Here is an 88369-nt window from a genome sequence, read left to right on the forward strand (position 1 = left end):
TTCGAACCCGCGACCCTCACCTTGGCAAGGTGATGCTCTACCACTGAGCCACTTCCGCGTGTTTCCCGGGCGAGCCGGTCTCACGCAGAGAACTCTAGCGAATAGGCGGCGACTCCCCAAACCGGGATTCCGCCCCCGCGTCGTCCGGAGGGTGAATGTAAGGGCCTAGCATGGGGGCCACCGGTTACATCGAATGCGAGAGAGTGACACCATGCGCGACAACGTGGTCGTGGACATCGGGCCCGAGCCGCTGACCTTCGCCGAGGTGGTGGCCGTCGCCAGACGCGGCGCCGCCGTACGGCTCACCGACGACGCCGTGGCCGCGATGGCCGCGGCCCGCACTCGCGTCGACGAGCTCGCCGAGAGCCCCACCCCGGCCTACGGGGTGTCGACCGGCTTCGGGGCGCTGGCCACCCGGCACATCGACCCCTCACTGCGCGCGCAGCTCCAGCGCTCGCTGGTCCGCTCGCACGCCGCCGGGTCCGGCCCGGAGGTGGAGACCGAGGTGACCCGCGCGCTGATGCTGCTGCGCCTGCACACCCTGACCACCGGGCACACCGGGGTGCGGCCGCAGACCGCCAGGGTGCTGGCCGGCCTGCTCAACGCGCACATCACCCCGGTCGTGCACGAGTACGGCAGCCTGGGCTGCTCCGGAGACCTCGCCCCGCTCTCCCACGTGGCCCTGACGATCATGGGGGAGGGCGTCGTCCGCGACGCGGCCGGGAACCTCACCGGCGCGGCCGAGGCGCTCAAGCAGGCGGGCGTCGAGCCGGTCGAGCTGGCCGCCAAGGAGGGCCTCGCGCTCATCAACGGCACCGACGGCATGCTGGGCATGCTGATCCTGGCCATGGACGACCTGGCGAGGCTGTTCAAGACCGCCGACGTCGGCGCGGCCATGAGCGTGGAGGCGCTGCTCGGCACCGACCGGGTCTTCGCCGCCGACCTGCAGGCCCTGCGCCCGCACCCCGGCCAGGCCGCCAGCGCCGCCAACCTCCGGGCGCTGCTCGCGGACTCGGGCATCATGGCCAGCCACCGGGACGGCACCTGCACCCGCGTCCAGGACGCCTACTCGCTGCGCTGCGCCCCGCAGGTCGCCGGAGCCGCCCGCGACACCCTCGCGCACGCCGCCTCGGTCGCGATGCGCGAGCTCGCCTCCGCGATCGACAACCCGGTGGTCCTGGCCGACGGCCGGGTGGAGTCCAACGGCAACTTCCACGGCGCCCCCGTCGGCTACGTGCTGGACTTCCTGGCCATCGCGGTCGCCGACCTGGCGAGCATCTCCGAGCGGCGCACCGACCGCATGCTCGACGTCGCCCGCAGCCACGGCCTGCCGGCCTTCCTGGCCGACGACCCCGGCGTGGACTCCGGCCACATGATCGCCCAGTACACCCAGGCCGCGATCGTCTCCGAGCTCAAGCGCCTGGCGGTCCCCGCCAGCGTGGACTCCATCCCGAGCTCCGCCATGCAGGAGGACCACGTCTCCATGGGCTGGTCGGCCGCCCGCAAGCTGCGCCGCGCGGTGGACGGGCTGACCAGGGTGCTCGCGGTGGAGATCCTCACCGCGGCCCGCGCGATCGACCTTCGGGCGCCGCACCGGCCCGCGCCCGCGACCGGGGCCGTGGTGGCCGCCCTGCGCGAGACGGTCGCCGGCCCCGGCCCGGACCGCTTCCTCGCGCCGGAGATCGAGGCGGTGGTCCGGCTGGTCGCGGACGGCGCGGTCGTCACCGCCGCGGAGACGGTCACCGGGCCCCTGGCCTGAGGGCCCGCCCTCCCGCGGAGCGCCGCCCCGGCCCGGTGACGGGGCGGTGCTCCGCGGAAGCGCCGCCCCGCCCGCGGCCCGGACACCGGCGGGCTTCCTGCGGCGGCGGGCGGGACAGGCGGGACAATAGGAGGGTGCACGACTCGTTCGCCCACGTCGGCGGTCACCTGGCCACCCGGCTCCTCGACGTCACCACCGACCTGTCCGCGCTCGACGGCCGGGGGTGGTGGGCCGTCGTGGTCGACTACGAGGGCAAGGTCACGTGCGCCCGGTTCGCCGACGTCCGGGCCGCGCCGCTGCCCGCGCCGCGCCGGCCCTGGCGCGGCCCGCACCCGTCGCGGTGGCGCAGTTCGCTCGACCGCGCCGCGTACGAGGAGGGCGTGCGCCGCATCCGCGACCGGATCGAGCGCGGCGACGTCTATCAGGCCAACCTGTGCCGGGTGCTCACCGCGCCGCTGACCGGGGACCCGGACCCGGCGGCCCTGGCCGTACGGCTCGCGGAGGGCAACCCCGCGCCCTACGCCGCCACGGTCAGCGTGCCGGGGCTGAGCGTGGTCTCCGCCTCGCCGGAGCTCTACCTGTCCAGGGAGGGCGACGTGATCGAGTCCCGGCCGATCAAGGGGACCGGGGCCACCGCGGCGGACCTGCTGGACAAGGACCACGCGGAGAACGTGATGATCGTCGACCTGGTCCGCAACGACCTGGGCCGGGTCGCCGCGGTGGGCTCGGTGAGCGTCCCGGCGCTGTGCGAGGTCGAGGAGCATCCCGGGCTGGTGCACCTGGTCTCCACGGTCCGGGCCCGCCTCGCGCCGGAGTCCGGCTGGCCGGAGCTGTTCGCCGCGACGTTCCCTCCGGGTTCGGTGACCGGCGCACCGAAGTATTCCGCCCTGCGCATCATCGAGGAGCTCGAACCCGAGCCGCGGGGGCCATACTGTGGTGCGGTGGGCTGGGTCGACGCCGATCGGCACCGGGCGTCGCTGGCCGTGGGAATCCGCACGTTCTGGCTCTCCTCCGGTGAGATCCGCTTCGGCACGGGGGCGGGCATCACCTGGGGGAGCGATCCGCGGCGTGAATGGCAGGAAACCGAGCTGAAGGCGTCCCGGCTCATCGCGCTCGCCTCCACCCCTGAAGGAGATTTCCGATGAACGTTCCCGTGTGGGTCAACGGGAGACTGACCGATCCGGCGCAGGCCGCCGTCTCGGTCTTCGACCACGGCCTCATGGTCGGCGACGGCGTGTTCGAGACCGTCAAGTGCGTCGGCGGAGCCCCGTTCGCGCTCACCCGCCACCTGGAGCGGCTCCGGCTCTCCGCCCGGCGGATGGAGATGCCCGAGCCCGACACCGACGCGATCGCCGAGGGCGTGCGGGCCTGCCTGGCCCAGGCGCCCTCCTGGGCCCTGGGCCGGATCCGCATCACCCACACCAGCGGTCCGGGCCCTCTCGGCTCCGACCGGGGCGACCAGGGCCCCACGACCGTGATCGTCGTCGCGGAGCAGAGGCCCTTCCCCGCCACCGCGGACGTCGCCGTGGTGCCGTGGCCGCGCAACGAGCACGGCGCGCTGGCCGGGGTGAAGAGCACCTCCTACGGCGAGAACGCCAAGGCGCTCTTCTACGCCAAGGCCAGGGGCGGCGGAGAGGCGATCTTCGGGAACACCGCGGGGAACCTCTGCGAGGGCACCGGCAGCAACGTCTTCATCGTGCGCGAGGGCCGGCTGATCACCCCCACCCTCGCGGCCGGCTGCCTGGCGGGCGTCACCCGCGCGCTCACCCTGGAGTGGTGCGGCGGGGTCGAGGAGGACGTCCCGCTCGCGGCGCTGCGCGAGGCCGACGAGGCGTTCCTGACCTCGACCACCCGGGACGTCCAGCCGATCCGGACGGTCGACGGGGCCGTGCTCCCGGCGGCTCCGGGCCCGATCACCGTCAAGGCGATGCGGATCTTCGCCGAGCGCGCCGCGGACGACCTCGACCCGTGACGGCCGGACGCGGCGGTTCCGCTGCGGACGGCCGTCACGGAGGAGGGCCCGGAGGCCGGGGTCCGCGCTGCGGGAACGGGCCCCGGGCCGTCGGTCCCCGAGGCGACGCATGACCGGATGAGACGGGCGCCCCCGTACCGGTCGTACGGCGGGCGACGAGGGCCGTTCCCCTGCACGGGCGAGGAACGGCCCACCGGTCATGGTCTACCGATGTCTAGTAGGACGTCTGGGTCTGCGGGTTCAGCTCCTCCAGTGACGCCTTCCCGGCCGGGTCGGTCAGCGGGTCGTCGATCCGGAGCACGTCCAGGCCCTTGGTGATGTCGCTGGAGTAGATGTGGCCGTTGTAGTAGTAGGCCGACCAGGAGCCGCCGAGGGTGCTGACCGGGCCGCGCTCGAAGAAGCCGATCTCCCGGGGGTTCGCCGAGTCGGTGAAGTCCCAGACCGACACCCCGCCCTGGTACCACGCCTGGACCATGACGTCCTTGCCGGGGATCGGGAGCAGGTTGCCGTTGTGGGCGACGCAGTTCTCCCCGGGCTGCTGCTCCCTGGGGATCTTGAAGTAGGCGCGCCGGGTGAGCGTGCGGTCCGCGCTCAGGTCGTAGACGGCGCTCGCGCCCTTGGTCCGGGGGGTGCCGCGGTCGCAGGTGGCGCCCGAACCGCCGCCCAGCTCGTCACCGAAGACGAGCTTCGTGGCGTCGTTGTTGAAGGTGGCCGAGTGCCAGATGGAGAAGTTCTCCTCGTCGCTCACGTGCTGGAGCACCTTGGGCTTCACCCGGTCGGAGATGTCCAGCAGGATGCCGTCGCCGAAGCAGGCCGCGGCGGCGAGATCCTTCTCCGGGTAGGCCGTGATGTCGTGGCAGCCGCCGATCTCCGCCTCGGCGCCGGGCTCGGAGATCACCGGCTTGGCGACCACCTTCGCCGCCGCGGGGTTCCCGACGGGCACCTCGACGATCGAGAAGACGTTGTGCGGGGCCGGGCAGGTGGCCGAACCCGGCTCCGGGCCGGGGGAGGAGACGTAGAGGTAGACCGTCTCGGCGTTCTCACCCGGCACGAGGGTGTGGGTGTGCGAGCCGCAGGCGGTGCTGACGGCCGAGACGAACTTCGGATGGGCCTTGTCGGAGACGTCGAAGATGCGGATGCCCTCCCAGTCGCCTCCCTCCTGGCCGCCGCCCTGGGCGGCGTCGCATGCCGGGCCGCCGCGCGGGGTGTCCACGGAGAGGAAGAGCAGGTTCCCCGTCACCGAGACGTCGTTCTGCTCGCCCGGGCAGAGCACCCGGCTGACCACGGAGGGCTTCGCCGGGTCGGAGATGTCGAAGACGGTGAAGCCGTCGTAGTTGCCGACGAACGCGTGGTCGCCCTGGAAGGCCAGGTCGGTGCCCCATGACTGGGGGCCGTCGAGGGGCGGCTGCGGCGGCATGTTGGCGACGTGGGTGACGTTGGCGCTGTGCATCACGTCGCCGGCGTCGGGCTGCGCGGACGCCGACGCGGCCGGAGCGCTGGAGCCGGCGGCGGACGGCGCGGCCGTACCGGAGTCCGGCGGTTCGGAGTTCGCGCCGCAGCCCGCCATCACGAGCATCGCCGCCAGCGCGAACGCCACGGTTGATCGCACAGTGCCCCCATTGATTCGAATGTTTACCGCATTATTGATGTTATGGGGATTATGTGCCGTTCGAGTCTCGTCCTGGTCGCGATCGTGGGGACGGCCGTCGTGACGGGGTGCGCGGCATCCCCGCAGGGAACGGGATCGCCGCTGGTGGCGGGCACCGGCGCACCGGTCATCGTGCCGGGCGGTCCCGGGGACGCCGGCCGTACGGCGACGCCGGGCGAGCGGCTGGGGGAGTCCGAGGCCCGGGTGGGCGCGGCGGACGTGCGGTTCGCCGAGGGCATGATCCCGCACCACCGCCAGGCCCTGGAGATGGCGGAGCTGGTCCCGGCGCGGTCGTCGTCGAAGGAGGTGCGCACGCTCGCGGAGCGGATCGGCGCGGCGCAGCGGCCCGAGATCGCGGCCATGACCTCATGGCTGGAATCGGTCGGCCGCCCGCAGGACGGCCATGGCGGGCACGACGACCACACCGTCACCCCGGAGGAGATGAACCGGCTCAGGACGGCCAGGGGCGCGGCCTTCGACGAGCTCTTCCTGACCCTGATGATCCGTCACCACGAGGCCGCGGTGACGATGGCGTCGCAGCAGCTCAGGACGGGCACGGACCGGGCCATGATCGCCATGGCGGGCGACGTCGTCTCCGGTCAGGGCATCGAGATCGCCCGCATGCGCGGGATGCTCGGCAGGTAGGCGCCGGACCGGATCGCGGCGACCCGGGGCGGGCCGCCGCGCCGGGGGCGGCGGAGCCGGGTGGTCAGGAGCTCCAGAGCATGTTGCTGAGCTCGGAGTCGAGGTTCATGAAGTCGGTCTCCCGGCCCGCGGGGACCAGCTCGTAGGTCCGGTGCAGGAACTCGGTGAGCGGGGCCAGCGGGACCTCGAACAGAGCCTGGCCGAACGGCGAGGTGAGGCTGATGTGCAGGGTCCGCTCCCCGTCGGCGCGGGCGGGCCACACCTGGACGTCGCCGTCGCCGACCCGGCGCACGATGCCGACGGTCAGCAGCTCGCGGGCGAAGATCCACTCCACGGGCTCGTCGTTGCCCACGTGGAAGGCCATCCTGATGGCGTACGGATCGTCGGCCGTATAGCTCAGTCCGGCGAGCAGGGGGACGGTGCTACGGTCGGGGACCACAAGCCGAAGGCCCAGCTCGGCAGAGACGGTGGTGCTGTTCATCGTCAGCCAAACCTTTTCGTCGTCGGTCCCCTCTGCGGGGCTATCACTGCTGTGACGGGCTTCGTCCATGGCTATGACGCGCAACGACGGGGCCCGTAGGAAAGATTCCGCCTCCGGGCCCTTCTGTAACGCACATCACAGTGCGACATTTGGGCATCAGCCTGGCCAAACGTCATCAACCGCGTCATATTTCCAAGGGTTTTGCGCATCGTTTCCATCACGGTCGACTCCCCTGGAGGGGCGTCCTGGGCGAAGGGGTCCAGCTCGGGTCGTACGGTACTTCTGCGGATCAGGATGATGGTATGACACCGTAGCCCCCCACCGGGGCCATCCGCGGACCTTTGCCTCCTGACATGCCGCCCCCGTGCCGCCACGTCCAAGATCATGCCGTCACGCACGTCGTTTCGCCACCGGTCCCGGATTGATGTATGGTTTTCCACGTCGGCGCCGCAAGGGGCCGGTAGGGCGGGCGATTAGCTCAGCGGGAGAGCGCTTCGTTCACACCGAAGAGGTCACTGGTTCGATCCCAGTATCGCCCACACAGGTAAGACGCAGGTCAAGGCCCGCCGGTTGACACCAACCGGCGGGCCTTTCCGCTGTCGCGGACCTCTCACCCTGCTGCGATTCCCGATCTCCGAGGGCGCCCTCCCCGGCGCCGGGCAGGGCGGTGACGGGACCGCCGCTCCCGGAGCGCTCCGGCGCTCAGGCGGGGGCGCCGTGCAGGATCTCGACCCGGCCCGTGTCCAGCGAGTAGTACGCGCTGACCACCGCCAGGGTGCCCCTGCTCACCAGCGGCGCGAGGTCGCGATTGCCGCGCAGGCCGTCCGCCGTCAGCCTCACCTGGGCTCTGGTCATCGCCTCGACGGGATCGGCGTGGCTCTCCCGTGCGATCTGTTCGTACGCCGGACGCAGGGCCTGCTCGATCGCCTGCAGGTTGCCCGGCAGCGGCCTGCCTCCCCGCAGGGCCTCGTAGGCGGCGGAGACCGCGCCGCACCGCTGGTGGCCGAGTACGACGATCAGCGGGGTCCCGCTGGTCATCGGTCCGTACTCGACGGATCCGGTGACCACCGGCCCCACCGCCAGCCCGCCGGTGCGCATCACGAACAGCTCGCCCAGCCCGGTGTCGAAGACGAGCTCGGGTGCGACCCGGGAGTCGATGCACGCCAGCACCACCCCGTAGGGCTGCTGCTGCTGAGCCAGCAGCTCCCGGCGGGTGGGATCGCGATCCGGATGCCGGAGTTCGCCGGTCACCCAGCGCTCGTTGCCCTCCACCAGCCGTTCGTAGGCGGCCTTCGGCGAGCTCGGAAGAGGTTCCGCGGCGGGCGTGGGCGCCGCCGGGCTCACCGCCCCGGCCGCCGGGCGAGCGGCGAGGTACGTGGCCGCGAGGGACATGACACCGGTCAGCAGCGTTCGCCGCCCCGGGCCGTCGACAGGAAGAGTCATGGCCTGGCTCCTTCCCGTTCCGGGCAAGGCCCCGGCAATGGGGGCGTCCGGGCAGGATCGAGAACCGCCCGCCCGTGCCCGCCGGCCCGGTCGCCGACGGCGGGCAGGCGGGGATCGGGGCCGGAAAGCCTCTGGAACGTGCCATTTCATCGCGGTCCGGGCGGGCCCGGAGTTCCTCGGGGTTCCGAAACTTTTCGCGGTCGTCCGAATGATGAGATACGTCGGGAAATTTTCATCGGATATGCGGTGGCGAATCAGGCGAATTGCCGTGCGCATCCTGGTGAAATGGCAGCTGGGGGGACGTAAGGCCAGGTGGACGGGGGTTGCCGGTCGCGCTCTCCCCTGGGCGGAGGCTGTACTGGTGGTTGACAATAAGTGCCCGGGATCGCACCCTTTGGTGAGTCAGTTGAACTTTCAACGACGGTCGGTGCGTGCTGGGAAGAACCAGTGAATGGCCGTACTAATGCTTTCGGTGTATTGGACGCCATGTCTGATGGTGATTTCCCGGTGCGTTCGGACGGCTCGGATCCGCCCGCGCGGCGACGGGCACCGACCGCCACGAGACAAGGGGTGACCTCATGAAGCTCGACCGGTTCTCCGGGCCAGCGCTCTCGCTCTTCCGCGCCGTGACGGGCCTGCTGTTCCTGTTCCACGGGCTGGCGTCGATCTTCGGCGTCTTCGGCGGCAACCGCGGCACCGGCCAGGCCGTGGAGTTCGGCGCCTGGCCCGGGTGGTGGGCGGCGCTGATCCAGCTGGTCTTCGGGGCCCTGGTGCTCACCGGGCTCCTCACCCGCATCAGCGCGCTGATCTGCTCCGGCTCGATGGCGTACGCCTACTTCGTGGTGCACCAGCCGGAGCACCTCCTGCCGCTGCTCAACGGCGGAGAGCTCGCGGCGCTGTTCTGCTGGTCGTTCTTCCTCGTCGCGGTGCTCGGCCCGGGGCCGTGGGCGCTCGACGCGCTCCTGCGCCGGGACCGCAGCGCGGCGACGGCGCATCCGCCGGTGGTGGCGGCCCGGATGGGCGCCGAGCGCGCCTGAGGGACGCCACCACCGCCGGCGGGGACTCAGGCGCCGGACAGGCGGATCATGTTCCAGGAGACGGCGGGCAGCACCGCCCGCAGCGTGCCGCCGTCCGCGGTGACGCCGGTGAGCGGCCGGGGGGCGACGCGGTCGGGGTCGTCGGCGGTGTTGCGGGCGTAGACGTCGGGGCCGGACAGGGTGATGGCCGCCGTCGGCACCACCGCGCCGAGGCCGCGGGAGTCCACGGTCAGTTCGAGGGGCTCGCTCGTCGAGCGGTTCACCGCGAACAGGACCGCCTCCCCGGTCTCGGCGTCCCGGGTGGCCACCGCGTCGAGCAGCGGGACTTCGCCGTACCTGGCGGTCTCGTGGACGGGGGAGACCGGCTCGACGCGCAGGACGTCGCCGCGGGCGTGCGCGGCGGTCAGCGCGAACGGGTGGAAGGTGGTCTGCCGCCAGGCCCGGCCTCCCGGCTCGGTCATGATCGGGGCGATCACGTTGACCAGCTGGGCCAGGGAGGCCGCCGTCACCCGGTCGCTGTGGCGGAGCAGCGAGATCAGCAGGCCGCCCAGGGTCACGGCGTCGGCCAGGTGGTAGTGGTCCTCGAGCAGCGGCGGCGCGACCGGCCAGTCCGCGGGAGGCTCGGCGTTCTGGAAGCGGGACATGTACCAGACGTTCCACTCGTCGAACGACACGTTGATCCGCTTCTTGGCGCCCAGCCGCGCGCGGACGCTGTCGGCGGTGGCCACGACCGACTCCACGAAGTGGTCCATGTCGACGGCCGAGGCCAGGAAACTGGCCAGGTCGCCGTCGTGCTCCTCGTAGTAGGCGTGGCAGGAGACGTAGTCGACCACGTCGTAGGTCTCCTCCAGCACGGTGGCCTCCCAGGCGCCGAAGGTCGGCATGGACGAGCCGGAGCTGCCGCAGGCGACCAGTTCCAGGTCGCGGTCGAGCATGCGCATCGCGCGACCGGTCTCCGCGGCGAGCCTGCCGTACTCGCGGGCCGTCTTGTGGCCGATCTGCCAGGGGCCGTCCATCTCGTTGCCCAGGCACCACATGCGGATCGCGTGGGGCTCCTTGGCGCCGTTGGCGCGGCGCAGGTCCGACCAGTGGGTGCCGGACTCCAGGTTGCAGTACTCCAGCAGGTCGAGCGCCTCCTGGATGCCCCGGGTGCCGAGGTTGACGGCCATCATCGGCTCCACTCCGGCCCTGCGCGCCCAGCGCATGAACTCGTCCAGGCCGACGTGGTTGGGCTCGGTGCTGTGCCAGGCCAGGTCGAGCCGGCGGGGGCGGTTCTCCACCGGCCCGATGCCGTCCTCCCAGCGGTAGCCGGAGACGAAGTTGCCGCCCGGGTAGCGGACGGTCGTCACCCCCAGCTCCCGGGTGAGCTCCAGCACGTCGCGGCGGAAGCCGTCCTCGTCGGCGGTGGCGTGGCCGGGCTCGTGGATGCCGGTGTAGACGCACCGGCCGAGGTGCTCGACGAACGTGCCGAAGGTACGGCGGTGCACCGGTGCGATGCGGAAGGCCGGATCGAGTGTGACGTGTGCCTGCTGCACGGAGACTGCTCCCTGTCGGTGCGGTGGTGGGCGGATCCGGGCCGGCCTCCGGTCCGGAGGCCGGCTCGGCGGCGGTGGGCCGATGCCGCCCGATTGTTAGCGTTATCACAAGCGGCAGTCAAGGGATCGGTCCTCACCGGAGCGGCCGGGCGGCCGGGGGACGGGAGAACCGCCGCGCAGGACGACAGGGCCGGTGGCCTGCGCGCGGGGCGGGCGGGAAGCCGCCCGCCGAGACGCCGGCCCCGCGCCGGGGCGGTCTCGGGTCGGGTCAGCGTCCGCCGAGGACGGCCCAGCCGTGAGCGGGGACCAGGGCCGGGTCTCCCGGGGCGGCGGGCGGGCCGGACGACTCGAGGACGGCGAGCCGTGCGGTCCCGCCGGGGGAGGTCCCGGTGAAGGTCTCCGGGGGGAAGCGGTAGGGCTCGTCGCCGAGGTTGAGCAGGGTGAGGAGCCGGCGGTCCGGGCCGGCGGGGGCGGCGGAGAGCAGTGCGGCGGCCCGGTTGCTCAGGTGCGGCAGGGTGGTGCGGGCCCCGGTCAGCCACGGGTGGCGGCGGCGGAGCCCGATCAGGCGCCGGTGCAGCCGGTGGACGGGCCATCCGGCGCCGGGCAGCTCGTCCGGGCGGCCGGGGAAGGCCGGGCGGACCGCGTCGTCCCCGCCGGCCCGGTCCTCCTTGATCCCCCGCATTCCCTGCTCGTCGCCGTAGTAGACGCTGGGCACGCCGCCGACGGTGAACAGCACCGCCAGCGCGTGGCCGAGGTGGCGGTCGTCGTCCAGGCGGCTGGCCAGCCGGGTCACGTCGTGGTTGCCGGCGAAGGTCAGGGGCGTGAAGGCCGAGAGCAGTTCGCCGTGGCGTTCCAGGGTCCAGGCCAGCTCGTAGAGGTTCCCGTCGTTGATCGAGCTCCAGATCGCCTTCCAGAGCTCGTACTGGGTGACGGAGTCCAGCCCGCTGTCCCGGACGTATCCGGCGTAGTCGCCGTGGATGACCTCGCCGACGAACCAGGCGCCGGGGTGCAGCGGCCGGAGCCGGTCCAGCGCCTCGCGCCAGAAGCGCGGCGGCACCGCGTAGGCGGCGTCCAGCCGCCAGCCCGACGCCCCCCGGCCGAGCCAGTGGTCCATGACGCGCACGACGTGGTCGAGCACCGCGGGCTCGCCGTGGTCGAGGGCGACCAGGTGGTGATGGCCCTCGAAGGTGTCGTAGTCCGCTGTGCCGCTCGGCGTCGGCGCCCGGCGGAACCACGCGGCCGCGGCCGGGTCGGCGCCGGCCCGCCGGAACACCTCGAAGCCCCGGCCGACGTGGTTGAAGACGCCGTCCAGGACGACGTGCAGGCCCCGGCGGCGGGCGGCGGAGACCAGCCGGTCGAAGTCGGCGTCGTCGCCGAGCCTCGGATCGATCCGGAAGTGGTCGACGGTGTCGTACCCGTGGGTCTCCGAGGCGAAGACCGGCCCCAGCTGGAGGCCGGAGCAGCCCAGCTCGACGGCGTAGTCCAGCCAGGCCTCGAGGTGCCGCAGCCGGTGCCGGACGGGGGCTCCGTCCGGGAGCGCGGCCGGTTCGGCGCCGGTGAACCCGAGGGGGTACACCTGCCACCAGATCGCGTGCTCGGCCCACGGTGCCACGGTCGTCCTCCCTGCCTGCGGTCACCTGATTCTCGCAGTTAACCCCCGCCCCGGACGTCACCCGTGCCCCGTCCGCGCGCCCGCATGCGGGCCGCCCGCGACCGGAGGGAGTAGGGCGGAACGGTCCAAGCGGAACAATCTTCGGTTATCTGCGGAAGGCGTCCTACACTGGCCCGAACCACCAGAATGGAGTTCGGTAGAGATGCGAATCGGCCTGTTCATCAACGAGCCCAAGTCCCCCGATGTGCTCGGCAAACTGCGGGAGAAGATCGCCCGCGGGGCCGATGAGGGCTTCACCTCGGCGTGGGTCTCCCACATCTTCGGACTCGACGCGCTCACCGCCCTGGCCGTGGCCGGCGCCGCGGTGCCGGGGATCGAGCTCGGCACCGCGGTCGTGCCGACCTACCCCCGCCACCCCGCCGCGCTGGCCCAGCAGGCGCTCACGGCCAACGCCGCCCTGGACGGCCGCCTGACCCTGGGCATCGGGCTCTCCCACCAGATGGTGATCGAGGGCATGTTCGGCTACAGCTACGACAGGCCCGCCCGGCACATGCGCGAGTACCTGTCGGTGCTGATGCCGCTGGCGCGGGGGGAGAACGTCGCCTTCGAGGGTGAGACGATAACCGCCCGGATCGGCCTGAGCACGCCCGGCGCGGGGGACATGCCGGTCCTCATCGCCGCCCTGGCCCCGCGGATGCTCAAACTGGCCGGCGAGGCCGCCGACGGCACCGTGCTCTGGATGACCGGCCCCAGGACCGTCGCCGAGCACATCGCCCCCGCCGTCACCGAGGCGGCGCGGGCCGCGGGCCGCCCCGCGCCGCGGATCGTCTGCGCGCTCCCCGTCTGCGTCACCGACGACGTCGAGGCCGCCCGGGCCAGGGCGGCGAAGGTGTTCGCCGTCTACGGGCAGCTGCCGTCCTACCGGGCGGTGCTCGACCGGGAGGGCGCGGCCGGTCCGGCCGACGTGGCGATCGTCGGGGACGAGGAGACCGTCGCCGCCCAGATCGCGACGCTCGCCGAGGCCGGGGTCACCGACTTCGCCGCCGCCGAGTTCGCCTCCGACGACCGGACCCGGCGGTTCCTCAAGTCCCTCCTCTGACGTAAGACCCTCCTCTGGCGTCGCACCGGGCTTCCGCCGCCTCCGGGCCGGGCGGGCTCCCCCCGGCCCGGCACCGGGCCGTACGGCGCGGGCCTGCCAGGACGCGCCGTACGGTGTCCGGGGGACTGCGGACGCCGGGGCGCGCCGTACGTGTCCGGGGGAGTCGCGGGCACCGGGGTGCGCCGTACGGTCCGGGGAGCCGCGGGCGCGGCGGTCAGACGCCGAACGCGGCCAGGGTCGCCCAGGCCGAACCGCCGCCGGTGACCACCCCGGCGGCGACCTGGGCGGGGGTGTGGTGCCGCAGCCGCACCCGCGCCCAGCAGATCACCGCGACGACCGGCGCGCCCGCCGCCAGGGCGGGTACGGCCGGCAGCGTGTGGGCGAGCACCACCACGGTGCCGGCCGACACGGCCGCGTGGAAGGAGATCTTCCAGCGGAGGGTGATCGGGACCGTCAGGGCGAGGGCGGCCAGCATCGCGGCCACCGTGGCGATCAGCAGCGGCGGCCCGCCCAGGGAGGCCAGCAGCACCAGGGCGACGACCACCGCGACCATCGCCACCAGCAGCGGCCTGGTCCGGCTCGCCCGGTCGACCAGGTGGTGGGAGTCCAGCCGCCCGGAGCGCACCCCGGCCAGGATCACCCCGGCCGGGACCCCGCCGCACAGCACCGAGGCCATCAGCCCCCACGCCGCGCCCGGCCAGCCGCCCGTGGCCAGGCCGACCACCGGCGGAAGGCCGATGACCAGCGCCTGGGGCGAGAAGACGTCGGTCACCCACCGTGCGACGGTCGCGCCGATCCTGGAGTCCGGCGCCGCTCCCTGGCCCGCCATCGGTCAGTCGTTGGCGTGCAGGATGCTGTTGAGCTCCACCCCGGTGCCCTGGCGGGGGACGACCTCGACGGCGCCGGTGGTGGAGTTGCGGCGGAACAGCAGCCCGGAGGCGCCCGAGAACTCGGCGGCCTTGGCGACCGTGCCGTCGGGGAGCGTGACCTTGGTCCCGGCCGTGACGTAGAGACCGGCCTCCACCACCACGTCGTCGCCCAGGGAGATGCCGATGCCGCTGTTGGCGCCGAGCAGGCAGCGCTGCCCGACGGAGATGACCTGCCTGCCGCCGCCCGACAGGGTGCCCATGATCGAGGCGCCGCCGCCGACGTCGGAGCCGTCGCCCACGACGACCCCGGCCGAGATGCGGCCCTCCACCATGGAGGTGCCCAGGGTGCCGGCGTTGAAGTTGACGAAGCCCTCGTGCATCACCGTCGTGCCGGCGGCCAGGTGCGCGCCGAGCCGGACGCGGTCGGCCTCGGCGATGCGCACGCCGGTCGGCACCACGTAGTCGACCATCCGGGGGAACTTGTCGACGCCGTAGACGGTCACCTGCCCGCGGGCGCGCAGCCGGAGCCGGACCTCCTCGAAGCCCTCGACCGCGCAGGGGCCGTGGTTGGTCCACACGACGTTGCTCAGCAGGCCGAAGACGCCGTCGAGGTTCTGCCCGTGCGGCTTGACCAGCCGCGCGGAGAGCAGGTGCAGGCGCAGGTAGGCGTCGTGCGCGTCGGCGGGCGGCTCCGACAGCTTGGCGATCCCGGTCTCCACGGCGACCACCTCCACACCGCGGTCGGCGTCGGGGCCGAGCAGCGCGGCGGCGGCCGGGCCGAGGGCCTCGGCGGCCTCCTGCGCGGTCAGCCGCCGGGTGCCCGGTGCGGAGGGCTCGCCCAGCCTGGGCGAGGGGAACCAGGTGTCGAGCACGGTCCCGTCAGGGGTGATGGTCGCGATGCCGACGCCGTGGGCGCCGGAAGTCTGAGCTGCTGCGTTCACAGCGACCAAGACTAAATGATGTCCCGGGAGCGGGCCGCGGACGGGTCCGCGCCGGGGGAGCGGGCCCGCCCGGCCCGGGGCGCCGCAGGCGGAACGCCCGGGAATTCGCGTTGCGGTCACCGGTAGCATCGGTTTTCTGACCACTCATCGAAGGAGCAACCGTGTCTGCCGTGCCAGAACTTCGCATCACCCTCGCCGGAGCCGAGCGTGTGGTGGCCGGGGGCACGACGTACGGCGACGTCCTCGGAGCCGACGGCCGTTCCGTGGTCGCCGCCCGGGCGAACGGCGAGCTGAAGGACCTCGCGGCGGCCGTGGCCGACGGCGACGCGATCGAGCCCGTCGAGGCCGGCAGCGCCGACGGCCGGGCGATCATCCGCCACTCCACCGCGCACGTCATGGCCCAGGCCGTCCAGGAGATCTTCCCCGAGGCGAAGCTCGGCATCGGCCCGCCGGTCGAGAACGGCTTCTACTACGACTTCGACGTCGCCGCCGCGTTCACCCCCGAGGACCTCAAGCGCATCGAGAAGCGCATGCGCGAGATCGTCAAGCAGGGGCAGCTGTTCTCCCGCCGTCCCGTCTCCGACGAGGACGCGCGCACCGAGCTCGCCGCCGAGCCGTACAAGCTGGAGCTGATCGGCCTCAAGGGCGGCGCGGCCGACGAGGAGAGCGTCGAGGTCGGCGCGGGCCAGCTGACCATCTACGACAACCTCGACGCCAAGACCGGCGAGTTGTGCTGGAAGGACCTGTGCCGCGGCCCGCACGTGCCGAGCACCCGGTCCATCCCGGCGTTCAAGCTGATGCGCTCCGGCGGCGCCTACTGGCGGGGCAGCGAGAAGAACCCGCAGCTGCAGCGGATCTACGGCACCGCCTGGGAGTCGCGCGAGAAGCAGGACGAATACCTCCACCTGCTGGAGGAGGCAGAGAAGCGCGACCACCGCAAGCTCGGCGCCGAGCTCGACCTGTTCTCCTTCCCCGACGAGCTGGGCTCGGGCCTGCCGGTCTTCCACCCCAAGGGCGGCATGATCCGCAAGCTCATGGAGGACTACTCGCGGCGCAGGCACACCGAGGCGGGCTACTCCTTCGTCAACACCCCGCACATCACGAAGGAGAACCTCTACCAGACCTCCGGCCACCTGGACTGGTACGCCGACGGCATGTTCCCGCCCATGGAGCTCGAGGGCGCGAGATACTACCTCAAGCCGATGAACTGCCCCATGCACAACCTGATCTTCCGGGGGCGCGGGCGGTCCTACCGCGAGCTGCCGCTGCGCATGTTCGAGTTCGGCACCGTCTACCGCTACGAGAAGTCGGGCGTCGTGCACGGCCTGACCCGCGTGCGCGGCCTGACCCAGGACGACGCGCACATCTACTGCACCCGCGAGCAGATGCGCGACGAGCTGGCCTCGCTGCTCCGCTTCGTGCTCGACCTGCTGCGCGACTACGGCCTGAGCGACTTCTACCTGGAGCTGTCCACCAAGAACCCGGACAAGTCCATCGGCGACGACGCGACCTGGGAGGAGGCCACCCGGACGCTGCGCGAGGTGGCCGAGTCGGAGCAGCTGGAGCTCGTCCTCGACCCGGGCGGCGCGGCGTTCTACGGGCCGAAGATCTCCGTCCAGGCGCGCGACGCGATCGGCCGCTCGTGGCAGATGTCGACCATCCAGCTCGACTTCATGCTGCCCGAGCGCTTCGAGCTCGAATACCAGAGTGCGGACGGCTCGCGGCAGCGGCCGGTCATGATCCACCGGGCGCTGTTCGGCTCGATCGAGCGCTTCTTCGGCGTCCTGGTCGAGCACTACGCGGGCGCGTTCCCCCCCTGGCTCGCCCCGGTCCAGGTCGTCGGCATCCCGATCGCCGAGGCCCACGTGCCCTACCTGCGGGACGTGGCCGAGAAGGCCCGCGAGCGCGGCATCCGGATCGAGGTGGACGCCTCCGACGACCGGATGCAGAAGAAGATCCGCAACGCGCAGAAGGCCAAGGTGCCGTTCATGCTGCTGGCGGGCGACGAGGACATCGCGGGCGGCGCGGTCTCCTTCCGCTTCCGCAGCGGCGAGCAGAAGAACGGCGTCCCGGTCGACCAGGCGATCGACGAGATCGTCGCCGCGATCGAGAACCGCGTCCAGGTCTGATCCACGCGGGCGGGCCGGACCCTGTACGGGGCCCGGCCCGCCCGTGCGGGTCCGGTCGGGCACGTCCGCGATCCGCCGGTCCGGCGCGGCCCGGTTCCGGACGTCCGGGCCGCGGCTTCCGGGACTCAGGCGTCCGTGTCCGGGACGCCGTCCCCGGCGCCCTCGGAACCGAGCTCGCCGGGCAGCCGCACGTCGTCGACGGTGACGTTGACCTCGACGACCCGCATGCCCAGCATCCGGCTGACCGTGCGGGCCACGTTGGTCTTCACCTCGTTGGCCACGTCCATGACCACGTGGCCGTACTCGGCCACGATCGCCACGTCCACGGCGACGGTCCGGTCCTGGACGTGGGCGCCCACACCCCGGCCGGCCCGCCGGGCGCCGGAGCGCTCCCGGTGCGCCTGCGCCAGGTGGCCGGCGTCCTCGCCCAGGTCGGCGACCCCGGTCACCTCCAGCGTGGCGAGTGCGGCGACCTTCTCGACCACCTCGTCGGCGACCTTGATCCGGCCCTTCACCACGGCCGCGGACACCGGCTCGGGGGCCGAGGCCACGGACAGGCCGAGCGAGAACGGGCGGACGGCGGGCGCCACCGGGTCCGCCACGGGGTCCGCCACCGCGATCGCGGGCGTCACCGCGGTCGTCTCCGCGGGGGACGCGATGTCCTCGATGCCCTCCGCGGTTCCTGCGGCTGCGACGGTGTCCTCGACGGATTCCGCGGCGGAGACGTCGGTCGTCATTGGTGCTCCTCGGCTGTGATCTGTCACGCTCGCTGGGACTCTGCCGGAATTATCCCCTGCCCCGCCGCCACAGCGGTCCCCGGCGTCCCACCGGTCGCCCCCGGGGAGCAGCGGGCAGGCGGCGGGGAGGCACCTGACCGGACGGATCCGCCGGGCAATATGCTGGCCGCCATGAGCAACGAGCCAGAGCTCCAGCGGGGAGCGGGAACGCCGGACGCGTTCGAAAGGCTCTGGACCCCTCACCGGATGGCGTACATCAAGGGCGAGAACAAGCCGACCGGCTCGGGTCCGGGGGACGGCTGCCCGTTCTGTGAGATCCCGAAGCTGGACGACGAGGACGGGCTGATCGTGGCCCGGGGCGAGGCCGTCTACGCGGTCCTCAACCTCTACCCCTACAACTCCGGTCACCTGCTGATCTGCCCCTACCGGCACGTTCCGGACTACACCGACCTGAACCCCGCCGAGACCGCGGAGTTCGCCGGCTTCACCCGGCGCGGGCTGACCGCCCTGCGCAAGGCCAGCGGCGCGCAGGGCTTCAACGTCGGCATGAACCTCGGCGACGCGGCCGGCGCGGGCATCGCGGCCCACCTGCACCAGCACGTGGTGCCCCGCTGGGGCGGCGACACCAACTTCATGCCGGTGGTCGGCCAGACCAAGGTGCTGCCTCAGTTGCTCCGCGACACCAGGTCGCTGCTGGCCGGGTGCTGGCCCGACGCGTAGGGCGAGCCGCCGTCGCGCAGCGCCGCGACGCCCACCGAGAGCACCAGAGGCACGGCCAGTGCCAGCGCCATGGACAGCACCGCCGCGCCCGAATCGTTGACGAGCATGCCCACCACACCGCTGACCAGCGTGCCGATCAGGCCCGCCCGCAGCGCCGGGGAGTACGCGAACGCGGCCGGCAGCACCCCGGCGGTGGCCTTCTCCGGCCGCAGCAGCGCGTAGACGAGGAACGCGAGCGCGGCCACCACGATCGGCATCAGGTTGGGGCTGAGGAGCGTGCCCACCATCGCGCCGAACTTGCGGCCGATGACGTCCAGCGCCTCGCCGCTGTAGATCTGGCCGACGAACCGGCCGAGGTGGGTCTGGGAGGCCGGCGGGCGCAGGTGGTCGAGGTAGGCGATCGCCATCACGGTGACGCCGCCCGCCGCGCAGAGCGCCCCGAGCCTGACGATCGAGACCCGCCGCTCCCCGACGAGCAGCGCGGCCACCGCGATGCCCGGCACGAACGCGATCACGCCGCCGAAGTCGCTGCCCACGCCCGGCCAGCCGCCCAGGATCATCGCCGAGCCGCCGAGCACCGCGAAGACCGCCATCGCGGCGACCCGGCGGCCCCGGCCCACCAGCCGGTGCGCGATCGTCGCCGACAGCAGCAGCACCGAGGTGGCGAACAGCGCGAACGGGATGTTGCCCAGGCCGTAGTAGCGGGCGCCGACCACCGCCGAGTACCCCATCACGCTGTTGAGCTGCAGGGTCGTCCCGGTCAGCAGGTCGCCGGCGAGCACCGCCGCGGTCACCCCCGCCACGACCGCCAGCGGCCCGAGCGGGCTGCCCCGGCGCAGGGCGGCGCGCCGGGAGCGGGACCGGGGGCCGCCGCGCCGGCCCCGGCGGGCCACCAGCGCACGCGAGCGCGACCAGAGGAAGGGCACCGCCAGCGCCGCCGCCGCCAGCAGCAGCGCGCAGACCGCGATCCCCGCGGCCAGGGAGAGCACCGGCGTCCCGGCGCGGTGCCAGTCGGTGAGGTTGACCAGGTACGTCGAGACCGGGAGCGAGGCGAGGACGAGGGCGGCCAGCCGTACCCGGCCCAGCCCGCGCCCCCGGCGCAGCAGCAGGAAGGCGGTGGCGTAGAAGACGACCTGGAGCACGGCGACGGTGGTGAAGAAGGCGCCGCCGATCTCCCGGATCGCCTGACCGGCCACGTCGGCGTCGTGCAGCTCGGCCCGCGCCGCCGCGATCCCGCCGGTACGGCCCGCACCCGCCGCCCAGGGCGTGCCGACCACCGACGGCGGCACCGGGACACCGGTCACGGAGAGCATGGTGGCCGTGATGTCCGGCAGGATCGTGACGTCCTCGCGGTGGGTGGAGGCCGCGCCGAGGAACCGGTCCCGGACCTCCGTCCCGGCGCGCATCAGAGCCACCCGCAGGTGCGGCTGCGCGCCGTGGTCGGACAGCCCCGCCAGCAGCACGGTGGTGTCCTCGGGGAGCGCGCTGAGCACCGCGCCGGTCTTGACGTCGGCCCGCCGCAGCGCGTCCGCGCGCTGCTGCGGGGTGAGGGCGTCCTCGACGGCGGGCAGCCGCCCGTCGCCCAGGTAGGGCCGGATCAGGTCGTCCACGTCGACCGCGGCCACCCGGCACGCGGCGAGGGCGTCCGCCCGGATCTGGGCGGGTGAGGGCGCGTAGCGGTCCACCTTCCCCGTCCGGTCGGCGAGGGCCAGCGCCGCCCCCGGGCCGACCGCCAGCGTGCAGTCCCCCGCGGCGTGCACGGCCTCGCCGAGGGTCCCGGAGTTCCGCTGCCCGGCCACCTCGAGCAGGTAGTCGTAGCCGGGGATGACCGCGCCGCCGCCGTCGGTGGGCTCGGGCACCGGGGGGAGGCCGCAGGCGTAGCCCACGGCGGACCTGATCCCGGCCGAGACCGTCAGCCACGCGTCGTAGGGGCAGGTCACCCGGCCCACCGCGCGGACCGACAGCGAGCCGGCCGCGCTCTGCGCGGCCAGCTGCCACAGGTTGGGCGTGTCCTCCGGATCGAGGTCGCTCCAGCGCAGGCCGGGCACCCCGATCAGCACCACCCGTTCGTCGGCGGAGGCGGCCGTGGCGGTGGCCTGCGCCGCTCCCGGCCACAGCACGCCCAGGAGCAGCGCGAATGCGAGCAGCGTACGCCTCACCGGTGACCTCCTCAGGCCCTGCGGCCCCGTTCCCACATCGACTGCTCGCACCGTAGGGGAAGATCGCGCGCCGGTCCATCGGATCCAGCGAAGGGACCGCCGGGTTCACCCAGTAGGGGAATCGCCTGCCTGTCACAGTTTTCTGCTTGAAACGGGCAGGGCTTGTCCGTCGCCCACCTGTCAGGTTCTGGAGTCGGCTGCACGGAGTACCGAAGTCGCCTGCACCTCGGTGTACGAGGGCGCACTGAGGTCCGTCGACCGGCCGTCGCGGATGTCGGTCGCCGTGGTCACGGCCGCCGCCAGCGCTCTGCGGTAAAGCAGCGAACCGAGACTGATCCTGCGCACGCCCAGCGCGGCCAGCTCGGTAAGGTCGGGGCCGGTCGGTGCGTACAGGATGTTCAGCGGCACGACGAGGGCCCCTATCAGGGCGGTGATCCCGTCCGGATCCGACAGGCCCGGCACGAACACCCCGTCCGCCCCAGCCTGTTCGTAGACCGCGAGGCGCTCTGCGGTCTCCTCCTCCTGGCATCCGAGCCAGTGTGTGTCGGTACGGGCGTTCACGAACAGCGCGGGTACGGCGGCTTTGACGGCAGCGATCTTCGCGGCATGCAGCTCGACGGAAGCGAGGGTGCCGTCCGAGCGGCCGTCTTCAAGGTTGATCCCCGCCGCGCCGGCGTCGTACAGCCGTCGCGCCAGTTCGGCCACCTCCTCCGGGTCGTCACTGAAACCGCCTTCGGCATCGACGGTGAACAGGAAAGTGCCCCGCCCGAGTCGGCGGGCCAGCGCCACGGTCGCCGCTGCGGTGGCGGCCGCTCCGTCCGGCAGGCCGAGGGCCGCGGCCACGCCCAGGCTGGTGGTGCCGATCGCGTTGAAGCCCTGGGCCGCAAGGGCGGCGGCGGAGGCGTAGTCCCAGGCGTTGGGCAGCAGCAGCGGGGCGGCTTGATGGTGCAGATGGGCGAATGCGGTCAGCGGTCGCTGGAGGAGGCCGTTGGCCAGGGCGAGAGCGTGGGCTCGGCCGGGGCAGACCCTGGGCGGGGCGCCGAAAGTGACCGGTACGGGATGCGCACTCTGTGCGGCTGCCAGATCCAAGAGCACCACATCGCCATCGGCGATGTCCTGTCCGGCGACGCGGGTGGCACGGACGGCGATGCGACGCATGGTTCGCACCGGTGGAGTCTCCCGGAGCACCCGCGCCAGCGGTACGTTGCCGCCGGCCGCGGCATCGACCAGTGCCGCCGTCGCCGCGCACGCCTGCACCAGCAGTCCGATGCGGTTGGCTGCGGCCTCCAAAGCGGACTCGTCCGCGTCCTCCGGCGCCAGCAGCGCCACCAGCCGGGCCACAGCCTCGTCCGCGGCCGGATCCGCACCCCCGAAGTATGCCCCGGCCACGATGGTCACTGCCTCCGCGACCTCTCTGGGCTGCGGCATCTCCAGGGCCTCGGCGAGGGCATGAACCAGCCGCACCCGGACCTCCCCGTCAGTGCCGGCCGCCACTGCGCTCCACAGCGCGGCGGGCTCCAGCCGGGCGAGTTCGGTCTCCACGAAGGCTCTGCGCCGCCGATGAGGCTCACCGGAACTGAATCGGGCCACGGTGGCCCGCAGCCACGCGACACTCGCCCCTACGGGACCGCCGTCCGCTGCGGGCAGCTCGGGGACCAGCGCCGGGTCGGCAAGCGCCGCGCGCACGTCCGTATGACGGGCGAATTCATGCATCGTGTGCGTCATGGACCTGACGCTAGGTGCGGAACAGTTCGGCGCCGCCCGAACCATCCCTGCGGCATCATGGCGGCATGCCTTCGCTCGCCGAGACCGCCGGCCTGTTCGCCGACCGCACCAGGTCGGTCTTCTGCCAAGCACTGCTTGACGGACGTGCCTGGACGGCGGGCGAGCTCGCCCGGTATGCAGGAGTGCGACCCTCCACCGCCAGCGAGCAGCTTTCCCTCCTCATCAAGGGGGGAGTGCTGACCGAGGAACGCCAGGGCCGACACCGCTACGTCCGGCTGGCAGGCCCCGAGGCTGCCGCCCTCGTCGAGGCCCTCGCCTCGTACGCTCCGGACACTGCGCGTCCGCAGAATCTACGCGAATCGGTTCGGCTCAGCGCCGAAGCCCGCGCCCGCACCTGCTACGACCATCTGGCGGGGCAGCTGGGCGTGGTCCTGGCAGACGCAATGATCGCCCGAGGGCTGGTCGCCACCGACTCCGGGACCGCCGTCACCGCGGCAGGTCGGGCATGGCTGGCCGACGCCCTGGGATACGAGCAGCCCCCGGGCGCCCGGCGCCCCTTGGTACGGAACTGCCTGGACTGGACGGAGCGTCGACCGCATCTCGCCGGAGCGCTGGGCGCGGCCTTGTGCGCCACGGCATTGCAGCGGCAGTGGTTGCGGCGGGTCGGCTCCGGGCGCGCGGTGGAGGTGACGCCGCAGGGCACCGGGGCGTTCCGCGACCTGCTGGCGGTGACGGTCTAGGCACCCAGGGAGCGGAGGAGTCACCGCAAGCCGGTTTCGCCAGGGGAAGGCCGTCCGGCACCCGCCACCCGGGCGGCCTGCCCGTCAGGGCAGGATCGCCCGGGTGGCCGCGCTCTCGTTGTGCAGCCGGTCCAGGGCGGAGACGAGGTAGGTCCCGCCGCCGGTGACGGGCAGGCTCTGGCGCGCGCCGGAGGCCGCGGGCACCACCGCCACCAGGTTGCGGGCGTCGGCCACCGAGCAGGCGTCCACGCCGCCGGAGGCGACCCGGTAGACCGCGTAGGCGCGGGCCCCGGGGGAGGACTTCCAGGACAGCTTGGCCGCCCGGAGCCTGACGTCGGCGGGCTGGGCCGGCGCCGCGCCGCCCAGGCCCTTGATGAGGGGCATCAGGGCGGGCCGGGAGTAGTGGGCCTTGGCGATCCGGTCCATCGCGCCGAGCGGGTTGGTGCGGACCTGGGTGGCGCTGAAGTAGACGTCGCCGCGGACCTCGGGGTGCTTGCGGTTGCGGGTCAGGTGGGCGGGGAGCTCGCCGGGCTTGGTCCAGGCCGGGGTGTCGGTGGTCCCGACGCGGTAGAGGGCCTGGCCGATGTACAGGTGCACGCCGGTGCCCTCGACCTGCCTGGCCCACCACGGCATCAGCACGTCGTAGTCGGCGACCCGGAAGCCGCGCGGCCAGTACAGCTGCGGCATGACGTAGTCGACCGTGCCCTTGCGGATCCAGTGGCGGGCGTCGGCGTAGATGGAGTCGTAGGCGGACATGCCGCTGGTCGCCGACCCGGCCGGGTCGTTGGACTTGTTGCGCCAGATGCCGAACGGGCTGATGCCGAACTTCACGTGCTTCTTGGTCTCGTGCACGGCCGCGTCCACCTGGGCGACCAGCTTGTTGACGTTGGCGCGCCGCCAGTCGGCGAGCTTCGCGCCGTTGCCGTACCTGGCGAAGGCGGCGCCGTCCTTGAACCTCGTGCCCCGGCCGGGGTAGGGGTAGAAGTAGTCGTCGAAGTGCACGCCGTCGATGTCGTAGCGCCTGACCACGTCCTTGATGACGGTGGTGACGTGGTCGCGGACCGCGGGCAGGCCGGGGTTGTAGTAGAGGCGGCCCTCGTGCTTGACGACCCAGTCGGGGTGCACGCGGGCGGGGTGGGAGGCGGGCAGCGCGCTCACGTCGGCGTCGTAGGCCGCGCGGTAGGGGTTGAACCAGGCGTGGAACTCCATGCCGCGCTTGTGGGCCTCGTCGATGAGGAAGGGCATCGGGTCCCAGCCCGGGTCCTTGCCCGCCGTACCGGTCAGGAACTTCGACCACGGCTCCAGGCCCGACCTGTAGAGCGCGTCGGAGGCCGGGCGGACCTGGAGGAAGACCGCGTTGATCCGGCGCTCGGCCGCGCTGTCGAGGAGCTTGACGTAGTCGGCCTTCTGCCGGGCGACCGATTGGCCGGTGCGCACCGGCCAGTCGATGTTGTTCACCGTGGCGATCCAGATCCCGCGCAGCTGCCGCTTGGGGTATCGCGCGTCGGTACGGCACTGCGCGGCCGCGGTGGTGGCGGTGGCGAGCTCGGAGGCCGCGCCGGGGGCGGCGGCGGCCTTCCGCTGTTCGGCGGCCCCGTCCTGGGGCCCGAAGGTGTAGGCGGCACCGAGCGTGACGGCGGAGAGGGCGGCGGCTGCAAGCAGTGGTCGTCCGGATCGCATGGACCACAGTGTGTCATCGGGAGCGCGATGCTCCGGCCGGAAAAAAGAAATCGATTCGTGATGTTCGTGTTACAGGAGTGCCTTTCCGGGAGGCGTGAGGCGGATGGTCACACCTCCCGGGAGGCCGGTCAGGCGGTCACCTTGTCGACGAGGTGCGAGGGGAGCGGCTCGTAGCGGAGGAAGGAGCGCCGGAAGGTCCCGGTGCCGTGTGACATCGATCTCAGATCGATGGCGTAGCGGGTCACCTCCAGCTGCGGGACCTCGGCCCGGACCAGGGTGCGCCCGGTCCCGACCGGCTCGGTGCCCAGGACCCGGCCACGGCGCGAGGACAGGTCGGACATCACCGCGCCGACGTACTCGTCGGCGACCAGCACGGCGACCTCGTCGACGGGCTCCAGCAGCAGGGTGGGCACCTTGGCGGCGGCCTCCTTCAGCGCGAGCGCGCCGGCGATCTGGAAGGCCATGTCGGAGGAGTCGACCGAGTGGGCCTTGCCGTCGCAGAGCGTGACACGGATGTCCACCATCGGGTATCCGGCGACCACGCCGCGCTCCATCTGGGTGCGCACGCCCTTCTCCACCGACGGGATGAACTGGCGCGGCACCACCCCGCCGACGATCTTGTCCACGAACTCGAAGCCGGAGCCCGAGGGGAGGGGCTCCACCTCGAGGTGGCAGACGGCGTACTGGCCGTGACCGCCGGTCTGCTTGACGTTGCGGCCCACCACCCGGCAGCTCCCCCCGAGGGTCTCGCGCAGCGGCACCCGCAGGCCGACCTTCTCCACCTCGACCCCGTGGCGCCTGCTCAGCCGGTCCAGCAGGACGTCGGCGTGGGCCTCGCCCATGCACCACAGGACGAGCTGCTTGGTCTCGGGGTTGTTCTCCAGCCGGAGCGTGGGGTCCTCGGCGACGAGGCGGCCGAGGGCCTGGCCGAGCTTGTCGTCGTCGGCCTTGGAGCGGGCCTGGATCGCGACCGGGAGCAGGGGGTCGGGCATCGTCCACGCGGTCATCAGCAGCGGGCGGTCCTTGTCGGACAGGGTGTCGCCGGTCTCGGCGCGGGCCAGCTTGGCCACCGCGACGACGTCGCCCGCGATGCCCTTCGCGGCGGGGCGCTGGTGCTTGCCCAGCGGGCAGGAGAGCGCGCCGAGGCGCTCGTCCACGTCGTGGTCCTCGTGCCCGTGGTCGGCCAGGCCGTGCCCGGAGACGTGCACGGTGGCGTCCGGGCGCAGCGTCCCGGAGAACACGCGCACCAGGCTGATCCGGCCCACGTAGGGGTCGCTGGTGGTCTTGACGACCTCGGCCACCAGGGGGCCGTCGGGGTCGCACGCGATGCCGGCCACCGGCTTGCCGTCGATCGTGGTGATCTCCGGCAGCGGGTGCTCCAGGGGGGAGGGGAAGCCCTGCGTGACGAGCTGGAGGACCTCCGCCGCGCCCACCCCGGTCCCGGTGGCCAGGACGGGGTAGAAGCCGCCGCGCGCGACGGCCTTCTCCAGGTCGCCGACGAGGACCTTGACGTCGATCTCCTCACCGGAGAGGTAGCGGTCCATCAGGGACTCGTCCTCGCTCTCCTGGATGATCCCCTCGATCAGGGCGCCGCGGTACCGGTCGATCTGGTCCTGGTAGTCGGGGCCGGGGGCGTTCTCGGTCCGGGTGCCGGTGGCGTAGTTGTAGAACCGCTGCGTCAGCAGCCCGATCAGGCCGTTGACCCTGCCGTTGGTCACCACCGGCAGGTACAGCGGGGCCACGCCGTCGCCGAACGCGTCCTGGCAGGCGGCGAGGGCCTCGGCGAAGTCGGCCCGCTGGTGGTCGATCTTGGTGATGACGACGGCGCGGGGCATGCCGACCGCCGCGCACTCCTCCCACAGCATCCGGGTCAGGCCGTCCACGCCGTCGGTGGCCGGGACGACGAACAGGGCCGCGTCGGCCGCGCGCAGGCCCGCGCGCAGGTCTCCGACGAAGTCGGCGTAGCCGGGGGTGTCCAGCAGGTTGATCTTCACGCCGTCGTGGAGCATCGGGGCGACGGTGAGGTTCACCGAGCGCTGCTGCCGTATCTCGACCTCGTCGAAGTCGCTGACCGTGGTGCCGTCCTCGACCCGGCCGGGCCGCTGGATGGTCCCCGTCGCGACCAGGAGCGACTCGACCAGCGTCGTCTTGCCCGCTCCCGAATGGCCGACCAGCACGACGTTGCGCACCATGTCCGGCCGGTCGGCCGCGGGCGCCCTGCCCGCGGCTCCCGATGCGCCGGTCGATTTCTCCGCCATGTCGCCTCCCGTGTCGCTGCCGAAAGGGGGCGGTCGCGCGCGGCCGCACCCTGGGGGTCCGCCTCCGCGTCCGGATACCGCCGGGTCTCCGGGGAGCTCAGGAGCCCCGGCGACCCTCAATGACGCGGTGTGTTCACCAAATACCCATGTGGCGGATATCACAAGGGGGCTCGCCCAATCGGCCCGCCGGGCTTCGGATACGCGCCGCGGAGCCCGGTGGCCTACGATCGGAACGCGATGTTGAAACTTCTGCGCCCCGCCGTCACCCGAGTCCTGACTCCGCTGGGCAGGGCACTCGTCCGCCGGGGGGTCGGTCCCGACGCGGTCACCGCGGCCGGCACGCTCGGCACGGTCGCCGCGGCGCTGTTCTTCTACCCGCGGGGCCAGCTCTTCGCGGGCACGATGGTGATCACGTTCTTCGTCTTCGCCGACCTCCTCGACGGGGTCATGGCCAGGATGACCGGGCCGGGCAGCACCTGGGGGGCCTTCCTCGACTCGACCCTCGACCGGGTGGGCGACGCCGCGATCTTCTCCGGGCTGGCGGTCTGGCTCGCGCTGAGCGGCCAGCGGCCGCTGGCCGGGGTCGCCCTGTTCTGCCTGGTGGCCGGGACGCTGGTCTCCTATGTCAAGGCCAGGGCGGAGGGCCTGGGCCTGAACTGCGAGGTCGGCCTGGCCGAGCGGCCCGAACGACTGGTGGTGGGCCTGGTCTCGGCCGGACTGTCCGGCCTCGGCGTGCCGTACGTCCTGGCCGCGGGGCTCTGGCTGCTCGCCGCGGCCAGCGCGGTGACGGTCGGCCAGCGACTGGTCCACGTCCGCCGCCAGGCCGTCTCCCTCCCGCCCCAGACCCTCCGCTGATCGGAAAGAGCGATGACCGACAAGCCGTCCCCGCCCGCGGCGCCCGCCGCGGCCCCCCAGCCGTCCCGATCGTCCCAGCCGTCCCTGCAGGACCGCCTGGTCGCGACCGGGTTCGGTGCGGGCTGGGCGCTCGTGCCGCACCTGCCCGAGCGGCTGACCGGCCGGGCCTTCGACGCCGCGGCCGACCGGCTGTGGCGGCGGCGGGGCTCCTCGGTGCGCCGGCTGGAGGCGAACCTCGCCCGGGTCCGGGGCACCTCCCCCGACGACCCGGCCGTCCGGGCGCTGAGCCGCGAGGGCATGCGCTCCTACTTCCGCTACTTCCACGAGGTCTTCCGGCTGCCGTCCGTGCCGAAGGCGGAGATCGTCGCCCGCACCCACGTCAGCGGCGCAGAGCGGATCTTCGAGAACCTCGACAAGGGGCGCGGCGTGGTGCTCGCGCTGCCGCACATGGGCAACTGGGACCAGGCGGGGGCCTGGCTCGTCGGTTCGGGGCACACGTTCACGACCGTCGCCGAGCGGCTCCGGCCCGAGTCGCTGTTCCGCCGCTACACCGCCTTCCGCGAGGGCCTCGGCATGGAGGTGCTCCCGCTGACCGGCGGCGACGGCCAGAACTTCGGCACGCTGGCGCAGCGGCTGCGGGCCGGCCGGGCGGTCGCGCTGCCCGCCGAGCGCGACCTGACCGCCAGGGGGATCGAGGTCTCCTTCTTCGGCTCCGCCACCCGGATGCCCGCCGGGCCCGGGCTGCTGGCCGTGCACACCGGCGCCGCGCTGCTGCCCGCCATCCCCTACTTCCACGGGCGCGACTGGGGCCTGGACATCCACGAGGAGATCGCGATCCCCGAGGAGGGCACCCGCCAGGAGCGGACCGCCGCGGCCATGCAGAGCCTGGCGGCCGTCTTCGAGCGGGGCATCTCCGCGCACCCCCAGGACTGGCACATGCTCCAGCGCCTCTGGCTCGAGGACCTGGAGCCCCGCGCATGAGGATCGGCATCGTCTGCCCCTACGCCTGGGACGTGCCGGGCGGGGTCCAGGTGCACATCCGCGACCTCGCCGAGGCGCTCATGGAGGAGGGCCACCAGGTCTCGGTGATCGCCCCGGCCGCCGACGACGACGGGCTGCCCGGCTACGTCACCTCGGTGGGCCGCCCGGTCCCGGTCTCCTTCAACGGGTCGGTGGCGCGGATGTCGTTCGGCTTCCTGTCGGCGAACCGGGTGCGCCGCTGGGTGCGCGACGGGCGCTTCGACGTCCTGCACGTGCACGAGCCGTTCATCCCCTCGGTCGGCCTGCTGGCCTGCTGGGTGGCGAAGGGGCCCATCGTGGCGACCTTCCACGCCTCCTACGGGCGCTCGCGGGCCTTCTCCGTCGCCACCCCGGTGATCATGAGCGCGCTGGAGAAGATCAGCGCCAGGATCGCCGTGTCGGACGCGGCCCGGAAGACCCTGGTGGAGTTCATCGGCGGCGACGCCGTACTGATCCCCAACGGGGTGACGGTCCGCCGCTACACCGAGGCCGAGCCGCTGCCGCGCGCGGCGGGCGGCGAGGTGATCGGCTTCCTCGGCCGGATGGACGAACCCCGCAAGGGCCTGCCCGTGCTGCTGGAGGCGTTCGCGCTGTTGGCGCCCCGGCGGCCGGAGCTGCGCCTGCTCATCGCCGGCCCCGGCGACGCCGACGAGGTGCTGGAGCGGGTCCCCGCCGAGTTCCACGACCGGGTCGAGCTGCTGGGCATGGTCAGCGAGGAGGACAAGGTCCGCGCCTACCACTCGGTCGACGTCTTCTGCGCGCCCAACCTGGGCGGGGAGAGCTTCGGCATCGTGCTCACCGAGGCGATGTCGGCCGGGGCGGCGATCCTGGCCAGCGACATCCCGGCCTTCCGCAAGGTCCTCGACGAGGGCCAGGCGGGAGCGCTGTTCGAGACGGGGAACGCCGCCTCGCTCGCGCGCGAGGCCGCCGCGCTGCTGGACGACCCGGCCCGCCGCGCCAAGCTGTCGGACGAGGCGCGCACCGCCGTGTGGAAGTACGACTGGTCCACGGTCGCCCGCGACGTCGCCCGCGTCTACGAGACGGTGGCGGTCCCGGCCGGGGTCGAGGAGGACGACGCGCCGTGACGACCACGACGATCCTGGTGGTGGGCGTGATCGTGGTGCTCACCGCCGTCTACGTCTCCTGGCGGGCGGGCCGGCTGGACCGGCTGCACATCCGGCTGGAACTGGCCCGCGAGTCCATGGACGCCGCCCTGGTACGGCGGGCCGCCGTCTGCCTGGAGCTGGCCGCCTCCCGGATCCTGGACCCGGCGACGAGCCTGGTGCTGGCCGCCGCCGCGCACGAGGCCCGCACGGCGGGACCGGAGGAGCGCGAGCACGCCGAGAGCGAGCTGTCGCGGGCGCTGCGGGCGGTGCTCGACCAGGAGCGCTTCCGGGAGAAGCTGGCCGAGACCCCGGCGGGCCCGGAGCTGCTGCAGGAGCTCGACGCCGCGGTGACCAAGGTCGTCTACGCCCGGCGCTTCTACAACAACGCGGTCGGCGTGACGCGGGCGGCCCAGCGCCGCTGGCTGGCCCGCACGCTCCGGCTGGCCGGGCACACCGCCTACCCGGACTTCTTCGAGATCGACGACGCCCCGCCGCCGGTCCTGGCGGCGGAGTGAGCGGCTCCCGGGGCGGCCTCCAGGGCCGGTTCCCGCCGCCGGGGACTCCCAGACTGCCTACATGAAATCGCTATATGAAGCGGAACACCCGACAAGTCGGGCGCCGGTAAGCTCTTGGGGATTTCTGGCCCATTTGAGGAGATGACCGTGCGGCTACCCCGGATGATCGCCGTCGCCCTGGCCGGAGCGGCCGTCGTGGCGCCGGCCGCGGCCTGCTCGTCCGACGAGCCCGCTCCGGGCAGGAACCCCCAGGCGGCCGTCGCCTCTCCCACCCCGACCCCGACTCCGGAGCCGACCCACCCCTTCACCGGGCTGCCCGGCGCGGCTCGCAGGCCGGTCCTCACCGCGAAGATCGAGAACACCTCGGCGGGCAAGCCCCAGCTCGGCCTCAAGAGCGCCGACATCGTCTACGTCACCCAGGTCGAGGCGGGGCTGACCCGGCTGATCGCGGTCTTCTCCTCGAAGATCCCCGCCAAGATCGGCCCCGTGCGCAGCGCCCGGATCTCCGACCTGCACCTCGCCCCGCAGTTCGGCAGGCCCGCCTTCGCCTACTCCGGCGCGCAGACCAAGATGCTCCCGTTCATCGCCGAGGCCTCGCTGTTCGACGTCTCCGACAGCCGCGCCCCGGGGGCCTACTTCCGCCAGCCCGGCCGCTACGCCCCCTACAACCTGTTCGCCGACACCAGGAAGCTGCTGGCCGCGGCGCCCAAGGCGAGCAGGGCCTCCGACATCGGCCTCACCTTCGGCGACGCCCCGGCCGAGGGCGGGACGCCCCGCAAGACCTACAGCGTGAGATACCCCGCCGCCCGGTTCACCTTCGGCTGGTCGGAGAAGGCCGGCAAGTGGCTGATCTGGCAGGACGGCGAGAAGGACATGGCGGCCGAGGGCGGCCAGCTCGGCGCCCCCACGATCGTCGTGCAGTACACCAGGACCGAGCGCTCGCAGTTCCACGACAAGAACCAGAGCTACACCCCCCTGGTCCACACCACCGGCAGGGGCAGGGCGGTCGTCCTGCGCGACGGCAAGGCGTTCAAGGCGCGGTGGAGCCGGGCGAAGGAGAAGGACGGCACGGTCTTCACCACCGAGAGCGGCGAGCCGATGAACTTCGCCCCCGGCCAGGTCTGGATCGTCCTCGCCGCGCCCCGGCCGGTCACCCCCTGACGCGCCCGGCGGCGCCCGTCCGTGCCCGTCGGCGGGGCGAGCCGTACAGGGTGTCCAAGCCGGGCGCCGGAGTGCGACAGGGTGGTGTGGGAGAACACGCGGGCCAGCGCCTACGATGAAGCGTGTGGTGGCCGCCCGCGGGCGGCCCGTGTCCGCAGCAACCCCAGTCGTCGTGAGGTAGAGACCGTGTCCAGCAGCACGCCCGAAGTCACCGAGACCGCCATCACCGGAACCGCCCGGGTGAAGCGCGGCATGGCCGAGATGCTCAAGGGCGGCGTCATCATGGACGTCGTCAACGCCGAGCAGGCCAAGATCGCCGAGGACGCGGGCGCCGTCGCCGTCATGGCGCTGGAGCGCGTCCCCGCCGACATCCGCGCGCAGGGCGGCGTCTCCCGGATGAGCGACCCCGACATGATCGACGGCATCATCGAGGCCGTCTCGATCCCCGTCATGGCCAAGGCCCGCATCGGCCACTTCGTCGAGGCCCAGGTCCTGCAGTCGCTGGGCGTCGACTACATCGACGAGTCCGAGGTGCTCACCCCCGCCGACTACGCCAACCACATCGACAAGTGGCAGTTCACCGTGCCCTTCGTCTGCGGCGCGACCAACCTCGGCGAGGCGCTGCGCCGCATCACCGAGGGCGCGGCCATGATCCGCTCCAAGGGCGAGGCCGGCACCGGCGACGTCTCCAACGCCGTCACCCACATGCGCACGATCCGCGGCGAGCTCAGGCGGCTCTCCTCCCTGCCCGAGGACGAGCTCTACGTCGCGGCCAAGGAGCTGCAGGCTCCTTACGAACTGGTGGCCGAGGTCGCCAGAACCGGCAAGCTGCCCGTCGTGCTGTTCACCGCGGGCGGCATCGCCACCCCCGCCGACGCCGCGATGATGATGCAGCTCGGCGCCGAGGGCGTGTTCGTCGGCTCGGGCATCTTCAAGTCCGGCAACCCCGCCCAGCGCGCCGCCGCCATCGTCAAGGCCACCACGTTCCACGACGACCCGGACGTCGTCGCCAAGGTCTCCCGCGGCCTGGGCGAGGCCATGGTCGGCATCAACGTCGACGACATCCCGGTCCCGCACCGCCTGGCCGAGCGCGGCTGGTAGTCCGTTCCGGCAAAAGGCTCCGTCAAGGGCGGCATCCGTGAAGGGTGCCGCCTTTTTCGTGATCTGAGGAGTTCCCCCTTTTGCCGTGGTCCTCCGCGAGGCGGCCCGGGCCCGCGCCCGCCCGTCCCGGCAGGATCCCCCCATGTCCCAGTTGAGCCGACGATCCTTCCTCGTCACGGGCCTCGCCGCCGGCGCCTCGGCCGGGCTGCGAGCCGCCGCGCACGCCGGTCCGGGGCCGGACCCCGCCGGGGGGTCCGCGGACTCGAGGGAGCTGCGCTCCGACCCCTTCACCCTCGGGGTGGCCTCGGGGGACCCCGACTCCGGGGGCTTCGTGATCTGGACGCGGCTGGCGCCGCGGCCGCTGGCCGAGGACGGCGCGGGCGGCATGCCCGCCCGGCCCTTCACCGTGCACTGGCAGGTCTACGGCGACGAGGCGGGCCGCCGGCTCCTGCGGCACGGGGTGGCCACGGCGCGCCCCGAATGGGGCCACAGCGTGCACGTCGAGCTCGACCGGCTGGCCCCCGGCCGCGACTACTGGTACCGCTTCAGGACCGGCTCCCACGTCTCGCCGACGGGCCGGGCCAGGACCGCCCCGCACCCGCTGTCGTACGGCCCGGGCCTGGCGATGGCCTTCGCCTCCTGCGCGCAGTACGAGCACGGCCACTTCACCGCCTACCGGCGCCTGGCCGAGGACCGCCCCGACCTCGTCCTGCACCTGGGCGACTACCTGTACGAGTACCGGCGCGACACCTACACCGCCCCGGGCGGCAACGTCCGCCACCACGAGGGGCCGGAGACCGAGACCCTGGCGGGCTACCGGCAGCGGCACGCCCAGTACAAGACCGACCCCGACCTGCAGGCGGCGCACGCCGCGGCGCCCTGGCTGGTCGTCTGGGACGACCACGAGCTGGACAACAACTGGGCCGGAGAGGCGCCGGAGAAACCGGAGGTCCCGCAACCGGGCTTCCCCGCCCGCAAGGAGGCCGCCTTCCGGGCCTACTACGAGAACATGCCGCTGCGCCGCCGGTCGGTCCCGCGCGGCGTCGACATGCAGCTCTACCGGCGGATCCGCTGGGGGCGGCTGGCCGTCTTCCACCTGCTCGACACCCGGCAGTACCGCAGCGACCAGGGGTGCGGCGACGGCTACCGCGACTGCCCGGAGGCCGCCGACCCGGCCCGCTCGATCACCGGGGACGAGCAGGAGCGCTGGCTGCTGGAGGGCTTCCGCCGGTCGCGGGCGCGGTGGGACGTCATCGGCCAGCAGGTCTTCTTCGCCCAGCGCGACAGCGACGCCGGACCCGCGAAGATCACCAATCAGGACGCCTGGGACGGCTACGTGGCCTCCCGGCGGCGGATCACCCGAGGGTGGGTGGACGCCGGGGTGCGCAACCCGGTCGTGCTCACCGGGGACGTGCACGCCCACTGGGCGAGCGACCTCAAGCTCGACTACGACGACCCGGCGGCCCGCACGGTCGGCTCCGAGCTGGCCGTCTCCTCGATCAGCTCGGGTGGCGACGGCCGGGACGCCGACCCGGCCGCCCACCCGTTCCTGTCGATCAACCCCCATCTGAGGTTCCACAACGACCAGCGCGGCTACGTGCTCACCCGGATCGAGCGGGAGTCGCTCACCGCGGACTTCAAGGTCGTGCCCCGCGTCACCCGGGCGGGCGCGGCGGCGTACACCAGGGCGACGTTCGTGATCGAGGACGGCATCCCGGGGCTCCGGCGGACCTACCTGCGCCCGCCCGACCCCTCGGCGGCGAGGACGCCGGAGACCGACCTGATCCGGGAGACCGTGGACCGGGAGACCCTGCGCCCCTGACGCCCGCCCGGCCCCCGCTCCCGGGAGGCGCGCCGCCGGGCCCGGCCGGACGGGTGCGCCCGGCGCACCGGACGGGCTCACCGGGCGGCGCATCACGCGGCACATCGGACGGCACATCGGACGGCAGCGGTTACGCTCGTAGAGCGAACCAGACGAGCCGGACGAAAGGATGCCTGTGCCCACGATCGGTGTGCTCGCCCTCCAAGGAGACGTGCGCGAGCACGTGCGCGCGCTGGAGGAGGCGGGTGCGAAGGCGGTGACCGTACGGCGCCCCGGTGAGCTGGAGACCGTCGACGCGCTGGTCGTCCCCGGCGGGGAGTCCACGACCATGTGGAAGCTCGCGGTCACGTTCGACATGCTCGAACCCGTCCGGGCGCGCATCGCGGGCGGCATGCCCGTCTACGGGTCCTGCGCCGGGATGATCATGCTGGCCGACCGGATCGAGGACGGCGCCGCAGGCCAGCAGACCTTCGGCGGCATCGACATGACCGTCCGCCGCAACGCCTTCGGCCGCCAGGTCGACTCCTTCGAGGCCGACCTCGACTTCGCCGGCCGCGGTCCGCTGCGCGCGGTGTTCATCCGCGCGCCCTGGGTGGAATCCGTCGGTTCCCCGGTGGAGGTGCTGGCCCGGGCCGAACCTGGGGATAGGATCGTCGCGGTCCGCCAGGGGCCGCTGCTCGCCACGTCCTTCCATCCGGAGCTGACCGGGGACGCCGGCGTGCATTCGTACTTTGTTGAAATGGTGAGGGAGTTCTAGGCGATGTCCGGCCACTCCAAATGGGCGACGACGAAGCACAAGAAGGCCGCGCTTGACTCCAAGCGGGGCAAGCTGTTCGCCAAGCTCATCAAGAACATCGAGGTCGCCGCCCGGACCGGTGGTCCCGACCCGGACGGCAACCCGACGCTGTACGACGCCATCACCAAGGCGCGCAAGAGCTCCGTCCCGATCGACAACATCGAGCGCGCGCGCAAGCGCGGCGGCGGCCTGGAGGCGGGCGGCGCCGACTGGCAGACCATCATGTACGAGGGCTACGCCCCCGGCGGCGTCGCGGTGCTGATCGAGTGCCTCACCGACAACCGCAACCGCGCCGCCTCCGAGGTCCGGGTCGCGCTGACCCGCAACGGCGGCTCCCTGGCCGACCCCGGCTCGGTGTCCTACATGTTCAACCGCAAGGGCGTCGTGATCGTCCCCAAGGGCGGGCTGTCGGAGGACGACGTGCTGACGGCGGTCCTCGACGCGGGCGCCGAGGAGGTCAACGACCTGGGCGACAGCTACGAGGTCGTCTCCGAGGCCGGTGACCTCGTCCCGGTGCGCAAGGCGCTGCAGGACGCCGGGATCGACTACGACTCGGCGGAGTCGAGCTTCATGCCGACGATGAACGTCGCGCTGGACGAGGAGGGCGCGCGCAAGGTCTTCCGGCTGATCGACGCGCTCGAGGACAGCGACGACGTGCAGAACGTGTGGGCCAACTTCGACGTCTCCGACGAGGTCATGGAGAAACTCGAGGCCTGACCGCCCGGCGCCCCTCCGCTTTCCGGAGGGGCGCTCTCCGTTTCCGGCGCTCTTCCTGTGTTCTGCGAGGTTTGCCCCCGGTCGTACGGGTACTCCGGCTGGACCATGGTGAACTCGGATCTGGTCTTCGCGCTGGCGGGCGTCGGTGCCCTGCTGGCGGCCGTGCTGCCGCGCGTGCTCCGGCGGCGCCCCTTCTCGCTGCCGCTGGCGTGCCTGGTCGGCGGGGTGCTCCTCTACCTCCTCCCGCTCGACCTGCCCGCACCCGATCCGGTGGCGCACCGGGCCTTCGTCGAGCACGCCACCGAGATCTGCGTGATCATCTCGCTGATGGGCGCGGGGCTGGCGATCAACCGGCCCTTCGGGTGGCGCAGGTGGGGGTCCACCTGGCGGCTGCTGGCGTGGACGATGCCGCTGAGCGTGGCGGCGGTCGCGCTGGTCCTGCACGGGCTGCTGGACTGGCCGTGGGCCGCGGCCCTCCTGCTCGGCGCGGTGCTCTCGCCGACCGACCCGGTGCTCGCCTCCGACGTGCAGGTCGGCGAGCCGGTCGACTCGGAGAAGGCCGACGACGAGGTGCGCTTCACCCTCACCTCCGAGGCCGGCCTCAACGACGGGCTGGCCTTCCCGTTCGTCTACGCCGCGATCGCCCTGGCCCTCGCCGGGGGAGGCGCCGGGTGGGCCGGCGAGTGGGTCCTGGTCGACGTGCTCTACAAGGGCGCCGTGGGCGCGGCGGGCGGTCTGGCGGCCGGCACGCTGCTCGGCCGCCTGTTCTTCCGCGCCAAGGTGTCGGACCTGCGGCTGGCCGAGCACCGGGACGGCTTCGTCGCGCTGGCCGCGACGTTCCTGGCGTACGGCGTCACCGAGTTGGCGGGCGGGTACGGCTTCATCGCGGTGTTCGTGACCGCCTGCACGATCAGGGCGGCCGAGCGCACCCACGGTTACAACGGCGTCCTGCACGGGTTCATCGAGCAGATCGAGCGGCTGCTCACCGCCTGGCTGATCCTGCTGCTCGGCGGGTTCGTCGCGACCGGGGGCCTGTCCGCGCTCACCTGGCAGGGGGCGGTGGCCGGGCTGGCGCTGCTGCTGGTGGTCCGGCCGCTGACCGGCTGGCTGGCCGGGCTGCGCGGCCGGCCGGGGCCGCGCGAGGGCGGCGTGATCGCATTCTTCGGCATCCGGGGCATCGGCTCGCTGTACTACCTCGCCTACGCGCTCGGGCACGCCGACTTCGGCGTGCCCGCAGAGGAGCTGTGGGCGGTGGTGGCCTTCACCGTGCTGGTCTCGCTGGTGCTGCACGGCGTCACGGCGACGCCGGTGATGGCCCGGCTGGACCGGCTGCGGGAGAGGGCGGCCGAGGGCGACGGGAAGGAGGCCGCGGCCCAGCACCTGTGAGCGGTCCCGCGCCGGGTCCCGCCGGCCGGGAACGGGGCGGTGACCAGGCCGGGAACGGGGGCCGGGAACGAGGGCCGCGAACGGGGCGGTGACCGGCCCCGGGCGGCGGGTCCCCGATGGGCGGGCCCCTTCCGGCGGGCTCCGTGCGCGGGGCGTGGCCAGGCGGTAGAGTCGGGCACCGAACAGGTGTTCGGCGGGTGGGAGGAGTGTCGGTGCGTCTGCCCGAGCTGCGGGTGATGGGGGTCGATCCGGGGTTGACCCGGTGCGGGCTCGGGGCCGTGGAGGGGCGTCCCGGCGCGCCGCTGAACCTGGTGAAGGTCGGGGTCGTGCGCACGGCGGCCGACGAGGAGATCGGCGCCCGCCTGGTGGCCGTCGAGGCCGGCATCGAGCAGTGGCTCGACGAGCTGGAGCCGGACGCCGTGGCCGTGGAGCGGGTCTTCGCCCAGCACAACCTCCGGACCGTGATGGGCACGGCGCAGGCCTCGGCCGTCGCGATCCTGTGCGCCTCGCGGCGGGGCATCCCCGTGGCGCTGCACACCCCGTCGGAGGTCAAGGCCGCCATCACCGGCAGCGGCACGGCCGGCAAGCAGCAGGTCGGCACAATGGTGACCAGGCTGCTGCGGCTCGACGCGATGCCCAAGCCCGCCGACGCCGCCGACGCCCTCGCCCTCGCCATCTGCCACGTCTGGCGGGGCGGCGCGCAGAGCCGCCTGGCCGAGGCGCTGGCCAGGACGCAGACCGGCCCCGGCACGACCGCGGCGGCCTATTTCCGCGGCCGGGGCCGCGCCGGACACTCGAGAGGAACCGCGAAGTGATCGCCTCGGTGCGGGGCCGGGTGGCCTCGCTCGCGCATGACAGGGCCGTGGTCGAGGTCGGCGGCGTGGGCGTGCTGGTGCACTGCACCCCGGGCACGCTCGCGACGCTGCGGGTGGGGGAGGAGGCCGCCCTGGCCACCTCGCTGGTGGTCCGCGAGGACTCCCTCACCCTGTTCGGCTTCGCCGACGACGACGAGCGCGGCGTCTTCGAGATGCTGCAGGCCGCGAGCGGCGTCGGCCCCAAGGTGGCGCTGGCCATGCTGGCGGTGCACACGCCCAACGCGCTCAGAGTGGCCGTGGCCGCGGCCGACGTCAAGGCGCTGACCCGGGTGCCGGGCGTGGGCCCCAAGGGCGCCCAGCGGATCATCGTCGACCTCAAGGACAAGCTGGGCACCCCGGAGGAGGCCGTCAGCGCCGCCCTCAACGGCCACGCCGCCGCGCCGGCCTGGCGCGACCAGGTCCACTCGGGGCTGATCGGGCTGGGATACTCCGCCAAGGACGCCGACGAGGCGGTCGCCGTGGTGAGCCCGCAGGCCGACGCCGACGTGGCCGCGGGCCGCGTCCCCCAGGTCGCGGCGTTGCTGAAGGCGGCGCTGCGCGCCCTGAGTGTGCGATGAGCGAGGGTGGTCCGACGTGAGTTCCGACCGGGATCTGGTGTCGCCGGAGGCCGAGGGCGACGAGCGGCTGATCGAGGCCGCGCTGCGGCCCAAGCGGCTGGACGAGTTCATCGGCCAGGCGCGGGTGCGCGAGCAGCTCTCGCTGGTGCTGCACAGCGCGCTGCGCCGCGGGCGGGCGCCCGACCACGTGCTGATGAGCGGCTCGCCGGGGCTCGGCAAGACGACCCTCTCGATGATCATCGCGACCGAGCTGGGAGTGCCGCTCCGCATCACCTCCGGACCGGCGCTGGAGCGGGCGGGCGACCTGGCGGCGATCCTCTCGACACTGTCGGAGGGCGAGGTCCTGTTCATCGACGAGATCCACCGGATGGCCCGCCCGGCGGAGGAGATGCTCTACCTCGCGATGGAGGACTTCCGGGTCGACATCGTGGTGGGCAAGGGGCCGGGCGCCACCGCGATCCCGCTGGAGATCGCGCCCTTCACCCTGGTCGGGGCCACCACCCGGGCCGGGCTGCTGCCCGCGCCGCTGCGCGACCGGTTCGGCTTCGTCGCGCACATGGACTTCTACGAGGCCGCCGAGCTGGAGCAGGTGCTGCACCGCTCGTCACGGCTGCTCGGACTGGAGCTGCCGGAGGACGCGGCGCGCGAGATCGCGGGGCGTTCGCGGGGCACGCCCCGCATCGCCAACCGGCTGCTGCGCCGGGTGCGCGACTTCGCCGAGGTCCGCGCCGAAGGAGTGATCACCCAGGAGGTCGCCGCGGCCGCGCTGAACCTCTACGAGGTCGACGCCGAAGGACTCGACCGGCTGGACCGGGCGGTGCTGGACGTGCTGCTGCGCAGGTTCGGCGGGGGCCCGGTCGGGCTGTCCACCCTGGCGGTCGCGGTGGGGGAGGAGCCGGAGACGGTCGAGGTGGTCGCCGAGCCGTTCCTGGTACGGCAGGGCCTGCTGGCCCGCACCCCCCGCGGCCGGGTGGCGACGGCCGCGGCCTGGCACCACCTGGGGCTGACCCCGCCGCCGGACGCGTTCGGAGCCTGAGCCGCCTGCCGCGCGGGCGGGCCGTACCCGTCCGCGAGGGGCACGGCGGCCGCTCCCGGCCGCGGCGGATGCGGCGCCCGCGGAAGAGCGGGCGGCGCGGCGGCGTTGTTCTCCAGTGGCGAGGTCGTCCGCTCTCGGTGATGGAGCCGTACGGAGTTGATCACGGATCGATGACGAGGGTCTCGAAACGGGAACTTCCCCGTGTACCGGATCGTGACCTCGTTGCCGCGCTTCTAACAGCTCGCCTAAACTCCGTGGCTTGGCTGGCTGTGTAGGCTGACGTGCTGAGCGGCGTGGCCGTATACGGACGTCCGGCGCCAGGCCGGTCATTCTCAAGTGGAGGAGCGGCCCCATGGGCGACTACTCAAGCCTCATCATGATCGCTCTGATGGTCGTGGTGTTCTACTTCCTGCTCATCCGTCCGCAGCGCAAGCGGCAGCAGGAGCAGGTCCAGATGCAGAACTCCCTGACCCCGGGGACGCGGGTCATGACCACGACCGGCCTGTTCGCGACCGTCGTGGGCATCGACGCGGACGACGTGATCCTGGAGATCGCGCCCGGCGTCGAGACCCGCTGGGTCAAGGCCGCCATCGGGCGTGTGCTGACCCCGGTGGACGACGCCGAGGGCGTCGAGGACGACGTCGCGGTCGCCGACGGCGACGTGGTGGAGACCGCCGAGCAGCAGGGTGACAACCAGGACTCGACCCCCAAGAAGTCCTGAGCACAGTTCACCGCCAACATCCCCTATAGCCGAAAGAACTGACGACCAGTGGCCCGACCGACCAGCGGCCAGAGCAGACCGGGACGCATGCTCCTGCTGCTTCTGGCGATCATTCTCGCCATGGGCGGGGTGATGTTCCTCAACAGGGCGTACACCCCCGAATACGGCCTCGACCTCGCCGGCGGCACGACAGTGACGCTGTCGCCCATCACGCCGAACGGCGACCCTCCCTCCGAGGAGAGCCTGAACCTGGCCGTGAACATCATCCGCGACCGGGTGAACGGCAGCGGCATCTCCGACGCAGAGGTGGCCAGCGCCGGCGACAACATCGTCATCTCCGTTCCGGGCGCAGGCCAGGAGGAGGTCGTCAAGCTGGTCGGTACGACCGCCGAGCTGAGGTTCCGCCAGGTGCTGGCGATCGCGGCCGGGTCGCCCCAGCCCCCGGGTGAGATGTCCACCCAGGCGCCGACGCCGACCCCGGCCCCGTCGGGCTCGCCCGCGGCCACGGGCAAGAGCACGCCGAAGCCGTCGGTGACCGCCGAGCCGAGCCCGAGCGGCTCCCCCGCGGGGCGCGGCCTGTCGGAGGCGCTGACCAACCCGAGCCCGGCCGCCACCCCCGCCGCCTCGGCCGCGCCGGAGAAGGCCGAGCCGACCGGCAAGGCGACCGGCTCCGCGAAGGGCGAGGCGACCCCGTCGTCGGCCCCGTCGGCCGCGCCGACCGGGAGCGCCGCTCCCGAGGACCCGCTGGCGGGCGTCGACACCACCGGCATCGACCCGGAGGTGCTCAAGCAGTTCCAGGAGCTCGACTGCTCCAAGAAGGACAAGGGCCAGGGCGCCCAGGACGACTCGAACAAGCAGTTCGTCGCCTGCGACCAGGACGGCAGCGCCAAGTACGTGCTGGAGAAGGCCGCCGTGACCGGCACCGCCATCGACAGCGCCACCTCGGGCGTGGAGCCGAGCACCGGCGAGTGGCTCGTCCAGCTCTCCTTCAAGGGCTCGGGGCCGGACCAGTGGTCCAAGGTCACCACCACCGCCTTCAACTCCGAGGCCCCGCGCAACCAGGTCGCCATGGTCCTGGACGGCGTGGTCATCTCCGCGCCGGTCATCCAGGAGCCCATCACCGGCGGCCGCGCGCAGATCTCCGGCAGTTTCACCCAGGTGACCGCCACCGAGCTGGCCAACCAGCTCAAGTACGGCGCGCTGCCGCTGAAGTTCGAGAAGAGCTCGATCGAGGAGGTCTCCTCCACCCTCGGCGCCGACCAGCTGCGCGGCGGCCTCATCGCCGGCGCGATCGGCCTGGGCCTCGTGGTGGTCTACTCGATGATCTACTACCGCGGACTGGGCGCCGTCTCGGTGCTGAGCCTGGTGGTCGCCTCGGTGCTGACCTACCAGTCGGTGGTGCTGCTCGGCCACTTCGCGGGCTTCCGCCTCTCGCTCCCGCATATCATCGGCCTGATCGTCTCGATCGGCATCACCGCGGACTCGTTCATCGTCTACTTCGAACGGATCCGCGACGAGATGAAGGAGGGCCGGCGCACGCTGCGTTCGGCCGTCGAGGTCGCCTGGGTCCGCGCCCGGCGCACGATCCTGATCGCCGACGCGGTCATGTTCATCGCCGCCTTGGTGCTGTACTTCCTGGCGGTCGGCGGTGTGGCCGGGTTCGCGTTCGCGATGGGCCTGACCACCCTCATCGACATCGTCGTGGTGTTCATGTTCACCAAGCCGTTCGTCGCCATGCTGGCGCGCCTCAAGTTCTTCGCCAAGGGCCACCCGCTCTCCGGCCTGGACGCCGAGCGCATGAGCATCGGACCGTCCGCCGGCTCCACCACCGTTCCGCAGGAGGCATGATGGCCGGCCTCGTAAGCCGCCTGTACCGGGGCGAGATCAACGTCGACTTCGTCGGCAAGCAGAAGCTCTGGTACGGCCTGTCCGCCGTCCTGCTGATCATCTCCATCGCCGGCCTGGTGATCAACGGCCTGAAACTGGGCGTGGAGTTCAAGGGCGGGTCGGTGTTCTCCTTCAAGGCGCCGACGGCGAGCATCGAACAGGTCCGCGAGACCTTCGGCGACGCCGGGGTCCACCCCATCGTCCAGCAGACCAACAGCGGCTGGCGGGTCACCACCGAGAGCCTCCCCGCCGAGCAGGTGACCGAGCTCCAGAAGACCGTCGCCGGTGACTTCGGCCTCAGCCAGAACGACGTCACCCTCCAGGTGATCGGCGCCACGTGGGGCGGCCAGGTCGCCGACAAGGCCGTCATCGGCCTGATCGTCTTCATGCTGGCGATCATCCTGTACCTGACGATGGCCTTCGAGTGGAAGATGGCGCTGGCCGCCATCGTGGCGCTGCTCCACGACCTGGTGATCACCGCGGGCGTCTACGCGTGGTCCCAGTTCGAGGTCACCCCGGCGACCCTGCTGGGCTTCCTGACGATCCTCGGCTACTCGCTCTACGACGCGGTCGTCGTGTTCGACATGATCAAGGAGGTCACCGCCAAGCTCGGCACGACCTCGAAGGTCACCTACACGCAGGCCGCCAACGACGCACTGAACCACACGCTGATCCGCTCGCTGAACACCACCCTGGTGGCGATCCTGCCGGTGGCGGCCATCCTGTTCATCGGCACCACGCTGTTCGGCGCGGGCACGCTCAAGGACCTGTCGCTGGCGCTGTTCGTCGGCATGATCGTCGGCACGTACTCCTCGCTGTGCGTGGCGACGCCGCTGCTGGTGACGCTCAAGGAGCGCGAGCCGCGCTACCAGGCGATCGCCCGCAGGCTCGCCGCCACGGGCGCAGGGGCCGGCGCCAAGGCCGCGCGCCAGCCGGTGCCGGCCGGAGCCGCCACTGCTTCCGGCGGCGAGAAGCGCAAGAAGAAGTAGACCGGTACGAGACCGCGCCTCCGCCCCCCGTCCGCGGGGGGCGGAGGCGTTTTCTCCTCGTTCTCGCCGACGGCCCTTTTCGCCGGCGGCGTCTTTCCCGCAGGGGTGGATCATGAGTGACCTGAGCCGGCTGATCCTGGACCGGATCCGCGACGTGCCCGACTACCCGCAGCCCGGGGTGATGTTCAAGGACATCACCCCGCTGCTCGCCGACCCCGGCGCGTTCGCCGCGGTGACGGACGAGCTGGCGGGGCTGCACGAGGTGGACAAGATCGTCGGTATCGAGGCCCGGGGGTTCATCCTGGGGGCTCCGGCGGCCTACAAGGCCCGAGCCGGGTTCGTTCCGGTGCGCAAAAAGGGCAAACTGCCCGCCGAGACCTTCGAGGCGTCCTACGATCTGGAGTACGGCTCCGCGGTCGTCGAGGTCCACCGGGACGCGTTCGCCCCGGACGACCGGGTCCTCATCGTCGACGACGTGCTCGCCACCGGGGGCACGGCGCGCGCGACGGTGGAACTGGTCCGCAGGACGGGAGCCGAGGTCGTGGCCGTCGCCGTACTGATGGAACTGGCCTTCCTCAAGGGGCGGGAGCGGCTCGACGGGGTGAAAGTGCACCCCCTCGTGGTCGTCTGATCCACCCCGCCGGGGGAAGTACCCGTGCAGGTCTGGATACACTGAGGGATCTGGACTCGAACGTGAGGAGTCTGAGTGCCCCGTGATGTGGTCGTGCCCGACGTGACCGCCGACGAAGGCGGTTCCGAGATGGCCGTCCCGGCAGTCGATGCCGGCTCCGCCATGTCCGGAGCCACCGAGGAGAAACCGGCGGTGCGGCGGAGGCTCGCCCGCTTTGGGGGGCAATGGGGTGGCGCCATGAACCCGGTTCTTGAACCGCTGTTCCGGACGGTCCGCGCGACCCATCCGAAGGCGGACCTGCGGCTGATCGAGCGGGCCTACGACGTGGCCGCCTACCACCACCGTGATCAGAAGCGCAAGAGCGGCGATCCGTACATCACCCACCCGCTGGCCGTGGCGACGATCCTGGCCGAGCTGGGCACCGACGACGAGACGCTCTGCGCGGCGCTGCTGCACGACACCGTCGAGGACACCGCCTACAGCCTGGACGAGCTCCGCACCGACTTCGGCGACAACATCGCGCTGCTGGTCGACGGTGTGACCAAGCTCGACAAGGTCAAGTTCGGCGACGCCGCCCAGGCCGAGACCGTGCGCAAGATGGTCGTCGCGATGTCCCGCGACATCCGAGTGCTGATCATCAAGCTCGCCGACCGGCTGCACAACATGCGCACCATGCGCTACCTGCCGGAGCACAAGCGGCAGCAGAAGTCCCGCGAGACACTGGAGATCTTCGCGCCGCTCGCCCACCGGCTGGGGATGAACACCATCAAGTGGGAGCTGGAGGACCTCGCGTTCGCCATGCTCTACCCCAAGCGCTACGACGAGATCGCCCGGATGGTGTCGGAGCGGGCCCCGCGCAGGGACCTGTTCCTGCAGGAGGTCATCGAGAAGGTCTTCGCCGACCTGCGGGAGGCGAAGATCCGCGCGGTGGTCAAGGGCCGGCCCAAGCACTACTACTCGGTCTACCAGAAGATGATCGCCCGCGACGTCGCCTTCGACGACATCTACGACCTGGTCGGCATCCGGGTGCTGGTGGACACGGTCCGCGACTGCTACGCCGCCCTCGGAACGATCCACGCGCGGTGGAACCCGGTGCCCGGCCGGTTCAAGGACTACATCGCGATGCCCAAGTTCAACATGTACCAGTCGCTGCACACCACGGTGATCGGTCCCGAGGGCAAGCCGGTGGAGCTGCAGATCCGCACGCACGCCATGCACCACCGCTCCGAGTACGGCGTCGCCGCGCACTGGAAGTACAAGGAGGAGATGAACTCCTCCGGGCCCGCGGGGGCGAAGCTGAAGAGCGCCGGCGACATGGCCTGGCTCCGCCAGCTCCTGGACTGGCAGAAGGAGACCGCCGACCCGGGCGAGTTCCTGGAGTCGCTCCGCTTCGACCTGTCGGTCTCCGAGGTCTACGTCTTCACCCCCCGGGGCCAGGTCATGGCCCTGCCGGAGGGTGCGACGCCGGTCGACTTCGCCTACGCCGTGCACACCGAGGTCGGCCACCGCTGCATCGGCGCCCGGGTCAACGGCCGCCTGGTGCCGCTGGAGTCCCGGCTGAGCAACGGCGACACCGTCGAGATCTTCACCTCCAAGTCGCCCGACGCGGGCCCGTCCCGCGACTGGCTGAAGTTCGTCAAGTCCGGCCGGGCCCGCAACAAGATCCGTCAGTGGTTCTCCAAGGAGCGCCGCGAGACCGCGATCGAGGCGGGCAAGGAGGCCATCGGCCGCGCCATGCGCAAGCAGGGGCTGCCGCTGCAGCGCCTGATGTCCGGAGAGTCCCTGCTGACGCTCGCCAGGGAGCTGCGCTACCCGGACGTCTCCTCGCTCTACGCGGCCGTCGGAGAGGGCCACACGGCCGCCCAGACGGTCGTGCAGAAGCTGGTGCAGTCCATCGGGGGAGTGGAGGGCGCCGAGGAGGACATCGCCGAGGCGGCGGTCCCGACGAAGCTGCGCGGCCGCCCCCGGGCCGGCGGCGGCGGCGCGGGCGTGGTGGTGGCCGGCGACTCCGACGTGTGGGTACGGCTCTCGCGCTGCTGCACTCCGGTCCCCGGGGACGAGATCGTCGGCTTCGTCACCCGCGGGCACGGCGTGTCGGTGCACCGCAGCAACTGCCCCAACGTGGAGCAGCTCCGGTCCGAGCCGGACCGGCTGGTGCAGGTCGCCTGGTCGCCCGGGGACGACTCGGTCTTCCTCGTCGCCATCCAGGTGGAGGCGCTGGACCGGCCCCGCCTGCTGTCGGACGTCACCCGGACCCTGTCCGACCAGCACGTGAACATCCTGTCGGCGTCGGTGACGACCTCCCGCGACCGGGTCGCGATCAGCAAGTTCACCTTCGAGATGGGCGACCCCAAGCACCTGGGCCACGTCCTGAAGGCCGTCCGCAACATCCAGGGCGTCTACGACGTCTACCGGGTGAGCGGCGCCGGTTCCTGACGGGCGGCTCCTGCCGAGGGCCGGGCCGCGACGGACGGCTCCGCAGGGGAGCCGGGCCCCGACGAGCGGTTCGCCGGGAGCGGAGAGGGCCGGGCCCTTCCCGTCCTGGTCCTTCCCACCCGGGCCGGAAGCCGGACCGGGGGCGCGTCCTGCCGCAGGACGCGCCCCCGGTCCGGCTTCAGCCGGTCAGGAGAACTCGGCGAGCGTGCGCTCGGCCTCCTCCAGCCAGGAGCGGCGGGCGGTCAGCGCCTCCTCCGCGTCCTTGACGTCCTTGTCCTTGCCCGCGGCCGAGGCCTTGGCCAGGCGGGCCTCCAGCTGCTCGATGGACTTGCGGAGCTGGTCCACCGTGTTCTGGGCGCGGGCGCGGGCCTCGGGGTTGGAGCGCTTCCACTCCGCCTCCTCGGCCTTGCGGACCGCGTCGTCGACCTTGCGCAACCCGCCCTCCAGCCGGTCGCGCTGCTCGCGCGGGACGGGACCGGCCTCCTCCCAGCGCTCCAGGATGCCGCGCAGGGCGGCCCGGGCGGCGCGGGCGTCGGTGACCGGGAGGATCCGCTCGGCCTCGGTCAGGAGCCGCTCCTTGACCTCGGCGTTGGCCGCGAACGAGGCGTCCCGCTCGGCGAAGACCGCGGAGCGGGCCTGGAAGAACTGGTCCTGGGCGGCCTTGAACCGGTTCCAGAGCTCGTCCTCGACCTCGCGGGAGGCCCGGCCCGCCGTCTTCCACTGCCGCATCAGCTCGCGGTAGGCCGACGCGGTGGCGCCCCAGTCGGTGGAGGAGGCCAGGGCCTCCGCCTCGGCGACGATCCGCTCCTTGGCGGAGCGGATGCCCTCGCGCTGCTCGTCCAGCCCCGCGAAGTAGACCTTGCGGCGCTTGGCGAAGGCCGTACGGGCGGCCGACAGGCGCTTCCACAGCGCCGCCTCGGTGACCCGGTCGATCCGCTCGGCGGCCTTCCACTCCTCCACCAGCTGACGCAGGCGCTCGCCGCCCGTCTTCCAGTGGGTGGTGGACTCCGCCACGCTCTCCGCCTCGGCGACGATCCGCTCCTTGACGGCCTTGGCCTCGGCGCGGGCCACCTCGCGGGCGGCCTTGACCTCCTCCCGGCGCTGCCCCACCAGTTCGGTGAGGGCGTCCAGCCGCTTCAGCAGCGAGTCCAGGTCGCCGACGGCGTGGGCGTCGGTGATGGACTCGCGGAGCTTCGCGACCGTCGCCTCGGCCTGGGCGGGGGCCAGGTCCGTGCCGCGGACCCGCTGCTCCAGCAGCGTGACCTGCCCGGCCAGCTCGTCGAACTTGCGGCGGAAGTAGGCGAGCGCCTCCTCCGGTTCGCCGGCCTGCCAGGACCCGACGGCCCGCTCTCCCTCAGCCGTACGCACGTAGACGGTGCCGTCGTCGTCTACCCGGCCCCACGGGTCGGTGCTCACCGTGTCCTCCCGCACTTTCATCAGCCCTCCCAGGACCGTCGGCCCCGGATTCTGTTTGGTTGTATTACGTCAGCTCTTGGATGACATTGTCACGTCTTTGATCTCAACGGTTTCCTTCGGGGCTCCGGTGCCGTCGGCTCCCGGAGTGATGACGCCGCCCTTGTTGACCTTGTCGACGATCTCCAGGCCCTTGGTAACCGTACCGAACGGCGTGTAGTTCGGGCCCAGCTCGGCGTCGCCGTACACGATGAAGAACTGGCTGCCGTTGGTGTTGGGGCCGCTGTTGGCCATGGCGACCACGCCGCGGGTGTACTTGGCGCCGGTGAGGTTCTCGTCCACGAAACGGTATCCGGGGCCGCCCTGGCCGTCGGTGGCGCCCTTGCCGTCGGCCTTGGCCAGCGGGTCGCCGCACTGCAGGACCGGGAACCGGTCGGAGCCCAGGCGGTGGCACCTGGTCCCGTCGAAGTAGCCCTTCTCCGCGAGGAAGGCGAAGGATCCGACCGTGCAGGGGGTCTTCGCGGCGTCCAGCTCGATGACGATGTCGCCCCGGTTGGTGGCGAGGGTCATCGTCTTGGGGGAGGTGTCCACCTTGGCCGGGGGAGTGCCGACGTCCTTGACCGTGCCGCCCGGGGAGGCGACGTAGCCGCAGGTGCCGGTGGCCGGGTCGAAGGCCTTGGGCTCGGCGGCGGCCGCGCTCGCCGACGCGGAGGGCTCCGCGCTCGCCGAGGTGGTGGCGGGGTCCTCGCCCCCGAGCAGGACGGTCGCGGCGACGACGGCGCCCACGACCACCACGGTGGCCACGCTGCTCCCGATGATCGTCATTCGCTTGGCCCTGGCCTCGCGCTCCACGCGTCGCTGCATCTGCCGCTCGTAGTGCTCGCGAGCCAGTTGCTTCTGGCGGTCCTTGCCGCTCACCGCTTCGCCCTCCCGGGTGCCGGAGTGTTCAGATATCGAGGTGGGCGAATCGTATCGGCCGGAGGGTCATGATTCGCAGCCCGCAGACCCTCACCGGTACCCTTCGGTTACATTCCCATCCGCATTCTTGACGAGACAGCTGAGGCAGATGCTCATCGCCGGCTTTCCCGCAGGGTCCTTCCAGACCAACTGCTACGTCGTCGCTCCCGCCGCCGGCGAGGAGTGCGTCATCGTCGATCCGGGGCAGAACGCGGTCGGCGACCTGGACGACGTGCTGCGTGAGCACCGCCTCAAGCCGGTCGCCGTGCTGGTCACCCACGGTCACCTCGACCACATGTGGTCGGTCGCCCCGGTCTGCGGCGCGCGCGACGTCCCGGCGTGGATCCACCCCGAGGACCGCGAGCTGCTCTCGGACCCCGGCAAGGGGCTGTCGCTGGCAACGCGCCAGCAGCTGTTCGGCGGGCTGACCTTCACCGAGCCGGACGACGTGCGCGAGCTCGCCGACGGCGAGGTGCTCCACCTGGCCGGCCTGGAGCTCACCGTCGACCACACGCCCGGCCATACCAGGGGGTCGGTGACGTTCAGGCTGCCCCGCACGGACGAGATCCCGGACGTGATGTTCTCGGGCGACCTGCTGTTCGCCGGCTCCATCGGCCGCACCGACCTTCCGGGCGGTGACTACCCGACCATCCTGCGCAGCCTGGCGGCCAAGTGCCTGCCGCTGCCGGACGACACGGCGGTCCTGCCCGGCCACGGACCACAGACCACGATCGGCACCGAGCGCGCCACCAACCCGTATCTCGCGGAGGCCGCCCCGTTCGCCGGTCCCACCAGGGGAATCTAGAGACCATGACCTTCCAGGCGCCCAAGGGCACCTTCGACTGGCTGCCGCCGCGTTCCGAGCGGGTCCTCGCCGTGCGCGAGGCGCTCGTCGCCCCGGTCCGCCGCGCGGGCTACGGCTACATCGAGACGCCGACCTTCGAGGACACCGCGCTGTTCGTCCGCGGTGTCGGGGAGTCGACCGACGTCGTCTCCAAGGAGATGTACACCTTCACCGACAAGGGCGGGCGCTCCATCACGCTGCGCCCGGAGGGCACCGCGCCGGTCGTGCGGGCCGTCCTCCAGCACGGCCTGCACAACGGGCAGCTCCCGGTCAAGCTCTGGTACTCCGGGAGCCAGTTCCGCTACGAGCGGGCGCAGAAGGGCCGCTACCGCCACTTCTCACAGGTCGGCGCCGAGGCCCTCGGGGCCGAGGACCCGGCGCTGGACGCCGAGCTGGTCCTGCTGGCCGCGGACGGCTTCGCCGCCCTGGGCCTGACCGGGGTGCGGCTACTGCTCAACACTCTGGGCTGCAAGGAGTGCCGCCCCGCCTACCGCGCCGCGCTCCAGGAGTTCCTGCGCGCCCTCGACCTGGACGAGCCCACCCGGGCCCGGATCGAGATCAACCCGTTGCGCGTGCTCGACGACAAGCGGCCCGAGGTGCAGGCGCAGCTCGCCGGCGCGCCCCTGGTCGTCGACCACCTGTGCGAGGCGTGCAAGGCCTACCACGAGGAGGTCCGCGCCCTGCTGGCCGCCGCGGGCCTGGCCTACACCGACGACCCGCGGCTGGTCCGCGGCCTCGACTACTACACGCGCACCACCTTCGAGTTCGTCCACGACGGCCTGGGCTCGCAGTCGGCGGTCGGCGGCGGCGGCCGCTACGACGGGCTGAGCGAGATGATCGGCGGCCCGGCGCTGCCGAGCGTCGGCTGGGCCCTCGGCGTGGACCGGACGATCCTGGCCATGGAGGCCGAGGGACTGCTGGAGGAGGACGGCGCGCACCAGCGGGTACAGGTGTACGGTGTGCCGCTGGGGGAGGAGGCGCGCCGCCGGATGTTCCAGCTCGTCGCCGAGCTGCGCCGGGCCGGTCTGGCCGCCGACATGGCGTTCGGCGGCAAGGGCGTCAAGGGGGCCATGAAGGGCGCCGACCGCTCCGGGGCCCGCTACGCGCTGATCCTGGGCGGCCGCGACCTCGAGGCGCAGGCCGTACAGCTGAAGGACCTGACCACCGCAGAGCAGACCGAGGTGCCGTTGGCCGAGGTCGTCGACATCCTGAAGGGGAAGTTTTCGTGATTCGCACGCACACCGCGGGATCGCTGCGCGAGCAGCACGCGGGGGAGCAGGTGACGCTGGCCGGATGGGTGGCGCGCCGCCGTGACCACGGCGGTGTGGTCTTCATCGACCTGCGGGACGCCTCGGGCTCGGCACAGGTGGTCTTCCGCGAGGAGGACGACGCGCACGGCCTGCGTGCCGAATACTGCGTGAAGGTCGTCGGGGAGGTGCGGATCCGGCCCGAGGGCAACGAGAACCCCGACCTGCCGACCGGTGCGATCGAGGTCGTCGCCTCCGAGGTGGAGGTGCTGAGCGAGTCCGCGCCGCTGCCGTTCCCCATCGAGGGCAACGCGGGCGTCTCCGAGGAGGCGCGGCTGAAGTACCGCTACCTCGACATCCGCCGCCAGCAGGTCGCCCAGGCCATGCGGATCCGCTCCAAGGCCACCTACCTGGCCAACGAGGTGATGAACGAGCACGGGTTCGTCTACGTCGAGACCCCGACGCTCACCCGCTCCACGCCCGAGGGCGCCCGCGACTTCCTGGTCCCGGTCCGCCTGCAGCCGGGCAGCTGGTACGCGCTGCCGCAGTCGCCGCAGCTGTTCAAGCAGCTGCTGCAGGTCGCCGGCCTGGAGCGCTACTACCAGCTCGCCAAGTGCTACCGCGACGAGGACCTGCGCGCCGACCGGCAGCCGGAGTTCACCCAGATCGACATCGAGATGTCCTTCGTGGACCAGGACGACGTCATCGCCCTGGGCGAGGCGCTGATCGGCCGCATCTGGAAGGAGACGATCGGCTACGAGCTGCCGACGCCGCTGCCCCGGATGACCTACGCCGAGGCCATGGCCCGCTACGGCTCGGACAAGCCGGACCTGCGGTTCGGCTGCGAGCTGGTCGAGATGACGGAGTTCTTCGCCGGGACGTCCTTCCGGGTCTTCCAGGCGCCGTACGTCGGCGCCGTGGTCATGCCCGGCGGCGCCTCCCAGACCCGCAAGGAGCTGGACGCCTGGCAGGAGTGGGCCAAGTCGCGCGGCGCCCGGGGCCTGGCCTACGTGCTGGTCGGCGAGGACGGCACGCTCGGCGGCCCGGTCGCCAAGAACCTGTCGGAGACCGAGACCGCGGGCCTGGCCGCGAAGGTGGGCGCCAAGCCCGGCGACGCGGTCTTCTTCGCGGCTGGCAGGCCCGCCGACTCCCGCGACCTGCTCGGCGCGGCCCGCCTGGAGATCGGCCGCCGCTGCGGCCTGATCGACGAGTCGGCGTGGAACTTCCTCTGGGTCGTCGACGCGCCCATGTTCGAGCCCGTCTACGACGACGTCGGCCGCCAGTCCGGCTGGACCGCGGTGCACCACCCGTTCACCGGTCCCAAGCCCGAGTGGGCCGACACCTTCCAGGACAACCCGGGCGAGGCCCTGGCCTACGCCTACGACATGGTCTGCAACGGCATGGAGATCGGCGGCGGCTCGATCCGGATCCACCGCGCCGAGATGCAGCAGCGCGTCTTCGACGTGCTCGGCATCTCCAAGGAGGAGGCCGAGAGCAAGTTCGGCTTCCTGCTGGAGGCGTTCAAGTACGGCCCGCCGCCGCACGGCGGCATCGCCTACGGCTGGGACCGGATCTGCATGCTGCTGGCGGGCGGCGACTCGATCCGCGACGTCATCGCCTTCCCGAAGACGGCCTCCGGCTTCGACCCGCTGACCGGCGCGCCCACCCCGATCACGGGTGAGCAGCGCAAGGAGGCGGGCGTCGACGCCAAGCCCAAGGCGGCGGCCGAGGCCTGACCTGCGGGCATGCCGCCGGGGCTCCGGCACGTTCGGGGCCCCGGGCCGGGGAGTCGTCCCGGCGCGTCCGGAGCCGGGCCGGCGTCCCTGCGGGACCGACGCCGGGCGGGCCGCGCCGGCGCCTTCAGAACCGGACGGGCAGCGACTGCAGGCCGCGGATGAGCGAGCCGTTCAGGCGCCAGGCCACATCCTCGGCCGGGCAGGCGAGCCTGATGCCGGGCAGGCGGCGCAGCAGCGTCTCGAAGGCGATCCTGGCCTCCAGCCGGGCCAGCGGGGCGCCCAGGCAGAAGTGGATGCCGTGGCCGAAGGCCAGATGGTGGTTGCCGGCGCGGGTGACGTCCAGCGTGTCGGGGTCGTCGAACGCCGCCGGGTCGCGGTCCGCCGCGCCGAGCGAGACGTGCACCACGCTGCCCTTGGGCACGGGGACGCCCGCGATCTCCATGTCCTCGGTGGCGAAGCGGAACGTGGCCCGCTCCACCGGTCCCTCGTAGCGGAGGAACTCCTCGATCGCCCCCGGCAGCAGCTCGGGCCGCTCCCGCAGGAGCCCGAGCTGGGCGGGACGGGTCAGCAGGGCCAGCATGCCGTTGCCGATGAGGTTGACCGTGGTCTCGTGCCCGGCGATGAGCAGCAGCGTGAGCGTGGCGAGCAGCTCCTGCTCGCTCAGCAGCCCGTCCTCGTCGCGGGCGGTGACCAGCGCGCTGATCATGTCGTCCCGGGGGGCCCGCCGCCGCTCGTCGATCAGCCGGGCGAAGTAGGCGCGGACGGCGGCGTTCACCGCGTCACGCTGCCTGGCCGCCTCCTCGGTGAACGCGGGGGTGATCAGGCTGGCCGACCATTCGCGGAAGTCGGCCCGGTCGGCGGAGGGCACGCCCAGCAGCTCGCAGATCACGGTGATCGGCAGCGGGAAGGCGAAGTCGTCGAGGAGGTCGGCCTCACCCGCGGCCTCCATCGTGTCGACCAGCCGATCGGTGATCTCCTGGATCCGGGGGGCCAGACTCGCGGTCCGCCGCGCGGTGAAGGCCCCGGCGACCAGGCGGCGCAGGCGGGTGTGGTCGGGCGGGTCGCTGTTGAGCATGTTCCTGGCGAGCGCCGGGTTGCCCCGCACGACGGCGTCCCGGAAGAAGCCCGGCGCGTGGCCGAGCCCCTTGGCCAGCCGCGGATCGGTCAGCGCCTGGCGGCCGTGCTCGTGGTCGATCACCACGAACGCCTGCACCCCGCGCGGGAAGTCGATCGCGTGGACCGGCCCCCGCTCGCGCAGCCTGCCGTACTCGGTGTACGGATCGCGCCCGAACTCCGGGCTGAGCATGAACTCGAACGGCAGTCTCTCCGTCGTCGGCTCCGGCATGGGCGCTCCTCGGTCACGGCTCGACGTCCCCTGCCTCCAGCTTGGACCAGGGGCGGGGAGAAGCGGGTCGATGTGACGGGGATCACAGCCGTCCGGGACCGGGGCGTCCGTGTTCCACCCGCGGCGGGTGGAACACGGACGCCCCGGCGGTGGGTCCTCCACCGCCGGGGCGTCCGCGCACGCGGGCTCAGGAGAGCTCGACGTCCTTGATGAGCACCGGGATCTTGGGGGCGTGGGAGCCGCCGTCGCCGGTGATGTCGGCCTCGTTGGTGATCCATCCGCCGGCGACGATCTTGTCGATGATCTCCATGCCCTTGGAGACGGTGCCGAACGGCGTGTAGGCCGGGCCGGAGTCCAGCTGGGCGGTCTCGTCGCTGTAGGAGATCCAGAACTGGCTGCCGTTCTGGTTGGCGGCGTCGGAAGCCTGGGCCAGGGCGACGGTGCCCCTGCGGTACGACAGGCCGCCCAGGTTCTCGTCGTTGAAGACGTAGCCCGAGCTGCCCTGGCCGTCGGTGGGGTTCTTGCCGTCGGCCTTGGCCTGCGGGTCACCGCACTGCAGCAGGCCCAGGCCGGAGTTCTCCGGGGTGGCCAGCCGGTGGCACTTGGTGCCGTCGTAGAAGTTCTTCTTCGCCAGGAACGCCAGCGAGTTGACGGTGCAGGGGGTCGCCGGGGTCATCAGGTCGATCACGATGTCACCGTGGTTGGTGGTGATCGTCATCGTCTTCAGCTTCAGGTTCGGCTTCTTGGGCGGGTAGCCCACGAACTTGGTGGGGCTGCCGGTGGTGTCCTTGCGGTACTCGCAGGTGGCGGCGCCCGGCTTGGCCGAGGGGGTGAGGTCGGGCGCCGCCGGGGTGGAGGCGCTCTCCGACGGGACCGGCGTCTGGGCGGCCACCGGCTCCTTCTCGCCGCCCATCAGGGTCGAGGCGGCGATCACGCCTCCGACCACGACCACCACCGCGGTACCGGCTCCGATGAAGGTGTTCCGCTTGGCCTTGCTCGCCTGCTCGGCACGTCGGGCCTGCCGCTCCTTGTGCTCCCGAGCCAGCTGGCTCTGGCGGTCTTCGCCGCTCACCGCTATGTCCTCCAGGATCACCATCTGTACGACTGTTGACTCCGCGAAAGCGTACCGGCCCCGGAGTGTGGTGGATGTAAGCGGCGTAAAGCGCAGGATGGGGCAGGAGGGAAGATCCTGGAGGTCTTTACACGTTCCAGATCCCCGCCGTGATGGGATTCCGGTCTGGCGACGACCACGCCAGCCGTCCGCACGACCGGAGTCACCTCATGCTCGACGAGATCCTGGGCCTCCCGGCCCACCCCCTGATCATCCACGCGACCGTGGTGCTGACGCCGCTGCTCGCGGTGGCGGCGGCCGTATACGCACTGGCCCCGCGCACGCGCGCCGCCCTGGGCTGGGCGGTCCTCGGGCTCGCGGTGGCCGCTCCTCCCGCGGCCTTCGCGGCCAGGCAGAGCGGCGCCGAGCTGAAGGACGGCCGGTTCTCCTCCGCCGGAGGGCGGCTGGGCGAGCGCATCGCCGAGCACGAGAGCTTCGGCACGCCGCTGGTGCTGGCCGTCCTCGCCCTCGGACTGGTCTCGCTGGGCATGCTGCACGTCCTGCGCGCCGCCCGGTACGGCCGGCCGGTGGAGATCGCCGTCTCCGGACTCGCCGTGCTCCTGGCGGCGGTGGCGGTCTACTACGTGGTCCGCGCCGGCCACAGCGGGGCCGTGGCCGTCTGGGGAAGCTGATCCCCCGCGGCGGCGGTACTGTCGGGGCGTGGACAGCCTGTTCGATTCGGCGGCGGAGGAGGCGCACCGCGGCCAGGAGCCCCTCGCGGTGCGCATGCGCCCGCGCGGCCTGGACGAGGTGGTCGGCCAGCGCCACCTGCTGGGTCCGGGCACCCCGCTGCGCCGGCTGGTCGAGGCCGAGGCGCCGATGTCCCTGTTCCTGTGGGGGCCGCCCGGCACCGGCAAGACCACCCTCGCCTACGTCGTGGCGGGGGTGACCAAGCGCCGGTTCGTGGAGGTGTCGGCGGTGTCGGCCGGCGTCAAGGAGGTCCGCGCCGCCATCGAGCAGGCCCGCCGCGAGCTGGGCATGTCCGGGCGGCAGACCGTGCTGTTCGTCGACGAGGTGCACCGGTTCAACAAGGCCCAGCAGGACGCCCTGCTGCCCGCGGTGGAGAACCGCTGGGTCACCTTCATCGGCGCGACCACGGAGAACCCGTTCTTCTCCGTGATCTCCCCGCTGCTCTCCCGCTCCCTGCTGCTCACCCTGGAGCCCCTGTCCGGCGACGACGTCCGCACGGTGCTGGAGCGGGCGGTCGCCGACCCCCGGGGCCTGGGCGGGCGGGTCCGGCTCGCCCCCGAGGCCGCCGACCACCTGGTACGGCTGGCGGGCGGGGACGCCCGCCGCTCGCTCACCTACCTGGAGGCCGCCGCGCTGATCGCCGACGGAGAGATCACCGTGGGGACGGTGGAGCGCGCGGTGGACAAGGCGGCCGTCCGCTACGACCGCCAGGGCGACCAGCACTACGACGTGGTGAGCGGTTTCATCAAGAGCATGCGCGGCTCCGACGCCGACGCGGCCCTGCACTACCTGGCCCGCATGGTGGAGGCGGGGGAGGACCCCCGGTTCATCGCCCGCCGTATCGTGATCTTCGCTTCCGAGGACGTCGGCATGGCCGATCCCACCTGCCTGCAGACGGCGGTGGCCGCGGCCCAGGCGGTGGAGTTCATCGGGCTGCCGGAGGGGCGGCTCAACCTCGCCCAGGCGGTGATCCACTGTGCGCTGGCGCCCAAGTCCAACGCGGTGATCACCGCTGTCGACGCGGCCGCGGCGGACGTGCGCCGCGGAGACATCGGCCAGGTCCCCGGCCACCTGCGCGACGCCCACTACCCGGGAGCCGCGAAGCTCGGCCACGGGCAGGGCTACCGCTACCCGCACGACTTCGAGCACGGCCTGGTCCGCCAGGACTACCTGCCCGAGCCGCTGCGCGGCCGCCGCTACTACCAGCCCACCCGGCACGGCGCCGAGGCGGGCTTCGCGGACCGCTGGGCCAGGATCCGCGCCTTCCTCCGAGGCGGCCGGGCGGATTAGGGAGCCCCCTCGGTGACGCGGCATGCCGGGGGAACGGGGCGGGACGCGATAGGGTCTTGCCGTTCCAGCCGGGTGAGACAGGGAGATTCGGCGCATGCTTACCGCAGGAGAGGTCGCCGGCCTGATCGTGGCCGTGGCCTGGGTGGTCCTGGTCTGCTTCCTGGCCGTGGTCCTGCTCAAGCTGTCCCGGCTGCTCACCGAGACCACCAAGATGGTCTCCGAGCTGAGCGACCGGGCGGTGCCGCTGCTGGAGGACGCGGCCGTCACCGTCAACGAGACGAACCGCCAGCTCGTCGCCGTCGAGGCCATCGTCCGCGACGTCAAGCAGGTCAGCGGGCACGCGGCCCGGGTCAGCGGCGTCGCCCAGGTCCTGGTGACCGGCCCTATGATCAAGGCGGTGGCGCTCGGCCACGGCCTCCGGCGGGCCATCGGCGCCCGCGGGCGGTCCGCGTCCGGCGCCCGGGCGCTGGAGAGGCGGCGGCGATGATTCGGAGACTGTTCTACATGTCCCTGGGCGCGTTCGGCGCGCTGTGGGTCAGGCGTAGGCTGGCCGAACTGCACCCGAACCACCTGGCGCGGCGCGCGGCCCGGGGCGCCTCCGGCCTCCTGGACCAGGCCCGCGACGTGGCCGCGGACGCGCTGGACGGCGCGGTCCGGAAGGAAACCGAGTTGCGGTCCAGATTCGGGCTCGACAGTGTGGAAAACACCTATCACTACGACGTAAAGGATGGCCGCTGACATGGAGTCGGCAGAGATCGCCCGCCGCTTCCTGCGCTTCTTCGAGGAGCGTGGGCACACCGTCGTGCCCTCGGCCAGCCTGATCGCCGAGGACCCGACGCTGCTTCTGGTCCCCGCGGGCATGGTCCCCTTCAAGCCCTACTTCCTGGGCCAGCGCACGCCCCCCTACAAGCGGGCGGCGAGCGTGCAGAAGTGCGTGCGCACCCCGGACATCGACGAGGTCGGCAAGACCACCCGGCACGCCACCTTCTTCCAGATGCTCGGCAACTTCTCCTTCGGCGACTACTTCAAGGACGACGCGATCCCGTTCGCCTGGGAGCTGCTGACCCGCTCCGAGGCCGACGGCGGGTTCGGCTTCCCCGAGGACCGGCTCTGGGTCACCGTCTACCACGACGACGACGAGGCCGCCGAGCTCTGGAACAAGAAGGTGGGCGTGCCCGCCGAGCGCATCCAGCGCCGGGGCATGGCCGACAACTTCTGGTCGATGGGCGTGCCAGGCCCCTGCGGCCCCTGCACCGAGATCTACTACGACCGCGGCCCCGAGTACGGCCGCGAGGGCGGCCCGATCGCCGACGAGAACCGCTACCTCGAGGTGTGGAACAACGTCTTCATGCAGTTCGAGCGCGGCGCGGGCGGCGGCAAGGAGGACTTCCCGATCCTCGGCGACCTGCCCGCCAAGAGCGTCGACACCGGCATGGGCCTGGAGCGCATGGCCGCGATCCTGCAGGGCGTCGACAACATCTACGAGATCGACACCACCTACAAGATCCTCGACCGCGCCGCCGAGCTCACCAAGACCCGCTACGGCCGCGACGAGCGCGCCGACATCAGCCTGCGCGTGGTCGCCGACCACGTCCGCACCGGCACCATGCTGGTCGCCGACGGCGTGCTGCCCGGCAACGAGGGCCGGGGCTACGTGCTCCGCCGCATCCTGCGCCGCTCGATCCGCAACCTGCGCCTGCTCGGCTCCGGCGAGGAGCGCTACATGCACGAGCTCACCGCGGTCGCGGTCGACGTGATGGGCGAGCTGTACCCTGAGCTCAAGGCCGACGCCCCGCAGATCCACGGTGTCATCGACGCCGAGGAGGCCTCCTTCCTCGGCACCCTGCGCACCGGCACCGCGATCTTCGACGCGGCCGTGGAGGAGACCAAGCGCAAGTCGGCGACGGTGCTCTCCGGCGACCAGGCCTTCCAGCTCCACGACACCTACGGCTTCCCGATCGACCTGACCCTGGAGATGGCCTCCGAGCAGGGCCTCAAGGTCGACGAGGAGGGCTTCCGCCGGTTGATGAAGGAGCAGCGCGACCGCGCCAAGGCCGACGCCGCGGCCAAGAAGACCGGCAACGCCGACATCTCGGTGTTCGGGCAGATCCTGGAGAAGGCCGGCAAGGTCGAGTTCCTCGGCTACGACCAGGTGAGCGCCGAGTCCGAGGTCGTCGGCCTGCTGGTCGACGGGGCCTCCGTCCCCGCGGCCGGCGCGGGCACCACGGTCGAGGTCGTGCTGGGCCGCACGCCGTTCTACGCCGAGGGCGGCGGCCAGCTCGCCGACCAGGGCGTCATCCGCGCCGACGGCGCCGAGGTCGAGGTCGTGGACGTGCAGTCGCCGGTCGCGGGCCTCGTCGTGCACCGCGGCAAGGTCCGCGGCGGCGAGATCCGGGTGGGCGACCAGGTCCAGGCCGAGATCGACGTCGAGCGCCGCCGGGCCATCTCCCGCAGCCACACCGCCACCCACATGGTGCACCGCGGCTTCCGCAACGCGCTGGGCGAGACGGCGGCGCAGGCCGGTTCGGAGAACTCCCCCGGCCGCTTCCGCTTCGACTTCACCGCCGCCGGGGCCGTGCCGCCCAGCGTGCTGCGCGACGTCGAGGACGAGGTCAACGCCATCCTCATCAACGACCTGCAGGTCAATGCCTTCCACACCTCCCAGTCCGAGGCCCGGGCGATGGGCGCGCTGGCGCTGTTCGGCGAGAAGTACGGCGAGACCGTCCGCATCGTCGAGGTCGGCGACTACTCCCGCGAGCTCTGCGGCGGCACCCACGTCGCCAGCTCCGGCCAGCTCGGCTTGGTCAAGGTGCTGGGCGAGTCCTCGATCGGCGCCGGGGTGCGCCGGGTGGAGGCGCTGGTAGGCCTGGACGCCTTCCGCTTCCTGGCCCGCGAGAGCGTGCTGGTGGCCCAGCTGTCGGAGCAGCTCAAGGCGCGCCGCGAGGAGCTGCCCGAGCGCATCGAGGGCATCGTCACGCGGCTGCGCACCGCCGAGAAGGACCTGGAGCGGCTCCGCTCGGCCCAGGTGCTGGCCGTGGCCGGGGAGCTGGCCGCGGGAGCCCGCGACGTGCACGGGGTGTCCGTCGTGACGCACCGCGCGCCCGACGGCACCTCCGCCGACGACCTGCGCAAGCTCGCCCTGGACGTGCGGGGCCGCTTCCCGGCCGACCGCGCCGCGGTCGTCGTGGTCGCGGGCGTGCCCGGCGACCGGCCGGTCGCCGTCGCGGTGGTCAACGAGGCCGGGCGCGGGCGCGGGCTGAAGGCGGGGGCGCTCGTCGGCGTCGCCGCCAAGGCGCTCGGCGGCGGCGGCGGCGGAAAGGACGACGTCGCCCAGGGCGGCGGAGCCCGCCCCGAGTCGATCGGCGACGCGCTCGGCGCCGTCGAGCAGGCGATCGCGCAGACGCTCGCCTGACGTCCGGCCCCCGACGCGCCCGATGACGGACGGCGCCCGCGAACCGGACCCCGGTTCACGGGCGCAGGAAAGAACGGCATGAGAAACGGCACACGGCTGGGCGTCGACGTCGGCTCGGTACGCATCGGGGTGGCCCGCAGTGATCCCTCGGGCCTGCTGGCCACCCCGGTGGAGACCGTACGGCGCGGCAGAGGCGACCTGGAGCGGCTCACGGAGCTCGCGGCCGAGTACGAAGTCGTCGAGGTCGTGGTGGGCCTGCCCACCTCGCTCTCCGGCCGCGAAGGGCAGGCGGCGGGGCTCGCCCGCGAGTTCGCGACCCGGATCGCCTCCCGGCTGGCCCCCGTCCCGGTGCGGCTGTTCGACGAGCGGCTCACCACCGTCACCGCCCAGCAGGGCCTGCGGGCCAGCGGCGTGAAGGCGAAGCACCAGCGCGGGGTGGTGGACCAGGCGGCGGCCGTCGTGCTGCTCCAGGCGGCCCTCGATGCCGAACGCGCCACCGGCAGGGCGCCGGGCGCTCCCGTGGTGGTGCCGGACGACCGGTCTGGCGAGCAGAGCGGCGGCCCGCTCGGCCGGTGACCGGCCCGCTCGGCTGGTGACCGGCCTGCTCGGCTGGTGACCGGCCCGGCGGGGAGAGCGGCCGGCCGGTGGCAGGGGCCGCCGCGCGCAGGAGAACCGTGCCCTTTGGGAGGTTCACATCCAGATCAAGATGGTTGGCCGCAGTTTGTGGTTGTAGGTCCGGAGCATAGAATCACGAAATTCCTTGACGAAGAGAGTGAGTTGGCGGGATACCGGGAAGAGCTGAGCAGATACCTCGGGGCGTGCTGATGCCCGGAGGAGGATTCGCCGTTCCCCGCAGCCGGGCGGCGCGCATCGGGACATCAGGGGCAGAAGCCCGGAGGACCTGGATGTTCAGCTCGGTGAAGCTCCACGGTTCGGAAGATTCACTTGACGCCGGACCGTCCGTGCCGGGAGATTGGCCAGCGAATCATGAACGACCTTGACATGGACTTCCTGGTCGGCGCCGAGGACGACGATGGTCGGTCGCGGCGCCGGTCGCGCGCGTCCTCGGGACGCGACGGCGGGAGGCGGGGCCGCCGCCGCAAGCGGCGCCGTAACAAGGGCGGCTTCCTGGCCCCCATGCTCGCGCTCCTCATCCTGGTGGGTGGCATCGGCGCCGGCGGTTACTACGGCTACACGTGGCTGAGCGACGTGATGACCCCGGACGACTACACCGGTCAGGGCACCGGCGAGGTCTCCGTGGAGATCACGGCGGGGCAGAGCGCCACCGACGTCGCCCGGACGCTGGAGGAGCAGGGTGTGGTCAAGAGCGCCAAGGCCTTCACCAACGCCATCGCGGCGGCCGGCAAGAGCTCCTCCCTGCAGCCGGGGACCTACACCCTGCGCAAGCAGATGTCCGCCGCCGCGGCGGTCGAGCTCCTCGACCCGAGCAAGCAGCTGATGGACCGGGTCACCCTCAAGGAGGGGCTGCGCCTGTCCGACACCCTCATCACCCTGGCCAAGGCGACGGGCCGGCCGCTGAGGGACTTCCAGCAGGCGGCCAAGGACGCCGAGGCGCTGGGCCTGCCCGGCTACGCCAGGGGCAGGCTGGAGGGCTACGCGTTCCCGGCCACCTACGACATCACGCCCAAGATGTCGGCGGCCGACATCCTGGCCGTGATGGTCGAGCGCTTCAACGACACCGCCGACAAGGACAAACTGGTCGCCGGGGCCAAGGAGCTCGGCCACACGCCGCACGAGATCATGACGATCGCCAGCATCATCCAGGCGGAGGCCGGCCGGGTCAGCGACATGGGGAAGATGGCCCGGGTCATCTACAACCGCCTGGAGAAGGGGCGGAAGCTGGAGATGGACAGCACGGTGATGTACGGACTGAACAAGTACGGCATCGCCGCGACCAACGCCGATCTGCGCAGCACGTCCCCCTACAACACCTACGCCAGGACCGGGCTGCCGCCGGGTCCGATCAGCAACCCCGGCGACCATGCCATCCAGGCCGCGCTCAACCCGCCCGAGGGCGACTGGTTCTTCTTCGTGACCACCGACCCTGAGCGGCGGCTGACCGAGTTCGCCACCACCGAGGCGGAGTTCCTCCGGCTCAAGGCCAAGTTCAACAGGAAGCAGGCGGGCGGGTGACGCGGTCCGTGCCGGGGACCGTGACGAGGGCCGCGGTCCTGGGCTCGCCGATCGCCCACTCGCTCTCGCCCTACCTGCACCGGGCCGCCTACGAGGCGCTCGGCCTGGACGGCTGGAGCTACGAGGCGATCGAGTGCGACGAGGCGGCGCTGCCCGCCCTGCTCGGCGGCCTCGGCCCCGGGTGGGCCGGGCTCTCGCTGACCATGCCGCTCAAGCGGGCCGTGCTCCCGCTGCTCGACACGGTCTCCGACCTCGCCGTCGAGGTGGGCGGGGCCAACACCGTGGTCCTGTCGGGGAGCGGCCGGCACGGCGACAACACCGACGTGTACGGCATCGTGCAGGCACTGTCCGAGGCCGGGGTGGCCCCTCCCCGGTCCGCGGTGATCCTGGGCGGAGGGGCGACGGCCGCCTCCACCCTGGCCGCCCTGCGCGAGCTGGGCCTGGGCGAGGCCACGCTGGTGGTCCGCGACCAGGCCAGGGCGGGGGAGACCGCCGAGGTGGCCGAACGGCTGGGCACGGCCCTGACGGTGCAGACCTTCGACAAGCTCGACGCGGTCCTGGACGTGGACCTGGTGGTCTCCACCCTGCCGTCCGGCGCGGCGGACGGCTTCGCCGACCTGGTGGCCGCCCGCGCCCCCGCGGTCTTCGACGTGGTCTACGCCCCCTGGCCCACCCTTCTCGCGCAGGCCGTACGGCGGGCGGGCGGGACCGTGGTCGGCGGCTTCCCGATGCTGCTGCACCAGGCGGTCCGGCAGGTCGAGCTGATGACCGGCCGGACGGACGTGCCGGTGGAGGCGATGCGCGCGGCCGGTGAGGCGGAGATCCTCAGACGAGCCGGTCGGGCGAGCTGACCGTCCCGGAGCCGTACGGCCGGAAGCCGCGCCGGGCGACGGTGAACAGCAGCGCGACGATCAGTGCCTCGACCGCGAGGGGGAACCAGCCCCGCAGCTGCAGGTGCTGAGGGAGCTGCTGGCCGTACGTCAGGGCGATCAGGGGCGACAGCAGCAGCAGGGCGCGACGGCCGACCGGGGTGCGGCTGCCGGCGCCGCAGGCCATGGCGAGCAGCGCCGGGACGAGCAGCTGCTCGATGAAGAAGTCGAGCATGAACCCGTACCAGAGGACGCCGGCGGCCGCCAGCGCCAGCAGGGAGGCGGAGGCCCAGCGGAGCAGCGTCCGGCGGCCGATGAGCTCCGCACCCGCGGCGGGGTCCGGCGCGAAGGTCAGCAGGAGGGCGACGGCGACGGGGACCGCCGACCGGAGCGCGATGTCCGCGGGAGTGGACCACACCGCGCCGAGCGTGCCCGCTCCTGCCGCGGAGCCGGTCGCGACGGTGTGGAGGGCGGGACCGGAGAGCGCCCACAGCCACGCCCAGGCGATCGCCGTCCGGCGCGGTCCCCGCAGCGCCAGCCCGAGGGTCAGCGTGTAGGGCAGGAGCGTCAGAGTCGAGACGGCGATCCGGTGGAGGGGTTCCAGCCCGTCCGTCATCAGCGCGAGGACGGCCGGGACGGCGTGGATGACGACGAGGTGGAGGGGGGCGACGATCGCGGCCGCGTTCATCGCGTCGCGCCACCGCGGCGCGGACCCCGGTCCCAGGAGGCGGTGCGCCCGGATCCTGATGGCCCCGTGGACGAGGTCGAAGGTCTCGCGCGGGCCGGGGCGCCGCTGCCCCGGTTCCGCTCCGGCGAGCATCACGCCGATCATCTCCTCGCCGTGGCGGGCCCGGTGGTCGGCGGGGTACCAGGCGAGGAGCCTGCGGTAGCGGTCCTCCAGGCCGGTCACGCGGCACCCCCGGCGAGTCCGCGGCCGGAGGGCGCGCCTCCGGCTGGACCTCGGAGGAGCGCGCCCCCGGTGAGACCGTGACGGAAGAGGGCGCCCCCGGCGAGGCGGGTGCGCAGCCGGGTGGAGGCGGCCTCGGCGTGCCGCCGGAGCCGTTCGGCCTCGGCCGCCAGGCGGTCGCTGCCGGAGTCGGTCAGCCGGTAGTAGCGGCGGGCGCGGCCGTCCACGATCTCATCGCGGTCGCCCTCGATGAGGCCCTCGGCCTGGAGCCGGTCGAGGGCGGCGTAGAGGGTCCCGGCGCGCAGGACGACCCGGCCGGCGGAGATCTCCCGCACGTCGGTGATCATCCCGTAACCGTGCTGGGGTCCGGCGGCGAGGGCCGTGAGGATCAGAAACGTGGGTTCCTGCATCGGACGTTCGCTCATGCGATCTTTATATATCGACCATCTGTATATGGACAAGGGGATGATTCTGGCGTCGCGCACGGTTGTGGTAGTGTGACTACTCGATCGGTCCGGCATGCCTGCCGGACGCGCAAGCGGAGGTCTTCCTCCCACCTGGTCGGCCGCGAGGCCGGCAGGTCAAGGATCACTCCGGTTAACCCCGGAGGGCTTACGGCTTAGGGTTCGTGAGTCCATGTGGCCCCGCATGCGCGACGTGCGGGGCACTTTGCGTTCCGCGTCCTGTTGACCAGGGCGCGCATGCGTGACCTCCCGGCACGATCGAGCACGTGGCAGTCGCCCGCCAGAGGGCGGCGGATCGCAACCTAGGAGGCCCCATCAGCGCCGAGCCCCGCATCAACGACCGTATTCGTGTGCCCGAGGTGCGCCTCGTCGGCCCGAACGGCGAACAGGTGGGCATCGTCTCCATCGGCGATGCTCTGAAGCTGGCTCAGGAGTCGGACCTCGACCTCGTCGAGGTCGCGGCGACGGCTCGCCCGCCTGTGTGCAAGCTCATGGACTACGGCAAGTTCAAGTACGAGTCGGCCATGAAGGCACGTGAGGCGCGCCGCAATCAGGCGTACACGATCATCAAGGAGATCAAGCTCCGGCCGAAGATCGACCCGCACGACTACGAGACCAAGAAGGGTCACGTGGTGCGGTTCCTCAAGGCCGGGGACAAGGTCAAGGTCACGATCATGTTCCGCGGCCGGGAGCAGTCCCGGCCCGAGCTGGGCTTCCGGCTCCTGCAGCGGCTGGCGGAGGACGTCACGGAGCTCGGCTTCGTGGAGTCCCAGCCCAAGCAGGACGGCCGAAACATGATCATGGTGATCGGCCCGCACAAGAAGAAGGCCGAGGCCAAGGCCGAGAAGGCGGCGGCCAAGGCCCAGCGCGGCGAAGAGGCTGCGGAGGGCGAGACGTCCGTCACGGACGAGTCGCCCGTCACCGACGAGGTGGCCGCTCCGCAGGAGTGACTCGCATAGCCTGAACGCTCAGGCAGCCGCGAGAAGAATCCGGGACCGGGTCCGGTCTCGCAGTCAGGCATGCCCTTGACTCGGGTCACCGGCCCGGGACATCGGCACGATCGAGGGAGATACGGCTGAGATGCCGAAGATGAAGACGCACAGCGGTGCGAAGAAGCGGTTCCGGCTCACCGGCTCGGGCAAGATCAAGCGCCGCCGCGCCAACCGCGCGCACTACAACGAGTGGAAGTCGTCCACCCTGACGCGCCGTCTCAAGCCCGAGGTCGTGCTCTCCGACGCCGACGCCAAGAAGATCAAGAAGCTGCTCGCTAAGTAACGATCCCGGGGAGATAGATACACATGGCACGCGTGAAGCGGGCGATCAACGCCAAGAAGAAGCGCAGGGTCGTTCTCGAGCGGGCGAGCGGTTACCGGGGCCAGCGGTCGCGTCTGTACCGCAAGGCCAAGGAGCAGATGCTCCACTCGATGACCTACGCCTACCGGGACCGCAAGGACCGCAAGGGCACCTTCCGCCGTCTCTGGATCCAGCGCATCAACGCCGCTGCCCGCCAGAACGGCATCACCTACAACCGGCTCATCCAGGGTCTGCGCCTGGCCTCCATCGAGGTCGACCGCAAGATCCTCGCCGACCTCGCGGTGAACGACGCCGCCACGTTCGCGACGCTGGTCGAGGCCGCCAAGAAGGCGCTCCCGGCCGACGTGAACGCGCCGGTCGCCTGAGGCCGGACACGGGTGGCCGGCCGGGTCCGGCCCCGTTGGAGAACGCGGTCCGCAGCGATCACGCTGCGGGCCGCGTTCGCATTCACGCGGGTTCTCTCGAGGGACGGGTATGGCGGGTTCTGAGCTGACGAACATCAAGTCGCCGCGGGTGAAGGCCGCGCGGCGGCTGACCAAGCGGGCCTTCCGGGACCGGGACCGGTCCTTCCTCGCCGAGGGGCCGCAGGCGGTCCGCGAGGCGCTGGCCCTGGACGACGTGGTGGTGGAGCTGTTCACCACGGCCGAGGCCGAACTGCGGCACGCCGAGATCGTCTTCGCGGCGAGGGCCGCCGGGATACCGGTCCTGCGGACCAGCGGGGAGGTCATGGCGGAGCTCGCCCAGACCGTCACCCCGCAGGGGCTGCTGGCGGTGTGCCGCTTCGTGCACGTGCCGCTGGAGCGCGCCGTCACCGCCGACGCCCGCCTGGTGGCCGTCCTCGCGCACGTCCGCGACCCCGGCAACGCCGGGACGGTGCTGCGCTCGGCCGACGCCGCCGGCGCCGACTCGGTGATCTTCACCGACGCCTCGGTCGACCCCTACAACGGCAAGTGCGTCCGGGCGAGCGCGGGCAGCCTGTTCCACCTCCCGGTCGCCACGGGGGCGCCGGTGGCGCAGGCCGTGGCGAAGCTCAAGGAGTCCGGCCTGCGGGTGCTCGCCGCGGACGGCGCGGGCAAGCAGACCCTGGACGACGTGGACCTGTCCGGGCCGACCGCGTGGATCTTCGGCAACGAGGCCTGGGGGCTGCCCGAGGAGCTCCTGCGGCTGGCGGACGACGTCGTCCGGGTGCCGATCTACGGAAGGGCCGAGAGCCTCAACCTCGCCACCGCGGCCGCGGTGTGTCTGTATGCATCTGCCCGGTTCCAGCGCGCCGGTTCGCCCTCCGCCCCCGGGCCGAGGCTGCCGTAGGACGCGGGAAACCCGCTATTGTCGGCCTTGGAGTCCGAGGAGGCGGGGTCGTGCACGGCGAACACACCGACGAGCGGGGCGCTGACTCCCCATGCGCGATCGGCGTCGACGACCTACCCGACGGCCTCGTGGTGACCGACCGCGACGGCCACGTGCTGACCGTCAACCGCGCCGCCGCCCGCCTGACCGGGATCATCCGGGAGCGGGCCGTCGGCCGCCACGTGCGGGACGTGTTCTCCCTGCAGGACCAGGACGGCCGCGACTGGTGGAAGTGGCTCGACCCGTACGGCGGGCTGCCCACCCGCACCCGCCAGCCCGAGCTCCCGCTGCGCACCCCGGGCGGCCAGGAGCTGCTCGTCGCCGCCCGGCTGGTGCGCAGGCCCGAGCGGGGCGGCGAGGTCGTCCGCGTGGTCGTCACGATGCGCGACGCCGGAGCCCGCGCCCGCCTGGAGCGCAGCCGCGCCGACCTGGTCTCCACCGTCGCCCACGAGCTCCGCTCCCCGCTGACCAGCGTCAAGGGGTTCACCGCCACGCTCCTGGCCAAGTGGTCGCGCTTCACCGACGACCAGAAGCTGGTCATGCTGGAGACGGTCAACGCCGACGCCGACCGGGTGACGCGCTTGATCACCGAACTGCTCGACGTGTCCCGCATCGAGTCGGGACGGCTGGAGATCCACCGGCAGGTGGTCGACCTGCCGGCCAGGGCGCGCCGGCTGATCGCCGGGCGGGTCGCGGCGGGGGAGCCGGAGGACCGCTTCCGGCTCCAGGTGGACGGCGAACTGCCCGAGACCTGGCTCGACCAGGACAAGATCGACCAGGTCCTGGCCAACCTGCTGGAAAACGCGGTGCGCCACGGCCGGGGTACGGTGACAATAGCCATGGAACCGAGCGAATGGGGAGTCACCGTGTCCGTCCGTGACCAGGGGGAGGGCATCCCGCCCGAGCTGGCCACGCGCGTGTTCCGGCAGTTCTGGCGGGGCAACGCCCGCCGCCGGGGCGGCACCGGGCTCGGCCTGTTCATCGTCAAGGGCCTGATCGAGGCCCACGGCGGCACCGTGTCCGTGCGGCGGGGCCCCGAAGGCGGGGCCGAGTTCCGATTTACCGTGCCCACCGGCACCCCCGACTTCGCCTGAACGGCGGAGGTGTGGCCCGGTGGGCACTCTGACGCCGGTCGTGCGCGCCGGTCCCGCGGCGCGGGATGATTTCCCCGGCCGCCCAGGGCTTCCCGGGCGGGGCACGACCGCTTCAGCGACTAGACTCGTGGCCGCTCAAGCCCTGGATTCGGAGCTCTCTCTTGTCTAACTACGACCCGGTCGAGGTGACGCCGCTGCACGCCGATGAGATGGCGCGCATGCAGGCCGAAGCGCTCGAAGCCGTCAAGGCTGCGCGCGACCTCGACGAACTCAAGCAGGTGCGGCTCGCCCACGCCGGTGACCGCTCACCGATCGCCCTGGCCAACCGCGAGATCGGCGCGCTGCCCCCGGCGGCCCGCGCCGAGGCGGGCAAGCGCGTGGGCGGCGCCCGCAAGGCCATCGCCGACGCCCTCGCCGAACGCCAGGCCCAGCTGGAGGCCGAGCGGGACGAACGGGTCCTCGTCGAGGAGACCGTCGACGTCACGCTCCCGTGGGACCGCCTCCCGCGGGGCGCCCGCCACCCGCTGACCACGCTGCAGGAGCGCATCGCCGACGCGTTCGTCGCGATGGGCTACGAGGTGGCGGAGGGGCCCGAGCTGGAAGGCGAGTGGTTCAACTTCGACGCGCTGAACATCTCACCCGACCACCCGGCGCGCTCGGAGCACGACACCTTCTTCGTGGAGTCGGTCGACTCGGGCAAGGTGCTGCGCACGCAGACCTCGCCGGTGCAGATCCGGGCGCTGCTCAGCCGGGAGCTGCCGGTCTACGTGATCTCGCCGGGCAAAGTGTTCCGCACCGACGAGCTCGACGCCACCCACACCCCGGTCTTCCACCAGATCGAGGGGCTGGCGGTCGACGAGGGCCTGACGATGGCCCATCTCAAGGGCACCCTGGACCGCTTCGCCGAGGTCATGTTCGGCAAGGGCATCACCACCCGGTTCCGGCCCAACTACTTCCCGTTCACCGAGCCGTCGGCCGAGATGGACCTGAAGTGCTTCGTCTGCCGCGGAGCCTCCGCGGTCCCGGGCAACCCGCCCTGCCGCACCTGCAAGTCCGAGGGCTGGATCGAGTGGGGCGGCTGCGGCATGGTCAACCCCCGGGTGCTCATCGCCTGCGGTGTGGACCCCGACCGCTACAGCGGCTTCGCGTTCGGCATGGGCGTCGAGCGCACCCTGATGTTCCGCCACAACGCCGAGGACATGCGCGACATGGTCGAGGGCGACGCCCGCTTCACGCTCCCGTTCGGGATGGAGGTCTGATGAAGGTCCCGCTTTCATGGCTGCGGGAGTATGTCGATCTCCCCGCCGTCACCGCCCACGAGGTCGCCGACAAGCTCACCGCGGCCGGGCTCAAGCTGGAGGCGATCACCTCCCACGGGCACGACGTCAAGAACGTCGTCGTCGGCGAGGTGCTCTCCATCGAAGAGCTCGAGGGCTTCAAGAAGCCCATCCGCCACTGCCAGGTCGAGGTGGGGGAGGCCGCGCCGCGCCAGATCGTGTGCGGCGCGACCAACTTCACCGCCGGCGACCGGGTGCCGGTCGTGCTGCCCGGCGGCGTGCTGCCCGGCGGGTTCGAGGTCGGTGCCCGCAAGACCTACGGGCGCATGTCCGAGGGCATGATCTGCTCCGAGCGCGAGCTGGGCCTGGGCGACGACCACGGCGGCATCATGCTGCTGCCCGCCGACACCCCCATCGGCGCGGACGTGGTCGAGCTGCTCGGCCTGCGCGAGGACGTCATCGAGCTGGAGATCACCCCGGACATCGGCTACGCGCTGTCCGTCCGGGGGGTGGCCCGCGAGGTCGCCACCGCCTTCGGCGTCGCCTTCCGCGACCCGGCCGACCTCTCCCCGCCCGCGGAGACCGGCCCGTCCCACCCGGCCTCGATCGCCGACCCGACCGCGTGCGACCGCTTCGTGCTGCGCGCGGTCCGCGGCTTCGACCCGCACGCCCCGAGCCCGTTCTGGATGCGGGCCCGGCTGACGCGCGCGGGCATGCGGCCGGTCTCGCTCGCCGTGGACGTCACCAACTACGTGATGCTCGAGCTCGGCCAGCCACTGCACGCCTTCGACGCGACGAAGCTCAGCGGTGAGATCGTGGTGCGCCGGGCGGAGCCGGGGGAGACCCTGGAGACGCTCGACCACGTCGTGCGCGCGCTCCACCCCGAGGACGTCCTGATCACCGACTCCTCGGGCGCCATCTCGATGGCCGGCACGATGGGCGGGCTGCACACCGAGATCTCCGACGACTCCACCGACATCGTCATCGAGGCCGCGCACTTCGCCCCCAGCGGGGTCGCGCGCATGTCCCGCCGCCACAACCTGGTCAGCGAGGCGTCCAAGCGCTTCGAGCGGGGCGTGGACCGGGAGCTGCCGCTGTACGCCTCCTGGCGGGCGGTGCGGCTCCTGGCGGAGCTGGGCGGCGGCACGATCCAGCCGGGCGTGACCTGCGCCGAGGTCGAGACCGAGCCGGTCCGGATCTCCATCCCGAGCGGCCACCCCGGCAGGGTCGCCGGGATGCGCTACGACCGCGGGACCGTGATCCGCCGCCTGGAGCAGGTCGGCTGCACGGTCACCGAGGGAGCCGACGCCGCCGAGGGAGCCGAGGCCGCCGACGGCCTGGCGGCCAGGCTCGCGGTGACCGGGGACGACATGCTGACGGTCGTCCCGCCCTCCTGGCGGCCCGACCTGACCGACCCCAACGACCTGGCGGAGGAGGTCATCCGGCTCGAGGGCTACGAGAACCTCCCCTCGGTCCTGCCCGCCGCCCCGGCGGGGGCCGGTCTCACCGAGGGTCAGCGGCTGCGCCGCCGGGTCGGCCGGGCGCTGGCGTCGGCCGGCTACGTCGAGGTCCTCGCCTACCCGTTCATGGGGGAGCGCGACCTCGACAACCTGCAGTTGCCCGTGGGCGACGCGCGCCGCCGCGCCGTACGGCTGGCCAACCCGCTGAGCGAGGACGAGCCGCTGATGCGGACCACGCTGCTGCCGGGCCTGCTGAAGACCCTGGTCCGCAACGTGGGCCGGGGTGCGGGCGACGTCGCGCTGTTCGAGACGGGCCTGGTCTACCGGCCCGCCGCGGACGCGCCGGCGACCGCGCCCGTGCTGGGCGTGGAGCGCCGGCCGACCGACGACGAGCTGGCCTCGATCGAGGCGGCGCTACCCGCGCAGCCCAGGCGGGTCGCGGTCGTGCTGGCCGGGGAGTTCGAGCGTTCCGGCTGGTGGGGCAAGGGCACCCCGGCCACCTGGGCGGACGCCGTGGAGGCCGCCCGCACGGTGGCCCGCGAGGCCGGGGCCTCGCTGGAAGTCCGCGCCGACCGGCACGAGCCCTGGCACCCGGGCCGCTGCGCCGCGCTGTACGCCGGGGAGACGCTCGTCGGGCACGCCGGCGAGCTGCACCCCCGCGTCGTCGAGGCGTACGGCCTGCCGCCGCGCACCTGCGCGATGGAGCTGGAGCTGACCGGGCTGGAGGCGTCGCTCTCCGGGCCGGTGGAGACCCCCGCGATCTCCGCCTACCCGGTCGCCACCCAGGACGTGGCGCTGATCGTCGACGCGGCCGTCCCGGTCGCCGAGGTCGAGGCGGCGCTGCGCGAGGGGGCCGGCGCGCTCCTGGAGGCGATCCGGTTGTTCGACGTCTACGCCGGTGCGCAGGTCGGCGAGGGCAACAAGTCCCTGGCCTACTCGCTGCGCTTCCGCGCGCCCGACCGGACGCTGACCGTCGAGGAGACCACCGCGGCCCGGGACGCGGCCGTGGCCCTCGCAGGTGAGCGCACCGGGGCGCGGCTCCGCGGCGCCTGACCGGAGAGCGGTCGGCGAAGGCCCCGGCGGGCGGTGTCCGCCGGGGCCTTCGCATGGGCGGGCACGGCGGTCATGATTTGCAGGGCGGCACGTCGCGCGGCCGCCCCGGCATCCGCCCCGCCGGACGGCGGGGCCGAGAGAGGGAAACGAGATGAGGCACCTGCTGGTGTTCGCCGACCGCGACGACGCCGAGGAGGTCGCGGAGACCGTGGCGGAGGAGTTCCCCGCCCTGGACCTGCCCGCCGTCGTGCGGGAGACCCTGGCGGGGGAGGACGACGCCGAGGACGCGCAGTGGCTGGCGGTGGTCGAGGACCCCGACGAGACGCTGTCCCCGGCCGACCTGGCCCGCCTGACCGAGCTGGCCGAGGAGTACGGCGGCTGGCGCGAGGCGGAGTGACCCCGGAACCGGGGTGCGGACGGGGTGAGGAGATCTCGGACCTGCCGGTGGAGCCGCCAGGTCCGGCATCGGAGTCCCCGGACGCCGGAGCAGGCGGCCGGCTCCGCCGCGGAGGCCTCAGAGACGGTCGATCTCCGTCAGGTCGACGTCGACGTCGAAGGGCGCGGAGAGCTTGAGCCGGTCGTGGTGGATGCCGGTGATCGCGTAGGCGCCGGTGACCTCGTCGAGCTCGTAGACGTGCACGACGGGGCGCCCGGAGTCGTTCTCCACGATCCAGAAGTGCGGGATCCCGGCCTCGGCGTAGAGCGACGGCTTGCGCTTGCGGTCGCGGTCTTTGGACTCGGGCGAGATCACCTCGACCACGAGCACGACGTCCTCGGCCCGGTAGAAGGTCTGCTCCGGCCCCTGCTCCGCCGCGGCCCGGATGACGCTCAGGTCGGGCTCGGGTCGCTGGGTCCTCCCCGTGACGACGCTCATCTCCCGGCGTACCCGGAGGTCACGCGGGAGAGTCCGGCGGAGACCGAAGACGAGAAGATCTACTGCTCGCATGTGGAAGGAAGCCTGAGGACTCACGAAGACCAAGCTTCCATCAATCAACTCTGTGTGCGCGGGCAGATCCGGAATGTGATCGAGGTCCTCCGCCGAGAAGCCCCCCGGCGGGGGGAACACCCACTCGGGCAGCGAAGGATGGCTCATCTCCACGCTCCAGGCCTCGGCTGTCATGGCGCCCAGCGTAGCAACCGCCACGCAGCGCGTCAGGGGCATCACTCAGTGGTCACGGCTTCGGAGTCCCGGCGAGCTCCTCGCGGCGGGTGCGCTCGCGGACGGCGTGCTCGTCGGTGCGGGCGTCGTAGTCGCGGAACTTCGGCAGCAGCCCGGCCAGGGCCGCGACGGCGCCCACGCAGAGCAGCCCGCCGGCGCCGAGGGAGAAGCGGGTGCCGCCGAGGTGGTCCATCAGGCCGGCGCGGGCGTTGCCCAGCATCGGTCCGCTGGTGTAGGAGAGCAGCTCGATCCCGGCCAGGCGGCCCCGGTAGGAGTCGGGGATGGTCTGGTTCCAGATGGTGGCCCGGAAGACACCGCTGATCATGTCGGCGGCCCCGGCCACGGCGAGGAAGGCCAGGATGCCCCACATGTTCGGCATGACGGCGGCCAGTGCCACCGCGGCGCCCCACACGAGGGCGGCGACGATCACGCCCAGGCCGTGCCGGTGGACGTGGTTGGTCCAGCCGGAGGTGACCGAGGCGATCAGCGAGCCGACGGCGGCGGCGGAGTAGAACAGGCCGAGCGCCTCGGGGCTGCCGACCTGGTCGGCGAGGAACGGGTAGAGCGCGGTGGAGAAGGCGAAGACCATCGCGGCGACGTCCACCAGGTAGGTGCCCATCAGGTCGGGGCGGCCCACGGCGTAGCGCACGCCCTCGACCATCGACCTGATCGAGGCGGCGGGCGCGTCCTCGGCCCGCGACGGCGCGTTCACCAGCCAGAGCAGCGCCAGCGAGACCAGGAAGGTGCCCAGGTTGATCGCGTAGGCGGCGGCGACGCCGTACGAGGCGGCGATCAGGCCGCTGAGGCCGGGGGCGATGATGGCGCCCAGGTTCCAGCGGAAGCTGCTCAGCGCGGCGGCGGCGGTCAGCTGGTCGTGCCGGACCACGCGCGGCATCAGCGACTCAAGGCTGGGGCGCTGCAGGCTGCCGAAGCCCGCCGACATCGCGCCGACCACGTACAGCACCCAGACCTGGGGCTCCGGCAGCAGGGCGTTGACCAGCAGGACCAGGATCGTCAGGCAGAGCCCGGCCTCGGTGTAGAGGATGATCTTCCGGCGGTCCAGGGCGTCCGCGATAGCCCCGCCCCACAGGCCGCAGACGACCATGGGCAGGAACTCGGCCGCGCTGACCAGGCCGACCGCCAGGGGCGAGCCGGTGAGCTCCTTCATCTGCAGCGGGACCGCGACGAGGGTGAGGAAGGTGCCGAACATCGTGACCACCCCCGACCCGAAGAGCAGCCGGAAGTCGCGGGAGTCGCGCAGGGGGCTCAGGTCCATCCGCAGATGGCGGAGGAAGGCGAGAAGCGAGCGATCAGGATTTTCGGGCACGAACAGCTAGTTTCGGTGCCGGGCCGCCCGAAGGCAAACCGATTTCGGCCGGTCCGGCGGCCGGTGGCGTCGGGTGAGCGGTCCGGCGCCGGGCGGACGCGGTGGGACCGCCCGGCGCCCGCGGCGCGGCGGCACCGTTCGGCGCCCGCCCGGAACGGCCGGCTCAGGAGCCCAGGACCTCCTTGCGGAGGTGGGTCTTGAGGATCTTGCCGCCGGGGTTGCGGGGCAGCTCGGCCTCGCGGATCCAGAAGCGCACCGGGACCTTGAACGCCGCGATCCGCTCGCGCAGGAACGCCTGGAGCTCCTCGGGGGCGACGGGGGACTTCAGCCGCACCACCGCGCCGACCTCCTCGCCGAGCTCGTCGTGAGGGATGCCGATCACCGCGGCGTCGTCCACCGCCGGGTGCTCGAACAGCGCGGCCTCCACCTCGGCGCAGTAGACGTTCTCCCCGCCGCGGATCACCATGTCCTTGGCCCGGTCCACGATGTAGACGAACCCGTCGGAGTCCACCCGGGCCAGGTCGCCGGTGTGCAGCCAGCCGCCCACGAAGGTCTCCGCGGTGGCCTCGGGCCGGTTCCAGTAGCCCAGGATGACGTTCGGGCCGCGCAGGCAGAGCTCGCCGACCTCGCCGGCGGGCAGCTCGTCGCCGAGCGGATCGGCGATCTTGACCTCGACCACGGGCATCGGCAGGCCGATGCTGTCGGGCCTGGCCGCGTAGTCCTGGCCGCTGTTGTTGATCGCCAGGGCGGTGGTCTCGGTCATGCCGTAGCCGTTGGACGGGGCCCGGCTGGGCAGCTGCTCGGTGATGCGCTCCAGCAGCTTGGGCGGGGCGGGCGCGCCGCCGTACCCGAGGGAGTTGAGGCTGGAGACGTCGTACTTGCCGAGGTCGGGGTGGGAGAGCAGCTGCCAGACGTTGGTGGGCACGCCGCTGAAGACGGTGACCTTCTCGCGCTCGATCAGCTCCAGCGCCCGCCCGGCGTCCCACTTGTACATCAGCACCAGGCCGCCGCCGCTGAACATCGTGGTGGTCATCACCGCGAAGCAGCCGGTGACGTGGAAGAGCGGCACGGTCAGCAGGGTGACGCGGCGCTGTCCGGCGGACTCGGCCGGGTCCTTGCCGGCCCTGACCACGGCGCGCAGCAGGCTGTAGGCCACCGTCAGCGGGGACTGGCCGACGTTGCGGTGGCTGCCGAGCGCTCCCTTGGGGACGCCGGTGGTGCCGGAGGTGTAGAAGATCGTGGCCGGGTCCTCCGGGGACAGCTCGACCGCGGGCAGGGTCGCGTCCGCCCCGGCCCCGCCCAGCACGTCCGCGAACGACCGGGCGCCCTCGGGGACCTCGCCGCGCGTCACGATCAGGGGCACGGCCGTCCCGGCCAGCTTCCCGGCGCGCTCGCCGTCGGCGATCAGCACCTTGGCACCGGAGTCCGACAGCCCGAACTCCAGCTCCTGCGTGGTCCACCAGGCGTTGAGCGGTACGGCGATCGCCCCGGCGGCCAGTACGGCGGAGAAGGAGACGACCCATTCGGGGTAGTTGCGCATGGCGATGGCGACCCGGTCGCCCTTGGCGACGCCGTACTCCTCCACCAGGCGCCGCGCCAGCGTGGCGGCCCGCCGGAAGTGCTCCTCGTAGGTGATGCGCTCGTCCTCGTAGACGAGGAAGACCTTGTCACCGTGGAACCTGCTCATCTCGAGGAGCGCCCGGAAGTGGCCGGGGGCGTGCTTCCAGGTCCTGACCGTGCCGCCGCGGCCGGGGACCTCTTCCATCTCGAAGAGCTGTCCGGGGCCGGTGAGCTGGGCCTGGACCTGGTCATGGGTGACAGTCATGCGTAACTACTCCCGGAATGTGGAAGGGCCGGAGACGTCACGATACCGACCGGTAGGTACGGGCAACAGTGCTGAAATCGCACTGGTCGCCGCGTACGCATGTTCATGCACAGGTGCCGGCTGCGTCACCCGCCCCCCGTACCATCCTGACCGGTGGGTCGAGCCCGAGAGGGCCGCTCGGTCCACTTGCATGGAAATCCTGGAAGATGCATACTCTTCCTAGCAAGCTTATGAGTGACATTGCATGACCATGCAGAGAGCGGGGAGCGGGATGAGAGCGGCGATCGCCGGTGCCAGTGGCTATGCCGGAGGCGAGCTCCTGCGCCTGCTGCTCGCCCACCCCGAGATCGAGATCGGCGCGCTGACCGCCGGGTCCAACGCCGGCACCGCGCTCGGCGCGCACCAGCCCCACCTGGCCCCGCTGGCCGACCGGGTCCTGCTGGACACCACCGCCGAGACCCTCGCCGGCCACGACCTCGTCTTCCTCGCCCTCCCGCACGGCCAGTCCGCCGCCATCGCCGGGCGGCTCGGCGACGACACCCTGGTCGTCGACTGCGGCGCCGACTTCCGCCTCGCCGACCCCGCCGCCTGGGAGCACTTCTACGGCGGCGCCCACGCCGGCACCTGGCCGTACGGCCTGCCCGAGCTGCCCGGCCAGCGCGAGCGGCTCCGGGGGGCGCGCAGGATCGCCGTCCCCGGCTGCTACCCCACGGCCGTCACCCTGGCGATGTTCCCCGCCCTGGCCGCCGGCCTGGCCGCACCCGACGTGGTCGTGGTCGCCGCCACCGGCACCAGCGGAGCGGGCAAGTCGCTCAAGCCGAACCTGCTGGGCAGCGAGGTCATGGGCTCGGTCAGCGCCTACGGCGTCGGCGGCGTCCACCGGCACACCCCCGAGATGGAGCAGAACCTCGGCGCCGTCGCGGGCCGGCCGGTGACGGTCTCCTTCACCCCGATGCTGGCCCCGATGAGCCGCGGCATCCTCGCCACCTGCACGGCCCCCGCCGCACCCGGCCTGTCCGCGCCGGCCCTGCGCGAGGCCTACGAGGCCGCCGCCAAGGACGAGCCCTTCCTGCGGCTGCTGCCCGAGGGGCAGTGGCCCGCCACCTCGATGACCCTCGGCGCCAACACCGCCGCCCTCCAGGTCGCCCTGGACGAGCGCGCCGGACGCGTCGTCGCCGTCATCGCCATCGACAACCTGACCAAGGGCACGGCGGGAGGCGCCATCCAGAGCGCCAACCTCGCGCTCGGCCTGTCCGAAGAGCTCGGCCTTCCCCTCAACGGAGTCGCCCCATGAGTGTGACCGCCCCCCTCGGTTTCCGGGCCGCGGGCATCGCCGCCGGCATCAAGTCCGGCGGAGCCCGCGACCTGGCCCTGATCGTCAACGACGGCCCCTCCCGCGCGGCGGCCGGCGTCTTCACCGCCAACCGGGTGAAGGCCGCCCCCGTGCTCTGGTCGGCGCAGGTCCTGTCCGGGGGCCGCGTGCACGCGGTCGTCCTCAACTCCGGCGGCGCCAACGCCTGCACCGGCCCGCTCGGCTTCCAGGACACCCACGCCACCGCGGAGAAGGTCGCCGCGGCGCTGGACGACTCCGCCGGAGAGGTCGCCGTCTGCTCCACCGGCCTGATCGGCGAGCGGCTCCCGATGGACGCGCTGCTCGGCGGCGTGGACACCGCCGTCACCCAGCTCAGCCGGGACGGCGGCCTGGCCGCCGCAGACGCCATCCGCACCACCGACACCGTCTCCAAGATCTCCTTCCGGCGGTCCGACGGCGGCTACACGGTCGGCGGCATGGCCAAGGGCGCCGGCATGCTCGCCCCGGGCCTGGCCACCATGCTCTGCGTGATCACCACCGACGCCGAGGTCGCCGCCGAGCAACTCGACGCGGTGCTCCGCGAGGCGACCCGGGTCACCTTCGACCGGCTCGACACCGACGGCTGCATGTCCACCAACGACACCGTGCTGCTGCTGGCCAGCGGCGCCTCCGGCATCGCCCCCGACCCCGCCGAGTTCGCCGAGCTGGTCCGCGCCGTCTGCGCCGACCTCGCCCGCCAGCTCCTGGTGGACGCCGAGGGCGCCACCAAGGCCATCGCCATCGAGGTCGTCGGCGCCGCCTCCGAGGACGACGCGGTCAAGGTCGGCCGGGCCGTCGCCCGTTCGAATCTCTTCAAGTGCGCCATCCACGGCGAGGACCCCAACTGGGGCCGGGTGCTCTCGGCGGTCGGCACCACCGACGCGGTCTTCGAGACCGAGCGGCTCAACGTCGCCATCAACGGCATCTGGATCTGCCGGGGCGGCGCCGCCGGAGACGACCGCTCCAAGGTGGACCTGCGCCCCCGCGACGTGACGATCACCGTCGACCTGTCGGCCGGGCCGCACTCGGCGACCGTGCACACCACGGACCTGACCGCCGCCTACGTCCACGAGAACTCGGCGTACTCCTCATGAGGACCTCCGAAGCCCTCTCCAAGGCCACCACGCTGATCGAGGCGCTGCCCTGGCTGGCCCGCTTCCACGGCGCGACCGTCGTCATCAAGTACGGCGGCAACGCGATGACCGAGGAGCACCTGCGGGAGAAGTTCGCCGACGACGTCGTCTTCCTGCGCTACGCCGGGCTCAAGCCCGTCATCGTGCACGGCGGCGGCCCCCAGATCAACGCCCACCTCGACCGGCTGGGCATCGAGTCCACCTTCACCGCCGGGCTCCGGGTCACCACCCCCGAGGCCATGCAGGTCGTCCGCATGGTCCTGGTCGGCCAGGTCAACCGCGACGTGGTCGGCCTGATCAACCGGCACGGCCCGTTCGCCATCGGCATGTCCGGCGAGGACGCCCACCTGTTCACCGCCGTGCGCAAGCACGCCGTCGTCGACGGTGAGCCGGTGGACATCGGCCAGGTCGGCGACATCGTCAAGGTCGAGGCCGGAGCCGTGCAGGCGCTGCTGGACGACGGCCGCATCCCCGTCGTCTCCTCGGTCGCCCGCGGCGAGGACGGCACCGTCTACAACGTCAACGCCGACACCGCCGCCGCGGCGCTCGCCGTGGCGCTGCAGGCCTCCAAACTGGTCGTCCTCACCGACGTCGAGGGCCTCTACCGCAACTGGCCGGAGAGCGACGAGGTGATCGACCGGCTCACCGCCAAGGAACTCGACGAGCTCCTGCCGAGCCTGTCCAGCGGCATGGTGCCCAAGATGGAGGCCTGCCTGGCCGCCGTCCAGGGCGGCGTGCCCCAGGCCCACGTGCTCGACGGGCGGGTGCCCCACTCGGTCCTGCTGGAGATCTTCACCGACCAGGGCGTCGGGACGATGGTGGTGCCCGACACCGCCGGGGCGGTGGCCGTGCCGAACCTGGTCAAGCGCAGGCTGACCGCCACCATCAGACTGAACGGGAGCGACACATGAGCCTGCGCGAGCGGTTCGAAGCGGCGTTCATGCCCAACTACGGCGTGCCCCCCGTGGCGCTGGCGCGCGGCGAGGGCTGCACGGTGTGGGACGCCGACGGCAACGCCTACCTGGACCTGATCGGCGGCATCGCGGTCAGCTCCCTCGGCCACGCCCACCCCGCGCTGGTCGAGGCCGTCTCCAGGCAGGTCGCCACGATCGCGCACACCAGCAACCTGTTCCTGCACGAGCCCGAGGTGCTGCTCGCCGAGCGCCTGCTCGGCCTGCTCGGCGGCCAGGGCCGGGTGTTCTTCGCCAACTCCGGCACCGAGGCCAACGAGTGCGCCTTCAAGCTGGCCCTCAAGCACGGCAAGGCGAACGGCCGGACCTACTTCGTGGCCGCCGAGAACGGCTTCCACGGCCGGACCATCGGCGCCCTCTCGCTGACCGGCAAGGCCGCCATCCGCGACCAGTTCGGCCCGTTCCCGGTCGACGTGCGCTTCGTCCAGTACGGCGACGCCGACGCGCTGAAGAACGCCGTCACCGACGAGTGCGCGGCCGTCTTCCTGGAGCCCACCCAGGGCGAGGCCGGGGTCGTGCCCCCGCCGGACGGCTACTTCGCCGCCGCCAGGGAGATCTGCACCGCGGCCGGGGCCCTGCTGGTCGCCGACGAGATCCAGTCCGCGATCGGCCGGACCGGGCACTGGTTCGCCCACCAGCACGAGGGCGTCCTGCCCGACGTCCTCACCCTGGCCAAGGGCCTCGGCGGCGGCCTGCCGATCGGCGCCTGCGTCGGCTTCGGCCCGGCCGCCACGATCTTCGCCAAGGGCGACCACGGCTCCACCTTCGGCGGCAACCCCGTCTCCGCCGCCGCCGCGCTCGCCGTACTCGACACGATCGAGGCCGACGGCCTGCTGGAGCACGTCCGCACGGTCGGCGCCGAGTTCGCCGCCGGCCTCGCCGCGGTCGGCCACCCGCTGCTCGGCGGCGTGCGCGGCCGGGGCCTGTGGCTGGCGCTCGTGCTCACCGCCGACCGCTCCGCCCAGGTCCAGCAGGCCGCGCAGCGCGCCGGCTTCCTGGTCAACGCCCTCCAGCCCGACGCGGTACGGCTCGCGCCCCCGCTGATCATCACGTCCGAGCAGGCCGCGGCCTTCACCGCCGCGCTTCCCGCGATCCTTGACGAGGCCTCCGCATGACCAGGCACTTCCTCCGCGACGACGACCTCCTCCCCGCCGAGCAGGCCGAGGTCCTCGACCTGGCCGAGGCGATGAAGAAGGACCCGTACGGCTACCGTCCCTTCGCGGGCCCGCAGACCGTCGCCGTCCTGTTCGACAAGCACTCCACCCGGACCCGCGTCTCCTTCGCCGTCGGCATCGGCGAGCTGGGCGGCCTGCCCCTGGTGATCGACGCCGGCTCCTCCCAGATGGGCCGCGGCGAGTCGATCGAGGACACCGCCAAGGTGCTGGAGCGCCAGGTCGGCGCGATCGTGTGGCGGACCTTCGGGCAGGAGAGGATCGAGGCCATGGCCTCCGCCTCCTCCGTTCCGGTGGTGAACGCGCTCACCGACGAGTTCCACCCCTGCCAGATCCTCGCCGACCTGCAGACCGTCCGGGAGGAGTTCGGCCGCACCGCCGGCCTCACCCTGGCCTACTACGGCGACGGCGCCAACAACATGGCCCACTCCTACCTGCTCGGCGGGGCCACGGCAGGGATGGACGTGCGGATCTGCGCGCCCGAGGGCCACCGGCCCGACCCGGCGGTGCTCGCGCGGGCCGCCGGGATCGGCGAGGCGACCGGCGCCCGGGTCTCCGTGACGGCCGACCCGCTGGAGGCCGCCGCCGGAGCCCACGTGGTCGCCACCGACACCTGGGTCTCCATGGGCCAGGAGGAGGGCAAGGACGAGCGGATCGCCGCGCTCATGCCGTACCAGGTCGGCGCCGAGGTGATGGCCGCCGCCGCGGACGACGCGATCGTGCTGCACTGCCTGCCCGCCTACCGGGGCCTGGAGATCGCGGCGGAGGTCCTCGACGGGCCCCGCAGCCGCGTGTGGGACCAGGCGGAGAACCGCCGGCACGCGCAGAAGGCCGTCCTGCACTGGCTGGCCGAGCAGAGCAGGCGACCCGCATGACCATCCCCATGACCAAGGTGGCCCGCCAGGCGCGCATCACCGAGCTGCTCCAGCGGCGGGCGGTGCGGTCCCAGCCGGAGCTCGCCAGGCTCCTGGCCGAGAGCGGGGTCGAGGTCACCCAGGCCACCCTCTCCCGCGACCTGGACGAGCTCGGCGCGCTGAAGCTGCGCGCCGAGGACGGCTCCCTGGTCTACGCCCTGCCGGGCGAGGGCGGCGGCCGGATTCCGCCGCACCGGCTGGGCAACGGCGGCGAGTCCCCGGCGGCCAGGCTCGGCCGCCTCGCCGAGGAGCTCCTCGTAGCCGCCGACGCGTCCGCCAACCTGGTGATCGCCCGCACCCCGCCGGGCGCCGCGCAGTTCCTCGCCTCCGCCATCGACCACGCCGGCTGGGAGTCCATCCTCGGCACCGTGGCCGGGGACGACACGATCCTCGTGATCAGCCGCGACCCGATGGGCGGGGCGGCGGTCGCCGAGGCCCTGCTGCGCCTCGCCGACCGGCGCGGTTAGCCCGCCCCCGGCGGGCCGCTCCGGTCACCCGAACCACCCCGCAGACTTTCCCGAAAGAGAGCAACCATGACTGACCGGGTCGTACTCGCCTTCTCCGGCGGCCTCGACACCTCCGTCGCCATCCCGTTCCTCGCCGAGAAGACCGGCGCCGAGGTCATCGCCGTGGCCGTCGACGTCGGCCAGGGCGGCGAGGACATGGAGGTCGTCCGCAAGCGGGCCATCGACTGCGGGGCCGTCGAGTCCGTCGTCGTCGACGCCCGCGAGGAGTTCGCCGCCGACTTCTGCGTGCCCGCCCTGCAGGCCAACGCCCTCTACATGGACCGCTACCCGCTGGTCTCCGCGCTCTCCCGGCCCCTGATCGTCAAGCACCTGGCCGCCGCGGCCAAGGAGTTCGGCGGCACGCACGTCTCGCACGGCTGCACCGGCAAGGGCAACGACCAGGTCCGCTTCGAGGCCGGCCTGGCCGCGCTCTTCCCCGAGCTGAAGGTCATCGCCCCCGCCCGCGACTACGCGTGGACCCGCGACAAGGCGATCGCCTACGCCGAGCAGAAGAACCTCCCGATCGAGACCACGAAGAAGAACCCGTACTCGATCGACCAGAACATCTGGGGCCGCGCCGTCGAGACCGGCTTCTTGGAGGACATCTGGAACGGCCCGACCGAGGACGTCTACTCCTACACCGCCGACCCCGCCGAGCCGCGCGAGGCCGACGAAGTGATCATCAGCTTCGTCGAGGGCGTCCCGGTGGCGCTCGACGGGCGGCACCTGACCCCGTTCCAGATCATCGCCGAGCTCAACCGGCGGGCGGGCGCCCAGGGCGTCGGCCGGCTCGACATGGTCGAGGACCGGCTCGTCGGCATCAAGTCCCGCGAGGTCTACGAGGCGCCCGGCGCGATCACCCTGATCACCGCGCACATGGAGCTGGAGAACGTCACCGTCGAGCGGGACCTGGCCCGGTTCAAGCGCTCGGTGGACCAGCGCTGGGGCGAGCTCGTCTACGACGGCCTGTGGTTCTCCCCGCTCAAGAAGGCCCTCGACACCTTCATAGCCGAGGCCCAGCGGCACGTCACCGGCGAGATCCGGATGACCCTGCACGGCGGCCGGGCCACCGTCACCGGGCGGCGCTCCGAGACCTCGCTGTACGACTTCAACCTCGCCACCTACGACACCGGCGACACCTTCGACCAGTCCCTCGCCAAGGGATTCGTCGAGTTGTGGAGCCTTCCTTCGAAGATCGCGGCCGCTAGGGACGCCCGCCAGGTCTGATTGGGCTATGGTCGCGGATTGAACTGGGAGGGAGAAGAACGGTGACTGATGGTGGCAAGCCGATGCGGCTCTGGGGCGGCCGGTTTGAGGGGGGTCCGGCCGACGCGCTGACCAGGCTCTCGGTGAGCGTGCACTTCGACTGGCGGCTGGTGCCGTACGACCTGCTCGCCTCGCGGGCGCACGCGCGGGTGCTGCACCGCGCGGGGCTGCTCACCGAGGAGGAGCTGGAGCGCATGATCGGCGCTCTGGACGACCTGGAGCGGGCCTGCAAGGCGGGCGAGTTCCGGCCGACCGTGGCCGACGAGGACGTGCACACCGCGCTGGAGCGCGGACTGCTGGAGCGCCTCGGCACGCTCGGCGGCAAGCTGCGCGCCGGACGCAGCCGCAACGACCAGGTCGCCACAGACCTCCGGCTCTACCTCCGCGACCACGTCCGGCACATCGTCTCGCGCCTGGTCGAGCTGGAGACCGCGCTGATGAGCCAGGCCGAGGAGCACGCCGAGACGGCGGCGCCGGGCATGACCCACCTCCAGCACGCGCAGCCGGTCTCCTTCGGCCACCAGCTGCTCGCGCACGTCCACGCCTTCGCCCGCGACATCGACCGGCTGCGCGACTGGGACCGCCGCGCGGCCGTCTCCCCGCTCGGCTCCGGCGCGCTGGCGGGCTCGTCGCTCCCGCTCGACCCGCAGGCGGTCGCCGCCGAGCTGGGCTTCGACTCGGCCGCGCCGAACTCGATGGACGCGGTCGCCGACCGCGACTTCGCCGCGGAGTTCCTGTTCTGCGCCGCGATGATCGGTACGCACCTGTCGCGGCTGGGCGAGGAGATCGTCCTGTGGGCCTCGCAGGAGTTCCGCTGGATCGAGATGGACGACGCCTACTCCACCGGCTCGTCGATCATGCCGCAGAAGAAGAATCCGGACGTCGCCGAGCTCGCCCGGGGCAAGAGCGGCCGCCTCATCGGCAACCTGATGTCGATGCTGACGACGCTCAAGGGCCTGCCGCTGACCTACAACCGGGACCTGCAGGAGGACAAGGAGCCGGTGTTCGACTCCGTCGACACCCTGCTGCTCGTCCTGCCCGCCATGGCCGGGCTGGTCGCCACCATGCGGGTCAACACCGCCAAGCTGGAGGCCTCGGCGCCCGACGGGTTCGCCCTCGCCACCGACCTGGCCGAACTGCTGGTCCGCAGGGGCGTGCCGTTCCGCGAGGCGCACGAGGCGGTCGGTCACCTGGTCGTCTGGTGCCAGGTGAACGACAAGGACCTCGACGAGCTCACCGACGAGGAGCTCGCCAAGGTCTCGCCGCACTTCACGCCCGACTCGCGCGAGGTCCTGTCGGTGCCGGGCGCGCTGGCGGCCCGCAAGGCCCACGGCGGCACCGCCCCCGACCGGGTCCGCGACCAGCTCATCGCCCTGCGCGAGGCCGTCGACGCCCAGGCAGCATGGGCGATCGGAGACTGACCGCCCCCGGCGGGGCCGACGGGTCCGGCGATCACCCGCTCGCCGGGACCGCCGCCGGCCGCACCGACGGGCCGGGCGGGCCGGACGGCTCCGGTGCGCCCGCGTCCGATGCGCCCGGAGGGCATCCGCTCGCCCGGACCGCGCCGCTGGGCCGGGACTTCTTCGACCGGCCCGCGCACGAGGTCGCTCCCGACCTGCTGGGCCGGGTGCTCGTGCACGGGCCGGTCGCGCTGCGCCTGACCGAGGTGGAGGCGTACGGCCTGCCGGGACAGGACCCGGCGGCCCACACCTACCGCGGCCTGACCCCGCGCAACGCGGTGATGTTCGGCCCGCCCGGCCACCTGTACGTCTACTTCACGTACGGCATGCACTTCTGCGCCAATCTCGTCTGCCTCCCCGAGGGCATGGGATCGGGCGTGCTGCTGCGGGCCGGCGAGGTGATCGACGGGACCGGGGAGGCGCTCGCCCGCCGGGGCGCGGGCCGGGCCGTCTCCGGACGCGACCTCGCCCGAGGGCCCGCCCGGCTGGCGATGGCGCTCGGCTTCGGCCGCGAGCACAACGGGCTCGACGCCTGCTCCGCGGGGCCGCCGGGACCCTCCGGGAGGCTCGCCGTACTCGAGGGAGACCCGCCCGGACCCGGCCTGGTCCGGTCGGGGCCACGCACCGGGGTGTCGTCGGGCAAGGAGACACCCTGGCGCTTCTGGATCGACGGGGACGCGACAGTCTCCCCGTACCGGGTGCACGTCCCGCGCCGCCCGCGGGGCACCGCCGACCCGGCGGGGAACGGGCCCCGGTGAGCCGTCCGTGCCCTCCGTGCCGTCCTGCCGTTTTGAAGCCGCGGTGACGCGGCGGTTCCGAGTGGCGCAACGGTGCCGGGATCGGGCAGGCTGTAGGCGAAGCCGTGAATGACCCAACGAGCATGAAAGCAAGGATCGTGACCGACATTCTGGATGACCTCGCCTGGCGCGGCCTGATCGCGCAGTCCACCGACATCGACGCCCTGAGGGCGGCGATGGCCGAGGGTCCGATCACGGTCTATTGCGGCTTCGACCCGACCGCGCCCTCGCTCCACGTCGGCAACCTGGTCCCGCTGCTGACCCTGGCCCGGCTGCAGAAGGCGGGCCACCGGGCCATCGGCCTGGTGGGCGGTGCGACGGGCCTGATCGGCGACCCGAGCGGGCGCAGCACGGAGCGCTCGCTCAACTCCTCCGACGTCGTCGCCGAGTGGGTGGCACGCATCCGGGTCCAGGTGGAGAGGTTCCTCGACTTCTCCGACGAGTCGCGCGGGATCCTCGTCAGCAACCTCGACTGGACCGCGGGCATGTCCGCCATCGACTTCCTGCGCGACGTCGGCAAGCACTTCCCGGTGAACCGCATGCTCGCCCGGGAGTCGGTGTCCGCCCGGCTGGGCGGTGAGGGACTCAGCTACACCGAGTTCAGCTACCAGATCCTGCAGGCCAACGACTACCTGGAGCTGTACCGCCGGCACGGCTGCGCGCTGCAGATCGGCGGCAGCGACCAGTGGGGCAACATCACCGCGGGCACCGACCTCGTCCGCCGGGTGACCGGCGGCCACGTGCACGCGCTGACGGTGCCGCTGATCACCAAGGCGGACGGCACCAAGTTCGGCAAGACCGCCGGCGGCGCCGTCTGGCTCAACCCGGAGATGACGTCGCCGTACGCGTTCTACCAGTTCTGGCTGAACGCCGACGACCGCGACGTGGTGAAGTTCCTCAAGATCTACAGCTTCCGGTCCCGCGAGGAGATCGAGGAGCTGGAGAAGGCCGCGGCCGAGCGACCGGCGGCCCGGGAGGCGCAGCGCGCGCTCGCCGAGGAGTTGACCACGCTGCTGCACGGCGCGGACGAGTGCGCCGCGGTGATAGCGGCGTCGGCGGCGCTGTTCGGCAGGGGCTCGCTGGACGAGCTGCCGTCGCACACGCTGGGAGCCGCCCTGGCGGAGGTGCCCCGTATGGAGGTGTCCGCGCTCGGGATCCCGTTCGTCGACCTCCTGGCGGGGAGCGGGCTGGTGGAGTCCAAGTCCGCCGCCCGCCGTGCCGTCAAGGAGGGCGGTGCGTACCTCAACAACGTGAAGGTCGTCGACGAGGCCTACGTGCCGGCCTCCTCGGACCTGCTGCACGGGCGCTACCTGGTCCTGCGCCGCGGTAAGAGGTTCGGCGCAGTCGAGGTCGTCTGACCCTCCGGCTCGTACGGTGAACGCCCCGGCTCCGGCCGGGGCGTTCGTCGTACGGCGGGTAACGTTCCGGTAGCGATGAGGGCAGGGTTCTCCCATGTGCCCTCCTGACCTGCGGATTCAGCGTATCCCGTGGATTTGACGATGCTCCGGAGGCGACCTAAGGTTCTCAATGCCCCGAGAGCGGGCCGGACGCCGGATCGGCGGACGGGCCTCGGGGAGACCCCAACGAACAAGACTCGGCCTCCGGCCGTGTTCCCGTCACCGGAAAACCGGTTGATTGGACATGAACGGGATGTCGAGGTAAGTTAGAGGGGTTGCCCCGGAAACGGGGCGGTTCCGGTCGGAC

General features: G+C 72.4%; 77 protein-coding genes and 1 tRNA gene. 57 read left to right on the forward strand and 21 right to left on the reverse strand.

Translation table 11 applies throughout. The features are described 5' to 3' along the window. Window positions 1-211: 211 nt before the first annotated feature. The 3 genes from hutH to IEZ07_RS28655 all read left to right on the forward strand — a co-directional run bounded on the left by hutH (window position 212) and on the right by IEZ07_RS28655 (window position 3731). Window positions 212-1759, forward strand: coding sequence for a histidine ammonia-lyase (gene hutH / locus IEZ07_RS28645; protein WP_191897632.1), 1548 nt, complete (start codon window positions 212-214; stop codon window positions 1757-1759). A 134-nt stretch (window positions 1760-1893) separates the two neighbouring features. Further along, window positions 1894-2904 (forward strand): chorismate-binding protein, encoded by a 1011-nt coding sequence (locus tag IEZ07_RS28650; RefSeq protein ID WP_191897633.1) that lies wholly within the window; start codon window positions 1894-1896, stop codon window positions 2902-2904. After that, a complete protein-coding gene (locus IEZ07_RS28655; RefSeq protein WP_068895439.1) occupies window positions 2901-3731 on the forward strand; it encodes an aminotransferase class IV in 831 nt (276 codons plus the stop codon). The genes IEZ07_RS28650 and IEZ07_RS28655 overlap by 4 nt, the downstream gene beginning before the upstream one ends. 214 nt (window positions 3732-3945) lie before the next feature. Here the strand turns inward: IEZ07_RS28655 and IEZ07_RS28660 are convergent, their stop codons facing one another. Next, window positions 3946-5298 carry an LVIVD repeat-containing protein gene (locus tag IEZ07_RS28660; RefSeq protein WP_191897684.1) on the reverse strand — a complete coding sequence of 451 codons (1353 nt, stop codon included), beginning with the start codon at window positions 5296-5298 and terminating at the stop codon, window positions 3946-3948. A 93-nt stretch (window positions 5299-5391) separates the two neighbouring features. Between IEZ07_RS28660 and IEZ07_RS28665 the strand changes: the two genes are divergently transcribed. Further along, window positions 5392-6024 (forward strand): DUF305 domain-containing protein, encoded by a 633-nt coding sequence (locus tag IEZ07_RS28665; RefSeq protein WP_191897634.1) that lies wholly within the window; start codon window positions 5392-5394, stop codon window positions 6022-6024. A gap of 64 nt (window positions 6025-6088) precedes the next feature. Here the strand turns inward: IEZ07_RS28665 and IEZ07_RS28670 are convergent, their stop codons facing one another. Further along, window positions 6089-6505, reverse strand: coding sequence for an SsgA family sporulation/cell division regulator (locus tag IEZ07_RS28670; RefSeq protein ID WP_068895435.1), 417 nt, complete (start codon window positions 6503-6505; stop codon window positions 6089-6091). 467 nt (window positions 6506-6972) lie between these two features. On the opposite strand from IEZ07_RS28670, the gene IEZ07_RS28675 reads away from it, so the two are divergent. Further along, a tRNA-Val gene (locus tag IEZ07_RS28675) sits at window positions 6973-7044 on the forward strand. A gap of 163 nt (window positions 7045-7207) precedes the next feature. Here the strand turns inward: IEZ07_RS28675 and IEZ07_RS28680 are convergent. Beyond that, entirely contained in the window at window positions 7208-7948 is a 741-nt protein-coding gene (locus tag IEZ07_RS28680) for a carbonic anhydrase (RefSeq protein WP_191897635.1), read from the reverse strand. A gap of 578 nt (window positions 7949-8526) precedes the next feature. On the opposite strand from IEZ07_RS28680, the gene IEZ07_RS28685 reads away from it, so the two are divergent. Next, a complete protein-coding gene (locus IEZ07_RS28685; RefSeq protein WP_191897636.1) occupies window positions 8527-8985 on the forward strand; it encodes a DoxX family protein in 459 nt (152 codons plus the stop codon). A 26-nt stretch (window positions 8986-9011) separates the two neighbouring features. On the opposite strand, the gene arfA is transcribed toward IEZ07_RS28685, so the two are convergent. Both arfA and IEZ07_RS28695 read right to left on the reverse strand, forming a co-directional pair. Next, complete coding sequence (arfA, locus tag IEZ07_RS28690) at window positions 9012-10520, reverse strand: arabinosylfuranosidase ArfA (protein ID WP_191897637.1); 1509 nt, start codon at window positions 10518-10520, stop codon at window positions 9012-9014. A gap of 268 nt (window positions 10521-10788) precedes the next feature. Next, a complete protein-coding gene (locus IEZ07_RS28695; protein WP_191897638.1) occupies window positions 10789-12132 on the reverse strand; it encodes an alpha-amylase family glycosyl hydrolase in 1344 nt (447 codons plus the stop codon). A gap of 202 nt (window positions 12133-12334) precedes the next feature. On the opposite strand from IEZ07_RS28695, the gene IEZ07_RS28700 reads away from it, so the two are divergent. After that, entirely contained in the window at window positions 12335-13231 is an 897-nt protein-coding gene (locus IEZ07_RS28700; RefSeq protein WP_191897639.1) for a TIGR03564 family F420-dependent LLM class oxidoreductase, read from the forward strand. A gap of 214 nt (window positions 13232-13445) precedes the next feature. Here the strand turns inward: IEZ07_RS28700 and IEZ07_RS28705 are convergent, their stop codons facing one another. Continuing rightward, window positions 13446-14060, reverse strand: coding sequence for a phosphatase PAP2 family protein (locus IEZ07_RS28705; RefSeq protein ID WP_068895427.1), 615 nt, complete (start codon window positions 14058-14060; stop codon window positions 13446-13448). A 3-nt stretch (window positions 14061-14063) separates the two neighbouring features. Further along, complete coding sequence (dapD, locus tag IEZ07_RS28710) at window positions 14064-15041, reverse strand: 2,3,4,5-tetrahydropyridine-2,6-dicarboxylate N-succinyltransferase (protein ID WP_191897640.1); 978 nt, start codon at window positions 15039-15041, stop codon at window positions 14064-14066. 161 nt (window positions 15042-15202) lie between these two features. Between dapD and thrS the strand changes: the two genes are divergently transcribed. Next, window positions 15203-17170 (forward strand): threonine--tRNA ligase, encoded by a 1968-nt coding sequence (thrS, locus tag IEZ07_RS28715; protein WP_191897641.1) that lies wholly within the window; start codon window positions 15203-15205, stop codon window positions 17168-17170. A gap of 125 nt (window positions 17171-17295) precedes the next feature. Here thrS and IEZ07_RS28720 read toward each other — a convergent pair whose 3' ends face one another. Next, window positions 17296-17907: an Asp23/Gls24 family envelope stress response protein gene (locus IEZ07_RS28720; RefSeq protein WP_191897642.1), complete on the reverse strand. Its 612-nt coding sequence runs from the start codon at window positions 17905-17907 to the stop codon at window positions 17296-17298. Window positions 17908-18078: 171 nt separating this feature from the next. On the opposite strand from IEZ07_RS28720, the gene IEZ07_RS28725 reads away from it, so the two are divergent. Next, complete coding sequence (locus IEZ07_RS28725; protein WP_239320566.1) at window positions 18079-18627, forward strand: HIT family protein; 549 nt, start codon at window positions 18079-18081, stop codon at window positions 18625-18627. Here IEZ07_RS28725 and IEZ07_RS28730 read toward each other — a convergent pair. Both IEZ07_RS28730 and IEZ07_RS28735 read right to left on the reverse strand, forming a co-directional pair. After that, complete coding sequence (locus IEZ07_RS28730) at window positions 18573-20786, reverse strand: hypothetical protein (protein ID WP_191897644.1); 2214 nt, start codon at window positions 20784-20786, stop codon at window positions 18573-18575. The genes IEZ07_RS28725 and IEZ07_RS28730 overlap by 55 nt on opposite strands. 180 nt (window positions 20787-20966) lie before the next feature. Further along, a complete protein-coding gene (locus tag IEZ07_RS28735; protein WP_191897645.1) occupies window positions 20967-22511 on the reverse strand; it encodes an isocitrate lyase/phosphoenolpyruvate mutase family protein in 1545 nt (514 codons plus the stop codon). 65 nt (window positions 22512-22576) lie between these two features. Between IEZ07_RS28735 and IEZ07_RS28740 the strand changes: the two genes are divergently transcribed. Then, window positions 22577-23251, forward strand: a complete 675-nt coding sequence (locus tag IEZ07_RS28740; RefSeq protein WP_191897646.1) for a winged helix-turn-helix domain-containing protein — start codon at window positions 22577-22579, stop codon at window positions 23249-23251. Between the two features lie 84 nt (window positions 23252-23335). On the opposite strand, the gene IEZ07_RS28745 is transcribed toward IEZ07_RS28740, so the two are convergent. After that, entirely contained in the window at window positions 23336-24931 is a 1596-nt protein-coding gene (locus tag IEZ07_RS28745) for a glycoside hydrolase family 10-like protein (RefSeq protein ID WP_191897647.1), read from the reverse strand. Between the two features lie 128 nt (window positions 24932-25059). Next, window positions 25060-27189, reverse strand: coding sequence for an elongation factor G-like protein EF-G2 (locus tag IEZ07_RS28750; RefSeq protein WP_068895416.1), 2130 nt, complete (start codon window positions 27187-27189; stop codon window positions 25060-25062). Between the two features lie 237 nt (window positions 27190-27426). Here IEZ07_RS28750 and pgsA point away from each other — a divergent pair, with 237 nt between their 5' ends. The 18 genes from pgsA to IEZ07_RS28840 all read left to right on the forward strand — a co-directional run bounded on the left by pgsA (window position 27427) and on the right by IEZ07_RS28840 (window position 46800). Beyond that, on the forward strand, window positions 27427-28044 hold the full coding sequence (pgsA, locus tag IEZ07_RS28755) for a phosphatidylinositol phosphate synthase (RefSeq protein ID WP_191897648.1): 618 nt from the start codon (window positions 27427-27429) through the stop codon (window positions 28042-28044). A gap of 12 nt (window positions 28045-28056) precedes the next feature. Further along, window positions 28057-29025 carry a phosphatidylinositol mannoside acyltransferase gene (locus IEZ07_RS28760; RefSeq protein ID WP_191897649.1) on the forward strand — a complete coding sequence of 323 codons (969 nt, stop codon included), beginning with the start codon at window positions 28057-28059 and terminating at the stop codon, window positions 29023-29025. Continuing rightward, window positions 29022-30149 carry a glycosyltransferase family 4 protein gene (locus IEZ07_RS28765; protein WP_191897650.1) on the forward strand — a complete coding sequence of 376 codons (1128 nt, stop codon included), beginning with the start codon at window positions 29022-29024 and terminating at the stop codon, window positions 30147-30149. The genes IEZ07_RS28760 and IEZ07_RS28765 overlap by 4 nt, the downstream gene beginning before the upstream one ends. Beyond that, window positions 30146-30685, forward strand: a complete 540-nt coding sequence (locus tag IEZ07_RS28770) for a hypothetical protein (protein ID WP_068895412.1) — start codon at window positions 30146-30148, stop codon at window positions 30683-30685. Before IEZ07_RS28765 ends, IEZ07_RS28770 begins: the two co-directional genes overlap by 4 nt. A 141-nt stretch (window positions 30686-30826) precedes the next feature. Beyond that, complete coding sequence (locus IEZ07_RS28775; RefSeq protein ID WP_239320569.1) at window positions 30827-31846, forward strand: DUF3048 domain-containing protein; 1020 nt, start codon at window positions 30827-30829, stop codon at window positions 31844-31846. Window positions 31847-32032: 186 nt separating this feature from the next. Next, a complete protein-coding gene (pdxS, locus tag IEZ07_RS28780) occupies window positions 32033-32947 on the forward strand; it encodes a pyridoxal 5'-phosphate synthase lyase subunit PdxS (RefSeq protein ID WP_189239364.1) in 915 nt (304 codons plus the stop codon). Window positions 32948-33089: 142 nt separating this feature from the next. Further along, complete coding sequence (locus IEZ07_RS28785; RefSeq protein WP_191897651.1) at window positions 33090-34769, forward strand: alkaline phosphatase D family protein; 1680 nt, start codon at window positions 33090-33092, stop codon at window positions 34767-34769. A 169-nt stretch (window positions 34770-34938) separates the two neighbouring features. Beyond that, window positions 34939-35526, forward strand: coding sequence for a pyridoxal 5'-phosphate synthase glutaminase subunit PdxT (pdxT, locus tag IEZ07_RS28790; protein WP_275413861.1), 588 nt, complete (start codon window positions 34939-34941; stop codon window positions 35524-35526). A 3-nt stretch (window positions 35527-35529) separates the two neighbouring features. Then, window positions 35530-36282 carry a YebC/PmpR family DNA-binding transcriptional regulator gene (locus tag IEZ07_RS28795; protein ID WP_068895406.1) on the forward strand — a complete coding sequence of 251 codons (753 nt, stop codon included), beginning with the start codon at window positions 35530-35532 and terminating at the stop codon, window positions 36280-36282. Between the two features lie 105 nt (window positions 36283-36387). Continuing rightward, window positions 36388-37668 (forward strand): cation:proton antiporter, encoded by a 1281-nt coding sequence (locus tag IEZ07_RS28800; RefSeq protein WP_191897653.1) that lies wholly within the window; start codon window positions 36388-36390, stop codon window positions 37666-37668. 227 nt (window positions 37669-37895) lie between these two features. Further along, entirely contained in the window at window positions 37896-38483 is a 588-nt protein-coding gene (ruvC, locus tag IEZ07_RS28805) for a crossover junction endodeoxyribonuclease RuvC (RefSeq protein ID WP_068896094.1), read from the forward strand. Further along, window positions 38480-39100 carry a Holliday junction branch migration protein RuvA gene (gene ruvA / locus IEZ07_RS28810; protein ID WP_068895404.1) on the forward strand — a complete coding sequence of 207 codons (621 nt, stop codon included), beginning with the start codon at window positions 38480-38482 and terminating at the stop codon, window positions 39098-39100. Before ruvC ends, ruvA begins: the two co-directional genes overlap by 4 nt. Before the next feature lie 16 nt (window positions 39101-39116). Continuing rightward, window positions 39117-40136, forward strand: coding sequence for a Holliday junction branch migration DNA helicase RuvB (gene ruvB, locus IEZ07_RS28815; protein ID WP_191897654.1), 1020 nt, complete (start codon window positions 39117-39119; stop codon window positions 40134-40136). A gap of 352 nt (window positions 40137-40488) precedes the next feature. Continuing rightward, window positions 40489-40857 carry a preprotein translocase subunit YajC gene (gene yajC, locus IEZ07_RS28820; RefSeq protein WP_191897655.1) on the forward strand — a complete coding sequence of 123 codons (369 nt, stop codon included), beginning with the start codon at window positions 40489-40491 and terminating at the stop codon, window positions 40855-40857. Between the two features lie 87 nt (window positions 40858-40944). After that, window positions 40945-42705 carry a protein translocase subunit SecD gene (gene secD, locus IEZ07_RS28825; RefSeq protein ID WP_191897656.1) on the forward strand — a complete coding sequence of 587 codons (1761 nt, stop codon included), beginning with the start codon at window positions 40945-40947 and terminating at the stop codon, window positions 42703-42705. Beyond that, window positions 42705-43733 carry a protein translocase subunit SecF gene (secF, locus tag IEZ07_RS28830; protein ID WP_191897657.1) on the forward strand — a complete coding sequence of 343 codons (1029 nt, stop codon included), beginning with the start codon at window positions 42705-42707 and terminating at the stop codon, window positions 43731-43733. Before secD ends, secF begins: the two co-directional genes overlap by 1 nt. 112 nt (window positions 43734-43845) lie before the next feature. Beyond that, window positions 43846-44364 (forward strand): adenine phosphoribosyltransferase, encoded by a 519-nt coding sequence (locus IEZ07_RS28835; protein WP_191897658.1) that lies wholly within the window; start codon window positions 43846-43848, stop codon window positions 44362-44364. Between the two features lie 237 nt (window positions 44365-44601). Continuing rightward, window positions 44602-46800: a RelA/SpoT family protein gene (locus tag IEZ07_RS28840; RefSeq protein WP_191897659.1), complete on the forward strand. Its 2199-nt coding sequence runs from the start codon at window positions 44602-44604 to the stop codon at window positions 46798-46800. 186 nt (window positions 46801-46986) lie between these two features. On the opposite strand, the gene IEZ07_RS28845 is transcribed toward IEZ07_RS28840, so the two are convergent. Continuing rightward, window positions 46987-48237 carry a DUF349 domain-containing protein gene (locus tag IEZ07_RS28845; RefSeq protein ID WP_191897660.1) on the reverse strand — a complete coding sequence of 417 codons (1251 nt, stop codon included), beginning with the start codon at window positions 48235-48237 and terminating at the stop codon, window positions 46987-46989. Between the two features lie 48 nt (window positions 48238-48285). After that, the gene (locus IEZ07_RS28850; protein ID WP_191897661.1) at window positions 48286-49131 is read right to left on the reverse strand and encodes a peptidylprolyl isomerase; all 846 of its coding nucleotides are present in this window, start codon (window positions 49129-49131) and stop codon (window positions 48286-48288) included. Window positions 49132-49279: 148 nt separating this feature from the next. Here IEZ07_RS28850 and IEZ07_RS28855 point away from each other — a divergent pair, with 148 nt between their 5' ends. The 3 genes from IEZ07_RS28855 to aspS are packed head-to-tail and all read left to right on the forward strand — an operon-like array spanning window position 49280 to window position 52997. Then, window positions 49280-49975: an MBL fold metallo-hydrolase gene (locus IEZ07_RS28855; protein ID WP_191897686.1), complete on the forward strand. Its 696-nt coding sequence runs from the start codon at window positions 49280-49282 to the stop codon at window positions 49973-49975. 5 nt (window positions 49976-49980) lie between these two features. After that, the gene (gene hisS / locus IEZ07_RS28860; protein WP_191897662.1) at window positions 49981-51243 is read left to right on the forward strand and encodes a histidine--tRNA ligase; all 1263 of its coding nucleotides are present in this window, start codon (window positions 49981-49983) and stop codon (window positions 51241-51243) included. Further along, window positions 51240-52997: an aspartate--tRNA ligase gene (gene aspS, locus IEZ07_RS28865; RefSeq protein WP_191897663.1), complete on the forward strand. Its 1758-nt coding sequence runs from the start codon at window positions 51240-51242 to the stop codon at window positions 52995-52997. Before hisS ends, aspS begins: the two co-directional genes overlap by 4 nt. Window positions 52998-53121: 124 nt before the next feature. Here aspS and IEZ07_RS28870 read toward each other — a convergent pair whose 3' ends face one another. Then, complete coding sequence (locus IEZ07_RS28870; RefSeq protein WP_191897664.1) at window positions 53122-54342, reverse strand: cytochrome P450 family protein; 1221 nt, start codon at window positions 54340-54342, stop codon at window positions 53122-53124. Window positions 54343-54529: 187 nt separating this feature from the next. Further along, window positions 54530-55414, reverse strand: a complete 885-nt coding sequence (locus IEZ07_RS28875; RefSeq protein WP_191897665.1) for a peptidylprolyl isomerase — start codon at window positions 55412-55414, stop codon at window positions 54530-54532. A gap of 152 nt (window positions 55415-55566) precedes the next feature. Between IEZ07_RS28875 and IEZ07_RS28880 the strand changes: the two genes are divergently transcribed. The 8 genes from IEZ07_RS28880 (at window position 55567) to IEZ07_RS28915 (ending at window position 63850) form a co-directional block, all read left to right on the forward strand. Next, a complete protein-coding gene (locus tag IEZ07_RS28880; protein WP_191897666.1) occupies window positions 55567-56085 on the forward strand; it encodes a DUF2231 domain-containing protein in 519 nt (172 codons plus the stop codon). A 28-nt stretch (window positions 56086-56113) separates the two neighbouring features. After that, window positions 56114-57433: a replication-associated recombination protein A gene (locus IEZ07_RS28885; RefSeq protein WP_191897667.1), complete on the forward strand. Its 1320-nt coding sequence runs from the start codon at window positions 56114-56116 to the stop codon at window positions 57431-57433. 94 nt (window positions 57434-57527) lie between these two features. Then, window positions 57528-57920, forward strand: coding sequence for a DUF948 domain-containing protein (locus tag IEZ07_RS28890; RefSeq protein WP_068895381.1), 393 nt, complete (start codon window positions 57528-57530; stop codon window positions 57918-57920). Further along, complete coding sequence (locus IEZ07_RS28895) at window positions 57917-58171, forward strand: hypothetical protein (RefSeq protein WP_191897668.1); 255 nt, start codon at window positions 57917-57919, stop codon at window positions 58169-58171. The genes IEZ07_RS28890 and IEZ07_RS28895 overlap by 4 nt, the downstream gene beginning before the upstream one ends. Before the next feature lies 1 nt (window position 58172). After that, on the forward strand, window positions 58173-60845 hold the full coding sequence (alaS, locus tag IEZ07_RS28900) for an alanine--tRNA ligase (RefSeq protein ID WP_191897669.1): 2673 nt from the start codon (window positions 58173-58175) through the stop codon (window positions 60843-60845). A 78-nt stretch (window positions 60846-60923) separates the two neighbouring features. Further along, window positions 60924-61421 (forward strand): Holliday junction resolvase RuvX, encoded by a 498-nt coding sequence (ruvX, locus tag IEZ07_RS28905; protein WP_191897670.1) that lies wholly within the window; start codon window positions 60924-60926, stop codon window positions 61419-61421. Window positions 61422-61832: 411 nt separating this feature from the next. Continuing rightward, window positions 61833-62999, forward strand: coding sequence for an endolytic transglycosylase MltG (gene mltG / locus IEZ07_RS28910; RefSeq protein WP_191897671.1), 1167 nt, complete (start codon window positions 61833-61835; stop codon window positions 62997-62999). Then, window positions 62996-63850 carry a shikimate dehydrogenase gene (locus IEZ07_RS28915; RefSeq protein ID WP_239320571.1) on the forward strand — a complete coding sequence of 285 codons (855 nt, stop codon included), beginning with the start codon at window positions 62996-62998 and terminating at the stop codon, window positions 63848-63850. The genes mltG and IEZ07_RS28915 overlap by 4 nt, the downstream gene beginning before the upstream one ends. Here the strand turns inward: IEZ07_RS28915 and IEZ07_RS28920 are convergent. Then, window positions 63825-64778 carry a hypothetical protein gene (locus tag IEZ07_RS28920; protein ID WP_191897672.1) on the reverse strand — a complete coding sequence of 318 codons (954 nt, stop codon included), beginning with the start codon at window positions 64776-64778 and terminating at the stop codon, window positions 63825-63827. The two genes, IEZ07_RS28915 and IEZ07_RS28920, sit on opposite strands and share 26 nt — an antisense overlap. Beyond that, window positions 64775-65200: a PadR family transcriptional regulator gene (locus IEZ07_RS28925; protein ID WP_239320573.1), complete on the reverse strand. Its 426-nt coding sequence runs from the start codon at window positions 65198-65200 to the stop codon at window positions 64775-64777. Before IEZ07_RS28925 ends, IEZ07_RS28920 begins: the two co-directional genes overlap by 4 nt. Before the next feature lie 389 nt (window positions 65201-65589). Here IEZ07_RS28925 and infC point away from each other — a divergent pair, with 389 nt between their 5' ends. The 8 genes from infC to IEZ07_RS28965 all read left to right on the forward strand — a co-directional run bounded on the left by infC (window position 65590) and on the right by IEZ07_RS28965 (window position 73181). After that, window positions 65590-66189, forward strand: a complete 600-nt coding sequence (gene infC / locus IEZ07_RS28930; RefSeq protein WP_239320575.1) for a translation initiation factor IF-3 — start codon at window positions 65590-65592, stop codon at window positions 66187-66189. Window positions 66190-66319: 130 nt separating this feature from the next. Further along, entirely contained in the window at window positions 66320-66514 is a 195-nt protein-coding gene (gene rpmI / locus IEZ07_RS28935; protein WP_068895367.1) for a 50S ribosomal protein L35, read from the forward strand. Between the two features lie 23 nt (window positions 66515-66537). Further along, a complete protein-coding gene (gene rplT, locus IEZ07_RS28940) occupies window positions 66538-66918 on the forward strand; it encodes a 50S ribosomal protein L20 (RefSeq protein ID WP_068895365.1) in 381 nt (126 codons plus the stop codon). Between the two features lie 109 nt (window positions 66919-67027). Next, on the forward strand, window positions 67028-67861 hold the full coding sequence (locus IEZ07_RS28945) for a TrmH family RNA methyltransferase (protein ID WP_068895364.1): 834 nt from the start codon (window positions 67028-67030) through the stop codon (window positions 67859-67861). Between the two features lie 50 nt (window positions 67862-67911). Beyond that, the gene (locus IEZ07_RS28950; protein WP_191897674.1) at window positions 67912-68994 is read left to right on the forward strand and encodes a sensor histidine kinase; all 1083 of its coding nucleotides are present in this window, start codon (window positions 67912-67914) and stop codon (window positions 68992-68994) included. A 209-nt stretch (window positions 68995-69203) separates the two neighbouring features. After that, complete coding sequence (gene pheS / locus IEZ07_RS28955) at window positions 69204-70253, forward strand: phenylalanine--tRNA ligase subunit alpha (protein WP_068896085.1); 1050 nt, start codon at window positions 69204-69206, stop codon at window positions 70251-70253. Further along, a complete protein-coding gene (pheT, locus tag IEZ07_RS28960) occupies window positions 70253-72784 on the forward strand; it encodes a phenylalanine--tRNA ligase subunit beta (RefSeq protein ID WP_191897675.1) in 2532 nt (843 codons plus the stop codon). The genes pheS and pheT overlap by 1 nt, the downstream gene beginning before the upstream one ends. Before the next feature lie 151 nt (window positions 72785-72935). After that, a complete protein-coding gene (locus IEZ07_RS28965; protein ID WP_068895359.1) occupies window positions 72936-73181 on the forward strand; it encodes a hypothetical protein in 246 nt (81 codons plus the stop codon). A gap of 117 nt (window positions 73182-73298) precedes the next feature. Here the strand turns inward: IEZ07_RS28965 and IEZ07_RS28970 are convergent, their stop codons facing one another. The 3 genes from IEZ07_RS28970 to IEZ07_RS28980 all read right to left on the reverse strand — a co-directional run bounded on the left by IEZ07_RS28970 (window position 73299) and on the right by IEZ07_RS28980 (window position 77095). Further along, window positions 73299-73877, reverse strand: coding sequence for a Uma2 family endonuclease (locus tag IEZ07_RS28970; RefSeq protein WP_191897689.1), 579 nt, complete (start codon window positions 73875-73877; stop codon window positions 73299-73301). A 79-nt stretch (window positions 73878-73956) separates the two neighbouring features. After that, on the reverse strand, window positions 73957-75219 hold the full coding sequence (locus tag IEZ07_RS28975; protein ID WP_191897676.1) for an MFS transporter: 1263 nt from the start codon (window positions 75217-75219) through the stop codon (window positions 73957-73959). A gap of 214 nt (window positions 75220-75433) precedes the next feature. After that, window positions 75434-77095 (reverse strand): class I adenylate-forming enzyme family protein, encoded by a 1662-nt coding sequence (locus IEZ07_RS28980; RefSeq protein WP_191897677.1) that lies wholly within the window; start codon window positions 77093-77095, stop codon window positions 75434-75436. A gap of 250 nt (window positions 77096-77345) precedes the next feature. Between IEZ07_RS28980 and argC the strand changes: the two genes are divergently transcribed. From argC to tyrS, 10 genes are all read left to right on the forward strand, one after another. After that, the gene (gene argC, locus IEZ07_RS28985; protein ID WP_373868889.1) at window positions 77346-78389 is read left to right on the forward strand and encodes an N-acetyl-gamma-glutamyl-phosphate reductase; all 1044 of its coding nucleotides are present in this window, start codon (window positions 77346-77348) and stop codon (window positions 78387-78389) included. Next, window positions 78386-79540, forward strand: a complete 1155-nt coding sequence (gene argJ, locus IEZ07_RS28990; RefSeq protein ID WP_191897678.1) for a bifunctional glutamate N-acetyltransferase/amino-acid acetyltransferase ArgJ — start codon at window positions 78386-78388, stop codon at window positions 79538-79540. Before argC ends, argJ begins: the two co-directional genes overlap by 4 nt. Continuing rightward, the gene (argB, locus tag IEZ07_RS28995; RefSeq protein ID WP_068895350.1) at window positions 79537-80490 is read left to right on the forward strand and encodes an acetylglutamate kinase; all 954 of its coding nucleotides are present in this window, start codon (window positions 79537-79539) and stop codon (window positions 80488-80490) included. Before argJ ends, argB begins: the two co-directional genes overlap by 4 nt. Beyond that, window positions 80487-81665, forward strand: coding sequence for an acetylornithine transaminase (locus IEZ07_RS29000; protein ID WP_191897679.1), 1179 nt, complete (start codon window positions 80487-80489; stop codon window positions 81663-81665). The genes argB and IEZ07_RS29000 overlap by 4 nt, the downstream gene beginning before the upstream one ends. Further along, window positions 81662-82597, forward strand: coding sequence for an ornithine carbamoyltransferase (gene argF, locus IEZ07_RS29005; protein ID WP_191897680.1), 936 nt, complete (start codon window positions 81662-81664; stop codon window positions 82595-82597). Before IEZ07_RS29000 ends, argF begins: the two co-directional genes overlap by 4 nt. After that, the gene (locus IEZ07_RS29010) at window positions 82594-83103 is read left to right on the forward strand and encodes an arginine repressor (RefSeq protein ID WP_068895345.1); all 510 of its coding nucleotides are present in this window, start codon (window positions 82594-82596) and stop codon (window positions 83101-83103) included. Before argF ends, IEZ07_RS29010 begins: the two co-directional genes overlap by 4 nt. A gap of 66 nt (window positions 83104-83169) precedes the next feature. After that, entirely contained in the window at window positions 83170-84369 is a 1200-nt protein-coding gene (locus tag IEZ07_RS29015; RefSeq protein ID WP_191897681.1) for an argininosuccinate synthase, read from the forward strand. A 62-nt stretch (window positions 84370-84431) separates the two neighbouring features. Continuing rightward, entirely contained in the window at window positions 84432-85829 is a 1398-nt protein-coding gene (gene argH / locus IEZ07_RS29020; protein ID WP_153054137.1) for an argininosuccinate lyase, read from the forward strand. Beyond that, a complete protein-coding gene (locus IEZ07_RS29025) occupies window positions 85811-86626 on the forward strand; it encodes a DNA-3-methyladenine glycosylase (RefSeq protein ID WP_191897682.1) in 816 nt (271 codons plus the stop codon). The genes argH and IEZ07_RS29025 overlap by 19 nt, the downstream gene beginning before the upstream one ends. Before the next feature lie 137 nt (window positions 86627-86763). Then, the gene (tyrS, locus tag IEZ07_RS29030) at window positions 86764-88023 is read left to right on the forward strand and encodes a tyrosine--tRNA ligase (protein WP_191897683.1); all 1260 of its coding nucleotides are present in this window, start codon (window positions 86764-86766) and stop codon (window positions 88021-88023) included. Window positions 88024-88369 lie beyond the last annotated feature (346 nt).

It is taken from the genome of Planomonospora parontospora (assembly GCA_014647935.1).
Taxonomy (GTDB): Bacteria; Actinomycetota; Actinomycetes; order Streptosporangiales; family Streptosporangiaceae; genus Planomonospora; species Planomonospora parontospora.

What these genes read in the sequence shown, in the direction of transcription:
- IEZ07_RS28720 (WP_191897642.1), bottom strand. Translation starts at nt 17,907, where the DNA reads ATGACGACCGACGTCTCCGCCGCGGAATCCGTCGAGGACACCGTCGCA.
- IEZ07_RS28945 (WP_068895364.1), top strand. Translation starts at nt 67,028, where the DNA reads ATGGCGGGTTCTGAGCTGACGAACATCAAGTCGCCGCGGGTGAAGGCC.
- IEZ07_RS28795 (WP_068895406.1), top strand. Translation starts at nt 35,530, where the DNA reads ATGTCCGGCCACTCCAAATGGGCGACGACGAAGCACAAGAAGGCCGCG.
- IEZ07_RS28785 (WP_191897651.1), top strand. Translation starts at nt 33,090, where the DNA reads ATGTCCCAGTTGAGCCGACGATCCTTCCTCGTCACGGGCCTCGCCGCC.
- IEZ07_RS28750 (WP_068895416.1), bottom strand. Translation starts at nt 27,189, where the DNA reads ATGGCGGAGAAATCGACCGGCGCATCGGGAGCCGCGGGCAGGGCGCCC.
- IEZ07_RS28800 (WP_191897653.1), top strand. Translation starts at nt 36,388, where the DNA reads ATGGTGAACTCGGATCTGGTCTTCGCGCTGGCGGGCGTCGGTGCCCTG.
- pdxT (WP_275413861.1), top strand. Translation starts at nt 34,939, where the DNA reads ATGCCTGTGCCCACGATCGGTGTGCTCGCCCTCCAAGGAGACGTGCGC.
- IEZ07_RS28880 (WP_191897666.1), top strand. Translation starts at nt 55,567, where the DNA reads ATGGGATTCCGGTCTGGCGACGACCACGCCAGCCGTCCGCACGACCGG.
- IEZ07_RS29000 (WP_191897679.1), top strand. Translation starts at nt 80,487, where the DNA reads ATGAGCCTGCGCGAGCGGTTCGAAGCGGCGTTCATGCCCAACTACGGC.
- IEZ07_RS28655 (WP_068895439.1), top strand. Translation starts at nt 2,901, where the DNA reads ATGAACGTTCCCGTGTGGGTCAACGGGAGACTGACCGATCCGGCGCAG.
- secD (WP_191897656.1), top strand. Translation starts at nt 40,945, where the DNA reads ATGCTCCTGCTGCTTCTGGCGATCATTCTCGCCATGGGCGGGGTGATG.
- IEZ07_RS28965 (WP_068895359.1), top strand. Translation starts at nt 72,936, where the DNA reads ATGAGGCACCTGCTGGTGTTCGCCGACCGCGACGACGCCGAGGAGGTC.
- hutH (WP_191897632.1), top strand. Translation starts at nt 212, where the DNA reads ATGCGCGACAACGTGGTCGTGGACATCGGGCCCGAGCCGCTGACCTTC.
- IEZ07_RS28725 (WP_239320566.1), top strand. Translation starts at nt 18,079, where the DNA reads ATGAGCAACGAGCCAGAGCTCCAGCGGGGAGCGGGAACGCCGGACGCG.
- IEZ07_RS29010 (WP_068895345.1), top strand. Translation starts at nt 82,594, where the DNA reads ATGACCATCCCCATGACCAAGGTGGCCCGCCAGGCGCGCATCACCGAG.
- IEZ07_RS28855 (WP_191897686.1), top strand. Translation starts at nt 49,280, where the DNA reads ATGCTCATCGCCGGCTTTCCCGCAGGGTCCTTCCAGACCAACTGCTAC.
- IEZ07_RS28925 (WP_239320573.1), bottom strand. Translation starts at nt 65,200, where the DNA reads ATGAGCGAACGTCCGATGCAGGAACCCACGTTTCTGATCCTCACGGCC.
- mltG (WP_191897671.1), top strand. Translation starts at nt 61,833, where the DNA reads ATGAACGACCTTGACATGGACTTCCTGGTCGGCGCCGAGGACGACGAT.
- IEZ07_RS28660 (WP_191897684.1), bottom strand. Translation starts at nt 5,298, where the DNA reads ATGGCGGGCTGCGGCGCGAACTCCGAACCGCCGGACTCCGGTACGGCC.
- rplT (WP_068895365.1), top strand. Translation starts at nt 66,538, where the DNA reads ATGGCACGCGTGAAGCGGGCGATCAACGCCAAGAAGAAGCGCAGGGTC.
- pgsA (WP_191897648.1), top strand. Translation starts at nt 27,427, where the DNA reads ATGTTGAAACTTCTGCGCCCCGCCGTCACCCGAGTCCTGACTCCGCTG.
- yajC (WP_191897655.1), top strand. Translation starts at nt 40,489, where the DNA reads ATGGGCGACTACTCAAGCCTCATCATGATCGCTCTGATGGTCGTGGTG.
- ruvX (WP_191897670.1), top strand. Translation starts at nt 60,924, where the DNA reads ATGAGAAACGGCACACGGCTGGGCGTCGACGTCGGCTCGGTACGCATC.
- argC (WP_373868889.1), top strand. Translation starts at nt 77,346, where the DNA reads ATGCAGAGAGCGGGGAGCGGGATGAGAGCGGCGATCGCCGGTGCCAGT.
- IEZ07_RS28980 (WP_191897677.1), bottom strand. Translation starts at nt 77,095, where the DNA reads ATGACTGTCACCCATGACCAGGTCCAGGCCCAGCTCACCGGCCCCGGA.
- IEZ07_RS28765 (WP_191897650.1), top strand. Translation starts at nt 29,022, where the DNA reads ATGAGGATCGGCATCGTCTGCCCCTACGCCTGGGACGTGCCGGGCGGG.
- alaS (WP_191897669.1), top strand. Translation starts at nt 58,173, where the DNA reads ATGGAGTCGGCAGAGATCGCCCGCCGCTTCCTGCGCTTCTTCGAGGAG.
- IEZ07_RS28670 (WP_068895435.1), bottom strand. Translation starts at nt 6,505, where the DNA reads ATGAACAGCACCACCGTCTCTGCCGAGCTGGGCCTTCGGCTTGTGGTC.
- pheT (WP_191897675.1), top strand. Translation starts at nt 70,253, where the DNA reads ATGAAGGTCCCGCTTTCATGGCTGCGGGAGTATGTCGATCTCCCCGCC.
- IEZ07_RS28970 (WP_191897689.1), bottom strand. Translation starts at nt 73,877, where the DNA reads ATGAGCCATCCTTCGCTGCCCGAGTGGGTGTTCCCCCCGCCGGGGGGC.
- hisS (WP_191897662.1), top strand. Translation starts at nt 49,981, where the DNA reads ATGACCTTCCAGGCGCCCAAGGGCACCTTCGACTGGCTGCCGCCGCGT.
- IEZ07_RS28975 (WP_191897676.1), bottom strand. Translation starts at nt 75,219, where the DNA reads ATGGACCTGAGCCCCCTGCGCGACTCCCGCGACTTCCGGCTGCTCTTC.
- secF (WP_191897657.1), top strand. Translation starts at nt 42,705, where the DNA reads ATGGCCGGCCTCGTAAGCCGCCTGTACCGGGGCGAGATCAACGTCGAC.
- IEZ07_RS28775 (WP_239320569.1), top strand. Translation starts at nt 30,827, where the DNA reads ATGACCGTGCGGCTACCCCGGATGATCGCCGTCGCCCTGGCCGGAGCG.
- IEZ07_RS28890 (WP_068895381.1), top strand. Translation starts at nt 57,528, where the DNA reads ATGCTTACCGCAGGAGAGGTCGCCGGCCTGATCGTGGCCGTGGCCTGG.
- IEZ07_RS28735 (WP_191897645.1), bottom strand. Translation starts at nt 22,511, where the DNA reads ATGACGCACACGATGCATGAATTCGCCCGTCATACGGACGTGCGCGCG.
- IEZ07_RS29015 (WP_191897681.1), top strand. Translation starts at nt 83,170, where the DNA reads ATGACTGACCGGGTCGTACTCGCCTTCTCCGGCGGCCTCGACACCTCC.
- IEZ07_RS28845 (WP_191897660.1), bottom strand. Translation starts at nt 48,237, where the DNA reads ATGAAAGTGCGGGAGGACACGGTGAGCACCGACCCGTGGGGCCGGGTA.
- IEZ07_RS28835 (WP_191897658.1), top strand. Translation starts at nt 43,846, where the DNA reads ATGAGTGACCTGAGCCGGCTGATCCTGGACCGGATCCGCGACGTGCCC.
- argJ (WP_191897678.1), top strand. Translation starts at nt 78,386, where the DNA reads ATGAGTGTGACCGCCCCCCTCGGTTTCCGGGCCGCGGGCATCGCCGCC.
- IEZ07_RS28740 (WP_191897646.1), top strand. Translation starts at nt 22,577, where the DNA reads ATGCCTTCGCTCGCCGAGACCGCCGGCCTGTTCGCCGACCGCACCAGG.
- argH (WP_153054137.1), top strand. Translation starts at nt 84,432, where the DNA reads ATGCGGCTCTGGGGCGGCCGGTTTGAGGGGGGTCCGGCCGACGCGCTG.
- IEZ07_RS29025 (WP_191897682.1), top strand. Translation starts at nt 85,811, where the DNA reads ATGGGCGATCGGAGACTGACCGCCCCCGGCGGGGCCGACGGGTCCGGC.
- rpmI (WP_068895367.1), top strand. Translation starts at nt 66,320, where the DNA reads ATGCCGAAGATGAAGACGCACAGCGGTGCGAAGAAGCGGTTCCGGCTC.
- IEZ07_RS28840 (WP_191897659.1), top strand. Translation starts at nt 44,602, where the DNA reads ATGAACCCGGTTCTTGAACCGCTGTTCCGGACGGTCCGCGCGACCCAT.
- IEZ07_RS28760 (WP_191897649.1), top strand. Translation starts at nt 28,057, where the DNA reads ATGACCGACAAGCCGTCCCCGCCCGCGGCGCCCGCCGCGGCCCCCCAG.
- argB (WP_068895350.1), top strand. Translation starts at nt 79,537, where the DNA reads ATGAGGACCTCCGAAGCCCTCTCCAAGGCCACCACGCTGATCGAGGCG.
- IEZ07_RS28700 (WP_191897639.1), top strand. Translation starts at nt 12,335, where the DNA reads ATGCGAATCGGCCTGTTCATCAACGAGCCCAAGTCCCCCGATGTGCTC.
- pheS (WP_068896085.1), top strand. Translation starts at nt 69,204, where the DNA reads ATGGCGCGCATGCAGGCCGAAGCGCTCGAAGCCGTCAAGGCTGCGCGC.
- IEZ07_RS28680 (WP_191897635.1), bottom strand. Translation starts at nt 7,948, where the DNA reads ATGACTCTTCCTGTCGACGGCCCGGGGCGGCGAACGCTGCTGACCGGT.
- IEZ07_RS28665 (WP_191897634.1), top strand. Translation starts at nt 5,392, where the DNA reads ATGTGCCGTTCGAGTCTCGTCCTGGTCGCGATCGTGGGGACGGCCGTC.
- IEZ07_RS28705 (WP_068895427.1), bottom strand. Translation starts at nt 14,060, where the DNA reads ATGGCGGGCCAGGGAGCGGCGCCGGACTCCAGGATCGGCGCGACCGTC.
- IEZ07_RS28745 (WP_191897647.1), bottom strand. Translation starts at nt 24,931, where the DNA reads ATGCGATCCGGACGACCACTGCTTGCAGCCGCCGCCCTCTCCGCCGTC.
- IEZ07_RS28895 (WP_191897668.1), top strand. Translation starts at nt 57,917, where the DNA reads ATGATTCGGAGACTGTTCTACATGTCCCTGGGCGCGTTCGGCGCGCTG.
- IEZ07_RS28870 (WP_191897664.1), bottom strand. Translation starts at nt 54,342, where the DNA reads ATGCCGGAGCCGACGACGGAGAGACTGCCGTTCGAGTTCATGCTCAGC.
- argF (WP_191897680.1), top strand. Translation starts at nt 81,662, where the DNA reads ATGACCAGGCACTTCCTCCGCGACGACGACCTCCTCCCCGCCGAGCAG.
- IEZ07_RS28685 (WP_191897636.1), top strand. Translation starts at nt 8,527, where the DNA reads ATGAAGCTCGACCGGTTCTCCGGGCCAGCGCTCTCGCTCTTCCGCGCC.